Annotated in this window: 108 protein-coding genes and 1 tRNA gene (2 of these 109 running past the window's edge); 56 read left to right on the top strand and 53 right to left on the bottom strand. The window is 37.1% G+C overall.

Features of this window, described 5'->3' with window-relative positions:
• Together DR017_RS01525 and DR017_RS01520 are read right to left on the bottom strand one after the other, a co-directional pair.
• Window positions 1–198, bottom strand: the 5' portion of a protein-coding gene (locus DR017_RS01525) for a DUF3098 domain-containing protein (RefSeq protein WP_002680906.1). Its footprint begins 57 nt before the window's first position; 198 of the gene's 255 nt are visible here — the first part of the coding sequence; the start codon lies at window positions 196–198; its stop codon lies off the left edge, out of view.
• 16 nt (window positions 199–214) lie between these two features.
• Window positions 215–1,093 (bottom strand): cell division protein FtsX, encoded by an 879-nt coding sequence (locus tag DR017_RS01520; RefSeq protein WP_002680866.1) that lies wholly within the window; start codon window positions 1,091–1,093, stop codon window positions 215–217.
• A 226-nt stretch (window positions 1,094–1,319) separates the two neighbouring features.
• On the opposite strand from DR017_RS01520, the gene DR017_RS01515 reads away from it, so the two are divergent.
• Window positions 1,320–4,196: a SusC/RagA family TonB-linked outer membrane protein gene (locus tag DR017_RS01515; RefSeq protein ID WP_002680979.1), complete on the top strand. Its 2,877-nt coding sequence runs from the start codon at window positions 1,320–1,322 to the stop codon at window positions 4,194–4,196.
• Window positions 4,197–4,208: 12 nt separating this feature from the next.
• Window positions 4,209–5,351, top strand: a complete 1,143-nt coding sequence (locus tag DR017_RS01510; protein WP_040361591.1) for a DUF1735 and LamG domain-containing protein — start codon at window positions 4,209–4,211, stop codon at window positions 5,349–5,351.
• Window positions 5,352–5,374: 23 nt separating this feature from the next.
• Here DR017_RS01510 and DR017_RS01505 read toward each other — a convergent pair whose 3' ends face one another.
• On the bottom strand, window positions 5,375–5,641 hold the full coding sequence (locus tag DR017_RS01505) for a chaperone modulator CbpM (protein ID WP_002680845.1): 267 nt from the start codon (window positions 5,639–5,641) through the stop codon (window positions 5,375–5,377).
• 2 nt (window positions 5,642–5,643) lie between these two features.
• Window positions 5,644–6,555 (bottom strand): DnaJ C-terminal domain-containing protein, encoded by a 912-nt coding sequence (locus tag DR017_RS01500; RefSeq protein WP_002680956.1) that lies wholly within the window; start codon window positions 6,553–6,555, stop codon window positions 5,644–5,646.
• A gap of 108 nt (window positions 6,556–6,663) precedes the next feature.
• On the opposite strand from DR017_RS01500, the gene DR017_RS01495 reads away from it, so the two are divergent.
• Genes DR017_RS01495 through DR017_RS01485 form a run of 3 tightly spaced genes read left to right on the top strand, consistent with a single transcriptional unit; the run spans window position 6,664 to window position 11,470 of the window.
• Window positions 6,664–8,238, top strand: a complete 1,575-nt coding sequence (locus DR017_RS01495; protein WP_002680851.1) for a GDSL-type esterase/lipase family protein — start codon at window positions 6,664–6,666, stop codon at window positions 8,236–8,238.
• Window positions 8,239–8,279: 41 nt separating this feature from the next.
• The gene (locus tag DR017_RS01490; RefSeq protein ID WP_002680976.1) at window positions 8,280–9,785 is read left to right on the top strand and encodes a LysM peptidoglycan-binding domain-containing protein; all 1,506 of its coding nucleotides are present in this window, start codon (window positions 8,280–8,282) and stop codon (window positions 9,783–9,785) included.
• Window positions 9,782–11,470, top strand: coding sequence for an MBOAT family O-acyltransferase (locus DR017_RS01485; RefSeq protein ID WP_095909092.1), 1,689 nt, complete (start codon window positions 9,782–9,784; stop codon window positions 11,468–11,470). Before DR017_RS01490 ends, DR017_RS01485 begins: the two co-directional genes overlap by 4 nt.
• Before the next feature lie 60 nt (window positions 11,471–11,530).
• Here DR017_RS01485 and DR017_RS01480 read toward each other — a convergent pair whose 3' ends face one another.
• The 3 genes from DR017_RS01480 to DR017_RS01470 all read right to left on the bottom strand — a co-directional run bounded on the left by DR017_RS01480 (window position 11,531) and on the right by DR017_RS01470 (window position 15,643).
• A complete protein-coding gene (locus tag DR017_RS01480; protein WP_040361947.1) occupies window positions 11,531–12,901 on the bottom strand; it encodes a M16 family metallopeptidase in 1,371 nt (456 codons plus the stop codon).
• 10 nt (window positions 12,902–12,911) lie between these two features.
• A complete protein-coding gene (locus DR017_RS01475; RefSeq protein WP_040361950.1) occupies window positions 12,912–14,180 on the bottom strand; it encodes a M16 family metallopeptidase in 1,269 nt (422 codons plus the stop codon).
• Window positions 14,181–14,281: 101 nt separating this feature from the next.
• Entirely contained in the window at window positions 14,282–15,643 is a 1,362-nt protein-coding gene (locus DR017_RS01470; protein WP_002682068.1) for a TlpA family protein disulfide reductase, read from the bottom strand.
• Between the two features lie 196 nt (window positions 15,644–15,839).
• Between DR017_RS01470 and DR017_RS01465 the strand changes: the two genes are divergently transcribed.
• From DR017_RS01465 to DR017_RS01410, 12 genes are all read left to right on the top strand, one after another.
• Window positions 15,840–17,504 carry an outer membrane beta-barrel protein gene (locus DR017_RS01465; protein ID WP_002682074.1) on the top strand — a complete coding sequence of 555 codons (1,665 nt, stop codon included), beginning with the start codon at window positions 15,840–15,842 and terminating at the stop codon, window positions 17,502–17,504.
• A 2-nt stretch (window positions 17,505–17,506) separates the two neighbouring features.
• A complete protein-coding gene (locus DR017_RS01460; protein WP_002682063.1) occupies window positions 17,507–18,547 on the top strand; it encodes an OmpA family protein in 1,041 nt (346 codons plus the stop codon).
• Between the two features lie 78 nt (window positions 18,548–18,625).
• Window positions 18,626–19,276 (top strand): phosphatidylserine decarboxylase family protein, encoded by a 651-nt coding sequence (locus DR017_RS01455; RefSeq protein WP_002682061.1) that lies wholly within the window; start codon window positions 18,626–18,628, stop codon window positions 19,274–19,276.
• Window positions 19,277–19,288: 12 nt separating this feature from the next.
• Window positions 19,289–20,353 (top strand): CapA family protein, encoded by a 1,065-nt coding sequence (locus tag DR017_RS01450; protein ID WP_002682076.1) that lies wholly within the window; start codon window positions 19,289–19,291, stop codon window positions 20,351–20,353.
• Window positions 20,354–20,383: 30 nt separating this feature from the next.
• Window positions 20,384–21,103 (top strand): YebC/PmpR family DNA-binding transcriptional regulator, encoded by a 720-nt coding sequence (locus DR017_RS01445; RefSeq protein ID WP_002682057.1) that lies wholly within the window; start codon window positions 20,384–20,386, stop codon window positions 21,101–21,103.
• Between the two features lie 105 nt (window positions 21,104–21,208).
• Window positions 21,209–22,435, top strand: a complete 1,227-nt coding sequence (gene gltS / locus DR017_RS01440; protein WP_002682072.1) for a sodium/glutamate symporter — start codon at window positions 21,209–21,211, stop codon at window positions 22,433–22,435.
• 17 nt (window positions 22,436–22,452) lie between these two features.
• Window positions 22,453–22,761 carry an Imm45 family immunity protein gene (gene imm45, locus DR017_RS01435; RefSeq protein WP_198400978.1) on the top strand — a complete coding sequence of 103 codons (309 nt, stop codon included), beginning with the start codon at window positions 22,453–22,455 and terminating at the stop codon, window positions 22,759–22,761.
• Between the two features lie 105 nt (window positions 22,762–22,866).
• Window positions 22,867–23,358 carry an SMI1/KNR4 family protein gene (locus DR017_RS01430; RefSeq protein WP_002682056.1) on the top strand — a complete coding sequence of 164 codons (492 nt, stop codon included), beginning with the start codon at window positions 22,867–22,869 and terminating at the stop codon, window positions 23,356–23,358.
• Window positions 23,359–23,474: 116 nt separating this feature from the next.
• The gene (locus tag DR017_RS01425; RefSeq protein ID WP_002682059.1) at window positions 23,475–26,234 is read left to right on the top strand and encodes a sodium-translocating pyrophosphatase; all 2,760 of its coding nucleotides are present in this window, start codon (window positions 23,475–23,477) and stop codon (window positions 26,232–26,234) included.
• An 86-nt stretch (window positions 26,235–26,320) separates the two neighbouring features.
• Window positions 26,321–28,363 (top strand): M3 family metallopeptidase, encoded by a 2,043-nt coding sequence (locus tag DR017_RS01420; RefSeq protein ID WP_002682067.1) that lies wholly within the window; start codon window positions 26,321–26,323, stop codon window positions 28,361–28,363.
• Between the two features lie 15 nt (window positions 28,364–28,378).
• Window positions 28,379–28,804 (top strand): PaaI family thioesterase, encoded by a 426-nt coding sequence (locus DR017_RS01415; protein WP_002682070.1) that lies wholly within the window; start codon window positions 28,379–28,381, stop codon window positions 28,802–28,804.
• 4 nt (window positions 28,805–28,808) lie between these two features.
• The gene (locus tag DR017_RS01410) at window positions 28,809–29,432 is read left to right on the top strand and encodes an L-threonylcarbamoyladenylate synthase (RefSeq protein ID WP_040361957.1); all 624 of its coding nucleotides are present in this window, start codon (window positions 28,809–28,811) and stop codon (window positions 29,430–29,432) included.
• 59 nt (window positions 29,433–29,491) lie between these two features.
• Here the strand turns inward: DR017_RS01410 and DR017_RS01405 are convergent, their stop codons facing one another.
• Window positions 29,492–30,229: an MlaE family ABC transporter permease gene (locus DR017_RS01405; protein WP_040361783.1), complete on the bottom strand. Its 738-nt coding sequence runs from the start codon at window positions 30,227–30,229 to the stop codon at window positions 29,492–29,494.
• A gap of 22 nt (window positions 30,230–30,251) precedes the next feature.
• Window positions 30,252–31,784 (bottom strand): bifunctional phosphoribosylaminoimidazolecarboxamide formyltransferase/IMP cyclohydrolase, encoded by a 1,533-nt coding sequence (purH, locus tag DR017_RS01400; protein ID WP_002681510.1) that lies wholly within the window; start codon window positions 31,782–31,784, stop codon window positions 30,252–30,254.
• A gap of 224 nt (window positions 31,785–32,008) precedes the next feature.
• On the opposite strand from purH, the gene DR017_RS01395 reads away from it, so the two are divergent.
• The 8 genes from DR017_RS01395 to DR017_RS01360 all read left to right on the top strand — a co-directional run bounded on the left by DR017_RS01395 (window position 32,009) and on the right by DR017_RS01360 (window position 40,506).
• The gene (locus tag DR017_RS01395) at window positions 32,009–33,256 is read left to right on the top strand and encodes an ABC transporter permease (protein ID WP_002681509.1); all 1,248 of its coding nucleotides are present in this window, start codon (window positions 32,009–32,011) and stop codon (window positions 33,254–33,256) included.
• Window positions 33,257–33,316: 60 nt separating this feature from the next.
• Window positions 33,317–34,000: a hypothetical protein gene (locus DR017_RS01390; protein WP_002681504.1), complete on the top strand. Its 684-nt coding sequence runs from the start codon at window positions 33,317–33,319 to the stop codon at window positions 33,998–34,000.
• A gap of 4 nt (window positions 34,001–34,004) precedes the next feature.
• The gene (locus tag DR017_RS01385; protein ID WP_002681546.1) at window positions 34,005–34,622 is read left to right on the top strand and encodes a hypothetical protein; all 618 of its coding nucleotides are present in this window, start codon (window positions 34,005–34,007) and stop codon (window positions 34,620–34,622) included.
• Window positions 34,619–35,089: a hypothetical protein gene (locus tag DR017_RS01380; RefSeq protein WP_050772812.1), complete on the top strand. Its 471-nt coding sequence runs from the start codon at window positions 34,619–34,621 to the stop codon at window positions 35,087–35,089. The genes DR017_RS01385 and DR017_RS01380 overlap by 4 nt, the downstream gene beginning before the upstream one ends.
• Window positions 34,996–35,406 carry a hypothetical protein gene (locus tag DR017_RS01375; protein WP_002681528.1) on the top strand — a complete coding sequence of 137 codons (411 nt, stop codon included), beginning with the start codon at window positions 34,996–34,998 and terminating at the stop codon, window positions 35,404–35,406. Before DR017_RS01380 ends, DR017_RS01375 begins: the two co-directional genes overlap by 94 nt.
• Before the next feature lie 164 nt (window positions 35,407–35,570).
• Window positions 35,571–37,271, top strand: a complete 1,701-nt coding sequence (locus tag DR017_RS01370) for a pentapeptide repeat-containing protein (RefSeq protein ID WP_002681506.1) — start codon at window positions 35,571–35,573, stop codon at window positions 37,269–37,271.
• Between the two features lie 58 nt (window positions 37,272–37,329).
• A complete protein-coding gene (locus DR017_RS01365) occupies window positions 37,330–38,904 on the top strand; it encodes a flotillin family protein (RefSeq protein WP_040361778.1) in 1,575 nt (524 codons plus the stop codon).
• Window positions 38,905–40,506, top strand: a complete 1,602-nt coding sequence (locus DR017_RS01360) for a DUF4139 domain-containing protein (protein WP_002681518.1) — start codon at window positions 38,905–38,907, stop codon at window positions 40,504–40,506.
• Between the two features lie 91 nt (window positions 40,507–40,597).
• Here the strand turns inward: DR017_RS01360 and cysK are convergent, their stop codons facing one another.
• The 5 genes from cysK to DR017_RS01335 form a co-directional block, all read right to left on the bottom strand.
• On the bottom strand, window positions 40,598–41,506 hold the full coding sequence (gene cysK / locus DR017_RS01355) for a cysteine synthase A (RefSeq protein ID WP_002681520.1): 909 nt from the start codon (window positions 41,504–41,506) through the stop codon (window positions 40,598–40,600).
• Window positions 41,507–41,540: 34 nt separating this feature from the next.
• Entirely contained in the window at window positions 41,541–42,383 is an 843-nt protein-coding gene (locus tag DR017_RS01350) for a serine O-acetyltransferase (RefSeq protein WP_002681521.1), read from the bottom strand.
• A 244-nt stretch (window positions 42,384–42,627) separates the two neighbouring features.
• A complete protein-coding gene (gltX, locus tag DR017_RS01345; protein WP_002681508.1) occupies window positions 42,628–44,130 on the bottom strand; it encodes a glutamate--tRNA ligase in 1,503 nt (500 codons plus the stop codon).
• Between the two features lie 6 nt (window positions 44,131–44,136).
• The gene (locus tag DR017_RS01340) at window positions 44,137–44,799 is read right to left on the bottom strand and encodes a hypothetical protein (protein ID WP_002681505.1); all 663 of its coding nucleotides are present in this window, start codon (window positions 44,797–44,799) and stop codon (window positions 44,137–44,139) included.
• 88 nt (window positions 44,800–44,887) lie between these two features.
• Window positions 44,888–45,247 (bottom strand): YraN family protein, encoded by a 360-nt coding sequence (locus DR017_RS01335; protein WP_002681532.1) that lies wholly within the window; start codon window positions 45,245–45,247, stop codon window positions 44,888–44,890.
• A 178-nt stretch (window positions 45,248–45,425) separates the two neighbouring features.
• On the opposite strand from DR017_RS01335, the gene ybiA (DR017_RS01330) reads away from it, so the two are divergent.
• The 7 genes from ybiA (DR017_RS01330) (at window position 45,426) to DR017_RS01300 (ending at window position 50,704) form a co-directional block, all read left to right on the top strand.
• A complete protein-coding gene (gene ybiA / locus DR017_RS01330) occupies window positions 45,426–46,253 on the top strand; it encodes a riboflavin biosynthesis intermediates N-glycosidase (protein ID WP_002681500.1) in 828 nt (275 codons plus the stop codon).
• A 2-nt stretch (window positions 46,254–46,255) separates the two neighbouring features.
• Entirely contained in the window at window positions 46,256–47,842 is a 1,587-nt protein-coding gene (locus tag DR017_RS01325) for a DUF6138 family protein (RefSeq protein WP_002681543.1), read from the top strand.
• Window positions 47,839–48,690 carry a riboflavin biosynthesis intermediates N-glycosidase gene (ybiA, locus tag DR017_RS01320; RefSeq protein WP_002681537.1) on the top strand — a complete coding sequence of 284 codons (852 nt, stop codon included), beginning with the start codon at window positions 47,839–47,841 and terminating at the stop codon, window positions 48,688–48,690. Before DR017_RS01325 ends, ybiA (DR017_RS01320) begins: the two co-directional genes overlap by 4 nt.
• A 5-nt stretch (window positions 48,691–48,695) precedes the next feature.
• On the top strand, window positions 48,696–49,103 hold the full coding sequence (locus DR017_RS01315) for a hypothetical protein (RefSeq protein ID WP_002681545.1): 408 nt from the start codon (window positions 48,696–48,698) through the stop codon (window positions 49,101–49,103).
• A 175-nt stretch (window positions 49,104–49,278) separates the two neighbouring features.
• The gene (locus DR017_RS01310; RefSeq protein WP_002681542.1) at window positions 49,279–49,596 is read left to right on the top strand and encodes a DUF4298 domain-containing protein; all 318 of its coding nucleotides are present in this window, start codon (window positions 49,279–49,281) and stop codon (window positions 49,594–49,596) included.
• A 21-nt stretch (window positions 49,597–49,617) separates the two neighbouring features.
• The gene (locus DR017_RS01305; RefSeq protein ID WP_002681539.1) at window positions 49,618–50,211 is read left to right on the top strand and encodes a hypothetical protein; all 594 of its coding nucleotides are present in this window, start codon (window positions 49,618–49,620) and stop codon (window positions 50,209–50,211) included.
• A gap of 19 nt (window positions 50,212–50,230) precedes the next feature.
• Window positions 50,231–50,704 carry a hypothetical protein gene (locus tag DR017_RS01300; RefSeq protein ID WP_002681552.1) on the top strand — a complete coding sequence of 158 codons (474 nt, stop codon included), beginning with the start codon at window positions 50,231–50,233 and terminating at the stop codon, window positions 50,702–50,704.
• A gap of 14 nt (window positions 50,705–50,718) precedes the next feature.
• Here the strand turns inward: DR017_RS01300 and DR017_RS01295 are convergent, their stop codons facing one another.
• The 4 genes from DR017_RS01295 to DR017_RS01280 form a co-directional block, all read right to left on the bottom strand.
• Window positions 50,719–51,837, bottom strand: coding sequence for an ABC transporter permease (locus DR017_RS01295; RefSeq protein ID WP_002681496.1), 1,119 nt, complete (start codon window positions 51,835–51,837; stop codon window positions 50,719–50,721).
• Window positions 51,838–51,845: 8 nt separating this feature from the next.
• Entirely contained in the window at window positions 51,846–52,976 is a 1,131-nt protein-coding gene (locus tag DR017_RS01290; protein WP_002681536.1) for an ABC transporter permease, read from the bottom strand.
• 14 nt (window positions 52,977–52,990) lie between these two features.
• Window positions 52,991–53,725 carry an ABC transporter ATP-binding protein gene (locus DR017_RS01285; RefSeq protein ID WP_081450884.1) on the bottom strand — a complete coding sequence of 245 codons (735 nt, stop codon included), beginning with the start codon at window positions 53,723–53,725 and terminating at the stop codon, window positions 52,991–52,993.
• A 104-nt stretch (window positions 53,726–53,829) separates the two neighbouring features.
• Window positions 53,830–54,735, bottom strand: a complete 906-nt coding sequence (locus DR017_RS01280; protein ID WP_040361786.1) for an ABC transporter ATP-binding protein — start codon at window positions 54,733–54,735, stop codon at window positions 53,830–53,832.
• Between the two features lie 94 nt (window positions 54,736–54,829).
• Here DR017_RS01280 and DR017_RS01275 point away from each other — a divergent pair, with 94 nt between their 5' ends.
• The gene (locus DR017_RS01275) at window positions 54,830–55,159 is read left to right on the top strand and encodes a DMT family transporter (RefSeq protein ID WP_002681530.1); all 330 of its coding nucleotides are present in this window, start codon (window positions 54,830–54,832) and stop codon (window positions 55,157–55,159) included.
• Window positions 55,160–55,167: 8 nt separating this feature from the next.
• Here the strand turns inward: DR017_RS01275 and DR017_RS01270 are convergent, their stop codons facing one another.
• From DR017_RS01270 to DR017_RS01245, 6 genes are all read right to left on the bottom strand, one after another.
• On the bottom strand, window positions 55,168–55,569 hold the full coding sequence (locus DR017_RS01270) for a hypothetical protein (protein ID WP_002681499.1): 402 nt from the start codon (window positions 55,567–55,569) through the stop codon (window positions 55,168–55,170).
• 45 nt (window positions 55,570–55,614) lie between these two features.
• On the bottom strand, window positions 55,615–55,935 hold the full coding sequence (locus tag DR017_RS01265; RefSeq protein WP_095909091.1) for a hypothetical protein: 321 nt from the start codon (window positions 55,933–55,935) through the stop codon (window positions 55,615–55,617).
• Window positions 55,936–56,083: 148 nt separating this feature from the next.
• On the bottom strand, window positions 56,084–56,311 hold the full coding sequence (locus DR017_RS01260) for a DUF1016 N-terminal domain-containing protein (RefSeq protein ID WP_040361770.1): 228 nt from the start codon (window positions 56,309–56,311) through the stop codon (window positions 56,084–56,086).
• A gap of 96 nt (window positions 56,312–56,407) precedes the next feature.
• On the bottom strand, window positions 56,408–57,337 hold the full coding sequence (locus tag DR017_RS01255; RefSeq protein ID WP_002681525.1) for an HlyD family secretion protein: 930 nt from the start codon (window positions 57,335–57,337) through the stop codon (window positions 56,408–56,410).
• Window positions 57,334–58,614: a TolC family protein gene (locus DR017_RS01250; protein ID WP_002681507.1), complete on the bottom strand. Its 1,281-nt coding sequence runs from the start codon at window positions 58,612–58,614 to the stop codon at window positions 57,334–57,336. The genes DR017_RS01255 and DR017_RS01250 overlap by 4 nt, the downstream gene beginning before the upstream one ends.
• A 75-nt stretch (window positions 58,615–58,689) precedes the next feature.
• Window positions 58,690–59,319, bottom strand: coding sequence for a TetR/AcrR family transcriptional regulator (locus DR017_RS01245; RefSeq protein WP_002681547.1), 630 nt, complete (start codon window positions 59,317–59,319; stop codon window positions 58,690–58,692).
• A gap of 204 nt (window positions 59,320–59,523) precedes the next feature.
• On the opposite strand from DR017_RS01245, the gene DR017_RS01240 reads away from it, so the two are divergent.
• From DR017_RS01240 to DR017_RS01220, 5 genes are all read left to right on the top strand, one after another.
• Complete coding sequence (locus DR017_RS01240; RefSeq protein ID WP_002681523.1) at window positions 59,524–60,294, top strand: C40 family peptidase; 771 nt, start codon at window positions 59,524–59,526, stop codon at window positions 60,292–60,294.
• 45 nt (window positions 60,295–60,339) lie between these two features.
• Window positions 60,340–61,044, top strand: a complete 705-nt coding sequence (gene dapB / locus DR017_RS01235) for a 4-hydroxy-tetrahydrodipicolinate reductase (RefSeq protein WP_002681519.1) — start codon at window positions 60,340–60,342, stop codon at window positions 61,042–61,044.
• Between the two features lie 176 nt (window positions 61,045–61,220).
• A complete protein-coding gene (locus tag DR017_RS01230; protein ID WP_040361767.1) occupies window positions 61,221–62,045 on the top strand; it encodes a Cof-type HAD-IIB family hydrolase in 825 nt (274 codons plus the stop codon).
• Between the two features lie 2 nt (window positions 62,046–62,047).
• A complete protein-coding gene (lepB, locus tag DR017_RS01225) occupies window positions 62,048–63,601 on the top strand; it encodes a signal peptidase I (protein ID WP_002681541.1) in 1,554 nt (517 codons plus the stop codon).
• Window positions 63,602–64,225, top strand: coding sequence for a WbqC family protein (locus DR017_RS01220; protein WP_002681502.1), 624 nt, complete (start codon window positions 63,602–63,604; stop codon window positions 64,223–64,225). It begins immediately after the preceding gene.
• Window positions 64,226–64,643: 418 nt separating this feature from the next.
• Here DR017_RS01220 and bshC read toward each other — a convergent pair whose 3' ends face one another.
• On the bottom strand, window positions 64,644–66,245 hold the full coding sequence (gene bshC / locus DR017_RS01215; RefSeq protein ID WP_002681527.1) for a bacillithiol biosynthesis cysteine-adding enzyme BshC: 1,602 nt from the start codon (window positions 66,243–66,245) through the stop codon (window positions 64,644–64,646).
• A 15-nt stretch (window positions 66,246–66,260) separates the two neighbouring features.
• Complete coding sequence (locus tag DR017_RS01210) at window positions 66,261–66,563, bottom strand: hypothetical protein (RefSeq protein WP_002681550.1); 303 nt, start codon at window positions 66,561–66,563, stop codon at window positions 66,261–66,263.
• Window positions 66,564–66,692: 129 nt separating this feature from the next.
• Between DR017_RS01210 and DR017_RS01205 the strand changes: the two genes are divergently transcribed.
• Window positions 66,693–67,418 (top strand): 16S rRNA (uracil(1498)-N(3))-methyltransferase, encoded by a 726-nt coding sequence (locus DR017_RS01205; RefSeq protein WP_002681497.1) that lies wholly within the window; start codon window positions 66,693–66,695, stop codon window positions 67,416–67,418.
• A gap of 2 nt (window positions 67,419–67,420) precedes the next feature.
• Here the strand turns inward: DR017_RS01205 and DR017_RS01200 are convergent, their stop codons facing one another.
• The 4 genes from DR017_RS01200 to DR017_RS01185 all read right to left on the bottom strand — a co-directional run bounded on the left by DR017_RS01200 (window position 67,421) and on the right by DR017_RS01185 (window position 70,113).
• On the bottom strand, window positions 67,421–68,179 hold the full coding sequence (locus DR017_RS01200) for a hypothetical protein (protein ID WP_040361764.1): 759 nt from the start codon (window positions 68,177–68,179) through the stop codon (window positions 67,421–67,423).
• A gap of 59 nt (window positions 68,180–68,238) precedes the next feature.
• Window positions 68,239–68,318, bottom strand: a tRNA-Leu gene (locus DR017_RS01195).
• 88 nt (window positions 68,319–68,406) lie between these two features.
• The gene (locus tag DR017_RS01190) at window positions 68,407–69,321 is read right to left on the bottom strand and encodes a bifunctional metallophosphatase/5'-nucleotidase (protein ID WP_002681129.1); all 915 of its coding nucleotides are present in this window, start codon (window positions 69,319–69,321) and stop codon (window positions 68,407–68,409) included.
• A gap of 6 nt (window positions 69,322–69,327) precedes the next feature.
• Window positions 69,328–70,113, bottom strand: coding sequence for a 5'-nucleotidase C-terminal domain-containing protein (locus tag DR017_RS01185; RefSeq protein WP_002681138.1), 786 nt, complete (start codon window positions 70,111–70,113; stop codon window positions 69,328–69,330).
• A 64-nt stretch (window positions 70,114–70,177) separates the two neighbouring features.
• Between DR017_RS01185 and DR017_RS01180 the strand changes: the two genes are divergently transcribed.
• Both DR017_RS01180 and dapA read left to right on the top strand, forming a co-directional pair.
• Window positions 70,178–70,696 carry a DUF6913 domain-containing protein gene (locus DR017_RS01180; protein ID WP_002681121.1) on the top strand — a complete coding sequence of 173 codons (519 nt, stop codon included), beginning with the start codon at window positions 70,178–70,180 and terminating at the stop codon, window positions 70,694–70,696.
• Window positions 70,697–70,702: 6 nt separating this feature from the next.
• Entirely contained in the window at window positions 70,703–71,575 is an 873-nt protein-coding gene (gene dapA, locus DR017_RS01175) for a 4-hydroxy-tetrahydrodipicolinate synthase (protein WP_002681128.1), read from the top strand.
• Here the strand turns inward: dapA and DR017_RS01170 are convergent.
• The 8 genes from DR017_RS01170 to DR017_RS01135 form a co-directional block, all read right to left on the bottom strand.
• A complete protein-coding gene (locus DR017_RS01170; RefSeq protein WP_002681154.1) occupies window positions 71,572–73,263 on the bottom strand; it encodes a L,D-transpeptidase family protein in 1,692 nt (563 codons plus the stop codon). The two genes, dapA and DR017_RS01170, sit on opposite strands and share 4 nt — an antisense overlap.
• Window positions 73,264–73,395: 132 nt before the next feature.
• Window positions 73,396–74,673, bottom strand: coding sequence for an adenosylmethionine--8-amino-7-oxononanoate transaminase (gene bioA, locus DR017_RS01165; protein ID WP_002681160.1), 1,278 nt, complete (start codon window positions 74,671–74,673; stop codon window positions 73,396–73,398).
• A complete protein-coding gene (locus DR017_RS01160; protein ID WP_002681183.1) occupies window positions 74,670–75,299 on the bottom strand; it encodes an endonuclease III domain-containing protein in 630 nt (209 codons plus the stop codon). The genes bioA and DR017_RS01160 overlap by 4 nt, the downstream gene beginning before the upstream one ends.
• A 5-nt stretch (window positions 75,300–75,304) precedes the next feature.
• On the bottom strand, window positions 75,305–76,306 hold the full coding sequence (locus tag DR017_RS01155) for a vWA domain-containing protein (protein ID WP_002681148.1): 1,002 nt from the start codon (window positions 76,304–76,306) through the stop codon (window positions 75,305–75,307).
• Between the two features lies 1 nt (window position 76,307).
• Window positions 76,308–77,948 (bottom strand): hypothetical protein, encoded by a 1,641-nt coding sequence (locus tag DR017_RS01150; RefSeq protein WP_002681162.1) that lies wholly within the window; start codon window positions 77,946–77,948, stop codon window positions 76,308–76,310.
• A 26-nt stretch (window positions 77,949–77,974) separates the two neighbouring features.
• Window positions 77,975–78,841, bottom strand: a complete 867-nt coding sequence (locus DR017_RS01145) for a DUF58 domain-containing protein (RefSeq protein ID WP_002681220.1) — start codon at window positions 78,839–78,841, stop codon at window positions 77,975–77,977.
• A gap of 59 nt (window positions 78,842–78,900) precedes the next feature.
• Window positions 78,901–79,902, bottom strand: a complete 1,002-nt coding sequence (locus tag DR017_RS01140; RefSeq protein ID WP_002681152.1) for an AAA family ATPase — start codon at window positions 79,900–79,902, stop codon at window positions 78,901–78,903.
• A gap of 172 nt (window positions 79,903–80,074) precedes the next feature.
• Window positions 80,075–82,414 (bottom strand): beta-N-acetylhexosaminidase, encoded by a 2,340-nt coding sequence (locus tag DR017_RS01135; protein ID WP_002681190.1) that lies wholly within the window; start codon window positions 82,412–82,414, stop codon window positions 80,075–80,077.
• A gap of 128 nt (window positions 82,415–82,542) precedes the next feature.
• On the opposite strand from DR017_RS01135, the gene pdhA reads away from it, so the two are divergent.
• Both pdhA and DR017_RS01125 read left to right on the top strand, forming a co-directional pair.
• Window positions 82,543–83,541, top strand: coding sequence for a pyruvate dehydrogenase (acetyl-transferring) E1 component subunit alpha (gene pdhA, locus DR017_RS01130; protein WP_002681199.1), 999 nt, complete (start codon window positions 82,543–82,545; stop codon window positions 83,539–83,541).
• Window positions 83,542–83,576: 35 nt separating this feature from the next.
• The gene (locus DR017_RS01125) at window positions 83,577–85,193 is read left to right on the top strand and encodes a dihydrolipoamide acetyltransferase family protein (RefSeq protein ID WP_002681137.1); all 1,617 of its coding nucleotides are present in this window, start codon (window positions 83,577–83,579) and stop codon (window positions 85,191–85,193) included.
• Window positions 85,194–85,261: 68 nt separating this feature from the next.
• On the opposite strand, the gene lipA is transcribed toward DR017_RS01125, so the two are convergent.
• On the bottom strand, window positions 85,262–86,152 hold the full coding sequence (lipA, locus tag DR017_RS01120; protein ID WP_002681119.1) for a lipoyl synthase: 891 nt from the start codon (window positions 86,150–86,152) through the stop codon (window positions 85,262–85,264).
• A gap of 125 nt (window positions 86,153–86,277) precedes the next feature.
• On the bottom strand, window positions 86,278–86,994 hold the full coding sequence (gene recO, locus DR017_RS01115) for a DNA repair protein RecO (RefSeq protein ID WP_002681185.1): 717 nt from the start codon (window positions 86,992–86,994) through the stop codon (window positions 86,278–86,280).
• Between the two features lie 66 nt (window positions 86,995–87,060).
• Between recO and DR017_RS01110 the strand changes: the two genes are divergently transcribed.
• Entirely contained in the window at window positions 87,061–87,510 is a 450-nt protein-coding gene (locus DR017_RS01110) for an energy transducer TonB (protein ID WP_002681207.1), read from the top strand.
• Window positions 87,511–87,516: 6 nt separating this feature from the next.
• On the opposite strand, the gene DR017_RS01105 is transcribed toward DR017_RS01110, so the two are convergent.
• Complete coding sequence (locus tag DR017_RS01105; RefSeq protein WP_002681176.1) at window positions 87,517–89,709, bottom strand: FUSC family protein; 2,193 nt, start codon at window positions 89,707–89,709, stop codon at window positions 87,517–87,519.
• A gap of 36 nt (window positions 89,710–89,745) precedes the next feature.
• Here DR017_RS01105 and DR017_RS01100 point away from each other — a divergent pair, with 36 nt between their 5' ends.
• Complete coding sequence (locus DR017_RS01100; RefSeq protein ID WP_002681218.1) at window positions 89,746–90,303, top strand: L-threonylcarbamoyladenylate synthase; 558 nt, start codon at window positions 89,746–89,748, stop codon at window positions 90,301–90,303.
• Window positions 90,304–90,312: 9 nt separating this feature from the next.
• Here DR017_RS01100 and DR017_RS01095 read toward each other — a convergent pair whose 3' ends face one another.
• Window positions 90,313–91,365 (bottom strand): efflux RND transporter periplasmic adaptor subunit, encoded by a 1,053-nt coding sequence (locus DR017_RS01095; RefSeq protein ID WP_002681143.1) that lies wholly within the window; start codon window positions 91,363–91,365, stop codon window positions 90,313–90,315.
• A 93-nt stretch (window positions 91,366–91,458) separates the two neighbouring features.
• Window positions 91,459–92,256 carry an SAM hydrolase/SAM-dependent halogenase family protein gene (locus DR017_RS01090; RefSeq protein ID WP_040361660.1) on the bottom strand — a complete coding sequence of 266 codons (798 nt, stop codon included), beginning with the start codon at window positions 92,254–92,256 and terminating at the stop codon, window positions 91,459–91,461.
• A 164-nt stretch (window positions 92,257–92,420) separates the two neighbouring features.
• Between DR017_RS01090 and DR017_RS01085 the strand changes: the two genes are divergently transcribed.
• Window positions 92,421–94,076, top strand: coding sequence for a ribonucleoside-diphosphate reductase subunit alpha (locus tag DR017_RS01085; RefSeq protein WP_002681210.1), 1,656 nt, complete (start codon window positions 92,421–92,423; stop codon window positions 94,074–94,076).
• Window positions 94,077–94,138: 62 nt separating this feature from the next.
• On the opposite strand, the gene DR017_RS01080 is transcribed toward DR017_RS01085, so the two are convergent.
• Window positions 94,139–96,559, bottom strand: coding sequence for a glycoside hydrolase family 95 protein (locus DR017_RS01080; protein WP_002681193.1), 2,421 nt, complete (start codon window positions 96,557–96,559; stop codon window positions 94,139–94,141).
• Window positions 96,560–96,575: 16 nt separating this feature from the next.
• Window positions 96,576–97,556, bottom strand: a complete 981-nt coding sequence (locus DR017_RS01075; protein WP_002681197.1) for a DUF8428 domain-containing protein — start codon at window positions 97,554–97,556, stop codon at window positions 96,576–96,578.
• Window positions 97,557–97,686: 130 nt separating this feature from the next.
• On the opposite strand from DR017_RS01075, the gene DR017_RS01070 reads away from it, so the two are divergent.
• Both DR017_RS01070 and DR017_RS01065 read left to right on the top strand, forming a co-directional pair.
• On the top strand, window positions 97,687–98,031 hold the full coding sequence (locus DR017_RS01070) for a CidA/LrgA family protein (RefSeq protein ID WP_002681205.1): 345 nt from the start codon (window positions 97,687–97,689) through the stop codon (window positions 98,029–98,031).
• 1 nt (window position 98,032) lies between these two features.
• Window positions 98,033–98,725 carry an LrgB family protein gene (locus DR017_RS01065; RefSeq protein WP_002681181.1) on the top strand — a complete coding sequence of 231 codons (693 nt, stop codon included), beginning with the start codon at window positions 98,033–98,035 and terminating at the stop codon, window positions 98,723–98,725.
• On the opposite strand, the gene DR017_RS01060 is transcribed toward DR017_RS01065, so the two are convergent.
• The 4 genes from DR017_RS01060 to recG form a co-directional block, all read right to left on the bottom strand.
• Entirely contained in the window at window positions 98,700–99,134 is a 435-nt protein-coding gene (locus DR017_RS01060; RefSeq protein ID WP_002681141.1) for a hypothetical protein, read from the bottom strand. The genes DR017_RS01065 and DR017_RS01060 overlap by 26 nt on opposite strands.
• Window positions 99,112–99,420: a hypothetical protein gene (locus tag DR017_RS01055; RefSeq protein WP_040361663.1), complete on the bottom strand. Its 309-nt coding sequence runs from the start codon at window positions 99,418–99,420 to the stop codon at window positions 99,112–99,114. The genes DR017_RS01060 and DR017_RS01055 overlap by 23 nt, the downstream gene beginning before the upstream one ends.
• Before the next feature lie 4 nt (window positions 99,421–99,424).
• Entirely contained in the window at window positions 99,425–100,006 is a 582-nt protein-coding gene (locus DR017_RS01050; protein WP_002681222.1) for an Imm74 family immunity protein, read from the bottom strand.
• Window positions 100,007–100,107: 101 nt separating this feature from the next.
• Window positions 100,108–102,222: an ATP-dependent DNA helicase RecG gene (gene recG, locus DR017_RS01045; RefSeq protein ID WP_002681166.1), complete on the bottom strand. Its 2,115-nt coding sequence runs from the start codon at window positions 102,220–102,222 to the stop codon at window positions 100,108–100,110.
• Between the two features lie 110 nt (window positions 102,223–102,332).
• Here recG and alaS point away from each other — a divergent pair, with 110 nt between their 5' ends.
• From alaS to mscL, 4 genes are all read left to right on the top strand, one after another.
• On the top strand, window positions 102,333–104,966 hold the full coding sequence (alaS, locus tag DR017_RS01040; RefSeq protein ID WP_002681212.1) for an alanine--tRNA ligase: 2,634 nt from the start codon (window positions 102,333–102,335) through the stop codon (window positions 104,964–104,966).
• A complete protein-coding gene (locus DR017_RS01035) occupies window positions 104,966–105,532 on the top strand; it encodes an acyl carrier protein phosphodiesterase (RefSeq protein WP_002681192.1) in 567 nt (188 codons plus the stop codon). Before alaS ends, DR017_RS01035 begins: the two co-directional genes overlap by 1 nt.
• A gap of 105 nt (window positions 105,533–105,637) precedes the next feature.
• Window positions 105,638–107,002, top strand: a complete 1,365-nt coding sequence (hemN, locus tag DR017_RS01030; protein ID WP_002681170.1) for an oxygen-independent coproporphyrinogen III oxidase — start codon at window positions 105,638–105,640, stop codon at window positions 107,000–107,002.
• A gap of 162 nt (window positions 107,003–107,164) precedes the next feature.
• Complete coding sequence (gene mscL, locus DR017_RS01025) at window positions 107,165–107,542, top strand: large conductance mechanosensitive channel protein MscL (protein ID WP_002681172.1); 378 nt, start codon at window positions 107,165–107,167, stop codon at window positions 107,540–107,542.
• A gap of 65 nt (window positions 107,543–107,607) precedes the next feature.
• Here mscL and DR017_RS01020 read toward each other — a convergent pair whose 3' ends face one another.
• From DR017_RS01020 to murB, 4 genes are all read right to left on the bottom strand, one after another.
• Window positions 107,608–108,636: a quinone-dependent dihydroorotate dehydrogenase gene (locus DR017_RS01020; protein WP_002681188.1), complete on the bottom strand. Its 1,029-nt coding sequence runs from the start codon at window positions 108,634–108,636 to the stop codon at window positions 107,608–107,610.
• A 23-nt stretch (window positions 108,637–108,659) separates the two neighbouring features.
• Window positions 108,660–110,132, bottom strand: coding sequence for a cysteine--tRNA ligase (gene cysS, locus DR017_RS01015; protein ID WP_002681156.1), 1,473 nt, complete (start codon window positions 110,130–110,132; stop codon window positions 108,660–108,662).
• Window positions 110,133–110,195: 63 nt separating this feature from the next.
• A complete protein-coding gene (locus DR017_RS01010) occupies window positions 110,196–111,146 on the bottom strand; it encodes a glycosyltransferase family 2 protein (protein WP_002681174.1) in 951 nt (316 codons plus the stop codon).
• A complete protein-coding gene (gene murB, locus DR017_RS01005; RefSeq protein WP_002681216.1) occupies window positions 111,146–112,129 on the bottom strand; it encodes a UDP-N-acetylmuramate dehydrogenase in 984 nt (327 codons plus the stop codon). The genes DR017_RS01010 and murB overlap by 1 nt, the downstream gene beginning before the upstream one ends.
• A gap of 146 nt (window positions 112,130–112,275) precedes the next feature.
• On the opposite strand from murB, the gene DR017_RS01000 reads away from it, so the two are divergent.
• The 4 genes in view from DR017_RS01000 to DR017_RS00985 are tightly spaced (at most 7 nt apart) and all read left to right on the top strand, a layout consistent with a single transcriptional unit that may run on beyond the window.
• Window positions 112,276–112,590 carry a hypothetical protein gene (locus DR017_RS01000; protein ID WP_232501560.1) on the top strand — a complete coding sequence of 105 codons (315 nt, stop codon included), beginning with the start codon at window positions 112,276–112,278 and terminating at the stop codon, window positions 112,588–112,590.
• Between the two features lie 2 nt (window positions 112,591–112,592).
• Window positions 112,593–112,949: a hypothetical protein gene (locus tag DR017_RS00995; RefSeq protein WP_081450882.1), complete on the top strand. Its 357-nt coding sequence runs from the start codon at window positions 112,593–112,595 to the stop codon at window positions 112,947–112,949.
• A gap of 7 nt (window positions 112,950–112,956) precedes the next feature.
• Entirely contained in the window at window positions 112,957–114,033 is a 1,077-nt protein-coding gene (locus DR017_RS00990) for an AI-2E family transporter (protein ID WP_002681150.1), read from the top strand.
• 2 nt (window positions 114,034–114,035) lie between these two features.
• Window positions 114,036–115,343, top strand: partial view of a DKNYY domain-containing protein gene (locus DR017_RS00985; RefSeq protein WP_002681214.1) — the 5' portion only. The gene runs 357 nt beyond the window's last position; only the first 1,308 of its 1,665 coding nucleotides appear in the window; it begins with the start codon at window positions 114,036–114,038; its stop codon lies beyond the right edge, outside the window.

The raw sequence follows: 115,343 nt of genomic DNA, 5'->3' as shown, positions 1-115,343 counted from the left end.
TTCAATAGCAAATCCTAAAAGCACCAAAGCAGGGGCTAAGTGTATACGTCTGAAATTGAAAATTGAAGCGTCAAATACTGCAGGATTATCACTTCCACCGCCGCTCATTAGTATAAAACCAATTGCAATTACAGCCAACCCTATCCCCATTATAAGATAGTTTTTCTTTCCGAATATAAAAGTTGAATGATGTTTCATATTTATTACTTGTTACCTAATAGTAAAGGTCATTTGTGTTCAAATTTAAAAATCGTTGTGTAGCAAAATAGGTGCTCAACCAACTGATGAGAATCCCCATAGCGAGAATTCCTATAAAAACGATACATAATATTGTGTTATCTAACAATATAGAAAACTCAGGATATGATTTTACAATTGCCAAGAGTGCCCCGTAGAATAGCAGTATAGCGAGGAAAGCACTCAAGATACCCAAACGTACATTGGTACGAATAAATGGGCGACGTATAAAACTACGAGTGGCACCTACTAATTGCATTGTTTTGATAATAAAACGTTTAGAGTAAATAGATAGGCGAATAGAAGCATTGATGAGCAATACTGATACAAAGGAGAATAGTGCGCTAAACACTAAGGTAATAAGTCCTATTCTGTTTACATTCTCATGAATAAGTGCTACAAGTGATTGGTCGTACACTACTTCTGATACGAAAGAATTTTGCTCCAATTCACGTTTAATTTCAGCCATTCTATCGGGTTCAGCATAATCAGCTTTTAAACTCAAGTCTATGACATTTTGTAAGGGATTGGTGCCAATAAAGCTCACAAAATCTTCACCTATGTCCTTGCTAAAGGTTTCGGCAGCTTTATCTTTGGAGATAAATTGCAATGATTTTACGAAAGAAGCTACTGAGAGTGTTTTTTGTAACTGAGCGATATCAGCGCTTTTAGCTTCGTCTTTAATGAGGATAGTAACGGTTACTTGTTCTTTGAAGTGATTGGCTAACTTTTTAGTACTGAACACTAAAAAACCAAAGAATCCCAATAGGAAGAGTACTAAGGTAATGCTCACTATTACCGAAAAATAGGAAGTGAGTAATCGTCGTTTGTTAAAAGAATCAATAGACCGAGCCATTCTTGTTTTTTTCTATTTATAAACTAAAAATCAGGCAAAAGTATAATATTTTTTTGAAATAGCAAAAAAATGGTTATGAGTTGTTTGTTTTTAGGTGTTGGTAAGTCCTTTTTTATTCTTTATATTTCTAAAATCGTGATAAAAATAATACTTAAAAAATGCTAAAATTTTTGCAAAAGTAAATAAAAATTGTATTTTTGCGGGGTATATTTATAAATATATCGCTATGAAACAGAAAATACAACTTCTTTTAATCTTGTTGCTCCTAACTTCAGGAGCCCTCCAAGCTCAAATGAAAACCATTACTGGGGAAGTTTTCGACGAGAACAATGAGCCTCTGCCATTAGTTGAAGTAATTATTAAAAACACAAATTCATCAAAAACAACCAAAGGTGTTTCAACAGATATTGATGGTAAATTTGAACTCAAAGCCAGAGTAGGTGATATACTTGAGTTTAGCTTTTTCGGGTATGAAACTCAAAGAAGAAAAGTAGAGGGTAAAAATAAAACTATCAATTTTAGGGTGGTTTTAAAAGAGGAAAAAATAGGCCTTTGTATCCTCCCTTTTATTACTATTCCTCCAAAAACTATGGCTTTGGGGATCCAAAAAGTCCCATATCGTTTAACCTATCTACAACAAGCTGTATCAAGCAAAGACCTCACTCAAGTCAAGCAAGCAAATTTTGTAAATAGCCTTGATGGTAGGGTTGCGGGTTTGCATATCCAGCGCAGTGCGACGGGTATCGGTGGGGCTACTAAAGCTACTATGCGTGGGGCTCGCTCGCTTTTTGGCGATAACAATGTGCTTTATGTGGTGGATGGAATGCCTATAGCCAACCAAGCTGAAAGAGGGTTTGGGGGCAATGGCAGAGATACCAGCGAAGGTATATCCGACCTTAATCCTGAGGACATTGCAGAGGTCGTAGTACTACAAGGGGCACAAGCCACTGCCCTCTATGGAGCATCGGCTGCTAATGGGGTACTGCTCATTCGCACTAAGAAGGCTAATGACAATCAACTCAATATTAACTTGTCTTCCTCAGTAGAATTTGTAAATAAACTAACAAAACCTGAGTTTCAAGAAACTTATGGCAATGACTTAGGACAATACACTTCTCTCTCTACTCGCGCCTTACCTAAGGGTACTGATTTTAATATCAATGATTTTTATAGAACAGGTCACCTATACCAAAATTCACTAAATGTTTCAGGTGGATTTAATTTTGAAGGTGGCAATAATAAAACGTATGCTTCAGTAGCTTCTTTGCAATCAGGAGGGATAGTGCCTAATAGCGTATATAACCGTTACAACGCTTATTTGCAAAATAGCACTTCTCTGTTAAAAAATAAGTTGAATATAGATCTTTCAGGTAACTATATCCGTCAGTATGAGCGCAATCAGGTTGCTTCGGGCATTGCTTTCAACCCTATAGTAGGTTTATATTTATATCCAAGAGGTGAACAATTTGCTCAAGAGCGTTATTTTGAGCGTTATGATGCTGTAGCAGGTTATGATAAACAGTATTGGATAGCAGGTTCTGGAACTCCTGATACTCCTGCTAATTTAGGAGAAAATATCCAAAATCCTTATTGGATTGCCTATCGCAATTTGCGTCCTGCTACTAAAAATCGCTATATGTTTTCAGCTAAAGCGAACTACAAAATTATGGATAATTTAGAAGTGGCAGCTCGTTTTCGTATGGATAATACTTCTTCAACTATGGACGACAAGCGTTATGCTACCACACTTCCTGCTTATGCGGCTGCCAACGGTTACTATGCTCATTGGAAAGAAACCTTTAAACAACAATATGCCGATGTTATCGTTCATTATAATAAAACGGTTTTAGGTTTGTATTTAGACGCTCATATCGGAGCCTCTTATGAAGGCTATGACACTCAAGTAGAGGGGTATAGAGGGAATCTGACAAATGTAAACAATTTCACTCAAAGCAATATTGCAGCTCCTACAGCGATTTCTCACCCATTATGGGGAAAAAGAAGCAATACTGCTTTCTTTGCAATGGCTGAAATAGATTGGAAAAATAAATTATACCTCACTCTCTCAGGTCGCGCTGATAAACCATCCAATTTTCCTTACACAAGCGAAAGTACAGTCTTCAGTCCGTCAATAGGATTAGCAATACCCTTATATAATTTTGTAAATATAAATAAAGATATATTGAAAGATGCCAAATTGCGCGGAGGTTACAGCCAAGTAGCCGCCCCTATGAGCTATGCGGGGTTAGGCGTTGCCGAAACTTCTCGCGCTTGGATAGGTGATTTGTATACTTTACCTAACTACCCTGCTGATTTACAGTTAGAGCGTACTACCTCTTACGAAGTAGGTTTAGATACCCGATGGTTTAACAATCTTTCATTGAATGCTACATTCTATCACACCCGCACTAACAATCAGTTAGTTCCCATTTTGTGGCAACAAGCGGGAGAGGTACAAAATCAAGGAGTAGAAGTAGCACTTGGATACACTTATAACAGAGCATTGAAAGGTGAAACTCAAATCATTGCTTCTACTAATAAAAATAAGATACTGAGCCTACCTCGTGAGATTGCCAATGGTATGTACACCTTGCGTGAAGGAGGTGAAATAGGCGATATATACGATGCTAATGGCAATAAATTAGGCTCTACAAATCCTGATTGGCTCTTAGGCTGGAAAGGGAAATTGAGTTATAAAAATTTTGATTTAAATTTCTTGTTCAAAGCGCGTTTAGGTGGAATAGTTCTTTCAGAAACAGAACGTTATTTTGATCGTTATGGGGTTTCTAAAGCCTCTGCTGATAATCGTGCTAACTATGTTCCTTTTGTAGTCAATAGAACTGCTGCCGATTATCAATATTCGGCTACTAATATTCGCTTACAAGAAGCTGCTCTTACCTATCACTTTAGAGAAGGTTTTATTGTGAAAGGATTGAAAGATCTTAGTGTGTCATTAGTAGGTAGCAACTTGCTAATGCTCTACAACAAAGCACCATTTGACCCCGAAATAGTGCCTTCTGTAGGTACTTATGGCAGCGGCTATGATAAATTTATGTTGCCTTCCGTAAGAAGTTACGGATTAAATGTGAAAATGCAATTCTAAAATTCTATAATGATGAAAAAAATATTTTTAATACTCAGCTTGCTCTCAATAGTAGCTTGTAAAGATGAAACTACCGAAAAAATTGCTCACCCCAATATTGACCAAAAGGTATATTTTGTAGGCAATAAATCACAAGAGGTATTTGTACAACAATACCAAGAAAATAACTTAGAAAATATAAAAGCCCGACTTATTTATCCGGCTGAGAAAAACCTTTTTGCAGATCTCCTTACAGGGGATGCGCAATATCTCGCTGATTATAATGAACGCTATGGCGTGAATTATAAATTGTTACCTGCTGATAAGTACAATGTTGATGAAATTATTGTCTTTGGCAAAGGTGAAAGAGAAACTCCTATAAAAATTACTATAAAAAATCTCATTTTCGATGATGATGAAGTGTATGCCCTTCCCTTGCAAATTGTGAATAGAAAAAGTATACAAGCAATTGAAGGACAAGAACATTTGCTGTTAGTGATCCGTCCTAACAGATATAGTAAAGTGTTGAAAATGGGCACAACCTCGGTAACTTCTACCGAAATTCTTTCTTCAAGTAATGTTTTTCAGCAGTGGAGTTTTGAAACTACAGTGTATGTAGAAAATCTTACTGATGAAGTGCCAATTGTGGGGCTCAATAAAAATACAGCAAATCCATTAGAAATAGTGTTTAAAAACGGACAATTACAAGTACAACTGAATGCTGTTACTGCTCTTGAAATCCCTACAACAGCTTTTGCTCCTCAAGTAAACAAATGGTATGCTCTATCGTTTACTTATGATGGCAATACATTGCGTGCTTTTGTAAATGGCAAACCTATTGCTGCCCAATTGTTACAAGGAGGATCTCTTCAACTTAGGAATCTATATATAGCAGGTAGTAATCAGCGTTTGAGAGAGTTGCGCTTTTGGAGAAGAGCTCTTACCCAGCAAGAACTTAAAGCCAACCTATGGCATACTTTGCCTACTAACAAAGACTTACAACTCTACTTGCCTCTCAATGGTAAAAAAATAGATTTTAATACCAAAGTGGTAACCGACAACGAAACAGAGCTTTGGGATTGGTCATCTTATGGAATGCCTACAATCAGTTTGCCCTCAGGAGCTTCTTTTGATAGTGCTACGGGCAATGGATATAGATTTCCACCAGAAAATTAATAAATTAGCAAATTAGCCATTGGCTAATTTGCTAATTCAAATTTTACCCCTCTGAGTTCTTCAATCTGTTGTAACAAACGATGAATGATTTCCAATCCTGCCATATTTACTTCAAGGTCATAATGCCAATTTGTGAAGCGTTCAAAAGCAGAAAGTTGGTCGTAATGAAGGTAAGTGGTATTGTTGATGACCTCCGTTTGTATGAGTCCACTGGAGGCTAAGTCGTCAAAAAAAGTGATTTCTATATTGTACAAACGAACGATGTCTTCTCTTGATATTCTCTCTTCCATAACTATGAATTTTTAAGTTGTTCAAACAATTCTTTTTGTTTCTCAGTAAGATTTTTAGGCAATTGTACTTGGTAAGTAACAAAGAGGTCGCCAAAGCTATCTTTTTGTTTGTATATAGGGAATCCCTTACCTTTGAGTCGCACTGTAGTACCGTTTTGGGTTTCAGGAGCAACCTTCATTTTTACCTTGCCACTTAGAGTCTCTATTTGCACCTCTCCACCTAACATAGCAGTATAAAGGTCGATGTTTACAGTTGTTTTTAGGTCGTTACCATTGCGTTCAAACTGAGTGTCAGGTTCTATGTGAAAAGTAATGTACAAATCACCATTAGGACCTCCGTTATAGCCTTCTTGTCCGTGACCTTTGAGTTTGATTTGCAAACCTTCATATACTCCTGCTGGTACGGTTATACGTATGTTCTTACCGTTCACCGTAAAGGTGCGTTGTTGTGTAGTAGCTACTTCTCGTAATGGGAGAGACATATCGGCATAAAGGTCTTGCCCTTTAAATTTACCTGAAGCACTGCTATAGCCTCTACCAAAACCACCTGCACGTCCCCCAAACATATCTCTAAAGAAATCGGAGTAATCCTCATTTGAATAGTTGCCTTCACCAAAACCTTCAAAACCTTCAAATCCTCCAAAACCACCACCACGAGCATATTGCTGTTGTTGGGCTTTTTCATACTCCTCACCATGTTGCCAATGTTCACCGTACTTGTCATATTTAGCACGGTTTTCAGGATTGCTGAGTACTTCGTTAGCCTCGTTAATTTCTTTAAATTTTTGCTCTGCTGTCTTGTCGTTGGGGTTCATATCAGGGTGATATTTTCGTGCCAATTTGCGGTAGGCTTTCTTTATATCATCTTGAGTAGCAGTTTTTTCTACTCCCAGTGTTTTATAGTAATCAATCATATTTACTAAAATTAAAGTACGCAAAAGTAATACTTTTTTTTTATTTGTGATACGTAGTTTCCAATTATTTTGTAATTTTGCCCCCTGAAGAAAACTAAGTACCATTTTGTGAACACATCATATTTTAAACAATCGTTTTTTATTGTTTTGCTGGCTACCCTCATCTTTATAGGTTTTAAGGAGTTTTTGCCAGCACGCATATTTCCTGAAGCCAAAGCTATGGATAATGTAGTGGTAGATAGCTTGATGTTAGAAGCTATATCAGGTAAGGAAATTGATAAAGTGCTCAGTCAGGCAAATGATTCAATGGCTACTACTAAGAGATTGAAAAAATCCGATGAATATCTCTTTGCTTTTTTTAAGAAGTTACACGAACTCGAAACTACAAAAAAAGGAAAGATAAGAATAGGCTACTACGGCGATTCTATGACCGATGGTGACTTAATTGTACAGGATTTAAGAGCTCTCTTTCAAGATGCTTTTGGCGGACAAGGAATTGGATTTTTGCCTATTACTTCCGAGTCGGCTAAGTCTCGAGGAAGTGTATGGCACACTTATTCTAATACTTGGAAAACACAATCGTATGTAAATGTAAAACGCCCTAAACGTCCATTTGGGGTGTGTGGGCAAGTGTTCTTTACTCAAGGAAATGGCACTTGGGTTCAGTATAAATCATCTAACCAAAAACATATCAATCAACTGTATGCCCCCGTGCTATATTATGGTTCATCAGGCAATAAGGAAGCAAAAGTAGAAATTATATATAACGATACAGTAAAAGTAGTAAAACCTTTGTCAACTAATAAGTTACTGAATACTCTGTCTCTTACTGAAGGTCATAATACTAAGTCTGTACGTATTAATTTTATCAAATCTGATAGTATTCCTATCTATGGAGTGAGTTCAGGAGAACGACAAGGTGTATACGTTGATAACTTTTCAAGTCGTGGTAATTCAGGCTTGCCAATCTCTCTTTTCAATGTAGATTTGATGAACCGATTTGATGATGCTCTTGGCGGATATGACCTCATTGTGTTGCATTTCGGTGCTAATGTCCTAAACTATGGTACTTTGGATTATTCTTGGTATGAAAGAGGAATGACCAAAGTAGTAAACCAAATACGCGCTTGTTTCCCTAATACCTCTATTCTTATCGTCTCAACTGCCGATAAATCAACTAAGGTGAATATGGAAATGCAAACTGATAAAGCGGTAGTGCCTTTGGCAAATGCCCAACACAAATACGCACGCAATACTCATTCTGGTTTTATCAATTTGTACGAATTGATGGGAGGAAAAGGTTCTATGAAACAATGGGTAGAAGCTAATCCTTCACTTGCAAGTAAGGATTATACTCACTTCAATGCACGAGGTGCTAAAAAGGTTGCTCATTTGTTGTATAATAAATTGATGGAAGAGTACGAACATTACAAAGACCCTCATAATAGTCAGAAAGCTGATGTTTTTGGTGAAAAAATAAAAGAAATACAAGAAGTACACCCTACTACAACCACTACCGCTACAACTACTGTTGCTACTGCTACACGTACTGTACAGCCTGCTACACCAGCGCGACAACAACCAGCTGCACAACCAGCACATCCTGTACAACAAGCACCAGCAGCTCAACGTACTCCTAAAGATAGTGTTAAACCCAAAAAAACAGATTTATACGAATTGTAATACTAAAAAACACTAATAACACACTAAAAGACACAATTATAATGAAAAAGAAACAATTAGTAAAGAAAATCATAATGGGGAGTTGTATGCTCTTGGGGGTAGCACTCTATTTAAGAGCTAACTATACCTCAGCAGAAAATATCTCCCCTCCTTTGGCTGCCAAAGATACCCTCTCAATGTATGCCAAAAACAACGCCCCGAAAGAGTACAACAATATGTACAATACTTCGGTGCTTAATCCTTTTTTTGAAAAATTAGCTACCTTAGAAAAATCTAAAGATCGCAAACTGAATATCGTACACATAGGCGACTCACACATCCAAGCTGATGTAATGCCCAATGTGATGAGACAGCGTTTGCAAGAAAGTTTTGGCAATGCAGGTTTAGGCTTGGTTTTTCCTTACTCTCTAGTCCGTACTAACGGCGGGCGCAATGTAAGTTTTACTTCTAATATCTCTTGGGAAGTTCAAAAAAATACTTCTTCACCTCTCGCAGGAATCACGGGTTACGCTCTTTCTACTAATAAGAAAGATTTCGTGATAGAACTGAACCTAAAAAATAAAGATTACGCTTTTAATACCCTTAAAATTATTACCCCTAAAAATCAACGCCAATTTGAGTTAGCAACCAATGTAGGTAAGGTAACCGCTCCTTTAAAACCTTCAGCTCCTAAGATGATTTCACACAAGGTAACCCAAGGAGAAACCCTCTATGCGATTGCTAAAAAATACCACACTACGGTAGCTTTATTGCAGAAAAACAATCGTTTGAAAGGTAGTAACATCCGTATAGGACAAGTGTTGCATATCGCTTCTGCAAAAGGAATTTCAGGCACTGTACCTGCTTCCACCCCTGCAACTAAAGTGGATATGAGCAATGCGACTATCCTCAAAGCTAATTCACTTTATAACTACTATGCTTATGAAAATTTAAACGTTTCTGATAAAATATACTTAACCCCTAATACCGAAAGCAGTTCGTATACGCTTAATGGTATAGTACTTGAAAATGACCAAAAAGGAATTATTTATCACACTATTGGTGTGAATGGAGCACATTTTTCTGATTACAACAAATCTGAATTGTTCTTTGAACAAATAAGTGCTCTCGAACCCGATTTGATAGTGATTTCCTTGGGAACTAATGAGGCTTATGGCAGGCTTGCTCCTGAAAGATACGATACTGAGGTGATGAAGTTTATCAACACTATACGCACTCAGTATGGCAACTGCCCTATTATACTCACTACTCCTCCTCCTTTTTTGTATAGAAAAAAAAGTACCACTTCATTGTGTGTAGAATATGCTGATACATTGATAGACAACGCTGTAAAGGATGACTATAGTGTGTTCGACCTCTATCGTGCCTTAGGGGGTAATGAAGCAATGAGTAGATTTATTCAACAAAACCTTATCGCAGGTGATCGCGTACATTATACCAGAGATGGTTATTTAGAACAAGGTGCGCTTTTCTTCGATGCTCTTATGAGTAATTACCTAAACTACAAAAAACAATCTAAACACTCTTTTAAATCCATTTTAAATTGAATACAGCAGCATTAGCCCAGTGGTTTACCGATAATTTTAGCTTCACAACTGAACAAGTAAAACAATGGTTTACCTATAACCCCAATCACCCTCTACTATTTAATAGCAGTTTGTTTTTGGGGCTATTTTTGGTGTTTTATTTAGTGTATATTTTCACTAAAAAACACGTCCATTTCCGTACAGTATATGTTACCTTATTTTCACTGTTTTTTTATTACAAAGCAGGTGGTAATTACTTTGTACTACTAATACTCTCTTCGGTATTAGACTATTTTTTTGCTGGACAGATTTACAAAACCCAAAAACCTGCTGCGCGAAAATTCTTCTTGGCAGTGAGTATGATAACCAATTTGGGGATATTGTTCTATTTTAAATATACAAACTTCCTTATTGATAGTTTTAACGCTATTTTCCAAAGCAATTTTGCGCTGATGGATATCATATTGCCAGTAGGGATCTCATTCTATACTTTCCAAACGATGAGTTACACAATTGATGTGTATCGTCGTGAAATAGAACCTGCTAAGAGCTTTTTAGATTTTGCTTTCTTTGTGTGTTTCTTCCCTCAGTTGGTAGCAGGACCTATTGTAAGAGCAAAAGATTTTATTCCACAAATATACAAGAAGCTCACTCTCACTAAAGAAGAAACCTCATTGGCTCTTTTCCTTATCATAGGAGGATTACTCAAAAAGGCTGTGATTTCCGATTATATTTCACTAAACTTTGTAGATAGGGTATTCGAGGCTCCCAATAGTTATACTCCTTTTGAAAACTTAATGGCAGTCTATGGCTATTCATTGCAAATTTATTGTGACTTTTCAGGTTATTCGGATATGGCAATAGGCTTAGCCCTACTGATGGGCTTTACGTTGCCTATAAACTTCCGTACGCCTTATCAATCTAAAAATATTACCGAATTTTGGCGACGTTGGCATATCTCACTTTCAACGTGGTTGAAAGACTATTTGTATTTCTCGGTAGGAGGAAACAGACGAGGTACTTTCTGGGGGTACTTTTTCCCTACTTTGTTCTTTGGGGCTACACTATTTTGGGCAGTAAAAATGTACGACACAACTCCTATACCGCTTTACATTGTAGCAGGGGCGATAATAGTATTTGTATTAGCCATAGTAGTAGCTAAAGATACAAAAAAATCAGTGCGTAGCCATTTCAACCAAATGACAACAATGCTCTTAGGAGGATTATGGCACGGGGCTAATTTGCGTTTTATCATTTGGGGAGCTCTTCACGGACTTGCCTTGGCTGTGCATAAAACATTTATGGACTTTTTCCCTGCTAAAAAAGAAGATGAGAAGAAAGGTTTCTTCAGTAGCACTGCCAATGTAATATTTGTGATAATTACCTTTCACTTTGTGGCTTTCTGTTGGATATTTTTCAGAGCAAAAGACTTTGATATAGCCCTTACAGTGATGAATAATATTGCCGAACTACAATTCGATTGGCACAAATGGCAAACAATTATAGAAGGTTATAGAAATGTATTCCTACTAATGGCAATAGGCTTTGTATGGCATTTCTTCCCTCAAAATATGAACGATCAACTGAAGAATTTCTTTGGAAGTATGCCTATACTTTTCAAAGCAGTGATAGTAGCACTCACTTTCTGGGTAGTATATGCTACTGCCTCCAGTGGGGCACAACCTTTTATATACTTCCAGTTTTAAGGATAAGAAATAAAAAAGGCTTTGCTAACTCGTAGCAAAGCCTTTTTTACTTTTCACTTCTCACTTCTCATTTCCATAGCTGTCAAACTCCTTCATAGGAATTTTCTTTCCATCGAAGTTGATGTTTTTAAGTTCATCAGCTATGTCACTACCTTTGCCTACGATGATGATTCTGAAGTTTTTTAATAGAAAATAACTATTAGCAACTCGTTGTACATCTTCTTTAGTTACTGCATTAATCTTGGCGATATAGTTTTTGTAAAAATCTTCGGGTAGGTTGCGCACTTTTATATTGATAGCGTAATTGGCAATCGTCTGTGGGCGTTCAGTAGCTAATACAAACTGACCTAAATACTGTGCTTTGGCTTGTGCTAACTTCTCTTCACTCACTATAGTAGTTTGTATGCGTTTTACTTCTTTGAGTATCTCGCTAATAGCAGGCGCTGTTACTGCGTTGCCTACTTTGGTTTTGATGCTGAAACTACCTTTTGTCCATTTATCGGTTTTGAAAGTAGAAAAAGCTCCGTAAGTATAGCCGTGTTCTTCGCGCAAATTCATATTGATATAACTACCAAAATCTCCACCTAAAATACTGTTGGCTACTAATAGAGGGAAGTAATCAGGGTGAGACATCTTGAGGTCGATGAGGTTTGTAACTTGTATTTCCGATTGTACTGCGCTGGGCAAATCTATAAAGTTAATTTGCGTTTCACTCACATTCTCAGGGATATATAAAGCAGGAGTTTCTTCTGAATAAGGTTGCCAATCAGCGAAATGTTGGTTTACTAAAGTAATTACTTCTTCGGGGTTTACATCACCCGTAACTACTAAATAGGCATTGTTAGGCACAAAACGCTTGCGGTAATAGTTGGTTACATCGTCTAAGGTGAGGGCAGCAATCTGGGCTTCAGTAATGTATTCGCCGTAAGGGTGAGCCGTAGTGTAGCGCAAGGTTTGCCGTACGCGTTTCATAATCACCTCAGCATTGCTTTCGTTAGCACGGATACTTTGGATAATGCGTGCTTTTTCTTTTTCCATATCCTCCTCAGTGAAGTTAGGGTGCAGGGCTGCATCAGCAATGAGCGCTAATACTCGCGGGAAATATTTAGAGAGTACTTGAGCGTATGCACCATTAGGAGCTATAGATAGTGTTGCAGCGAGATAATCTATTTCCTCGTTAAAATCATCTTTATTGATAGAGGTAGAGCCATTGCCCGCCATTAGTGAAATAAGGTCGGAAATTCCTTTTTTTTCTTTTTCTAATTCTGGACATTCGTCTAAAGAGAGACGGATGCCTACTTGAGGAAGTTGGTGGTTTTCTACTATCAATAATGTGAGTCCGTTCGGAAAACTATGTGTAATAGGAGTTCCTAAATTGATAATAGGAGCAGCTCCTGGGGTAGGTTGTATAGAGCGGTCTATATGTGTCATTTTTGTTTACTTATTGAACTGAAGGTAAATAATTGAGGTCTAAACGTTGTTTTTTGTCTAAATACTTGCGAGCAGCCTCTCTAATATCCTCACGAGTAATAGCACGGTAGTGGTCTATTGCTTTGTTGATGAGGTTTGTATCTTTATAGAAAGTATAGTTATCAGCTAAAGAGAGGGCAATTCCTTCCATATTGCTGTTTTGAGCCACAAAGTTAGCCTCTATTTGGTTCTGTAACTTTTCGTATTCTCGTTCACTGATGAGTTCAGTTTGTAGTCTTTCAATTTCCTCATCCATTTCTTGTGCTAAAGTTTCTAAACTCACCCCGTCCATAGGGAGCGCTCCCATTATATAAACGCCATAATCTTCTTGAGCATCCGAAAATGCCAATACCTGTAAAGCTGTTTGGTGTTCGTCAATCATTTTTTTGTACAGACGAGCACTTTTGCCATCGGTAAGGATATTAGAAAGCAGGTCAATAGTATACGAATCTTTGTCCGTCATTGCAGGAGTGCGATAGGCATATAGTTTGAGAGGAATTTGAATGTTAGGGTCATATTCGGTTACCTCAATAGTTTCAGTGATAGGAGCTTCTTCTATTTTTGTGCGTTGTATCACATTGCCCGTATTAGGAATTGTTGCGAAGTATTGCTCTATCCATTCTTTGGTAGTTGGGGTATCAAAATCGCCAGCTACTACTAATACCGCATTGTTAGGATTGTAGAATTTCTTTTTGAAAGCGATGAATTCTTCTAAGCTGGCAGCATCTAAATGCTCTACTTCACCAATCACTGTGCCGGAGTAGGGGTGTTTTTTAAAAAGGTAAGGATTGATAGCTGAACGATACATTATTCTGCCGTATGGTGCATTGTCTATACGTTGGTTTTTCTCTTCTTTTACTACTGAATTTTGAGTACTTACCCCAATCTCATTGATAACGGGGTGAAGCATACGTTCAGCTTCCATCCACAAGCCTAATTGCAGGTTATTAGAAGGGAAAACTTCGTAGTAATACGTTTTATCTTGTGTTGTAAAGGCATTGTTATGCCCGCCATTTGCTGATACAATATCAAACCATTTGCCACGTGAAATATTTTGAGTGCCTTCAAAGAGGAGATGTTCAAAAAAGTGGGCAAAGCCAGTACGGGTAGGGTCTTCGTCTTTAGCACCTACGTGATACATTACCCCTATAGTTACCACAGGGGCGGCATTATTAGGGTGAAGAATCACGTGTAGTCCATTAGGGAGGTCGTATTCTTCAAATATGAGAGATTGAGCCATAGTTAATTTGTGAATTTGTCAATGAGTTAATCAGAAAAAAACTTTGCTAAAGCCTTTTATAGCCTTAGCAAAGTTATCAATCAATATGAAAAAAGTCTCTGTTATAGATTTGCGTTGATAAGTTCTTTTATCTTAGCCTCAGAAGGGCGAGGAGCATTGATACTGATAAGTTTTCCGTCTTTGCTTACCAAGATAAAACGTGGAATACCTGTAAGGTCGTAGTTTTCTGCAAAATCAGGTGACATTTGTACATTTTTGTGCAATTGTACACCAGTTAATTTTTCAGTGGTTACTGCATTTTTCCAAGCCTCTTTATCATCATCAACAGAAAGACTTACGAAAGTGATATCTTTATCTTTGTACTCTTCTTGTAGTGCTTTGAGTGCAGGTATTTCTTTACGGCAAGGTAAACACCAAGTAGCCCAAATATCAATGTAAAGTAATTTGCCTTTGAGGCTTTCAGAACTAACAGTATTGCCTTGTATATCTTGCGCTTCAAAAGCAGGAAAAGGATTACCATCTTTTAGGCGTTCGAGGTTAGCCAAGCGTTTGTTAATTTCTGCAACACCTTCAGCATCTTTCACATTAGCTTTTACTATTTCAGCGAGTTTTTTGTTGTTTTCTGGAGTATTTGCTACTGAAATACCGCTGATAAGTGAACGAGAAAGACTTTTTTTGATGTTTTCAGATTTGAGAGTATCAAAGTGTTTGATAACTTTATCCCAAGGATTTTCATTCTCTTTGGCACTTTGGTATTTTTCATAGAACTTACTTATAACTAAAGCTTTGTAATAACCATAGATGTCAAAGTCTTGAGAGAGATCGTAGTCCACACGAGCCAATTCATCAGCTATTTCTTTAGGAAGTTTTACCTCTTCACCAGTAAGTTCTTGGTGAGCACCCTCATAAAGGCTTTTCATATAAAGCAATTCATAATTGATGGCTTTAGCTTCTGTAGTTAAGAATTTTTTAGAGAGTTCTTTTTCACCATTGAGAAGGTTGAGGTATTGTTGTCCTATTGCTATGATACTCTTTTTGAAGTCTTCAGGTTTTTGAGCAAAAGTTTTTTCCAATCCGTTTTGCACTTGAAAGTAAAGAGCATTTTTCTTTTGTAAATAGTTATTGATATCTACATTAGCTCCAGTGAAAGTGGCTGCAATAGGATTGCTGTTGAGGTTGATATTCACAGCTGTTTCTTTTCCTTTTTCCAAATAAACAGGCACTTGAACACCGTACATAGGGTTACCAATAGTGTAATAGAAGTAGTTAGTATCTACTTTCAAAGTATCGCGGAAAGTCCCGTCTTGATTGATATGTAAATCGGACTTGAAATCACCTCCTGTAATTTTCAGAGGCAGACCGTTATAGCTATCAATTTTACCAGATAGCACGATGTAATCAGCTCGTTCACCACAAGCTACAAAGCCTAAAGAGGCTAACGACAAAATAAATAGTTTTTTCATTGCGATTTGATGAAATAAATTAATTAGGTTGCGAAAGTACGAAGTTTTTTTTGAATAGCAAAATATTTTTCAAATTAAGAGTTTGAAAATTTGTTCATTAAATAATTAGTTTGTACTTTTGCAATTGAGAATTAACCTAAATTTAAAAATTAGGTTTTATAACTAAAAAACATACTATAAAAATTATTTAAAAGAAATGAGAAAAACTTTTTTAAGCGTTACCGCTTTCGTGCTTTTATCAGTTTCGGCTGTTGCACAAGTAAAGGACATTAGTTTTGCAGTAGCACCTACTGCTGACTATGTGTGGTTTCCAAAGAAAACAGCTGTAACTAATGGCTTTATGGCAGGAGGTTATGTAGGTTTTGGTTTTGGTAGAAATTTAGAACTATTAGGTTCTTATAAACATTCAATAGGGTTGAAATCAACTCTTGATGGTTATGATGCTCCTGCTGCTATTAGCAATGTATTTGAAGCTAAAGATGTATCTATATATCGCTGGGGTGGAGAGCTAAAAGGCAATATCCCAATGGCTTATTCTTTTCAGCCTTATGTTACTTTAGGTTCAGGTGTGCAAACTATCAAAGCTAATGATTTGAGTCAAAATCAAGTGTATTTTGGTTTAGGGATAGGTTCTAAATTTAATCTTGCCCGCCGTCTTACTTTGAATATTGAAGCCAAAGCTACTCACTTTTCATTAGACTCTAGAAATATACTTTATAAACCAACAGAAGCTAACACATCGGCTTACAATAGTTGGATAAACAATAATGTAGAAGATAAAAGTCATTTGCTCTGGAGTGTAGGTGCTGGTTTACAACTTTACTTAGGAGGTCGCAATCCTAATGAATTAACCGAGTTAGACCAAGTATATACAAGTCTAAAAGGTTTTAAAGTAGTGATAGAACCTACTTTGGGTTACTTAAACTTCAGCGATGACAGCAATTTGCGCGATGCTTATTTTGGAGGTTTGGCATTGGGAGTAGATTTCACTGAGTACATAGGTGTTAGAGGTTACTATCACCGTGCTATGAAAGATGAGAAATTCTCTGCTGAGTTTGATAAACTATCTATATATGGGGGAGATTTCTTAGCCCGATTGAATGTAGCCAAAGGAGTAGTTCCTTATTTGCAAATAGGTGTGGGCTATATGAAAGTAGGCGATGACTATGTAGGCAAGGTAGTTAGCAATACCAATACCTCAGGTATTTTTGCCAAAGGAGGTGTAGGGTTAGCAATACCTTTAGGAAAACGTGTTGAGCTTTTTGGGGTAGCTAATTTGATGTATACTACTCGTAATGAAGATGTATCTTCTGCCTTGAGTTCAGTACATAAATTGCAAAGCAATGTATTTTATAATGCAGGGGTAAGAATTAAGTTGGCTAAATCAGTAGAAAAAGAATTGTATGAACAAGAATTAGGCGCAGCTGAAGCTGCTAAAGTTTGGGTTGCTACCCCTACAACTACAACAAATGTTGCGTCTACTGTTTCTCCTGAAAAACGAAACTTAGCTTACTACAACAGCCAGATAACCGCTACTGAAAAACAACTACAAATGGCTTACCAAAATGGTGATACAGCAAATGCTAACCGTTTGTTAAAAGAAAAACAACAGTGGGAAAATCTTAGAAACACCTATGTAGCTGAGCGTTTGCCTTATCCAGCTTCAGAGCAAGTGCGCTTAGTGCGTATGACTCCTGAAGAACTACAACAGCTAATAAATGATGTAGTAAAACGCATTAGAGAAGGAGAAGTAAAAAGTCCTGAACAACGTATCGACCGATTGGAAAAACTTCTTTTGGAAATGCAAGATTCAAAAGGTGAAATTCAAGAAGAGAAAATAGAAATACCTGCATCAAAATAACTATGAAGTATATCTATTGCATTATAGGGGGGCTATTATTGTGTGTACATAGTATGTATGCACAAGTAGTCCCTAATAAAACAAAAACAGAGATAGTAATGACCGTAGATGAACTGCAATATCTATTAGAACAAATAGGGAGAGCAGAACTCACCAATCTCAGAGATAAGGAGTTGGACAGTATGCTATCGGCTGTAAAATATAAACAAAAAGAGATGCCTTACACTTCGGCAGTAACTGAAGAAAGTAAATTTGCTACCAAAAGCCCAACAATAGTAGTAGGAACAGCGAGTAATACTGCAGTAGCACGTACGGCAACTAATACAGCTATTGCGCGTACAGCTACCAACACTGCTATCGCACGTAACACTGCAATACCTCGCACAGCAAGTACTACAACCTCTCGTGTAATGCCTCGCACTACAGTGGCTCCTATGGCAGTATCTCAAACAAGAAGTAGTACTACTGCTATCGCACAACAGGTGGCACAATTGTCGAAAAGTGTAGATCAGTTACGCAAACAGCAACAATTGCTCTTAGCGGCTTTAGCTGCCAATACGGGAGTAGGAATAGCTACAAAAAATGCACGTGCAACAACAGTTACACCTACAACAGCATCTCAAACTCCTATAGTAGTCCAAAATGTGACAGCTACAGGAGTACCTATGCAAATTTCGGCTGAAAGGCGAAGTGAATTGGAGCAGTTATTAGCTGCGTATGGACATAAAAAAGCTGTGCTTTATTTTGCCAATAACAAGTCAGAGCCCTTAACTTACGACCCTACTACTATAGATGAGATGGTAACAATGCTAAAAACACATCCCGAGTTATCAATACTCTTAGAAGGGTACGCAAGTGAGGTAGGAAGTGTTGCATATAACAATGTATTGTCGATGCAACGTGCTGTAAATGTAGCTCAAATATTAAAAGCTAAAGGAATAAGTAGCGAACGTATATTAACTGCTTTTAAAGGAATTGACCCACAAGTTACTCCAGCTGAAGCAAGACGTGTAGAGCTAAGAGTTGTTATTCATAGCTATTAGCCATTTGATTGACAATTAGTAATTGATAATTGCTAATTGTCAATTTTTTCTTATCTTTGCCCCCTAAAATAAATAATAATGTTTCATAAAGAAGGTTTTAAGATTATTCTCGTAACGCTATTTATAGTGATAGGAGTATCGCTAATAGCGCATTATTTTGTTGATATACTATGGCTTAAGAAAGGTATACAACTCTTGGCTATTATATTTCTTATAGCTATTTTACAGTTTTTTAGAAATCCTAAACGCGTAACACCTCGAAACGACCAATATATTATAGCCCCCGTAGATGGCAAGGTGGTGGTGATAGAAGAAGTGTTTGAAAAAGAGTATTTCAAAGATAAGCGCTTGCAGGTATCCATTTTTATGTCGCCTATCAATGTGCACGTAACTCGTTATGCATTAGGAGGTAAAGTTACTTATAGTGAGTATCACCCAGGGAAGTACTTAGTAGCGTGGCATCCTAAGGCTTCCGAAGAAAACGAACGTACTACTATAGTGGTAGATAATCCAGTGTTTGGCGAAGTGTTATACCGACAAATAGCAGGAGCCTTGGCAAAACGCATTGTAAATTACGCTAAAGTAGGCGATACTGCTATACAAGGAGAAGACGCTGGATTTATTAAATTTGGGTCGCGTGTAGATGTGTATTTACCTTTGGGAACTAAAGTAAAAGTAAAATTGGGCGATAAGGTAAAAGGAGGCGTGCAAGTAATTGCTGAAAAATAAAGCTATTCTACTATGAAAAAATATATCTTTTCAATAGCACTCATCGCAAGTTCTTATGCTTCTGCTCAAACAGATAGTCTTACAGTTACAACAACTAAGGATACCCTCAGTATAGTAGCAGTAGGTGATGTGATGATAGGTTCAGGTTTTCCTGACGGATATCTCCCCAAAGATGATGCTGTTGAGAGTTTTAAATACGTAAAACCTTATCTAAAAGGTGATATTGTATTCGGCAATTTAGAAGGAGCAATTCTTGATAGTGGAACTTCTGATAAATGCAAAAACTCAGCTGAAGGTACTTGTTATGCTTTCCGGATGCCCGACCGCTATGGCAAAATTATCAAAGAGGCAGGTTTTAACCTGATGAGTACTGCCAATAACCACGCTAATGACTTTGGAGAAAAAGGACGACGCAATACTGCTAAAATATTAGATGAAGTAGGTATATATCACGCAGGACCCGTAGAAAATAAATCGGTTATATTTGAGAAAGATGGGGTGAAATACGGTTTTTGTGCTTTCTCGCCTAATAGCAATATGTTATCGGTGAATAATATCGACCAAGCTACTAATTTAGTAAAAGAATTACGCCCTCAAGTAGATATTGTGATTGTATCGTTTCACGGAGGGGCTGAAGGCTCTAAAAGTACCCGTGTACCACGCGCTAATGAAATTTTCTTTGGTGAAAACAGAGGAAATGTCTATAAATTTGCGCACTCAGTAATCGATGCAGGTGCTGATGTTGTATTAGGACACGGACCTCACGTAACACGTGCTGTAGAAGTGTACAACGGTAAGTTTATCGCTTATAGTATGGGAAATTTCAATACCTATGGACGTTTTAGCTTGCAAGGAACTAATGGCATAGCTCCTTTGTTAAACATCAAAATCAATCGCAAAGGTGACTTTCTATATGCCGATGTACTCTCTGTAAAACAAACCAAAGCCAATGGATTGTTACTCGATGATGATTGTAAGGTATTTGAAGAGATGAAACGCCTTACCAAACTTGATTTTCCTGAAACTCCCTTGCACTTTGAAAACGATAAAATACAACTGAAAACTGTAACTAACTAACGACTAATAACTAAAAACTAAGTAATATAAATGGGAAGAGCATTTGAATTTAGAAAAGCCCGTAAATTTAAACGTTGGGCTGCAATGGCAAAGACATTTACCCGCATAGGGAAAGACATCGTAATGGCAGTGAAAGAAGGTGGTCCTCACCCCGAAAGTAACTCGCGTTTGCGTGCCGTAATACAAAATGCCAAAGCCGCCAATATGCCCAAAGAAAATATTGAGCGTGCTATCAAAAAAGCAAGCGAAAAAGATACTGCTAACTATAAAGAAGTACTTTTTGAAGGCTATGCCCCCCACGGTATCGCTGTACTTATCGAGACTGCAACCGACAACAATAACCGCACTGTGGCTAATATCCGCAGTTACTTCAATAAGTGTAATGGTACTTTAGGTACCTCAGGTTCTGTAGAATTTATGTTCGACCACACTTGTAACTTCCGTATCAATGCTACAGGTATAGATCCTGAAGAGTTGGAACTCGAAATGATAGATTTTGGAGCTGAAGAAGTGTTTGTAGATGAAGATGGTATCCTTATCTATGCACCTTTTGAGAGTTTTGGAGCTATCCAAAAAGAATTGGAAAGCCGAGGTATTGAAATCTTATCTTCAGGATTTGAACGCATTCCACAAGTAACCAAAGAACTCACCCCTGAAGAACAGGCTGATGTAGAGAAACTTTTGGAAAAAATCGAAGAAGACGAAGATGTGCAGAATGTGTATCACACTATGAAAGAATCGGAAGAATAATCTTGTAAATTTAAACTCTAAACTTATCATTCCCACCCTTTTCTATTTTTAAGAAGGTGGGAATGCTTGCTAATAAAAAACAAAAACTTTTTAACCCTAACAGTAATGAATACCATTATCATCGACCCTTATTACACCCTGATTATCGCTACCCTTGTATTGTTGGTAGGACGTTTGTTAGTAACAAAAATAAAACTCTTACGCGACTTCAATATCCCTGAACCTGTAGCTGGTGGACTTTTGGCGGCTGTTGTTATCTATCTGTTGTATATCAAATACGAGATTTCATTGGACTTCAATACAAACCTACAAGATGCTTTTATGCTCTTTTTCTTCTCTTCTATTGGGCTCAGTGCCGATTTCTCCCGACTAAAAGCTGGTGGTAAAGGACTTATCATTTTCTTAGGAGTAGTAGCGCTGTTTATTGTAGTGCAAAATTCTGTAGGGGTAGGTTTGGCAAGCGTATTGGGACAAAATCCTATTATGGGATTGATTACAGGTTCTATCACACTTACAGGTGGACACGGAACAGCAGGAGCGTGGGGCAAGATTTTAGAAACTAAATATCATATTGAAGGGGCTACAAGTCTCGGTATGGCTTCAGCTACTTTCGGGTTAGTACTCGGTGGACTCATAGGAGGTCCTGTAGCACGCAAATTGGTGAACAATTTAGGAAAAAAACCTGTAGAAAAACAGAATGACAATGTTGTGGATACTGTAGTAGAAGTTTTTGAAAATGCAGGTAAACAACGCTTGATTACTTCAAAATCAGCAATAGAAACAATGGCGCTTTTTGCCGCTTGTTTGTCGTTTTCAGCTATTATGGTTTCTCCTACCGTAACAGCTTGGTTACCTGAAAAACTTACTATTCCACAATTTGTATGGGCTTTATTCTTTGGGGTGCTCTTACGCAATATACTCACCAACGCCTTCAAAGTGAATATGTTCGATCGTGCTATTGATGTATTTGGCAATGCCTCATTAAGTCTGTTTTTAGGGATTGCCCTCTTAAACCTAAAACTTTGGACGTTGTTAGACATAGCCGTGCCAATGTTCATTATCTTAGTCGTACAAACCTTTGTAATGTGTACGTATGCTTATTTTGTAACTTTTCGCCTGATGGGCTCTGATTATGATGCAGCGGTACTCTGTGCAGGGCATTGTGGTTTTGGTTTAGGTGCTACCCCTACAGCAGTGGCTAATATGCAGTCAGTTACTGAGCGTTTTGGATCTTCACACAAAGCCTTTTTAATTGTACCAATGGTAGGAGCATTCTTTATAGATTTTATCAACGCCTTTATTTTGACCACTTTTATAGGTTTCTTACAATAGTTGTTATAATGAAAAAATTGATAGATTATACAGAAACATCTATTCCAAGAGGAACTATATTTAAATGTAAAGGAATATATCCTTATGAAGAAGTTGTATATTTTCTATTGTGTGAATTAGGTGATAGTTACGGTTTAATGGTAATCTCAGGGTATAAAGCAGGATTAACTTACGTGCTTTTCCCTAAAGAATCTATACCAGAAGGTTACAAATTCGGACTAAGAGCAGATTGGCTAAAGGACAATTGGCAAAAATGGGGCTATATAGATTGCCAACTAAAAGATGTTTATATCTGTGAGAATACCGAAATGTTTTCTTTTAAATAAGTTTTGAACTCTCTATTAAAGATAATATTCAAAAAGAAATATTGATAGGAGAGGAAATAGATAATGATTTAATTCATAAAATTTGGGATTGGTTAGATTAAAAAAATGGAAAATATACTTTTTTTAGAAGCATTAAAAGCATTACAATGGAATATTTCCACAGATAAATTACCTGATAATTTTCGCGTGGAAGATATAGCTAATGGAAGAATGCAATATACTCCCAAAGAATTTCAAGAATTTATAAACTTGTTCAGTGTGTGTGCTAATCAAGAAGATACAGTATGGTTTCTATCAGCTAAAGATTACCAAAATACTGATGAATCTGCTTTTGCTTGGAATGAGTTTGAAAAACAGAGCTTAGAATATGCAGAAAATGACAACGAAAGAAATAAGGTAAGTGAGTTTTGGAAAGCTCATTTGCCTTTTCTTATCTCAGTTAAAAATGGGTATGAATATCTGGCTATAGGAATTGCTAAACATAATTTAGGCAATATTTATCGCGGATATGAGCCAATATATGAAGAAACAGAACTTATAGCCTCTTCTTTTTCTGAATTTAAACAACAATATATTAACAATTGTACTGCATTCTAACTCCTATCTTCTAATTACTATCTTCTAAAAATTAATATTTTTTTAACTATTATTTTTTCGTTACAATTATCTTTCGTACTTTTACGCCCTAAATTTAACTAATTACTAATATTTGTATGGATAAAATGATGTTATATTTACCGTTAGTCCTTGCTATTCTTGGACTTATCTTTATGATTGTGAAGGCTTCGTGGGTGAACAAACAAACCACAGGCAATGAGCGAATGCAAAGTATTTCCAAAAGTATCAAAGAAGGGGCAATGGCATTCCTCAATGCTGAGTACCGCATTTTGGGTATTTTTGTGATTATTGCTTCTATTGCTCTATTTATTGTTTCTCGTATGGTAGAAACTTCTCACTGGCTTATTGTAGTAGCTTTTGTGTGTGGAGCTTTCTTCTCTGCCTTAGCGGGAAATATCGGGATGCGTATTGCTACCAATGCTAATGTACGCACTACCGAAGCGGCTCGCACTAGCTTGCCAAAAGCTTTGAAAGTATCCTTTGGAGGTGGTACTGTAATGGGATTAGGAGTAGCAGGTTTAGCTGTATTGGGCTTGAGCTTGTTCTTCATTCTTTTTGTAAACACTTTTGTAGGAGGAGGCAAACCTTTCTACGACGAAATGACTCTTGTACTCGAAGCCTTAGCTGGTTTCTCACTTGGTGCTGAGTCTATCGCGCTCTTTGCTCGTGTAGGTGGTGGTATTTACACCAAAGCTGCCGATGTAGGAGCTGACCTCGTAGGTAAAGTAGAAGCTGGTATCCCTGAAGACGACCCTCGTAACCCTGCTACTATTGCCGATAACGTAGGTGATAACGTAGGTGACGTGGCTGGTATGGGTGCTGACTTGTTTGGTTCGTATGTGGCTACTGTACTTGCTTCAATGGTATTGGGTAACTATGTGATTAAAGATATAGCAACTGCCAATGGTGGTGCTTTCACCGATGCTTTCGGTGGTTTAGGACCTATCTTATTGCCGTTAGTAATTGCTGGTGTAGGTATCATTGCTTCAATTATTGGTACTTTCTGTGTAGGTATCAAAAACAACGACGCTAAAGAAAAACAAGTACAAAGTTCACTAAATACAGGTAACTATGTAGCTTTAGCACTTACTTTAGTAGCTTGCTATTTCCTTATCAAATATATGTTGCCCGAAACTATCCAAATGAGTTTCTTTGGTGAAGGAGTAAAAGAAATCGCAAGTATCAATGTATTCTACGCAACTATCGTAGGTTTGGCAGTAGGCTTACTCATTTCAGCTATTACTGAACATTTTACAGCTTTGGGTAAAAAACCGGTATTGAATATCGTACGCAATTCATCTACTGGAGCTGCTACCAATATTATTGCAGGTTTAGCTACTGGTATGAAATCTACCTTTGGTTCTGTATTGCTTTTTGCTGTGGCTATTTGGGGTTCTTACTCTTTAGCTGGTTTCTATGGTGTAGCGATTGCCGCATCAGCAATGATGGCAACTACTGCTATGCAATTGGCTATTGATGCTTTCGGTCCTATTGCCGATAACGCTGGTGGTGTAGCCGAAATGAGTGAATTGCCAAAAGAAGTGCGTCAACGTACTGATATTTTAGACTCAGTAGGTAATACTACTGCTGCGGTAGGTAAAGGATTTGCGATTGCATCAGCTGCACTTACTGCTTTAGCTTTATTTGCTGCTTATGTAACCTTTACAGGTATTTCTGGTATCAATATTTTCAAAGCGAATGTATTAGCTGCTTTGTTTATCGGAGGTATGATTCCAGTAATCTTCTCAGCCTTGGCAATGCAATCAGTAGGGAAAGCTGCTATGGATATGGTGAACGAAGTACGTCGCCAATTCCGCGAAATCCCTGGTATTATGGAAGGTAAAGGTACTCCAGAGTATGGCAGATGTGTAGATATTTCTACTAAAGCTGCTTTACGCGAAATGATGTTACCTGGTGCAATTACTATCATCACTCCTATTATCATCGGTTTTGTGATGGGTGCTGAAGCTCTTGGCGCTTATATGGCTGGTGTAGCTGTATCAGGAGTTGTATGGGCTATCTTCCAAAACAACGCTGGTGGTGCTTGGGACAATGCTAAGAAATCATTTGAAGCAGGTGTTGAAATCAACGGACAAATGACTTACAAAGGTTCTGACGCTCATAAAGCAGCCGTTACTGGTGATACTGTAGGTGACCCATTCAAAGATACTTCAGGTCCTTCAATGAATATCCTTATCAAACTCACTTGCTTGGTAGGTTTAGTAATCGCTCCTATCTTGGGTGGACATACTGCTGATGCTTCAGGAACTCCTATAGAAGCTCAAATCCGTCAAGGTGAAGGTGAGGAAATGATGCCTGTAGACGAAGTAGTTGTTATTGAAGAAGGTAAACTTAACGCCGATGGTAACTTTGAGTACAATGTAGGTGATTTATTTCAATTGAGCCTTTTTGACAATACAATGTTAGAAGTAGGTAAAAATTCATCTGAAGCTCATCTTGTAAAATTAATAGAAGATAAAAGCCTCACTACTCCAGAACAATTCAAAGATAATTGGATTACTTTGGATAGAACTTACTTCAAAACAGGTAGTGATGAACTTACTGAAGGTTCTGAACAACAATTAAAGAACATTGTAGCTATTTTGAAAGCCTATCCTAAAGCTGCTATCCGTTTAGGAGGTTATACCGATAATACAGGTAGTGCCGAAGGTAATTTAAAACTTTCAGAAAGACGTGCTAATTCAGTGTTAAACAAATTGGTGGCATTGGGAGCTAACAAAGCACAATTGAGTGCTCAAGGTTATGGTCAAGAACACCCTGTTTGTCCTGCTAACGACACCGATGAGTGCAAAGCTAAAAACAGACGTATTGACATACGTTTGACTGCTAAATAACAGTATTTTAGTTACTATATAACCTCAAAAGGGGTGTTTGAGGAAATTTTTTCCTCGAACACCCTTTTTATAATCACCTAAAAACTATGAAATTACCTTTATTTTCAGCAGCTATATTGCTCACTGCTTTGGTAGGCTGCAACGATTCAAAGACTTCAAAAATGACAGAAAAAACAGAGAACAATCCGCTATTGGTAGAAAGCACTTTGCCTTATGGTGCTCCCGACTTCTCAAAGATTAAAGACGAGCATTACCGTCCCGCCTTACTCAAAGGAATGGCTTTGCAAAACGAACGTATTGCAGCTATCGCTAATAGCAACGAAACTCCTACTTTTGAGAATACTATAATTGCTTTGGAAAAAAGTGGGGTAGAATTAGAGCGTGCTTCAGCGGTATTCAATGCTTTAACTGAGGCAAATACTAATGATACCTTAAAAGTATTACAAAAAGAATTATCACCTAAGTTTGCAGAACACGCCGATGGTATTCACCTGAATGAAAAACTCTTTGCGCGTATCAAAGCCTTATACGATAAACGTGAGAGCTTGAAATTAGATGCTGAATCGCTTAAATTGTTAGAAAATTACTATGAAGATTTTGTAGTAGCGGGTGCTAACCTATCAGCTACAGATAAAGAAACTCTTAAAAAGTACAATAGTGAGTTAGCTTCTTTAGAAACTGATTTCAACCAAACGCTTTTAGAAGGCTCATTGGCAGCCGCTCAAACTATCAATGGTCAAAAAGTAGCAATTGTGAATACTACTCAGCAACCGCTCCTTAGTGAATTACCCGACCGCAACGCTCGTAAACAATTGTTTGAAGCAAGCTGGAATCGTACTGATGGGGGAGCTCATAATACCAATGATATCCTAAAACGCATTGCTTTACTGCGTGCTAAAAAAGCTGAACTCTTGGGCTTTAAAAACTATGCCGAATGGAGCTTGCAACGCACTATGGCTAAAACTCCTGCTGCTATTGCTCAATTCTTTAAAGATTTAGTGCCTGCTTCAGTAGGTAAAGCCAAAGTAGAAGCTAAAGAAATACAAGCACAAATCGCCAAAACGGGAGGTAATTTTACTTTAGAGCCTTACGATTGGAATTTCTATGCCGAACAAGTTCGCAAAGCTAAATACGACCTCGATGAGAACGAAATCAAACCTTATTTCGAATTGAAAAATGCTCTTGAAAATGGTGTATTCTATGCAGCTACCAAACTTTATGGCATTACCTTTAAAGAACGCAAAGATATACCCGTATATCACCCCGATGTATTGGTGTATGAACTTTTTGAAGAAGATGGTACGCCATTAGGACTTTTCTATGGCGATTTCTTTGCTCGTGAAAGCAAACGCGGTGGTGCGTGGATGAGCAACTTTGTAAACCAATCGAAGTTATTAGGCACTAAACCTGTTATTTACAATGTGTGCAACTATGTAAAACCTGCCGAAGGTAAACCTGCTTTACTTACTTACGACGAACTTACTACGCTCTTCCACGAGTTTGGTCACGCATTGCACGGTTTCTTTGCGAATCAACAGTATGCGAGTTTATCAGGAACAGCAGTAGCACGCGATTTTGTGGAGTTTCCTTCACAATTCAATGAGCATTGGGCTTTGTATCCTGATATTCTTAAAAACTATGCAGTACATTACGAGACCAAACAACCTATTCCACAAGCTCTTATTGATAAGATAAAAAAAGCGAGTACCTTCAATGAGGGCTATGCCTTTACTGAAGTTTTGGCTGCTGCCAATTTAGACTTGCAATGGCATACTATTCCTTCGGATACTATCATCAATAATGTAAGTGATTTTGAGAAGAAAGCCCTTGAAAGAACAGGCTTATGGGTGAAAGAAGTACCTCCGAGATATCGTTCGTCTTACTTTGCTCATATTTTTGGCGGAGGCTATGGAGCAGGCTATTACTCTTACCAATGGACAGAAATGCTTTGCCACGATGCCTACCAATGGTTTGAAGAAAACGGAGGACTTACTCGTGCTAATGGACAACGTTTCAGAGATTTGATACTCTCCAAAGGCAATACAATGGATTACGAAAAAATGTATTTAGCCTTTAGAGGGAAAGCTCCTGCTATTGAGCCACTACTTAAAGCACGTGGGTTGAAGTAACAAAAAGGATATGCTATGCTTAACAAAGAAACTTTACTACAGAAGTGGCAGGCGTTACCTCCAAACAACTTGATGCGCGATTGGCAAATGGAAATTTCCGAAGTAACCGAAGATAGTGTTACTATAACGATGCCTGTTACCGAGAAAGTTACTCAGGTAGATGGGGTGTTACACGGAGGGGCTACTTTAGCTTTAGCTGAAACAGCAGGTAGCATAGGAGCGTACTTACTTTACCGTAATGATGATGAACAGATTCGAGGTATTGAACTCAGTGCTAATCACTTGAGAGCAGGTAGAGTAGGGGATACCCTTTACGCTAAAGCTGTATGTGTGAATGCAGGACGTACGCTCCAACTTTGGGAAATAAAAGTAACAAATCAGGAGGAAAAACTGATTTCTTATTGCAAATTCACCACTATTAGAATTACCCCTAATATTTAGAACAATGGCTGATTTTATTAAATTATACAACGAAAATCCCAACGAAAAGGAGATTGCTAAGGTAGTGGAAGTGCTTCGCCACGGCGGACTCATTATCTATCCTACTGATACCGTTTACGGTTTGGGCTGTGATATTACCAATACCAAAGCCCTTGAGAAAATTGCTCGCATCAAAGGAGTAAAACTCGAAAAAGCAAACTTTTCATTTGTATGCTCCGATTTAAAAAATCTATCTGACTATGTAAAACAGATAGATACGAGCACTTTCAAACTGTTGAAACGCGCTTTACCAGGTCCTTATACCTTTATAATGCAAGGAAATAACAATCTTCCTAAGGATTTTAAAAAGAAGAAAACCGTAGGGATACGTGTCCCCGATAACACTATTGCGCGTACTATTGTAGAAAAGTTAGGTAACCCTATAGTCTCTACCTCTATCTACGACGATGATGATGTGATTGAGTACACCACCGACCCGGAGCTTATCTTCGAGAAATGGCAAAACCGTGTAGATATCGTTATTGATGGTGGTTATGGCGACAATGTAGCCTCCACTGTCATAGACCTCTCAGGCAATGCACCTGTTGTGCTGCGGGAAGGCAAAGGAGATGTTGATATTATTTACTAAACAAAAAATCCAGTATAGTAACTCACTATACTGGATTTTTTGTTATTATCTTGATCAAACTAAGCGTAGAACAATTGTGTAAGCACTGAGTTAGCAAGGATAATCACTATACTTGTCCATACAAATGAAACCGTACTAGCTTTTCCAACATCTAAAGCGCCTCCCTTCATATAATAACCGTGATAGGACGGAATAGTAGCCAAGAAAAATGCAAAAACTATTGTTTTAGTGAAGGCATACACCATACTATAAGGTTTGAAGTCGTATTGCACTCCTTGTACAAATTCGGCAGAGGTGGTATAGCCACTCATCACCGCAGAAGCCCAACCTCCTAATACCCCTAAGTACATACCTAAGGCGATGAGGAAAGGCATTAACATTAGGGCTACTATTTTGGGGAATATCAAATAATTCACCGAGTTTACCCCCATAATATCAAGGGCGTCAATCTGTTCGGTTACGCGCATTGTACCTATGCTGGAAGTGATAAACGAACCGATTTTCCCTGCTAAAATTACTGCTGTAAAGGTAGGCGCAAACTCCAATACAATAGATTGGCGAGTAGCAAAACCTATGAGGTATTTAGGTATAAATGGATTGTCGATATTCAAAGCAGTTTGTACAGCTACTACCCCTCCCACGAAGAAAGAGATAAAAGCTACGATACCTATAGATCCAAAGATGAGGTCGTCTATCTCACGCAATATGAGGTCTTTAGTAATCGACCAGCGGGTGCGTTTGCGAAAGACATCATAAAGCATTATAAAATAGCCTCCTACGGCTGCAATGTGTTTCATACGTTGTTTAAATAGCGTTTAATTAGTGTTTAAAGTGTCGTATTCCTGTGAATACCATTCCCATTTGGTGAGCATCACAGTAGTCGATACTGGCTTGATCTTTAATAGAGCCACCAGGTTGTATTACTGAGCGAATACCTTCGTTGTGAGCTATTTCCACGCAATCGGGGAAGGGGAAGAAGGCATCACTTGCCATTACGGCATTGTTGAGATCAAATTTGAATTCTTTAGCCTTTTCGATAGCTTGTTTGAGCGCATCAACACGGCTGGTTTGTCCTGTACCGCTGGCGATGAGCTGTTTGTTTTTAACTAATACAATGGTATTCGATTTGGTGTTTTTACATATTTTAGAAGCGAAGAAAAGGTCGTCGAGCACTTCAGCTGAAGGTTTAACAGCAGTTACATATTGTACATCGGCTATGCTATCGGTTTTGAGGTCTTTTTCCTGCACCAAATAGCCATTGAGACACGAACGCACACTTGTTGTAGGCATTTTGGCTTTCTTCTGTACTAAAATAATACGATTTTTCTTCTGTTCGAGTATTTTTAGAGCTTCATCGCTATAAGAAGGTGCAATGATTACCTCAAAGAACAGTGAGTGAATGGTTTCTGCAGTAGCCGAATCGATTTTTGTATTAGAAATAAGAATGCCTCCAAAAGCTGAAACAGGGTCGCCTGCGAGCGCATCTTTATAGGCTTCGTGTATCGTTTTGCGAGTTGCTACGCCACAAGCATTGTTGTGTTTTAGTATAGCAAAAGTAGGATCATCGCCTACAAATTCAGCCATTAGATTTACAGCAGCATCTACATCTAACAAGTTATTATACGAGAGCTCTTTGCCGTGTAATTTATCGAAAAGGGTATCGAAATTACCGTAAAATTCTCCTTTTTGGTGAGGGTTTTCGCCATAGCGCAACACTTGTCCGTGGCACTCGTTGATAGCTAAAGTAGGAATTTCTTCGGTTTGGTTGAAGTAGTTGAAGATAGCAGTATCGTAGTGAGACGATACGCGGAAGGCTTTAGCAGCAAAGTGGCGGCGCTGTTCTAAAGTAGTGCTGCCGTGTTGTTCGTCTAAAATCTGCAAAAGGTCATTGTATTCATCAACTGAGGCTACACAAAGCACATCTTTATAGTTTTTAGCAGCAGCGCGGATGAGCGAAATACCACCTATATCAATTTTTTCAATAATCTCTTGTTCATTAGCACCGCTTGCCACTGTTTTTTCAAAAGGATATAAATCTACAATCACTATATCAATTTGAGGGATAGCGTATTGTTTCATTTCTTCAGTATCCTGCACATTGTCCTGACGGTTGAGGATGCCTCCAAAAATTTTAGGGTGAAGTGTTTTCACACGTCCTCCAAAAATAGAGGGATAATCAGTAATACTTTCCACAGGAATTACCTCTACGCCTAATTTTTTGATAAAATCTTCAGTACCCCCAGTAGAGTAGATGGTAATGCCTAAAGTTTTCATTCTGTGAATGATAGGTTCTAATCCTGTCTTGTCAAAAACAGATATTAAAGCAGATTTTGCTTGTTTTGTAGTGCTCATTTGAAAAAAAAGTTTTATTTTTGGCTACAAAAATAGTACTTTTTACCAATACAAAGCAAACAAAAGAGATTAAAATTTGTTAATGAGCCAATTTGCTAATTAACAAATTAGCAAATTGGCAAATTCTAAAATCAATCCTATATCCTATGAAAAAAGCAGTTTTATACGCTCCTATTCCTCTATTGAAAGACAAGACATTTAGAAATTAATGTAAAAAATACGATATGTTCATTTATCTACAACTATTAAAAGAGAGTTTTAACTTTGCTATCAAGTCACTGCGCGACAACAAGCTCCGCACTTTCCTATCGCTATTAGGTGTAACGGTGGGTATCTTTTCTATTATCTCGGTGTTAGCAGCGGTTGATTCACTCAATAGGAGCATTCAGGAGAGTCTTTCGGGTTTGGATAAGAATATGATTAACCTTTCTAAATATTCTTTTGCCCCCTCGTCTGTGCCTCAATGGCAACGCCTCAGCTTTCCACAAGTTACTTATCAGGAATACGAATTTCTCAAACGTGAATTACCTAATACCGAAGCAGTGGTGTACGAGTTATTCGGTCTCAATTCGGCGGTGAAGTACGGCGGTAAAACTATTCCCTCAATGTCTGTGCAGGCTACCTCAGCAGGGGTGGAACAGATTAGCGACATTCGTATGGGCAAAGGGCGTTTTTACAACGATGCGGAAGCCAATGCAGGAACGGCAGTAACGATATTAGGCTATGAAGCTGCCGAACAACTCTTTGGAGAAGAAGATCCTCTTGATAAAGAAATACGCGTATTTGGCAGGCGACTCACGGTTATTGGGGTACTAAAAAAATACGGAGAATTAGGGGGAGGTCCTGATAATAATGCCTATGTAACAGCTAATTTCGTCCGCAGTTTTATGAATACAGGTCCGCAAGGGATGCCCAGTGGGGTCGTACTCAAACCTAAAAAAGGAGTGGATATGGCAGAATATGAAGCCGTATTGCGCCAGAAATTTCGTACTTATCGCGGACTCAAACCTGAGGATATCGATAATTTTTTCCTCAACAAAATCTCATCGTTTACTGATATGATAGACGAAACTATTGGAATGATGAATGTAGTAGGCTGGATTATTGGGGGCTTTTCTATTTTGGTAGGTGGCTTTGGGATTGCCAACATTATGTTTGTGAGTGTGAAAGAACGCACAAACCTCATCGGGGTACAAAAGTCGTTAGGCGCTAAAAATCAGTTTATTTTGTTTCAGTTTTTGTTTGAAGCAGTACTTTTGGCGATTATCGGCGGACTTTTTGGGTTGCTATTCGTATGGTTGCTCACCTTTGTAATCCCGAGTAGTGAAGAAGGTTTTACTTTTATACTATCGTTTAAAAATGTAGCCATAGGTTTGAGTATCTCGTTTGTGGTGGGCTTGCTTTCGGGCATCATTCCTGCTTCGTCAGCAGCACGACTCAATCCTGTAGAAGCCATTCGCACGGGGTCATAGTACAGTCGTGGCACGATGAGCATTTTGTATTACAAATTTTGATTACTAAAAAATCTAAAAATGAAAACACTCTTAATCGCTTTATTTTCCATCACCTATCTCTCAGCTCAAGAGTTTATAGGCAAGGATTGGGATATTGATAATTTTTTAGGAGAATTCCCCGATGTAACGGATGTTTATTTTCTAAAAAAACCACGCCAGAAAAATCCTTGTGTAGCTGATAATACGATTCTATTTCGCCCTGATAGTACTTTTTTTCCACCTTGTATAATAGATAAAGATCATTATGATGGTCAATACCAAATGGTGGGAGAAAACTATCTGAAGGTAGCTATTGGCAGTTACTACATTCATAAAGTATCTAATGATGAATTTTATCTTATCAAAAGTACAGGAAACCTCATTACCGATAAACAAAAGGCTAAAAATGCAGAGGCTTTAGCACGCTTTATGAAAATATATAGCCGAAATGGTAAATCGCCCAATCCTTCTTTCCAACTGAAAAGTGATGTACCTAAGGACGAGCGCATTGGAAAACTTGTACGCAAACTCTTTCACCTTATCTCTTACGAAATCCTCAAAGGATACCCAAATGATTTTAGTACTCTTTACCTTGTCAAAGACTTGAAAACCAATACCTATTACTACCTGCGAGAGGAATATTATAAAGATAAAGTAACAGTTTATTACTTTACTGAAAAAGACTTAAAACAACGTGCTAAAGAACAGAAAAAACAACAATAATACAATGAAATATCTATTTTTGCTATTCTTTTTGCCATTTTACACTTTTTCGCAATCTAAGGGAGAAACTTATTACACTTATGTTATTAGAGACAAAAAAGAGCAAAGGAAAGTGATCAATAGCCCTCACCAACTAGTGTTAAAGCAAGATACCTTATGTATTGTAGAACCATTAATATTGGATCGAACTTATTGTTATCCTTATGTAAAAGAAGGGAAGAAAATACGCTTGCTTAACAACGACAATAAATCTCAACCAGATAAAGTAGTAGGGATAAAGCTACATAACAACGAACTTGTAGCGCTCTTTCTCGATCACCCTATTGAAGTTGTCTCCAAAGATGAATTGCGACTAACGGGGGAAGACCGACCTTATTATTCCGAGAGTGCTATCAAAGCAGTATTTGGCAACGACTATCCCCGAATATGGAGCTTGTTTTATTTGAATGGCAAGTTACTCAGTGAAGATAATGAGGAAATAAAAAATCTATTAGAAAAATATGATAAAGGCAAATTCGAAGCCTACTATTCAGAAGGTGCTAAAGCTATAAAAAAATACGGACTCAAAGGTATTTGGGGAGTATTTGAAATTAATTGTAAAACAAAGAAGAAAAAACAATGATGAAAACACTTTTTATAATACTCAATTTTCTCTGTATAGGAATGGTTTCCGCCCAAGACCTTATAGGTGCTAAATGGGAGATTAACAACATATTAGGAGATAATGTTAATAAGGAAGATTTTTATATCCTTACAAAACCTGAAGACCCTAAATGGAGTTATGGGGATCACCTACAGTTATCTACCGATGGAAATTTTAAATCGTGGTATTCAGCCCCGTGTGGGAATGATTGTTTTACCACCTCTTATGGTACTTATAAAAAAATCAGTGAGGAATATATTAGTTTCCACATTCAAAAAGTAGAACATTGGGGTGATTGTCGTGATGAAGGGGAGGTAAAAAAGAATAAGACTAACACTTATTATGTGTATATGTGTATAAAAAATCAGAAAGTGAAATTTATCTTCTCAAAACTACAGGCGACCATTCAAAAGATTTACAAAAAGTTACTTATGCAAAAGTATTAGCCGATTACTTTAAGATAATCCTTAACAAAAACTATAATAGTTTTGGAAATATAACACTGCCTTCCAAGCTGACTTGGCAACAACGCGCTAATAACTACGCATCGCAATACTTAAAACTCACGAACTATGAAATATGTATTACAGGGAGTAATGATTTTTTTATTTCAGTTCATTTAGTAAAAGATTTAGATAAAAACGCCTACTATTACATAGTAGAACGCCCTCTAAAAGAAGGTTATGGCTTATTTCATTATACTGAAGATCAAGTAAAAGAATTTAGAGATTACTATGAAAAACACTATGGTAAGAGAAAATGAGTCGCTATACTTTGGTAAAGTTTCACACTTTGCCAAAGTTATTGCTCTAAAAATCAATTACTTTTAGAGTATGTTATGTATGGGCGTTTTGCAAACGCCCATACAGATAGAACTTTTTTGGACGAACTGAAAAATAAATTGTAAAACAAAAGAAAAACAGAAAAATGAACACAATAAATATAAATGATTATATCCTAACAGATGAAACTAACGCAAATAAAGGTAGTATTTGGTTACATAATTTGCCAAATGACGAAACTTTGTTTGATGTTATTGATAAATTACGAGAAGTTTATAAGGAAGAAACTTTAGTTTTTACAGAAGAGATTAAAATTATAGAAAAAACTATTGATAAAGAGGTTAATTTTTCAAATTGTATCTTTCAAGAAGATGTGGATTTTTCAAGTTGTATTTTTCTCAGAAAGTCTTTATTTTCATATATTAAAAACAATCAAGGAGAAATAATTACTAATGCTTCTATATTTGAAAAGAGGGTAAACTTTTCTAAGGTTATTTTTAAAGAATCTGTTAATTTTTCAGGTACGAAGTTTAGTACTAAAATAGAAATAGATGATAATTCTAAGATTATAGTTAATTTTGGAGGAGTAAAGTTTGAGGAGAATACACGTTTCCATTATTGTGAATTTTGTAATAATGTAACCTTTAAAAATACTACCTTTAATAAATTAGTAGATTTTTATTATGCTAAATTTTTTAAACCACAACAGTTCCATTTAACAGACTTCTTTGATAGAGCAATATTTTCTAATACTATTTTTCATCAAGAAACTCAATTTATTTATTGTCGAACAAAAAGTGATTCATATATAGGATTTGAAAGTGCTGAGTTTAAAAGAGGATTAGATATTTCTCGTTCTAATTTTAATTGTAATCTTAATTTTTGGAATATTACAATAGAAAAAAAAGGAGAAGAATATATTTTTAAGAATATTGATGATATAAAATATAAAAATGACTTTAAAGTTCATGACGAGGCTCCTTCTGTTTATAAACAACTTCGTGAGACTTATCGCATTATTAAAGATAATTTCTACAAACAAAATAATAAAATTGAAGGAGGTAAGTTTTACAAAAGAGAATTGGAAATTTATGAAATAAGTATTGGTAAAGATAAAAATAAGGATAAAGAAAATGGTAGTTTATCTTTTTTGCTTAAAACTTTTAATATTTATAGGAATATCACAAGTATTATTATGTGGTTAATAAGTACTTCTTTTCTTTTAATAGTATCATTAAGCTCTATTTTTCCATTTAAAATTATAGATTCAAATGTTACTACAATATTGAATGAAAATCCATTAATATTAATTTTGCTTCTTCTTATATATACGGTACTTGCCTATTCTTATTATGGAAGTGATAAAATCATATTAATAGCAAATAAAATATCTAATGATTTTGGAACTAATTGGGTAAAAGGGGTTCTTTTTACTGTATGTATAACAATATTAACGTATATGACTTTATCTTTTTCAATGTTAGGACTTGAAGGTTTCACTATTATATCCTCTATTTACATAGCTATAGTTTCTTTTTTTATTTCTATTGATTTAATGGCTAAAAGAAAGATATATTTTATAGGAACTATTCTTTCTATAATAGTCCTTGTTTTCTATACATGTAGCATAGGAAAATATTTTAACTTTAGAATATCTATAAAGAATGTAAATGATTTCATAGGAGATTTTATTAATATACATACTTTCATTAGTTGGAAAGATTTAAAAATAAATCATAAAGAAGTAACAGGTATATCTTTACTTATTCTTTTCATAGGTCGTATATTTATAGGTTACGGCTATTACCAAACCATTCAAGCCTTTAGAAAATTTGGTAAATCGTAACTTATTCTCTATCTTTGTCGCAACATTTGTTAATTATTTAATTTAAAACAATATTTTAATGGAAACATTCACTTCACCAATTGGACTTATCGTTATTTTGGCGGTTGTCCTCTTCGTTACTATCTCATCGCTCGTGGCGCGCTACAAACGCTGTCCGTCCGACAAAATTCTCGTAATCTACGGTAAAACCGGTGGTTCATCTGCCAAGTGTATCCATGGGGGTGGTGCCTTTGTATGGCCTGTAATTCAGGATTATGCCTATTTAGATTTGCGTCCGCTTTCTATTGAGGCAAACCTTACCAATGCGCTGAGCCGTCAGAATATTCGCGTAGATGTACCTTGTCGTTTTACGATTGCGATTTCTACCGAACACGAGAATATGAATGCAGCTGCCGAACGCCTCTTAGGGCTCTCACCTGAGCAAATTCAAGAGTTGGCTAAAGATATTCTTTTTGGTCAGTTGCGTTTGGTTATCGCTACTATGACTATTGAGGAAATCAATTCCGACCGCGATAAGTTCCTCGAAAACATCTCTAAAAACGTAGATAGTGAGCTCAAAAAAATAGGTTTAAAACTCATCAACGTAAACGTAACCGATATCAAAGACGAGTCGGGTTATATTGAAGCTCTTGGTAAAGAAGCGGCTGCCAAAGCTATCAACGAGGCAAAAATCAGTGTGGCTGAACAAGAGAAAATAGGGGAAACTGGTAAAGCCCTTGCCGACCGTGAGAAAGATACCCAAATAGCCGAAACACACCGCGATAGAGATGTGAAAATCGCTATCACTCAAAAAGATAAAGAGATTAGCATCGCCGAGGCTAAGAAAGATGAAACTGTAGGGATTGCCGAAGCTAAGAAGTTTGAGTCTATTGGTAAAGCAGAAGCCGACCGTGATAGTCGTATCAAAATTTCAGAAGCCAATGCCTTGGCTATCAAAGGGGAAAACGAGGCTAAAATCGCTATTGCCAACTCCGAAGCGCTACGTCGTGAAAAAGAAGCAGAATCGTTGCGTATTGCTATTTCGGCTGAAAAAGTACAACAAGCTAAAGCTTTAGAAGAAGCCTATTCAGCTGAAGAAAAAGCTGAAACTGCTCGTTCTGAACGCGAACGTGCTACCCAAGTGGCAAATATCATTGTCCCTGCTGAAATTGACAAACAACGCGCTATTATCGAGGCACAAGCCGAAGCTGAACGCCTTCGTGAGAAAGCTAAAGGGGAAGCCGATGCTATTTACGCTAAAATGGAAGCTGAAGCAAAAGGTCTCTTCCAAATCCTTACCAAACAAGCTGAAGGTTATAAAGATGTGGTTAGTGCAGCAGGGGGCGACCCTACCAAGGCATTCCAATTGCTCCTTATTGAGAAGTTGCCTGAACTCGTTAAAACCCAAGTGGAAGCTGTTAAGAATATCAAAATCGATAAGATTACAGTATGGGATTCTGGCAAAGGTGAAGATGGCAATAACTCTACTGCCAATTTCGTATCGGGGATGATGAAAACTGTCCCACCTCTCAACGACCTCTTTAATATGGCAGGATTGAATCTCCCTACTTATTTGGCTAAAGAAGGGAAACAAATTACGAATGACGAGGGACGAATTGCGAATGACGAGAAACAAAAAACGAATAATGCGTAGATGAAACAGTTTATTACCTATATTTTATTGTTTAGTTCAGCTTTTGTGTTAGCGCAAAAAGCGCAGTTCGCTAATGCTAAACTCGATGCAGCTACAGTATATTTCAATTCAGCTGAACTTACTCATTATTTTAGTGCGAACCTTAACAAGGGTACGAATGAAATTGTAGTGAAAAACGTTGCTAATAGACTGAATGAGAATATGCTTCGCATTGTAGCTCCTAAAAATGTAACGGTACTTTCGGCTCAATTTACCACTCAGTATACTACTGATGGTGACAACCTTTTGCCTAAATCGAAACAAGTGAAAGATAGTATCGACTTGCTGACTTCTCAAATCGATAAACTCAGCAACCAAATTGCTGCTGAAAAACAGGTGGTAGAGCTTATCAAAGAAAACAAATCGGTGTTAGGAGGTGGTACGGGACTCAATGTAGCTGAGTACGCTAAGTTTCTCGACTATTCTAAAGATAAAATGACCACTTCTCTCGACAAAATAGATACGATGACTGATAAGCAAAACAAATTGCGTAGCCTTCGTTACAATTTGGAACAACGTCTTAAAGGAGAAGTTACTAAAGAAGAAACGCTTTCTGATGGCAAATTGGTGTTGCAAGTGATGACTGATGCAGCTGTTAAAGCCGATTTCAGTGTGAGTTATATAACCCCCAATGCGTCGTGGGTGCCTTTTTACGATCTGCGTGCTGACAATATCTCTCAACCTATCAATTTGGTGTATAAGGCGCAAGTGCGACAAAACACTGGGGTAGATTGGAAACATATCAAACTGAGTCTTTCTAGTGGTAACCCTAATCAGAATAATCAGTTTACGCTACTAAAAGCGTGGTATCTCTATTTTGGCAGGCGATATGATGACGACTATGACTACGTGAGAGCTAATGTCTATCGTTCAGGAGCAGTAAAAAAAGAAGCAATGGTAGAACAGATACAAGAAGAAGCTACTATTTCCAATTATACAAATCTAAACGAAAATCAACTCAATACTTCATTTGAGATTACTACGCCTTATGATATACTCTCTAACAACAAAGAGCATAGTGTATCACTCAAAGAGCTTAAAATTAAAGCTAAATATGAGTATTACACTGCACCACGCATAGATAATGGAGTGTATTTGGTAGCTTCGGTTGATGATTATTCGCAGTATAACCTGCTTACAGGTCAGGCAAATGTGATTTTTGAAGATATGTATGTAGGCAAAACATTGATAGACCCTAATCAAACCTCAGAGAGTATGCAACTCACTGTGGGCAATGATAAGAAGATAAGTGTAAAACGCGAAAAAATAGCTGACAAATCGGCAACTAAGTTTATTTCCAGCTATAAAGAGCAGACTTTTACTTACGAAATTACCGTTAAGAACAATAAAAAAGAGGCTATAGACCTGAAACTAAAAGATCAATATCCACTTACCTCTGATGATAAGATACAAATAGAACTTTTAGAAACCTCAAAAGCTGAAGTGAATAAGGAAACGGGTATACTCACTTGGGATACCAACCTCAAAGCAGGTGAAACTAAAAAATTCCGCATTAGTTATAAGGTAAAATACCCTAAAAATGAAGTAATCGGAAATTTGTAATGACGAATGACGAAATACAAATTACGAAAAAAGCAGTTGGATAAAATAAGTATCCAACTGCTTTTTAGTTATTAGGACTTTTCACTTTTTACTAAAAAAGTCCTTCTACTGACCAGTAGCGTTCTCCTGTGTCGTAATTTACAGTGAGGATACGCGCTTTGGGGTCTCTTTTGAGTACTTTAGCAACGGCAGCTAAAGCAGCACCAGTAGAGATACCTCCTAAAATACCTTCTTCTTTAGCCAATCGGCGAGCGTAATCAAAGGCTTCTTCTTTAGAGATAGGGATAACTTCATCTACTACAGCAGGGTTATAGTTATCGGGTATGAAGCCAGTGCCCAATCCTTGCAGGGCGTGAGGACCTGGAGCACCACCACTCAACACTGCCGATTGATCGGGTTCTACAGCTACAGTTTTGAGGTTAGGGAAGTGTTGTTTAAGCACTTTTGATACCCCAGAGATATGTCCGCCAGTACCTACTCCCGTTACGAAATAGTCAAAACCTTCGGGGAAAGATTTTAGTATTTCCTGAGCAGTTGTTTTTTCGTGTACATCAGGATTAGCAGGATTTTTAAACTGTTGAGGTACCCAATAGTTAGGTTTGTCTTCGGCTATTTCCAAAGCTTTAGCGACAGCTCCGCCCGTACCTTTTTCTTTAGGCGTGAGTACTACTTCGGCACCATAAGTAGCTACCAACTTGCGGCGTTCAATACTCATTGATTCAGGCATTACCACGATGAGTTTATAGCCCTTTACAGCCGCTACTAATGCCAAGCCCACTCCCGTGTTGCCAGAGGTAGGCTCTACAATCACACTATCTTTTTTGAGGATGCCTTTAGCTTCGGCATCTTCAACCATAGCGAGCGCAATACGGTCTTTGATACTACCGCCAGGGTTCAAGCGCTCTAATTTGATAAATACGTTGGCATCATTGCCAAACAATCTGTTGATTTTCACCTCGGGAGTATGCCCGATGACTTCTAAAACATTTTTGTACGCCATTATATAAATTATTTATTAGTTACTTGTTTAGGAATCAGATAACAAAATTAATCGGTTCTTCATATACTTCGTTGTCCTTTACAATAATCTGACTTTTGTGGAAAACCTTAGTAAAAGGTTCGATGCTATTGGTGAGCCATACATTCCCGCCGATGATACTATCGTGTCCTATTACGGTTTCGCCACCTAAAATAGTAGCACCAGAGTATATCACCACATTATCCTGAATGGTAGGGTGGCGCTTGGTATGAGCCTTATCTACTGATACCGATAGAGCTCCCAAAGTAACCCCTTGATATACTTTTACATAGTTGCCTATTACTGTAGTTTCTCCAATTACAATACCTGTACCGTGGTCAATCATAAAAGGGACTCCGATGCTTGCCCCTGGGTGAATGTCGATACCCGTTTTGCTATGAGCGTATTCAGTGAGCATACGCGGCAAGAGAGGTACTTTGCGCAACCACAATTCGTGAGCAATGCGATATACCATAATAGCAAAGAAGCCAGGGTAGGTGATTTGTACTTCTCTGATAGAAGTTGCAGCAGGGTCGCTATCAATAAAATACTGAGCATCTTCTCGCAATTGCTGATAGATATTAGGCAAAATACAATCGTAATAATCAGTTGTTTTTGCTTTTTGAGATTCGTTTTGTAGAAAATCGTCTACAATATTGATAAAGTCCCAACGCAATTCTTCATAGCGGGCTTCTATACTCACTTTTGATAAGCAGGTGCGTTCGTCAATAAGAAATAAGAACTGAAAAAGGTCGTTTACAAAGCGTGTAATACGCTGTTTGCTTACGTGGTGTTTGATGTTTCTACTTTCGCGATAGAGTTCATTAATAAGACTCTCAGTACAATTTATTTTTGTCATCGTTATAAAAAAATACCCCCACTACCTTTATAAAGCAGTGGGGGTTGTTATTTCGTTTGTTAAAATATAGTAACTGACATATCTTTAAGAAATAACGAGCCTTGCACTGCTCAAATTGAGTGTGCAACACATCGTCATTATGTTTAAAGTGTACAATGTCATATAATATTGTTCTATTTGATGGGGCAAAGTTAAGAATATTTTTCTAACTACCAAATAAAAAGTGAAAAATTATTTCATTTTTTTATTTTTCAGCAGAAAGAATTGCGTCCAAACGGCTTAGTGTTTCTTCTTTACCTATAACCTCTATAATATCAAATATGTGAGGACCTTTGAGTTCACCCACTAATGCCAAGCGCAATGGAGGCATTACTTGACCAAAGCCTAAACCCTTTGTTTCCATATATTGCTTTACCGCCTCTTCTAAGGCAATTGAAGTAAAATTAGCCGTATTTTGGAGTACTTCAGCTACTTCTTTCACAATGGTAGGAGTTTGTTCTTTCCATTGTTTTTTAATTGCCTTTTCGTCGTATTGGGTAGGTGCTTCAAAGAAGAATTTGCTGAGTTCCCAGAAATCACTTACAAAGGAAGCGCGTTCTTTGATGAGTCCAACTACTTTTTCTACGGTAGCAATTGGAGCAGTTACACCTCTTTCGGTAAGGTCTTTTTGGAAAAGGGTAGCCAATTCACCATTGGGTTTCATTTGCAAATATTGGTGGTTGAACCATTTGATTTTCTCAGGGTCGAAGCGAGCCCCAGCCTTGTGTACTTTTTCTAAATCAAATAGTTGAATGAGTTGTTCCATTGAAAAAATCTCCTCATCATTCCCTGGATTCCACCCTAAAAGTGCTAAAAAGTTGATAAGAGCTTCAGGAAAATAACCTTCTCCACTAAATCCTTTTAGCGTTTCGCCATTCTCTGTCCAATCCATTGGGAAGACAGGAAAACCGAGTTTGATACCATCGCGTTTGCTGAGTTTGCCATTACCTACAGGTTTGAGGATAAGAGGCAAATGAGCAAAAGCGGGAGCTTGCCAACCAAAAGCACGGTAGAGCATTAGGTGCAAAGCCATAGAAGGCAACCATTCTTCACCGCGTATTACGTGAGTAATTTCCATAAGGTGGTCGTCTACGATGTTTGCTAAGTGGTAAGTAGGCATTCCGTCACTTTTGAAGAGCACTTTGTCGTCTAAGGTACTCGTATCAATAGTTACTTCCCCGCGAATCATATCGTTCATTTTCAACTGTTCGTTGTGGGGCATTTTGAATCGAATTACATATTCATCACCGCGTTGTAGGCGTTGTTGTACTTCTTCAGCACTCAGCGATAGAGAGTTTTGCAAAGTATCGCGTGTTGCCCAATTGTATATAAAGGTTTCCCCTTTGGCTTCAGCCTCTTTGCGCGCAATATCGAGTGCCTCAGCAGTATCAAAAGCGTAATACGCCCAACCATTCTCAATAAGAGCATCGGCATATTGTTTGTAGAGCGGCTTGCGTTCACTTTGGCGGTAGGGAGCGTGTTTGCCCTCTTTGCCTACTCCCTCGTCGTAAGTAAGCCCTAACCAGTTCAGTGAGTTGATGATGTACTGCTCAGCGCCTGGTACATAGCGATTTTGGTCGGTATCTTCAATGCGAAGTAAGAAGTCGCCACCGTGTTTTTTGGCGAATAAATAATTGAATAAGGCGGTACGTACGCCTCCGATATGCAATGCTCCTGTAGGACTTGGAGCAAATCTAACTCTAACCATTTATTTTTATAATAATTTTAAATCTTTAATCACTTTAAAAGCAATATCCACGTGGTATTCGGGGATTACGATAGTAAATTCATTGGCGGTGGAAATCACCTCGTTCATACTCACACCTTCCCACGCTAAGCGTTGGAAGATAAAATAATAAATACCTGGTACTGATATATTTTCTTCAGGTAATTTCACACTGATAGCCCCTAAATTAGGAAACTTGTGCAATAAGCGTTCTTTCTTGAAAATATCTTCCACAATACTCTCCATTGTACTACTTACAATGAGATTTGTTTCATTTACCCCACGAGTAGCAGCATAGAACACATCTTTGTTGTTTTGAATCTTTTGAAGCAATTCAGCCTGATTGTTCATAAAAGTATCCGATAGTAAGAAAGTATAGTCAATAAGGTTTGATCGCACGATAATATCGCCTATATTTTTTAATACTTTAACGATACGATGCGTAGAACGGAACTCCATATCTACCGATAATCGTTTGAGAGCCATTACTATAGCCCCATTACGGACTTCGCGTGTGGTAGTTTCGCTTTGTATATCTTTGCGAATCACCCTTGCGAGCGACGTGAGGTTGATAATCCCTTGAGAGAGGGCAGTTTGCAAAAAAGGTTTTGATTTGATGTATTGTTCAACGGCTGAGGCTACTGTTTTCATTTTGCTGAGGTTTAAAATTGTTACAAAAGTACTAAAAAAAATAATTCTATAACAATATAGGGTAAAAAATTATATTTATTTAACATTTTTAGAATGGGTAAAAAGCATCTTCAATATAATTGATAGTAAACTCAACATTGTTTTTTACAATAGAAATGATATCAAATTGAACCTCTAAATCTAAATCGGTTTTTTCCAGATAGTAGTTGGTTGCTCTTACTAAAAGGTCGATTTTTTGTTGGTTCACAAACGATTCGGGTTCGCCATAAGCACTTGAATTACGCGTTTTTACCTCTACAATATGCAAAATATTGTCCTTTCGAGAAATTATATCAATCTCGGCGTGACCGAATCTAAAATTGCGTTCTAAAATAGTATGACCATTTTCTATAAGGAAGTTTACAGCATCTTGCTCGCCTTCTTTTCCAAAATCATTATGTGCTGCCATAGTTTAGGTGTTAAGTTTCAGGTATTAGGGTTTAGGTGAGGCAAAAGTAGAAAATAATTGTGAAATACGAATAACGAATGACGAATTTTTACTAATTTGCTAATCAGAAAGTTGGCTAATTGACTAATTATTGTTATTTTTGCCCCATTGTTAATCATTAATAATTAATAGTTTAGTTATGAATTATATGGCACCGCAGTGGATTGCGTTCCCTGCTTATACTGAATTTACGATAGGCTGGCGTATGGGCGCTGGCGAAGATTATAAATCCAAGTTTTGGGACTGGTATGAGTCCCTTACCCCAGCACAACAAAAAGAGTACCAAGCACTTTTTCCGTATCCTTGTTTTTGGCATTACAACAGATGGGAAGAGGATGACCAAGATATAGATGACGAGGAGGATTATTACTACGAAGGAATTCCGGTTTGGCAACCCAAAGGTGCTTATAAGTATTCTAAAGCGACCTTTATCCATTCGGCAAAGAAGCTCAAGTTTGTTTTCTTTTGGAAGCCCAATGCAGAGGTAGTAGATGAATCTTGTTTTTCACAATGGCAACCCTCACCTTTTTCTGTAGATGGTGATAAATATTATTGTGCTGAGCAGTATATGATGGCAGAAAAAGCGCGTTTGTTTGGAGATGAAGAGGTAGAGGAAGAAATAATGAACACCTCCGACCCTAAACTGATGAAAGCCTTGGGAAGAAAAGTGCGCAACTTTGACCCTCAGGTGTGGGACAAAGCCAAATACAGCATCGTACTGAATGGGAATTACTACAAATTCACTCAGAGTAAGGAAATGATGGACTTTTTGCTCTCTACCGGTGATAAAATATTAGTAGAGGCGAGTCCGATGGATACTATTTGGGGGATAGGCTTAGGCAAAGACAATGAGAAAGCACATAATATCGCTTCGTGGCGTGGCAAGAACCTTTTGGGATTTGCCCTGATGGAAGTGAGAGATGAGATTAGAAAACTTTATAAAAACGTACATTTGCTGAAAAAATAGAAATGAATACAGCAGAAAAATACGCTAAAGAAATTCTACAAGGCATATTAGAAAAGATAGGAAGTGAAATAAAAACTCCTTATCAGTATCGCTACCTTGTGGAAGGCTATGCTAACTATATTTTAATTGAGCAAGATGAAAATCGTGATAATACTATCCTCTTTTATACTTCACTTAAAAAGTATAGTACCCCTGAGGAAGTAGTAATCTCTAATTTCTCTACACTTTCTAAAAAAGAGAAGGAAGCTATAGCCCATACTTTGCAAGAGAAAATTACTAAGATGTTCTTTACAGAAGCTTTTTTTGGAAAGTTTCGGTACAAAATATCTGTAAATATTGAATTTGAAGATTACACACTACAGTTCAAACTGGTACACGAAGCACGCAAAGCAGAGCTTAAGAATCGTTTTGATACTTTTATGGAAGAGGTAATCAACCACCCCAGTAGAGAAATGGAGGATGGAGAGATAGTTAGCTTTTTAGATAAGTTATTTGATACAGAGCTCAATGGCTATACAGCGAGCCAAATCATAGCTATTGCTGAAAAAACATTAAAACTTTATGCTGGTAAAAAAGATTGGCTAAAAGAAAGTGCAAGATGGCTTACTTTTAAGGCTAAATATTGGAAGTATGAAGTTTTCTATCCATTGTACTATGATGAAAAAGGATCTCAATGGAATACTAAATATACACTCAAAGAAGGTATCACCCCTGAAAAAATTGATACTGATAAGCTAACCCTCTATATACAACAAGCCCTTTGGAAAATCAAATACAAACAATACAGTTGGGATGTAAAGTCTGCTCAAGAAGATTTAGAACGAGCAGCCAATGAACTGGGGTCGGAGAAAGCTAAGCAATATCTTAAAAAAGGTACGGGCGAGCTACCCGATGACCTTATTCACTACAAAGATAGCCAATTGGAAGCTGATGCCAATGATGTATTTGCTACTATTAGCCTTAAAATCAAGCAAGAGACTGCTGAGGCTTATGGTAAGGCATTAGACTTTATCATTGCGCTGTTTAAAGCAGGATTCCACCATAGTTATCAAATCAAGCTGAGTTCTAAAGCTCCTAAACAGTTTTTGGATATAAAAGGTCTTGTAAAATCAAGCACTCATCGCTTTTTTGCACAGGCATTGCAATATGAGACCTTGCATCCTAAATTAGAGGAATATGCGAAGGTAGCGATAAAAGAGCTTGAATGGTATACCGATACGGAATATATTGAAAATAGTTGTGCAACAGGAAGTTATGCTATATTTTGCTTAGGACTCACCAGCAAGAAGTATTTTCCTTTGGTTGAGCAATACTTTAAGCTAGTAGATGATGAGGACCAGATGATGATACACATAAATTTTGTGAATGCGCTGATAAAAAGGCATGGGTTTAGCGTAGAGACCTTGCCTACGATATATGAGGGAGTGATTTCTTCACAAGATGATGTGATATTCAAGTCGCTTACAGAGGCGATGAAAAATCCTGAAAACAAAGCACTCCTCAACGACTTTTTGAAAGACAAAGAGGATTACTACCAAGAGGCGATGTATTATGCCGTATATGGCAAAAATTGGGAGAAGAAAAAATGAAACCTACATTTGAACTTAAGACCCCTCCTTGGATTAAGTTTCCAGAGCTTTCAGAGTTTACCATAGGCTGGCGTATGGGCTATGGTGAAGCCTATGCTTATGATTTTTGGAAATGGTATAGGGCACTTACCCCTGCACAACAGCAAGAGTATCAAGAGCTATATCCTCGTCCTTGCTTTTGGCATTTAAATACTTGGAAGCCAAGAGTTACGATAGAAGAATTAAGTTCTGGGAAGAATGATTACTATTATGGGGATAATCGTATTCCCTTTTGGCAGGCTAAAGGAACCTACAGATACTCTCTGACATTTTTTTTAAACTCAGCAAAAGAACTCAATTTTCTATTCTTTTGGAAGCCCAATGCAGAGGTAGTAGATGAATCTTGTTTTTCGCAATGGCAACCCTCACCTTTTTCTGTAGATGGTGATAAATATTATTGTGCTGAGCAGTATATGATGGCTGAAAAAGCGCGTTTGTTTGGTGATGAAGAGGTGGAGGAAGAAATAATGAACACCTCCGACCCTAAACTGATGAAAGCCTTGGGAAGAAAAGTGCGCAACTTTGACCCTCAGGTGTGGGACAGAGCCAAATACAGCATTGTACTGAATGGAAATTACTACAAATTCACTCAGAATAAGGAAATGATGGACTTTTTGCTCTCTACTGGTGATAAAATATTAGTAGAAGCAAGTCCGATGGATACCATTTGGGGGATAGGCTTGGGGAAAGACAATGAGAAAGCACATAACATCGCTTCGTGGCGTGGCAAGAACCTCTTGGGTTTTGCGCTAATGGAAGTAAGGGATGAAATTAGAAAGGTATATCAGAATGTAGATTTGTTAAAATAAAAGAAATGAATAGACTCAAAATCAATGTAGTTACACTAAAAGAAGATGAATACCTTATTCGCGATAGTATTCGTTTTGAAAATTGTAGTTATCTACAACTTTTCATTGACGATGAGGATATAACTACTTATCCTGATTTTGAAGATATACTGATAGTCCCCACTGAATTATACAAAAGTAGCTTACAAAGTGGTGAATATCTATTATTTACTTGTGCTTGTGGTGTTGCAGACGATGGAGGATGGGCAACAATTAAGGTAACACATTCAGAAGCTATTGTTCAATGGGATTTTTTGAGGGACAAACCTTATTGTTTTAAGTTTTCTAAAGAAAATTACTTAAAAGAGGTTCAAATTATCAATAAAGAAGACTATAGTTTCATTCCTAAAGAGATTATTTTTCCTGAAATTTAGTCTTTAATATGAGTTTAATAAGAAAATGTGTTCTTTTTAGGTTTAACTTTGCCAAAGTCTAAAAACTTTGGCAAAGTGTAGCGATACAAATACGATTTTGAGACTTTTTAAATAGCCTTTCTGTGATATAGAAATAATAAGTTTGAAGTAGAATATAGCTAAAAATAATATTAAAATGAATGAACGATACGAAAACATTAAGAAAATGAACGATATCCTCTTGCGATTGGAGGGTATTCTTAGCAAAGCTGAAACTCTTTTAGAAGAATGGAAAGCCATACAACCCGAGTATGAGGCTTTGGAGGCGTATTACGACAGCCCTCAATGGCGTGAAGACTATTTCGATAGCAACGATGGCAAAATTCCAGACGAGGTACCACAATGGGTACTTACTCAAGATGCTATTTTTGATGCCATAGGCACTCAATTCGACCTTGCTGACGGTTTCCAACCGCTATTGGACAGCATCAATGCTAGAAAGTGGAATGAGTAATTTCAAAAGTTAAAAATAAGAATGAAAAAACTACTTATCTATCTTGTTGTTATTATTTTCTGTTTGCCCAATATTTTCATTCTTTATAAGACTTTTAATGTGTTAGACAACCTTGATTCCCTACCTAAAAAAACAGGTTGGGTAAAGGGATATGAGTACTGGGGAATGGGGAAAAAGAAAAATTTAAATATTTATTTGGCTTCAGAACAGGAGGTAAAACAAATGAAAGAGCCTAGCAGAGAGGGTGATGCGGACATTAGTTTAAGGTTAAAGAAGTTCAACTTTGTAGACATCCCTGAAATAAAGTTTAGAGATAAAATTACCTATTACGAGTTAGAAGATGATTTTGTCTATAAGACAAGTCTTTCTGATAGGCCTAAACTCATAGGTGTTGCTACAGAAGGGAAGCCCGTAAGTTACCACCACCTCTTTGTGGAAATTATGGAGTTTTATGAAACTTTTGTCAACTATGCTGTGTTTTTGTTAAATGTGCTTGTGATAAACTATTATGAAAGAATTTTTAAAACAGAAAAAGGATTTCTATTGATGTTCATTCCTCCTTTATTTTATGGCATTATCTTTATTGTTTGTCGTATAATTCTTCCTTTTTTTTAGTTAAAATTGATATATTAAGATGTTACAAGATCGTATTGAGCAAAAGCGAATAGAACTTGCTCAAAAAGCACAAATAATTTCTTATAAAGCTAATCCTTACTGTGAAGTATTAGGATTGGTAAATGCCGAAACGCTAATATCTTTTTATGATTTTGTACGAGAGGCTATACGATATGAGAACAATACCCCTTATAACGATAGGTTGTCGTTGAATGAAGAACTAACTTCAGTTAAAAAGAAAGAATGGATGCTCTCTAAAATACAATCTATTACTACAGTAGGGGATGTAATTATACTTCCATTCCACGATTTTGGTATAAGATTGTGCTTAACTGAAGTGTCTTCATTTTTCCTTAACGAGATAGCGCAATGTGAAACTGAATTTGTAGGTTGGGATATAGGTTATAGCAACGAAACTAAAGGGTGTTATCAGTATTTTTCAGATGAAGAATATTACCTATTTGAGTATGAAAAGTATACTCGTCATTTGTAATTCGTTATTCGTAATTAACTCGTTTTCTTATAGTTCCAAATTGCCCAGCTGTTCAGCAGTATTGCAAAGCCTACTAAATATAAGAACTCAGTACTGAGTTGTGCAAAACTACTGCCTTTGAGCACAATAAGGCGCATTGCATTGACAAAATGGGTTACCGGAATGGCATTACTCACCTGCCTACTCCACGCAGGCATACTATCTACGCTGGTGAGGAAACCGCTCATCAGTAGGAATATCATTATAAAGAAATAGGCGATAAACATAGCTTGCAACTGCGAATTAGCATAAGTGGAGACCAGAAGTCCGAAGCCGAGAATTGCGATGAGGTACATTATCGCAAAGGCGTATAAGGTGAGTAGATTCCCTGCGGGGAAGATACTATAGACTACATACATCACCACAAGCCCCAAGGTAAAGAGGATCAACCCTACTACCAAAAAAGGAGTGAGCTTGCCCAAGATAAACTGCCACTTCTTGATAGGTGTTACATTAATCTGTTCGATAGTACCTATTTCCTTTTCTTTAACTACATTGAGAGCTGAAAGAAAGCCCCCGATAATGGTGAGTAATATAGCTAAAATGCCTGGAACAATATAGCGCGTGTATTGCATATAGGGGTTGTACCAATGGGTACTCTCCACGTTGAGTTTGGCTACATTACCTATGCGCTGAGGTGTTTTTACATTTACATCGAGCTGAGTGTTGAAGTCGCGTATCACCGAAAGCAAATAAGCCCCTCCTAACGACGACTTACTCCCGTTAATGGCATCGATAGAGACACCGAGAGGTTGTTTTCCTTCGCGTACGAGGTTGCGCTCAAAACCTTCGGGGACTTCCAAAACTACATCAGCTTTGCCGTCTTCTATCAGGGCGATACCTTCCTTATAAGAGAAAGGAGCATCTACGAGCTTAAAGTACCCTGACGCAGTAATCTTCTGTATGAGCTGGTGAGAATAGGTACTCTGGTCGTGGTCGATATACACAAGGTTGATGTTCTTCACGTCGAAATTGGCAACCAAAGGCAGTATAATCAGTTGCATCATAGGTGCCACAAGCATCATTGCCAAGATCGTCTTATCTCGAAATATCTGCTTAAATTCTTTTTGTAGTATAAAGCTTAATACTTTCATTTTCTTCTTTATTGTAATCTAATCTTAAACTTCTTCATTGCAAGGCTTAAGAAAATTACCGCCATTGCTATTAATATCAGCGTTTCTTTCCATACGTAAGTGAAATCCAATCCTTTGAGCATTACTTTCTTTACGATAGCGTAGTAGTAACTTGAGGGGAAGACTTTGGATATTCCCTGAAAGATAAGGGGCATATTCTCTATGGGGAACATAAAGCCGGTAAAGAAAGCCGTAGGTAACATCATCCCCATCATAGCGATGAGCATAGCGGTTTGTTGTGATGAAGTGCTTGTGGAAATGAGTAGTCCCAACGACAAACAGATGATGATAAACAAAGTGCTCTCGGCGTAAAGCAGTAGTAAATTGCCACGTATCGGGACATCGAGCATATAGACCGATAGCAGGAGTATCACGGTGAAGTTGATGAGCGAGAGAATAAGATAAGGCACGGCTTTGGCAATGAGTATCATTATAGGTTTGAAAGGCGATACCAAGAGGATTTCCATAGTACCTAACTCTTTTTCACGCACGACCGCTACCGAGGTGAGGGCAGTGCTCACTATCATAAAGACGAGCGCAATCACCCCAGGGACGAAGTTCATAGAGCCATTTTGCTCCTCGTTGTACAGCATTCGGTTTTCAACGGTTATCTGGTAGGGTAGTTGCATAGTAGGGTTCAGCTCTTGCTGATAGCTCGCTACCATAGTTGAGAAGTAGTTTTGCACCGTTTTAGCCGTATTGGGGTCGCTCCCATCGGTGATGAGTTGTAGCGAGGTGCCACTGGAGGTGTAGAGGTCTTTACCGAAATCGGGAGGGAAGATAAGCGCTGCTTTTATGGAGCCACGCTTGAATTGGTCTTCTACTTGATTGTAATGGTACAGAGGCTCCTTTAGCTTAAAATACGGACTTGCCTGCAATCGGTGTGTGATTTCTTGGCTATAAGTATTGTTAGCCTCATCTAATACAGCGATACCAATATTCTTGACCTCGCTGCTGAGGGCTTGACCGAAAAGGATAATCTGCGCTATGGGGATACCGAAGAGTATCAGTAGCGTGCGACGATCGCGGAATACGTGATAGAATTCCTTGCGTATAAAGGCTATTAACTGTTTCATATCTAATGATGGGCGAATTGCCATTCGCCCCTACGGGGTTATTCATTACGTTTTGCTTTACGGGCGAGTTGGTAGAACACCTCGTCCATTGAATGAGTGTTAAACTGTGATTTAAGGTGGGTGGGCGTATCCATTGCTTCCACTTTGCCGTCTACCATTATGCTGATGCGGTGGCAGTATTCGGCTTCGTCCATATAGTGAGTGGTAACGAATACGGTGATGCCCTGTGCGGAGGCTTCGTATATCATATCCCAGAACTGACGGCGCGTTATCGGGTCTACGCCACCGGTGGGCTCGTCGAGGAACACGATTTCGGGACGGTGGAAGATAGCCACTGAGAAGGCGAGCTTCTGCTTCCAGCCCAGAGGTAGCGACCCTACGAGTTTGTTGGCTTCAGCCTCCAAGCCGAGCTTGGTGATAAGCTGGGTACTGCGGGTTTTGATTTCCTTGCGACTCAAGCCATAGACACCTCCGTAGAAAGTGATGTTTTCCTGCACGGTGAGGTTGTCGTAGAGCGAAAACTTCTGACTCATATAGCCGATGTGCTTTTTTATCTGCTCTTGCTCTCGATAGACATCGAAGCCTGCTACGGTAGCCTCGCCCGAGGTGGGGTAGGAAAGCCCGCAGAAGATGCGTATAGCGGTGGTTTTGCCCGCTCCGTTAGCGCCAAGGAAGCCGAAGATTTCGCCTTTCTTGACGGATAAGGATATGCTGTTGACGGCTTTGAAATCGCCGAATTGCTTTGTTAGGTTATGACAGTGGATTGCGTTCATAGTGTTCCTCTCCCCCTGCCCCTCTCCCAAGGAGAGGGGAGCGCATACCGCAAAAGCGATTTGCATTGCTTCTTAGGGGTGTTTATTTATTGAATTATTATGCTTTAATTTTCTTCCATTAGGCGGATAAAACTATCCTCGATGGTGGGGGTAATGGCTTCCCATTCGAGGTGGGGGAAGGTGGTTTTCAGCTGTTGCTCGAATATGGGAATGTTGGTGTTTTCTTTGAGAGTAAGGTGTAGGTACTCGCCAAAGGGGTAACAGCTATCAATGTGGGGGTCTTCGCGCAGGTGCTGGAGCAGTGCGTATAGGTCGGGAGCCTTGATAGCATAGAGAGCGGTGGGGTACTGGGCTATGATTTGCTCGGGGGTGCTGGTGGAAAGCACCTTGCCTGATTGTATTAAGGCTATGCGGTCGCACAAGCTGGCTTCGTCCATATAAGGGGTGGAAACCAGTATGTTGATGCCTTGCTCCTTCAGTTTCTTCAGCATCTCCCAGAACTCTTTGCGCGAAACCACATCTACCCCTGTGGTGGGCTCGTCTAACAAAAGAACTTTGGGCTTGTGAATGAGAGCGCAACAAAGGGCTAACTTCTGCTTCATACCCCCTGAGAGCTTGCCCGCACGACGGTTGCTGAACGGCTTTATCTGCTCGTAAATATCCTTGATAAGGTCGTAATTCTCGACGATGGTCGTGCCAAAAATAGTAGCGAAGAAGGAGAGGTTCTCTTCGACAGTGAGATCTTGGTACAGAGAGAATCGCCCAGGCATATAGCCCACGTGCTTGCGGATCTCCTTATAATCTTTTACAATATCCCAGCCCTCGATGCTTGCTGTACCCTCATCAGGCAAAAGGAGGGTGGTGAGCATACGAAAGACGGTGGTTTTGCCTGCCCCATCGGGACCGATGAGCCCGAAAAGTTCGCCCTTTTTAACTTCTAAGGAAAGGTGTTGCACGGCTTGGACTGTGCCATAGGACTTGGTGAGGTTATGTATACTTATGCTTGTCATTTTATTAATTAGGTGTGAGCCACGCAGGCTGTTTTTTTTTTTTATTGTTAAAAAAGTTGTATTTTTGCCACAAATTAATAAATAATATACTTATATGTACTATCTGTATTTAGCCTTAGCTATTGTTTTGGAAGTACTGGGCACTTCTCTTTTGGGAAAATCGGAGGGGTTTTCTAAATGGTTACCTACCGTTGGCTCTCTACTTTCATTTGGAGTTTGTTTTTATTTTTTATCCTTAGCCCTCAAGAATATTCCGTTGGGGGTAGCCTATGCTATCTGGTCGGGGGTGGGGATTGTACTGACAGCTATCGTGAGTATTCTTGTTTTTAAGAACAAAATAGATCTGCCTTTTGTATTGGGTTCCCTGCTTATCATCGCTGGGGTGGTGGTAATTAACCTTTTTTCAAAAGCGAGCGGACACTGATTTTCTTTTTATTTTTCCTCTTTTTTTCTTGCTCCTAACCACAATAGGAATATAAGTAGCCACATTATAACACTTTCAGGAAGTATTTTGGTAAGGTTACCTTCATCACTTGTTAGGGTACTAAATGCAATACTTGCCCAACGTACTGCTAATAAAGCCATTACAAACTGAGCAATATATTTGCCTGCGTTGTCGTTTTTGCGCAGCGCTATAAGCACTAAAGCAATACCCATTACCACGTTTTCGGTGGCTATGATATGCCAAAGATAATTGAATGTTACCTTGCTTTCGGCATCGATGTTGGTGTTTGACAAGGCAGGGAAAAGGGTTGTGAAGCCGTTCATCTCGTGAGTAACGGCAGAGAGTAAGCAAAGTACTCCTACTACAAGGTAGAAATAATTACGTATCATATTTTTTTTATAATTGTTACTAATTTAATTTATATGTTATTAATCTCAGAGGAAGAGGCGGGCGAGAAGGCTCAGGAGCACGAGTGCTAAGGTGATGAGCGATAGGGTGAAACTGCTTGTGCGCTTGTGTTGCCTCTTTCTAAGGCTGTGTTGGTACATAAAATTAAGGTTGGTTTCGGCTATTATTAAATAGATGAAAAATAGTGGGAATATGATATAAGTTATGATAAAAACGGCTTTGAATAGGATTGTCGCAAGGGGTGAATGGTAGTAACTGTTGCATAGTGAGCGCGTTGCTACTATAATAAGTGCGAGTATGGCTGCGGATAAAAACGTGATACTTAGGTATAAAAGACGTTTTTTCATTAGTGTGTTTTTTAGATAAGAAAGGCTGTTTAGGGGTAGAAATCCTTAAACAATTATTCTTTCTTTTTTAAAATTTCTATCATTTTATTTACATCAGGCAAAGCCTTGCGCAATTTTTCAGGCATATCGTCCAAAGTCTTATAGGTAGCTACTCCCATAAGCTTGATATAGTAGCGTTCCCGTACATATCACTGATAACCACTAAGGCGCCTTCCCTCCAACTGCGATTACGGGTGTGCTGTGATAGGTATTTGCCAATAGCAAAATACAAAACAAGTTGTACTCGGTTTACATCCTTTGCGGCTTCATACTGCCCTTGTAAGATAGCGGTCTTTATTGTCTTAACAGCATTATCGTATGACACTAAACTATTCATAACAACATATATTAAAAAAGTGATACTCTAATAAAATGCAAATATATGAATTTGTTTGCTTATTTCATCGTATTCAGTGGCTTCACTTTTTATTTTTTACTTAAACACCACTTCCCCATACATTCCTATCTTTAAATAACCATCATTTTTTACTTTGACCTTGATAGCATAGACCAGGTTGGCACGTTCGGATTTGGTTTGTATGGTTTTAGGGGTAAACTCAGCTTTATTAGATATATGAGTGATTTCGCCTTGATAGGTGCGATATTCGCCTTTGCCGGCATCAGTACGGACGGTAACTTGCTGTCCTAACTTGATTTGGGTCAGCTGGTCGCCAGTGATGTAGGCTTTTAGGGTTAGGACATCGGTATTAGCGATTTTGTACAGAGGCTTCCCAAAAGTCTGCATTTCCCCTTTGAGAGCGTAATTGACGAGTACTGTTCCCACTATGGGGTTGATAATTTCCCCTTGGTTGATTTGCTCTTGAACAGCCTGAGCATTCTTTTGCAAGGGAGCTTCTTGGCTGAGCACATTGCGGTTCTGGGTGTTGATGTTGGTGAGACTGACCTTGAGTTGGTTCTGAGTAACGGCAAGTTGCTTGCGGAGCTGGTCGACTAAAGCGATGAGGTCGTCCAATTGCTTTTGGGTAGCAGCGCCTCCCGCTACGAGTTGTCGCACACGGGTAAGCTCGCGCTCCTGCTGTTCGAGTTGTGCTTTCTGTACTTCGTATTGGCTACGGATGAGCGCTACTTGGTCGGCAGGGTTTAGGGTCTTCTCTTTGAGGGAAGAAATGGTAGCCTCGACCTGCTCTTTTTGGATCTTGAGGACTTCGACGTTTATTTGCCCTACCTTCTGTCCTTCGGTGAGGGTCTTGCCTTCTTCTACCTCGTAGGCGATGAGTTGCCCTGTTTGCTGGGCGGAAACAATGACTTCGTCGGCAGTGAAGTTGCCAGAAGCATCGAACTGAGGTTTGTTGTTGCAGGCGATAAGAGCTGCAAGGGCGGTGATGAGTGTTATCTTTTTCATTTTCCTATGATTAATTGTTGTTGCTCTTGAGCTTGCAAGAGTTGTATTTTGTGAAGCGATAGCGTTTGTTGTGCAAGATGCCAAGCATTGACTTTCTGCAGGTATTCGTGGGTAGTGATGACCCCGTTGTCTAACTGTACTTCGGCTGCTTTGGCGACGGAATGGCGCAGGGTTACCGATGTTTCGTCTTGTTCTATTAGCTTTTGTAGCTTTTTGAGTTGCTCGGACTGCTGGGTAAGTTCGAGTTTTGTGTTGAGCAAGAAGGCTTGACGGTCGGTTGCGATACTTTCGCGATTCAGGCGCAAGATGTGTCTCTTACTCGACAGGTTGTATAGTGGACTTAAATTCCACTGCAAACGAAGCCCTGTGATGTAGTAGAAATCCGCTTGATTGTTGAGTATATTGAGCGTGGGACGCCCGTAACCGCCTTGGAAAAACGCACTGAGCTTAGGCATATATTCGCTGTTGAGCTGTTTTTCTTGGGCTTTGAGCAACGATTCCTGTAGCTGAAATCCCTTGAGTTCAGGGCGAAAAACTTCGGTGGATAGGGTTTGAGACTGGTACTGAGGCGCAGGCTGTGTGAGCTGGGAAGCGCTGGTGAGCTCTTTGTCTATAAAGGTAGACAGCATTTGCAAGTAGGTAGCTTGGGCGGCTTCGTACTCGGTGGTCTGCATTGCTACGCGGAGGATTTCGGCTTTGAGCTCATTGACATTGCTGGGGAGGGTAGTTCCGTTCTGCAGGGCTACTTCCGCCTTTTTGAGTTGCGACTCGAGCGTTTCGATATTGAGGCGGTTTTGCGATAACTGGGCATTGATGAGGAGCACCCCAAAATATAGGTTGCTCACACGCTGTTTTAGGGTGTATAACTGCGTTTCGACCGCTTGCGCTTGTACGGCATTCTGGGCTTTGGCGACTGCCTTCTGACTGTGAATTGCACCACCCCCATAGAGCAGTTGGCTTACCTCGCCTACCACCTTGTATTGCTCCTTGTCGATGGTAGGCAAAGAAACATTGGGCGGTAATGGAAGTACCCCCGCTACAGACTTGGAGAGGTCGGTTACTTCAGACTGGTAAGTGGCTTGCCCCAAGATAGAGACCTGCGGGAGGTAAGCACGATTGGCATTGGCAAGGGTATAGCCTTCGGTTTTGGCTACCAAATCGAGCTTTTTGACGGTAGGGTAATTCTCTCGCGCTAAGCGATAACAATCCTCCAAGGTAATCGTTTCTTGTGCGATACCTATGATGGGGAAGAGTAAAAGTAATGCTATAAATCTCATATATAGATGTTGTTTACGTTATACAGTGTGTTTAACCATTTGGTTAGGGTATAGATAAAAAAATATATCTCCTCTTTATTCAGTCCTATTTGGGAGGAACAATATCGCTTTAATCCATTGTGGGATAAGGGTTTTGCGCTGAAGCATTAAGGCTTTATACTGTTCCTCAGGTAGGTTAGTAATTGCACTTAATATAGGCTTGGCAACAAAAGGGAATATCACCAGTCCAATGACGTTAAGGATAGCGTGCATTAAATTAGGCTCGCTGATTTCGCCGCGGGCTACAGCTTCAGCGTATTGACGGGTGAGCGCCGAGTTAGTAAGTACTTCTCTTATAGGACTTTGCTCTACAAAGAATTGCGGATTAGGACGCACCTCGTTGAGTATAAAGGTTGGCAGGTCAGGTTCTTCCAAGAGCAAATCAATATAGTTAGCCACAACTTGCTCTATTTTCTCCTCTAAAGAGGTACTTTCATCATTGAGGATAACACCTACACCTTTAAAGAATTGCCCCATTGTTTCCATCATTACAATCTCAAAGAGCTTTTCTTTACTGCGGAAATAATAGTTGAGCATCGCGTGATTGATACCTGCTTCCTCGGCAATGTCGCGGGTGCGAGTGCCTGCATAGCCCTTCTGGTGAAAGACTTTGCGGGCAGCAACTTTGATGCGATCTTCAGTGGATGTGTCTTTAGTGTTACTCATTGTTGTTTGATTTCGGGGGCAAAGGTAAGTTAAACATTTGTATTAACCAAATGGTTAATGTTAAATTTTTGTTAATTGTGTATTTTAACTTAAATAGTATATTTGATAGAGAAGGTGAACTCTTGTAGTAGAATCATCATATTTACTAATTCTATAGTTTGCTAATTTGCTAATTGACAAATTATTCGTACCTTTGCGCGCGTGATGAGTATGAAAATATTAGAAACCCCTTATGGAATATGCCATTTGAGCGTTGTTCCAGTACGCTTAGAGCCCCTTGAAGGAGCCGAGATGATTACGCAATTACTATTCGGTGAATTGCTACAAGTGATTGATAAAGAAGAACATTGGAGCTATGTGCGCTTGTTATTCGACAATGTAGAAGGCTGGGTAGATAACAGTCAGTTTACAGAAATTTCGGATAAGGACTACAAAAAATGTCTTAAGAAGAAAGAGAAATACGCACATCGATGGCTTACTAAACTCCGTTTGAAAACAGGAGATGATCTCTTTTTGCACATACCCAAAGGGGCGACTTTCTCTCATAATCATCTTTTACACACTTCTCAATCTACCCAAAGAACTCCTCATCAAGGGGTAGTTTCCACCGCTTTAGAATATCTCAATGTTCCTTTTTTGGCAGGAGGAAAAACTCCTTTTGGCATAGATGCTTCTGGTTTGGTACAAATGGTGTTTAAACTCAACAATATACATCTACCTCGCACTGCTGAGAAACAAGCGAAATACGGCGAACTCATTAGTTTCATAGAAGAATGTGAGGCAGGCGATTTGGCTTTTTTTGATGATGAAGAAGGAAATATCATCCACGTAGGAATTCTGTTAGGCGATAATAAAATTATTCATTCTTTTGGGAAAGTGCGAATTGATCGTTTGGATCATATTGGGATTTTTAATGATGAACTCAGAAATTACACACATCAGTTGCGACTTTTAAAAAGAATTGTTTTTAAGTAACTATAATTCAAGAAGGTGAAATATTAATTATAAAATGTTAATTCTATGAAGATTGCTTTATTAGGATATGGTAAAATGGGCAAGACTATTGAACAAATAGCTGTTGCGCGTGGTCACGAGATTGTTTTGAAAATAGATAATGCCGAAACACCTTACGACATTACTATAGCCGATGTGGCTATAGAGTTCAGCACACCCAATAGTGCTTTTGCAAATATTAGCAATAGTTTGACATATAAAGTGCCTGTAGTAGCAGGTACTACAGGGTGGTTATCCCAATATAACGAGGCGGTGGCATTGTGTAAAGCACAACAAACCGCTTTTTTGTATGCATCTAATTTCAGTATAGGGGTGAATGTGTTTTTTGCTCTCAATAAAACTTTAGCTAAACTAATGTTAGGACTTAAGGAGTATGAGGTAGCTATTGAGGAAATTCATCATACTCAAAAACTCGATGCACCCAGTGGTACGGCAATTACTTTGGCTGAAGGTATCATAGCAGAGACAGATAAAACTGGCTGGCATTTAGATACTGCTGGGGAAAACGAAATTCCTATCGTAGCCAAACGCATTGATAATACCCCTGGTACTCACATCATCACTTATAGCAGTGAGGTGGATACTATAGAAATTAAACATACGGCTCACAATCGCAATGGTTTTGCTCTTGGTGCTGTGCTGGCAGCTGAATGGATTGTAGGAAAGCAAGGCGTCTTTGAAATGAGTGATGTACTTGGAATAAGTAATTGATAAAGATGATTATAGAGTATAATTACTCAATACTTTAATATTCTATAACTAAGAACCTTATAAAAATAAAATAACTTTAATAGAAGAACTCAATAATTTTTTAGAATAAACCAGTTTTCTTTGAGAAAATGGTATTATCTTTGCAACCTAAAAACTCAGAACTTTTAACTAAAAGAATGTATAAAATTATCTTTTCGGATATTGATGGCACTCTCTTGAGTGGTTTGCGAACATTATCTCAAGCTACTATTACAGAGGTGAAGCTACTCAATGAGAAAATCCCTTTTATTTTGGTGTCATCACGTATGCCCAAACAAATGTACCACTTACAAAAAGATTTAGGCATTATGGGCTTACCTCTTATTGCTTATAATGGTGGGTTGGTACTCAATGGAGAAAAAGTGTTGCACTCTGCAGCTATCTCTCTCCAGATATTAGAAGAACTTGTTACACTAAATGAACAAGAGTTTTCATCGCAAATACATATTAGTTTCTATTATAATGATGAGTGGTATGTACCTCAATACGACCAATGGGCAGAACGAGAAGAACGAAATACATTAGTAACTCCTATAGTGCGTTCTAATCGCGAAGTGCTTACTCAATGGCAACAAGCGGGACATGGAGCTCATAAACTAATGTTGATGGGAGAAGAACCTCTTATAGACCAAATGTTTCAGTTATTGAATGAAAAGTATGCTCACACAATGCAAATTTATCGTGCAAAAGAAACTTATATAGAAGTATCGGATATAAGTATTTCTAAACTCACAGGTGTGAAGGTAGTTTTAGATGAAATATATCATTTGCCACTAAGTGAAGCAATTGCTTTTGGTGATAACTACAACGATTTAGAAATGCTAAAAGGAGTAGGTTGTGGAGTCGCAGTGGATAATGCACACGAAGAAGTGAAAGCAGTTGCCAAACATATAACACTACATCATACTAAAGATGGAGTAGCGGCTTTCTTAAAACAATTAACAATTAATAAAAACAATTAAAGATGGTATATTTATACATTTTAATTATTGCTCAACTCATCAATGGGCTATTTTTTTGGAAAGGTTATGAAAAAGCAGGTTACAGAGCGTGGCAAGCCTTTGTGCCTTTTTATAATACTGTCATTTTTTTGCGTATCATCTCACGTCCGTGGTGGTGGGTCTTCTTGTTGTACTTACCTGTAATAAGCAATATTATGGTAGTAGTGATGACCTACGAATGGTTACACGTGTTTAACTATCGCAAAAAACGCTATACCTTGCTTTCGATAGTGACTTTAGGCTTGTTTGCTGCCTACGTAACTTATTTGCCCTCTACACAATATGTAGGTAAGGATGTAGAGGTAATCAAGAAAAACGTATCATCGTGGGTAAGTGCTGTACTCTTTGCTGTGGTAGCAGCTTCGGGTATTCACACCTATTTCATACAGCCTTATATGATTCCTACTTCTTCCCTAGAAAAAACACTGTTAGTAGGTGATTTCCTCTTTGTGAGCAAGTTCCATTACGGAGTGCGTGTGCCTATGACGCCTTTATCATTACCTATGGTACACGATTCTATTCCTATAATAGGTACAAAATCATACATCAAAACACCACAATTACCTTATTTGCGTTTGCCTGCTTTGCAAAAAGTACAACGAAATGATATTACAGTATTTAACTGGCCTACTGATACGGTAAGATACTTCCGCGATAATTCGGGTATTCACGTTGATAAACCTATTGATAAGAAATCAAACTATGTGAAACGCACGGTAGCTATCCCAGGTGATGTACTTGAGATAAAAGATGGTGATGTATGGATCAATGGCAAAAAAGAAATTTACCCTGTACGTGCTAAACTACAAACATCGTATATAGTGGTGACACAGCCTAATTTGTTTAACTCTATAGAAGAAGTATGGAGTGCTATGTACCAACAATTTGGTGTGACCGATCGTGCTTATCCTATCAATAACGATACCTATATTTTTTCTTCTCTTACTGACGATGTGGCAAAAGCATTAGCTGCTAATCCTAATATTGTATCTGTAACTCGCAATGTGAATAAGGCGGGAGTGTACAATAAGGCTATCTTCCCTCATAGTCCTGCATTCCCTTGGAATGAGGATAATTATGGTCCCATTACCATCCCTGCTAAAGGAAAAAGTGTAATACTTACTATTGAGAATTTACCTTTGTATAAACGCATTATCAGCGTGTATGAACACAACCAATTGGAAGTAAAAGGTAATGAGATTTATATCAACGGACAAAAAGCTAATAGCTATACCTTTAAACAAGACTATTATTGGATGATGGGTGATAATCGTCATAATTCTGAAGATAGCCGTTTTTGGGGTTTTGTACCTGAAGATCACGTATTAGGAAAACCAGTACTCGTTTGGATGAGTTTAGACCAAAACGCTTCAGGCTTTAAGAAAATACGTTGGAATCGTCTGTTCACCACTGTGAATGGTGATGGAGAGCCCGTATCGTATCGTTATATCGTGTTTGCTTTGCTCGGTTTGTGGTTAGCTTATAGTTTGCTGAAAAAGAAAAAAGAAAAAGAATAAATGGTAACACAAGTATTATTGCACCCCACTTATTTTCCTTCAATAGCTCAATTTCATTTGATATTGAACAACCCTTGTGTATTAGAAGTTTCGGATAATTATCAGAAGCAAACTTTGCGCAATAGGGCTTATATTTATGGTGCGAATGGTAAACAAGCCCTTAATTTACCTATCAAACACGTAGGAGGGGATACTGGCAGACAGCTGTTTAAAGATGTAAAGGTAGAAAATAATTTTCCTTGGCAACGATTGCATTGGAAGAGCTTAGAAACTGCCTATCGCACTTCACCTTATTTTGAGTATTACGAGGACGATTTGGCACGTATTTTTGAAAAACAATACACTTATTTGCTCGATGTAAATCTTGATACTATTGAAACTATTTTAGCGTGCCTCTTGGTACATATCAATTTTGATAAAACAAAAGGGTATGAAGCCGAGCCTCAAGAAGTAAAAGACTATCGCTTTTTAAGTAGCGCTAAAAAAGAATACCCTATAACAATGCCTTCCTATCATCAAATATTCTCAGATAAATATGGGTTTATTCCTAACTTATCAATATTGGATTTATTGTTCCACGAAGGACCTAATACCCAAGACTATTTGGCGAAAGTAATAGTATAGTGTAATAAAGTGTGCAACTATACATTTAAAAGTGTGTAATTACACGTTTTATTATAGGTTATTGAAATAAATATTATGGTTGATTTTTATTTTAGTTATTGATAATCAGTGTATTGAATAGTTTAATGAATTAAACAGGAAGTTTGGCACAGATTTTTCTATATACTAAACAGAAAAATGCTAAATTAAACATCATCACCTTAAGTGTGATACTCATTAAAACAAATCTTGTGAAAAAGACTTTATTACTCAATGGTAATAAAATAACATTTTTCTAAACTGGAAAAATTTTCTTCATTTTGGAGTTAGTAGTAGTATTTATATGCATTGTGAAAAAGGCTCTCTAAGAAATTAGGGAGCTTTTTTTATGCCTATTTATAACAAAAAAAAGACGCTAAAGAGCGTCTTTTTCGTATCGTTAGTATTGTATGACTACAAATCTAAAATCAAAGGGATTGAAGTCTTTCACTAATTCAGGGATGAATTCCTTACCTTTCAGCAAATAGAAATCGGTGAAGTTAGCAAAGCGTTCTTGTAAGATGTTATTAGGGAATAGTTCGCTTTGCAAAATAGTAGTGCGCTCTAATTCCTCACTAAACTTCCTTTTTTGGGCTTTTAAAAGTCGTTTTTCAAGTTTTTCTAAACCTTTTAACTGTCGGACTTCTTGGGCTTTTACGGCATTCTTAAAGGTAATGTCAGTACGTTCAGCTAATTGATATAGATGATTGAATTGCTTTTGGAGTAATTCCTTTTCAGGAGTAAAATCTATAGGAAATTCACTGAGTTGTCGTACTTTTTTATTCTTTAACTCTTCTGGTTTTAAGAATAAATCGTTTAGAGAAAGCTGTAGTTTTTCAATTTTCTCAGCTTGTCGTTGTGAAACGAGGATTGCCGAATTGCGCAACATCAGTATGGGGAAGGGTACTTTTTCCTTATTAAAAAATCCTTTTAATTCTAACCAATAAGCTATTTCTCCACCACCGCCTATATAAGCCAAATTAGGCAATATCACCTCTTGATACAAAGGGCGCAAGATAACGTTAGGAGAAAATCGTTCAGGATAGGTATTGAGTTCTTCTAAAATAGCTTCTTTAGAGAAGCGAATATTTGTATCATGTACTTCAAAAACTTCGGTGGTACGTATGATGCGGTGTCTGCCGTTAGGGGTGAGGTAGAACATATTCACCTCACGTGGGTTTACTTGCACAGGATAAGTGCTATTCACCTTTTGTAAAGCCTCAATACTTTTAGTTACTTCACGATGAGCAACACTGTGTAACAAATCATTGCTTATATAGGGGATAAATTCCTTTTTTAAAGCTTTGTCGTTACCATCGATTACCACCACTCCATAATCTTCAAATAGGGCATTTACTAAATAGCGAGTAGCTTCAGCTAAATTATTGTTTTTTAGATAACTATCGCGGAAGAGAGCTCGCAATTCATCTGCATTTTTACCCAATCCTATTGCTCTGTCAAACGTTTGAAATACCGCTTTGAGTGTATTGGTGGAAAAGTTGCCCGTTGCTCCTGTTTGGTCGCTATTCCAACAGATGGTGCGATTGCTGAGGTGAAAATGGTTGATTTCCTCAAAATCGTGGTCTTCTGTAGCCATCCAATACACAGGAACAAAATGTTTATTGGGGTACTTTTCAGTGAGCTGTCTAACAGTATTAATTACTGAAATTATCTTGAAAATAAAATAAAGATGCCCTGTAAAAAGACTCAACTGATGTCCTGTAGTAACTGTGAACGTATTACTCTGAGCTAAAAGTTCTATATTTTTGAGTACTTTAGGGGTCGTTTTTAGCTCGGCGTATTGTGTTTTTAAGCTACTTACTAAAACATTGCGTTTTTCTTGACTAAAATCAGCTTCTTTTTCAGTTATTTGCTTTTCAAATTCTGTTATTGAAGGAAAGTGATTGTAGAAAGGGCGTAGTTTTTCTTGCTCATCTACATAATCAGTGATGAGCGTAGAGAAAAACCGAATATTGGAGTAAGGAATATAAGCGGAAATCATACGCTTGAAGTGTTTTTATTCGTCGTCTAATGAAGAATCGTCGGGGATGTCTAAACCGCCTACCCCTATTTCATCGTCATTATTGTTCATAAAGTCGTCGTCCTCGTCGAAGTTTTCCATTGTATCGGCTAAACGAGTACTTACTTTCACTAAATAGATAGTGTCCTCGGTGCGTACTTCTAAGGCATCAACGGTCTCATTTTTGGCGTTTTTAAAACGAATTACATCTGCATCAGTATACCCATCTGGGTATTTTTCTACTAACATAGAGAGAATCTCATTGGTTAGTTTGTTGTAGTCTACTATTACGCGTTTCATATTAATATTACTTTTCACGGGGCGAAAGTAAGTTAAATTTTATAATTACAAAATAAAAAACGTATTTTTTTTTAATTTGTAGTATCTTTGCCCTCTAAAAAAGGTTATTATTTCTAAGAAAATTAAACTATGAGTATACAATTATTTTATCACCCAGCACTGCAATTAGATAGTACAAATTGCTTTTTTGATAAGGAAGAAAGTCAGCATATAGTAAAGGTATTGCGCAAAAAAGTGGGTGATGTGTTACATATTACTAATGGTAAGGGGCAACTTTTTGAAGCACAATTAGATTTTGCGTCTCCTAAACAATGCGAAGTAAGAATACTGAAATGCACTACCCAATCACCGCGTTCTTATTATTTACACTTGGTAGTAGCTCCTACCAAAATGAATGAACGTTATGAATGGTTTTTAGAGAAAGCTACTGAAATAGGGGTAGATGAAATTACACCTATTATTTGTGAACATTCTGAGCGTACGACTATTAAAGTAGAGCGTTTTGAGAAGATACTTCTTTCGGCGATGAAACAATCGCTGCAATGTTATTTGCCTAAACTCAATGCTCCTATTGCTTCAAGTCAGTTTTTTAAAGCGATGAAGACAGATACTTCAGCTAAATATATAGCCCATTGTTACGAAAATGAGAAGCGGTTGTTCTCACGAACACTCACTCCGTTCCCTGAGCGTATCACAGTACTAATAGGTCCTGAAGGTGATTTCTCAACAACTGAACTCAACACCGCTTTACAACAGGCGTTTGTGCCTATATCATTGGGTGATACGCGTTTGCGTACCGAAACAGCAGCCGTAGTAGCTTGCCATACAGTAGCCGTACTTAATGAACTCCAATAGGATTAGAAACTCACCATAGCTTCGTAGAAATCAGCTTCATCAATGCCCATATTTTGGCATACCCATTTAGCAGCCTCAATGTAGCTTATTTGGGTAGCCGAAGCATCGCCTAAGGGCAATTCTCCTTCGAGAGTAATAAGAAAAGTTTCGCCATTGTGCGTTTCAAATAGAGGGGTGCGGTATTCCATTTTACGTATCGCTCTCTCGTTGTTTTCTACAAGTGTTTTGAGAGCTTCATCTTCTTCGTTGTAAATAAGGATACCTCCTTTAGTAATCGATTCTATAAAGTTGTGATATTCTTCTACTTTTTCATTATTGATATCACTGATGAGGGCAATGGTAGGATGTAGCGCGGCACTGTTGTCTCCTCCTTCAAAAAGAACAAATTCGGTATCTACAAAATGTACTTGTTTGCCATTAATAGGAGTTTCTAAACAATAACTCAAAGGTTGGTTATAAAAATCCATAGTGTGTAGCACACGTGCCAAACACTCTTTCTTACCCTTATCACCACTGAGTACTACACGGGTTTTATTTTTGAAATATTCATATAGAAAAGCATTAGGTGATATAGGTGAAAGCCCTAAGTTTTGAGCCAATAACAAATCGGGGTGAGTAGGTGATAGGTGAGGATCAGCAATTACATAATGAATTTCAGAAGACAATTCTTCTGGTAAGGTAGTGATGTGGTGCCGTTCATTTAGAGCCATCATCAAGGGGCGCAAGTGAGTGCTGGGGGCTACTATAAAATGGATATTCATTGTATTGAAAGTTAATCGTTATAAAAAAAGCTATCCTATTAGGATAGCTTTTTTTGTTGTACCTGAGGAGGGAATCGAACCCTCACTCCGAAGAACACGAGTTTGAGTCGTGCGCGTCTACCAATTCCGCCACTCAGGCTTGCTTTTTAAATCGGGTGCAAAGGTACATAAGTTTTTTGAATATGCAAAAAAAAGCCTAACTTTTTTGCTAAATATTTTTTAACTTATTAAACTTCAATGCTAACAGATTTATTTTTCACCAGCTTTTCATCTTCAAAAAAGAAGTCAATACGCCCTAAATTGATACCATAGCATCCTACTTGGTTTACTAAAGTTGTTTTTTCACGGCGATTGGTTACCAAAGTAGGTTTTGGCAAGAAAGTGTGTGTATGTCCGCCAATAATCAAATCGATATATGATGTTTGTGCTGCCACTTTTAGGTCGCATACCTTGTTAGGATTATCTTTGTATTCATAGCCTATGTGTGAAAGGCAGATAATGAGGTCGCAATGTTCTTCATTATGCAATTTGCGTTCCATATCTTGCGCAACTTCTATAGGGTTGAGATATACAGTTTCGCCGTACATTTGTTTATTAACTAAGCCTTCTAACTCTACTCCTATACCAAAAACACCTATTTTGATACCATTTAGATGGTAAATTTTATAAGGGAGCGTATGTCCATTTAAAATGGTATTGCTAAAATCATAATTAGAGATGATAAAATCGAATTTAGCGTGAGGTAATTGCGCATAAAGACCTTCGAGAGCATTGTCAAAATCGTGATTGCCAAGAGTTGCCGCGTCGTATTTGAGCATTGACATCAGTTTGAACTCTAATTCCCCTCCGTAGAAGTTGAAATAAGGAGTGCCTTGAAAAATATCTCCCGCATCAAACAGGAGAGTATGAGGGTTTTCTTCGCGTATTTGGTCTATGAGGGCAGCCCTGCGTGCTACACCTCCTTTGTTAGGACTAAAGGGGTCGGTAGTAGGTAGTGGGTCAATATGGCTGTGCACATCGTTAGTGTGCAAGATAGTAATTTGCTTGGTATTAGCGGGTTTCATTGATAAGGAACCCAATCCTCCCATTCCTACCAATAGAGAGGAAGCGCCTATGTGTTTTAAAAAAGTTCTTCTTTCCATAATATATTAAGGTTTATATTCAAAACGATGGTCTTCAGTAGCGTTTAAAACATCTATTTTTTTGAAGTAATCGATAAGTACGTTGCGGAGTTTATAACCTATTTTATCAGCGTCTAAAGCGCCTTTAAAAAAGTACATTTCATCGCCTCCATTGTATAGGTAATCAGAAGTGACAACTACATAAGTTTTGTTAGGGTCAAAAGGTTGTCCGTTAATGGTGAAGTGCGTGATTTTACCATCCTTAGTGATTTGTAACGACACTTGTTTAGAAAGAGGGTGGGGGAGACGGTGTTGTATGAGGTAATCGGCGAGTTCTTTTACTTTAGTTCCTGGCATAGTGAGTACAATTACCTCATTTTCAAAAGGCATCAGGTTGAATGCTGATTCCATTGTGATAGTGCCTTTAGGCAAATCGGAGCGGATACCTCCCCAGTTGAGCATCACAAAATCAACCTCCTTACCTGTGCGCTTTTTGTATGCCTCGGATACCATTTCAAAGGTAGCATCAGCCATAAAATTGCTAATTCCTGTGTTGAGCAAGGTGGTTTTTCTATCCTTTACTAAATCGCGAGCATTTTCAGCTAAAACAGTAGACATTTCTGCTTTGATACGCTCTCTATACGGGCTTATAAAGTTATCTATATCAGTTTTTTGAGATATAGATTCAGTAACAGGAATATTTTTGCCACGTTCTTTTGTAACAGTGTATTTAGCAGGGGTACAAGAAGCTAAAAAAACAAATGTTACAAATAATACAAAAAAATAATGCTTCATTATGTCAAACTTTCTCATAAATATGTTTTTAATTTAAAAATTATTTTTACCTTTGCAATCACACGCAAAATTACAATATATTTTGGACATTATAAAAAATTTTTATCTAAAAAATAAAATTCGCAAGAATTTTAAAGCCTTAGAAAAATATAACAAAAGGTTAGACAGCGACTTAGTGAAAGTAGGCTGTATTGTGGATATGGATGCAGTGAACGAAGTAAATCCATTGTTAGAACTAATGAAACACTATTCCATACGTCCTGAAAACTATATTGTTTTAGGATATAAACGCAGTTCAGAAGAGACTCATACTAATGGAGTACCTTTTTTAGTAGATAAAGAAATTAATTGGCAAGGAAATATAAGAAATTATCACGCTGATCGTTTAGCAGAACAAGAATACGATTTGCTCATCAATTACTTTAATGAGCCTAAATTACCCTTACTCTTACTTTCCTCATCTATTAGAGCTAAACTGAGAATAGGCTTTCAAGGAATTGATATGCAATACAACGATATTACTATTGCTTGTAAGCTGACTGAAGAAAAGATTTTTACTGAAGAAGTAAAAAAAGTATTAGGAACCATTATTCATAAATAAAAAGTTATGACAAACCAACTAATAGGAACAGGTGTAGCTCTCATTACACCTTTCACAAAAGACAATCAGGTGGATACCGAAGCTCTTACCCGCATTGTGGACTATGTAACCGAAGGGGGAGTTGAATTTATTGTAGTGTTAGGTACTACCAGTGAAGCCCCAACACTTACTAAAGATGAAAAACGCATTGTACGCGAAACGATTATCAAAGCTAATAAAGGGCGTTTACCTTTGGTTTTAGGTATAGGCGGGAACAATACCCAAAATGTGATTGATGAAATCAAACAAACCGATTTATCACCTTTTGTAGCAATTTTATCGGTAACGCCTTATTACAACAAACCTTCGCAAAACGGCTTGTATGCACACTTTGCTGCTATTGCTAAAGAAAGTACACTCCCTATTATCTTATACAATGTACCAGGACGTACAGGAGTATCAATGACAGCTGAAACTGTTGTGCGCTTAGCAAATGATTTCCAGAATATTGTAGCGATTAAAGAAGCTTCGGGGAATTTGTTACTTGATATGAATATCATCAAAGATATGCCTAAGGATTTCATCTTGCTCTCTGGTGATGATGCTACTACTTTGCCAGCAGTATATATGGGAGGTAGTGGAGCTATTTCGGTGATAGGAATTGCTTATCCTAAAGAATTTTCAGAAATGGTGCGTTTAGGACGACAAGGAAAAACAGTTGAAGCTAATAAACTTCAATATAAATTGCTCCCTAGAACAGCATTAGCTTTTAAAGAAGGAAATCCAATAGGTATTAAAGCTATGTTAGCCGTTAAAGGTTTGTGCGAACCTTATGTGCGTTTGCCTTTAGTAGAGGCATCAGAAGAATTGAAAAAAGCAATAAGCGATTTGAAAGATTAACTTTCAAATCGCTTTATTTCTTTTAGTTGTTCGTTATCGAGATCATAGATATCGTTTTTCAAAGTCAATTCGCCGTTTTCATCTATAAAAGCGGTGTAGTAAAGAATATTTATTTTGTACTTCGTTTTTAAAGCAATGCGATATTGAGAGCGCTTTCCATTCATTGCTTCATTTACTTTTTCTAAAGTCCAAGGTGTTTCAGTAGCTTCATTTTTTAATAGATGATAAGCTAATTCATTAGGGTTTTGCACACGCACACAACCGTGACTTAAGGCGCGATCATCACGCTGAAAGAAATATTTAGAGGGAGTGTCGTGCAGGTAAATACTCATATCATTAGTGAGTATGAATTTTACTAATCCCAAGGAGTTATTAGCTGATGGAGCTTCTACAAAGTGAAAACCGCGTTTGTGAACAGAAGGGTCTGTCCAATCAATGGTTGTAGGATCTACTTTTTTACCCTTTTCATACATAGTATAGCCTCTCTTTTGGTATTTTTCAGGGTCGGCTTGTGATATGATTTGTGGTAACATCTCCTTTTTGATAATACTTTGTGGTACCGACCACGTAGGACGGAACTCTACGTAGCGAATGGTATCAGTAAAAATAGGGGTAGAGGTTTCTGTTCTACCTACAACTACACGTGTTTGGAATTGCAACGAGTCCTTGTGAAAGAGTGATAGCTTAAAATCGGGGATATTCACCAAAGCATAGTGTTCACCTAAATCGTTGTTGAACACACGCATACGTTCCATATTGAGTTGTAACAAATCACGTTCGCGAGTTTTGTTCATATTTAGGAAATAAAGGGTTTGTTTTCCCAATAAACCATCAGCTGTGAGTCCGTTGCTTTTTTGGAAACGCTGTACTGTTCTGATAAGAGTACTATCTACCATTTGAGCCTCAATTTCAGGGGCTGCTTCAAATCCTTTTTGTTTAAGGCTGTTGCGCAATTGTACCACTATGGGAGCAGTGTAGCCATATACAAAATCCTTTGCAGGAAAATCAACAGTAATAAAAGTATCAACTACTTGTTGTTTGAGCTGCTTGTAGAGTGCTTTCATTTGCTCATATTGCTTGTTATGAGGAAATAGAGGAGTAATAATGCCTGCTAAAGAAGTTTTATCACCTATATGTAGTAATAGGTTGATATTTTTCTGAGCATCATATTTAGGTTTGCGCCAAGTGTGTTTACCATAAGCAATTCTCGTAAATCTACCGCTGGTGAGATGTTTGGTAAACAATAAGAATGAGGCAGTGATTTCCTTGTCTAAGGAAGCTTTGTAATCATCGGATAACTGGTGAGCATAGCTACTATCTACTGCTTTTTTTAGAGCAGTACGTCTATAAGTTTCAGGTACTAAGCCATCGTTAGCAACGCTGTCTAGAACAGAAAGATACTCTTTAAACAAGCGTGAAGGAATATCTTTGTAGAGCCAACGTGTTTTGCCTCCATTTTGTATATAATAGGTATAAGTTTCAGATTGGATACCCTTTTTGTAGTGAGTATCCAAGATAGGAAGATTTTCAAAGGTAGCAGCTGTAGTATCTACTGCTATAGTAAGAGCTTCAGTATAAATTTCTTCACCATTTTCTCTCAGTGATGAATCAGGGTGTGAAGCAGGATTTTTCTTACAGCTTTGGAGTATAGCAAGAGTAGCTATTAAAAAATAGAATTTAATTTTCATTGAATGAAAAAAAATGTTACAATTAGGCGGCAAAAATACTCTTTTTTTTTCACTTAAACAAATGATACACAAAAAGACTTTGCCAAAGGAGTTTCTTATATTAAATAATAATTCCTTTGGCAAAGTGTGCATCTATTGATTAGAGAATTTTTGTATTGCTTGCTCTAAAACATTATACACTCGGTCTAATTGCTTATCGGTGATGATGTAAGGAGGTAAAATGTAGATAATGTTGCCCACTGGACGCAATATCACGCCTTCAGAGATAAAGAAATTGTACAATTTATCTCTAAACGACCCGTAGTAATCGGTGTTTTGAGTAGTTTTGAGATCGAAAGCTAAAATAACGCCTAAAGTACGTGCATTTTCCACCGATGGATATTTGGCAATACGTGCTAAAAATTCCTGATGGCGGCGTGCAATGCGCTGTAAATTAGCTTGCATTTCATCACTTTCTAAAATGCGAATAGCTTCTAAGGCAATGGCACATCCTGTAGGGTTGGCTGTAAAGGTATGTCCGTGGAAGAGAGCCTTATTTACGTCCTCACTGTAAAAACCATCAAATATCTCTTGCGTAGCTGTTGTTACTGCCAATGGGATTGTTCCTCCCGTAAGTGCTTTTGATAAGCACATAATATCGGGTTTATGGGTGAGATAATTTGAAGCAAAAGTGCGCCCAGTACGACCGAATCCTGTCATTACCTCATCAGCGATGGTAATTACGCCATTTTCTTGAGCGATGTGAATAAGTTCATCTAAAGCCTCAGGCTCATAGATTTGCATTCCAGAAGCACCTTGTACTAAGGCTTCAAAAATAAAGGCAGCAGGGTGATGTTCAGCAATTACCTCTTTGAGTTTTTTAGCCGCTTCATCACTTCCTTTTTTAGGTAAAGGGATACGAACTACTTTGAGTAAGTGTTCTTTAAAGGCTTCGGTGAAAAAAGAAATACCCGAGGCAGCCATAGCGGCAAAGGTATCGCCGTGAAAAGCATCTTCAAAAGCAATTACAGTAAAGCGTTTTTCACCTTTGTTGAAGAAATACTGTAATGCCATTTTAATGCCTATTTCAACGGCAGTAGAACCATTGTCAGAAAAGAATACCTTTTGCTGGTTTTTAGGCAAAATACAGATAAGTTTTTCAGCAAGTTCTACAGCAGGCTGATGAGTGAAGCCTCCAAAAAGTACGTGCTCCAATTGAGTGAGCTGTTTGTAGGCAGCTTGAGCTAATCGCTCGTTGCTATGTCCATAAGGATTTACCCACCAACTGGCAATAGCATCAATGTATTCTTTGCCGTTTTCATCCCAAAGGAGGGCATCTTTTCCTTTCACAATTCCGAGGGGTTTGGCAGCCGTTTGATGTTGGGTATACGGGTGCCACAAATGTTTTTCGTCTCGCTGTTGTAAATTCATTTTTTTGATTGTATGATGGTTTTGGTTATGATATCCTTTTCTATATCCCAAGCTCGTGCAGGGCTATACTCACGTCCGTACAAGATGATTTGTACGTGTAACTTGTTCCATTTCTCTTTAGGAAAGAGGCGTTTAGCATCTTTTTCAGTTTGTATAACCGAACTACCATCGGAGAGTTTCCAGCGGTGCATTAGGCGGTGTATGTGAGTGTCTACGGGAAAAGTAGGGATGCCAAAAGCTTGAGCAAGTACAACACTAGCAGTTTTATGTCCTACAGAGGGAAGAGATTCCAAGGCTTCAAAGGTTTGAGGGACTTCGCCATTGTACTTATCAATGAGTATTTGTGAAAGTCCGTGAATACCTTTAGATTTCATAGGGGCAAGCCCTAATGGTTTGATAATTTCGTGTATTTCGTCTACCGAAAGCAGTACCATATCATAAGGATTGTCAGCTTTACTAAATAGAATAGGTGTGATTTGGTTCACACGAGCATCGGTAGTTTGAGCCGATAGGAGTACAGCTATCAGTAGTGTATAAGGATCTTTGTGTTGTAGAGGTATAGTAATTTCTGGATAGATACTTTCGAGTGTATCGATGATAAATTTTACTTTTTCAGCTTTTTTCATTTGTATTATATTTCATTCCTAAAAACAGTATGTTTTAAAAGGAACTCAAGGAACAATAGAGCAGTAGCGATGATTACTAACAAGCGGAATTTTTCGTCTACTTCAGTATATTTAAACTCTTCTATTTTAGAGGTTTCTAATTTGTTGATTTCATCGTAAATCTGTTGGAGTTTTTGGTTGTTAGTAGCGCGGAAATAACGTCCGTGAGTTACTTGTGCGATTTTTTTCATCAATGATTCATCAATTTCCACTTGTAACATTCGGTACATTATACTGCCATCGGGGTTGAGTGCATAAGGAGAAAGAGCCATACCATTAGTGCCAATGCCTACGGTATACACTTTGATACCATATTCAGCAGCTAATTCAGCAGCAATGAGAGGATCAATTACTCCTGTGTTGTTTACCCCATCAGTAAGGAGGATAATCACTCTACTTTTAGCTTTGCTCTCTTTAAGACGGTTTACAGCCGTGGCTAACCCCATACCTATAGCGGTGCCATCTTCTACTTGTCCATAAGTAAGTTCAGCTAATGAACTAAGAATAATGCCCTTATCTGTAGTTACAGGTGTTTTGGTATAACTTTCTCCAGCGTATACCACTAAACCTATACGATCGTTAGGGCGGTCTTTTACAAACTGGGAGGCTACTTTTTTCAAGGCTTCAAAACGGTTAGGTTTTAGGTCTTGAGAAAGCATACTTGATGAGACATCTATTGCCATTACAATATCTATTCCATCGGTAATTTTAGTTTGTGCATTTTCGGAATGTGTTTGAGGGCGCGCTAAGGCTATAATAATTAAAGTAACAGCAAACAAACGGAAAGCAAAAAGAGAATGGTATAAGTAATCCTTCCACGAACTCATCTTTTTAAACGCGATTGTAGAGGATAAAGTAACATTTGGTTTAGATTTTTTATTCCAATAACCATACCACACTACCATTAGTGGTAAAACTAATAGTAACCAAAAGAATTGAGGATTCGCAAATGTAATATTTTTAAGCATACTATTCTGTTTTAAAAGCTATAGAATTGATGACCTTTTGAGCTATTTCTCCGGCGTTAGGTTCGTCTATATGAGTGATAAGTACTTGTTGCAGAGCACCATTTTCAGTAAAACTATAGAGTTCATACAAAGCATTAAAATAATTGCCTTTTTCATCAGGAATACTCATTTTACCAAATACTTTCATACCTTTAGCACCACTGGGCGAGGTATATTCTTCTGCCAAGGTAGAAATATTCTTTGCCTTAGCTTTATCTAATTGTGAAAGCACAATTTCATTCACTTTTTTCGGGTCTAAAGTAAGTCCGCCGTCTTGTCCTTCTTGTTGAGGTGTTGTATTTTGAGTATCTTTTTTAAAAGTAATGATATTCGTCATTATGTAGAGAGGTGAATTAATACTACCATAATAGAACGTATATTGTTTATCTATGATAGATTTGTATTCGGTAATATCTACTATTTGCTTACGAATGAGTACTTCAGGAGTAGTAAGTTCAGTAATAGGATAGCCATAATCACTTGTTACCCACTCACTGCGATTGATATTTGCATAAGTATTGAAATATTTATTTTTCAATAGATTATATCCAATAAGGAGTACAGGAGTTGACAATATAAAGCAGAGGGAAGCTATCAAGGCTATGCGATTGCGTTTTTTCTTGCGTTCTCTTATTTTTAGTACACTCATCACAAAAGCGTCTTGAGCAGGGGTTTCTCCTTCTGCAACTACTATAGGGATGGCCTCCTTAGTTTTGATAACTACATTTTCAATAGTTTCACGGTCGTATTCAGCGTTGCTATCAGAAGGTTTACTCTTAGCAAATTTCACCAAGTCGGCATTTTGTAATACGCGTTTGAGGTTACTGATAGTTTCTGCCGATAAATGTAATTTTCCATTTTGTTGTAAATCGTTGATTTTAGCTAAGAGTTCATCGGTAGTACTTTCTTTAGCTAAAATGTGTACCTCGTCTTCCAAATATTCTTTTACAATATCTGTAAGTCGTGTATAATAGGCTTTGTGTTGAGATTCTATAAGGTATTTAGAATTTTGTAAATCTTTTAAATCCTGAATAGCACGTTCAAAAGGAGGTAGTTTTTTACGTTCTTCTTCAGCGGATAGTTTTTTCTTGCGAAATACAAAAAAGTATGAAGCGGCAGCAGTTAAAAGAAGAGCAACTATACCTAAAACAATCCATAGCCAAAGGAGAGAAGAGGAGGGAGAGGTTACATCGGCAATAGGTTTAGCGTCATATAAAGGCTGTTTGAGCGTGTCTACGGCTACATTATGTACTTCTACGAGTAGTGAATCAGTATAAAAATCTTTATGGCTAATCTGTATTTTTTGTTGTGGGATGGTGTATTTACCCTCGTCGAATTGAGTGAGGTAATAGGCTTTTTCCAAACGGAATTTACCTGCCTCTTTCAAGGTATCGGTAGGATTAGTTTTTACCATTTCCAAAGCTCCAAAAGTTTGACCTTCAGGGAATACCACAGTGGCATCGGCAGGAGCTTGTACAGATATTTTATACTCTATTTGTTCTCCTATCTTTATGTTTTTTGTACTAGTTGCTACTTTCACTTCTTGTGCGTGAAGAGTAGGGAATACAAATAATATTAATATGAAATATAATATTTGTTTCATTTTTTAGTCCTTTATCTTTCTAAATCCTAACTCCTATTTTTGAAGTATCCTAATAGTTTTTGGGTGTAACTCTCATCGTCTCTACAGCTTACTACGCCAGCACCCGATTTTTGCCAAAGAGTCTCAAAGTAGTTTACTGTTTCGCGATATTGCTTTGCATACTCTTTTCGTACTGCAGCTGAAGAAGTATTTACGCGCATTAGCATTCCTGTTTCAGCATCTTTTACCATTATGTATCCCAAATTAGGCAATTCAGTTTCTTTTTTGTCATAGATGCGAATGCCGGTAATATCGTGTTTTTTAGCAGCTATTTGTATAGGTTTCTCATAACCTTTATCCATAAAATCGGAGAGCATAAACACAATCGCTTTTTTCTTGCTTACTCTGCTGAGAAATTGTAAGGCTTCAGAAATATTTGTCTTCAAACTTTTGGGTTGAAACTCTATAAGTTCTCTGATAATACGTAGTACGTGAGATTTACCTTTTTTAGGAGGTATATACAACTCTATTTGGTCGGAGAAGAGAATCAAACCTGTTTTGTCGTTGTTTTGTAGGGCTGAAAAAGCTAAAGTAGCTGCTATTTCAGTGATGAGTTCACTTTTGAATTGCTGTTCGGTACCAAAGAGCTCACTACCACTCACATCTATCATCAACATTAGAGTAAGTTCACGCTCTTCTTCAAAAACTTTAACAAAAGGTTCGTTGTAGCGAGCTGTTACATTCCAATCGATATTACGGATATCATCGCCAAACTGGTAGGGGCGCACTTCACTGAAGGTCATACCACGACCTTTGAAGGTAGAGTGATATTCTCCTCCAAAAATATTATCGGAGAGTTTACGTGTTTTTATCTCTATCTTACGTACTTTTTTTAATATTTCTTTAGTATCCAAAATAAATAAGCGATTAATTTATTACTTACATACCCTTATCAGTTTGTTGACTTTACCTGCTAAGGTACTTCTATTGTATTTACTATTTTGTGAATCATCTCCACTGAGGTAATATTCTCAGCCTCTGCTTCATAGGTGATACCAATACGATGGCGCAATACATCAAACACTACAGCTCGTACATCCTCAGGAATTACATAACCACGACGTTTGATAAAAGCATAACATTTAGCAGCCATAGCTAAATTGATACTACCACGAGGTGATGCCCCAAAGCTAATAAGAGGCTTAAGTTCAGCCAAATTATACTTTTCAGGATAACGAGTTGCAAAAATGATGTTTAAGATATACTTTTCAATCTTTTCATCCATATACACTTCACGTACTGCTGATTGAGCTTTGAGAATTTGCTCTAAACTCACTGTTTGATTTACTACTGCATAACTATTGCTAAGATTATCGCGCATAATCTGTTGCTCCTCGTCTAATTTAGGATAATCAATAACTGTTTTGAGCATAAAACGGTCTACTTGGGCTTCAGGAAGAGGATAAGTACCTTCCTGTTCTACAGGGTTTTGAGTAGCCATAACCATAAAAGGAGCATCGAGTTTAAAAGTGGAGTCACCTATGGTTACTTGTCGTTCTTGCATAGCCTCTAATAGAGCAGATTGTACTTTAGCAGGAGCACGGTTGATTTCGTCGGCTAAGACAAAATTTGCGAAGATAGGTCCTTTTTTAATGGAGAATTCATTTTGCTTGATGTTGTAGGTCATTGTACCTATCACATCGGCAGGTAACAAATCGGGAGTAAACTGGATACGGCTAAATGACCCGTGTACTGATTTAGCAAGAGTATTGATAGAAAGCGTTTTAGCTAACCCAGGTACTCCTTCTAAAAGGATATGCCCTTTACCTAATAAACCAATAAGTAGGGCGTTAACCATATGCTTTTGCCCTACAATTACTTTATTCATTTCATTGGTGAGAGCATCAATGAATACGCTTTCACGCTCTATTTTTTCGTTTATCTGACTGATATCTACAGATGTTCTTTGTTCCATAGTATAAATTATTTTTAGTGTTTATCTATTGTACAAATATTGTGCCGTTACGAAAGTAAAGTTGGTGTTTTTTAAGGTTTTGGAGAAAAATTATAAAGTTTGATTGTTTGTGACAAAAAGAAAGCTGCCTAAAAAACTATTCAGACAGCTTCTTTTTATGAGTATAAAAAACTTAGTTTACTTGTATTTCATCAATAAAAAGGAAACCGGGGTTGCCTGCAGCTCCTTCGTGAAAAGCAGGAATCTTGTTTACTTCATTGATTTTTACTTTTAGATAAGTAACTTCTTTTTCAGGAAAAGATAGCGTATAAGTTTTTATTTCTTTAAAATGTTCTTTAGGTAGAGCGTAACTTTCTTTACCGAGTAACTCATAGTTTTTGCCATCTTTAGACCCCCACACTTCAAAATTAGTAGGAGGATAAATCCAATCACCAGTTTCAATGAAAGCATTGAAACTCACTTCTTTTACTAAAGTATTATTTTTTAAGGTGATAAGTGCTTCACAAGGAGCTTCACTAAAACCTAACCATTCACTAGAGCGAGAGTTTGTACCTCCTTTTCTTCCATCTACTAAGGTGATAGCACCATTATAGGCGTAATTTTGTGTAGGCTTGCTAAGGAATTCTATAGGGCGTACAGTTGCTTTATTAAAAAAGAACTCTTGGTTGAACTCACTTTCACCTTCTTTGCCAAATACTTTGGCTTTCAAATTTGTGTTTTGAGTAAGTTTTAAAGGTTCTTTGTATACATTAGAATTTTTAGTAGGTTCACTGCCATCAGTAGTATAATAAATAGGAGTGTCTTGCAAACAAGAGAAAGTAACATTGATTTCATCTACACCAGGTTTTACTTCAGCACGAAGATCAAAAATATGTTTAGCATAAGTATAACCTTCCACTTCATAAATAGGAAGCAAGCGCATTAAACGTTGTAAAAATTCTTGATAATTTTTAGGTTTAGTAGGAGCTACCCATTGAACTTCAGCTAAAGCAGCCATACGTGGCAACGCCATATATTCAACGTGTTTAAAAGTTTGAATATATTCTGTCCAAATATTAGCTTGAACTCCCAAAATATGTTTTTGTTGTTCTTTATTTAGAGCTTCAGGATAAGGATTGAAAGAGTATACACGTTCTACAGGAAGATAATTACCTATAGCAAGAGGTTCTTTATCAGTTTTATCAGTTTGATAAAAATCAAAATAGCAGAATGACATAGGGGTCATAATCGCATCGTGGTTAGATTTAGCAGCTTCAATAGCACCGCCAATACCTCTCCAAGACATTACAGTAGCATTAGGAGCTAAACCACCTTCGAGAATTTCATCCCAACCAATCATCTTGCGACCTTTTTTAGCTAACACTTCTTCAGCAAAGGTGATTATGTGGCTTTGCAAATATTCTTCAGCAGTATGTTTAGCATCACCCTTGATACCTAAATCCTTTATTTTAGCTTGACATTTAGAACATTTTTTCCAACTGTTTTTAGGGCATTCATCTCCCCCGATATGAATATATTCAGAAGGGAATATTTCGGTTACTTCTTCTAATATGTTTTTGATAAAATCATAAGTTTCGTCATTACCTGCACAAAGTACATCTTCAGCAACTCCCCAAGTTTCTCTTACTTTGTAGGGACCTCCAGTACAGCCTAATTTTGGATAAGTAGCTAAAACAGCTACCATGTGACCAGGAAGATCAATTTCAGGGATGATGGTAATATTGCGTTCTGCAGCATATTTTACAAGCTCTTTCATCTCTTGTTGAGTATAAAAACCACTGTGAGGTTTGCCGTCGAACTTATCCCATTCTTTACCTAACATCGTTTGGCTACGGGTACTACCTACCACAGTGAGTTCAGGATATTTTTTAGATTCAAAACGCCAACCTTGGTCATCAGTGAGATGCCAATGGAATTTGTTGATATTGTGAAGAGCGAGCATATCTATATAGATGCGTACAGAGTCGGCAGAGAAGAAGTGGCGAGCACTATCTAAATGAGCTCCACGATAAGCAAAAAAGGGTTTATCAGTTATTATTTTAGCAGGGAAAGTTACTTTACTTACCTTTTGTACGGGGATTGATTTTCTTAAAAATTGTACTCCATAGAAAGTTCCAGCTTTAGAAGCTCCATTTATAGTAATGTTGTTGGCAGTAATGGTTACTTGGTAAGCCTCTTTATTGTCGTTAGAGTAGTTTTGTGATAGAGAAATAATATTCGCTTCATCGTTTTGGTTAGGGGCTACTTTCACTTCTATTCCTGTTTGTTTTTTGATGTACTCTTGCAAGAATCCAGCGTACTGTTGTAAAGCAGTATCACCTTCAGGATAAATGAGCTTGGTATCAGCTGTAAGAACAAAAGGTTTATCAGCTTCAGTTTGAGGGTTAGTAATCATTTCAGGAGCAGGAACTATTTCATAGTTTGCAGTACTCCCTTCTCCATTGGTAGTCGTTGATTTACAAGAAATCATCGTCATCAATAACAAAAGTGCGGAAGTTAATTTTATCTTCATTACGTTTATAAATTTGAATTAATGGGACAAAGGTATAAATTTTTTTAAATATTTTTTGGTTACGTTATTTTTTTTTTGCACCTTTGCAAATATTTTTAAAACGAATAGACTTTTATATACATTAACAAATGAAAAAATTTGATAAAGAAGTGTACCTAAAATGGTACGAGGATATGCTTTTTTGGAGAAAGTTTGAAGATAAACTTGCAGCAGTTTATATTCAGCAAAAAGTAAGAGGTTTCTTGCATCTTTATAGCGGACAAGAGGCTGTGGCTGCAGGTTGTCTTCACGCAATGGATTTGACTAAGGACAAGATGATTACATCTTATCGTTGCCACGTACAACCTATAGGTTTGGGTGTTGATCCTAAACGTATTATGGCAGAATTATATGGCAAAGCTACAGGTACTTCTCTTGGTTTAGGAGGGTCTATGCACATTTTCTCTAAAGAACACCATTTTTATGGAGGTCACGGTATTGTAGGGGGACAAATTGCTCTTGGGGCAGGTTTGGCTTTCGCCGATAAGTACTTCAATCGTGATGCAGTAACTCTTACTTTTATGGGGGATGGTGCTGTGCGACAAGGTGCTTTTCATGAAACGCTTAACTTAGCGATGTTATGGAAATTGCCAGTAGTTTTCATTGTGGAAAACAACCATTACGCAATGGGGACTTCAGTAGAAAGAACAGCAAACCACGTAGATATTTGGAAACTTGGTTTAGGTTATGAAATGCCTTGCCAAGCAGTAGATGGTATGCACCCTGAAACAGTAGCAGAAGCAGTATACGAAGCTATAGAAAGAGCTCGCCGTGGCGATGGTCCTACTTTACTTGATATTCGTACTTATCGTTATCGTGGTCACTCTATGTCGGATGCACAACACTATCGTACAAAAGAAGAGGTAGAGGAGTATAAAAAACAAGACCCTATCACTAATGTACTTGCAGTTATCAAAAAGAAAAAATACGCTACCGATGCAGAGTTAGAAGCGATTGAAGAACGTATAAAAGAACGTGTGGCAGAGTGTGAGAGATTCGCTGAAGAATCACCTTACCCAGAAAAACATATTATGTACGACGTGGTTTACGATCAAGAAAATTATCCTTTCTTGCCAAGTAGACTCTAATAAAATAAAAACACTAATTAAATACAAGAACATAAATGGCAGAAATTATTACTATGCCACGTCTTAGCGACACTATGGAAGAAGGTGTTGTTGCAAAGTGGCTTAAAAAAGTAGGCGATAAAGTAAATGAAGGCGACATTTTAGCTGAAATCGAAACTGACAAAGCTACAATGGAGTTTGAATCATTTCACTCAGGTACCTTATTATATATAGGGTTACAAGAAGGTGAAGGAGCTAAAGTAGATACACTTTTGGCTATCATTGGTAAAGAAGGTGAAGATATCTCAGCACTTATTGGAGGTGGTGCTCCTGCAACAGCTCCTAAAGTTGAAGAAGCAAAACCTGTTGCTGAGGTAGCTACAGCTCCTGCTGCAGGTGCTACTATGCCTGCAGGTGTAGAAGTGGTAACAATGCCTCGACTTAGCGATACAATGACTGAAGGTACTGTAGCTTCTTGGCTTAAAAAAGTAGGAGATACAGTAAAAGAAGGTGATATTTTAGCTGAAATCGAAACTGATAAAGCTACAATGGAATTTGAATCTTTCTACTCAGGAACTTTATTATATGTAGGTTTGAAAGAGGGAGAAAGTGCATCAGTAGATTCATTGTTGGCAATCATAGGTCCTGCAGGTACTGATGTGAATACAGTATTAGCTGCATTACAAGGAGGTGGTAGTGCGCCAGCAGCAGCTGCAGCTCCTAAAGCTGAAAGTAAACCTGCTGAAACAGCAGCTCCAGTTGCTGCTCCAGTAGCTAATGCTAACGACCGTGTGTTTGCTTCACCTTTGGCTAAGAAAATTGCTCAAGATAAAGGTATTAACCTTACTGAAGTAAAAGGAAGTGGAGAAAATGGACGTATTGTGAAGAAAGATGTAGAGAACTTTATTCCAAGTGCAAAGGCTGCAGCAGCTCCTACTACGGCTTCAGTTTCAGCAAGTTCAGCTATCCCAACAGTAATTCCTGTGGGTGTAGAAGTAACTGAGGAAGTGAAGAACTCACAAATGCGCAAAACAATTGCAAAACGTTTGTCAGAATCTAAATTTACGGCTCCTCACTACTATTTAGCAATTGAAATTGATATGGAAAATGCAATGGCATCACGTGCTCAAATCAACAACTTGCCTGATACAAAAATATCTTTCAATGATATGGTAGTGAAAGCTTGTGCAATGGCACTTAAAAAACATCCTCAAGTAAACACTTCTTGGAAAGGAGATACTACTGTGTACAACAAACACGTGAATGTAGGGGTCGCAGTAGCTATTGAAGATGGTTTAGTAGTTCCTGTTATCAAATTTACTGATTCATTAACACTTACTCAAATAGGTGCATTAGTAAAAGATTTGGCAGGCAAAGCACGTAATAAAAAATTGACTCCTGCTGAAATGGAAGGTAGCACATTCACTGTGTCTAACTTAGGTATGTTTGGTGTAGATGTATTTACTTCTATTATCAATCAGCCTAACTCAGCTATCCTCTCAGTAGGTGCAATTGTAGAGAAACCCGTAGTGAAAAATGGACAAATAGTAGTAGGTCATACTATGCAAGTAACCCTTGCTTGCGACCACCGTACTATTGATGGTGCTACTGGTGCTCAATTCTTGCAAACTCTCAAAGCATACATTGAGAACCCTGTAACGATGCTCGCATAAGAGAAATGTTATTATAAAGAAAAGGCTGCCCTTTCAAAGAGCAGCCTTTTTTGTTTATATCATACTTATTATAACAAGTGTTTGTGAGCACGATAGGACGAACGAACTAATGCTCCACTCTCTACGTGACGGAATCCTAATTCTAAGCCTATTTCTTTGTATTTAGCAAATTGTTCAGGAGTTACAAATTGTTTTACAGGTAAGTGTTTTTTAGAAGGTTGCAAATATTGACCTATAGTTACAATATCTACTTTAGCTTCTTTTAAGTCGTGAAGGGTTTCTATTACTTCTTCTTCCTTTTCACCTAACCCTAACATAATTCCTGATTTAGTACGATTAGCTCCATTTTCTTTTAAATAGCGCAATACTCCTAAACTTCGGTCATACTTAGCTTGAATGCGTACTTCACGCGTTAATCGGCGTACAGTTTCCATATTATGAGAGATAATTTCAGGAGCAACATCTAAAATGCGGTTTAAATTACGTTCTACTCCCTGAAAATCAGGAATGAGGGTTTCCATAGTAGTGTTGGGGTTCATACGGCGTACTGCTCTTACAGTTTCTGCCCAAATAATACTTCCCATATCTTTCAAATCATCGCGGTCTACTGAAGTGAGTACTGCGTGTTTGATGTTCATTAATTTGATAGAGCGTGCTACTTTTTCAGGTTCTTCCCAATCTAAACTTTCAGGTCGACCTGTTTTTACACCACAAAATCCACAAGAACGAGTACAAATATTTCCTAAAATCATAAAGGTAGCAGTACCTTCTCCCCAGCATTCACCCATATTAGGGCAACTACCAGAAGTACAAATCGTATGAAGATTGTAACGATCTACAACACTTCTCAGTTCAGTGTATTTCTTTCCAGTAGGTAGTTTTACGCGTATCCACTCAGGTTTTTTAGTAGGGGTTATATCTGTTTCTATATTATTGATAGCAAGTGATTCTGCATTCATTGTTTTTAATCTTTAAACTAAAAATTTTTCAAAAGTACTACTTTTTTATAAACTGACAATTTTTTGCTGATACAAACTTCTTATAGACTATTGTAAAATTCTATAAATCAATATAGATAGCAGATTTAAAAAAGTACTTGTAAAACTTCTAAAGATTTTACTTTCTTAAAGTTAGGGAAGTGCCATTCGTAGTACTTTAGTAGTTGATGTAATAGTGCATTGCGTTCGTTTTTATTAGTTTTAATATGATTTAGAGATGGATAATCTGTTATTAAAATACTTTTAAATAGAGCAAGTATAGTTCCCGAAATAACTGTTGAACTGCTTTCAATAGTTGTAAAATGACCTTCTTCCAAATTGAAAAAAGGGAGATGTGAATCGTTATCATCGGGGTAAAAACCGAGATACTTACTAAGGTCAAGCAAGAACTTTAAATGAAAATTAGCAGAAAACTCATTGCGGTCTAAATAGATAAGTTTTTCTTCTAAGTAGTTGAAAAGTTCTATATCAGGAGCCTCAGAAGTACATATATTTGCACATATTTCAGAAAGAAAAAGGCTTACTGTACTTTTGTATATATCAGTATGGAGTGAGAGATAAGGGGTAGTTACTTTTGCTTCTTTGATACGACCTAAGGAACCATTACTCTTATGAGTAGCAACGAGTTCTAAGAGGGTAAAAGGCTGAAAAAGTGCTATGGTTTGGCTGTTCTTTTTAGCAGAAAGAATACCTTGTTGTAGATAACTACGTGTGCCAAGTGTTTTAGTAAAACACTTTACAATGAGGCTGTTATCACTATATTTTAAGTTTGATATTACAATAGCTTCAACTTTTTCGTACATATATCTCCTTTATGATTGTATAATTCTTGGATATTCCTTGTTCATAGTTTTAAAAAATGCTTTACTATGAGATTCTTTATATGTTTATGTTGTTTTTTGAGTCTTAAAAATTATGCTCAATTCAAAGATAAAATTATAGTTGATTCTTCTGTTTTTGAAGTATCTGAAATGGCAGCTTGTAACTATCCATTGATTACTCAAAAAGTTAGATTTATGGAATGTAAAGCTGTTCCTAAATCTGAAGAAGATAAGTGTTTTAATGAATATTATAACAAGCATTTGCAATCGGTAGTACATCTTGAAAGACCTTTTGAGGATGCTGGTGAAGCTGTTATTCAATTTTGTGTAAACACTGATGGATCTGTGAAGGTACTTAGTTGTAGAGGCACTACTGAATATGCTCGTAAAGAGGCTATTCTTGCAGTTCAAAAACTTCCTAAGTTAATACCAGCTCAACACAGAGGCAGACCAATACCTTCTTATTTTCAATCTCGTATTATCTTTAAGTTCCGTTAATAATTATCAATTGTTAATTGTTTTAATACTTTGTTCTAAGTTCTTTGCTAATCCAAATAAATAATTAAACTGCTCTCCATAGAATTGTATCTCACGCCTTGAAATTGGTAAAGAATTATTTGTATTTTGAGAGGTATCCATAATTTCTTTAATCACTTGATTGAATTTCTCAATAGGCGTTTTATAATCAGTTTGAATGGTAGTTGTAGGGTTAGTAAGCAATGTTAAAGCGTGTTGTAAAGCAGCTATAAGACTCTCAATTGCCTCATTGAATACTGCCTTAGGAAAGGTTACTTTCTTGCTGTTCAACCTAATACCAAACGACGCCACTGAAGCTAAGAAAGTTTGTTGTATCACAATAATTCCGTATACCGATGGATTTTTATATTGCATAAATTTTGGCTCTTGTAACATTCGTTGGAAGGTGGTATTTAGGTTAGAAAGTGCTAACACAGCTTCTTTGCGTGATACTTTATAGGCAGTAGTAATTCCTTCTTCAGTATTAAAAATTTCTTTTACTTGTTGTAAATAAGCAATATTAGCTTTTATCGACTTGGTAACAGCTTCTCTATAAGTACTATGTTCCCAAGTAGGTAAAATGAGATAATTTCCTGCAAACGATAGCCCAACTCCTATGACAGTATCCAATAGGCGGTCGTAAATAAGGCTGTAAACATTAGGGGTAATCAGTGCAAAAATAAATATTGCACTAATAGTGATAAATATAGACGCATACATATAATTCTCTTGGATTAATCCAAAAGCAATAGGCATACACAAAATAGCAACGTATAGATATAAACTGGGGTAGGGGAGTAGGTAGATTACAGCAAAAGAAGCAACCCCTCCAATGATAGTACCATATACTCTACTAAGCGAACGTTCTTGGGTGATACCAAAACCAGGGCGCATAATGATGAAGATGGTAAGGATAATCCAGTAGGCATTGTTGATAGGAAATATATCACCTATGAGGTAACCTAAAATTACTACAATAGATAGACGCATAGCGTGCCTAAAAAAGGTTGATTTTAAAGATATATGGTCTTTGAGACGTCGCCACGAATAGTTTTGGTAACTCACAAACTTGCGATAAGTACTCTCATCACGCACCCCTGCATCGTTGCTGTAATAATTTTCAAAAATATGTCGGATATTTTCAATAGAATGATACTGACTTTCTATATAGATATAAAAATTTCGCAATAGCAAGGTGCGCTCTTTATCTTCTTCCGATACTTCTGAAAGTACTTTTAATTTTTCGTTTTTTTCTTTAGTTTGTGCTAATAAGTCTTTCAAACAGTTGTCTAATTGTATCTTCTTGCGTGAACCAATATATTCTGCCATTTGGTGCAACTGCCTTGATAGTTCTTTGAGGAAATCTACATAAGTTTGTAAATATTCTTGATGTTTAGCAAAAGCCTTGTCTACTTTTTCGTATTGTACGGGGTTAGCTAAGGCTAATTCAAAGATATCTACCAACTCTATAAACATCAAAAATTGGCGTTGTAGGTAATCAGTTTTACCTGATTTGCTACGCGAATCAAGTACAGCTTCACGTAGCTTTTCATAATTTTCGTTGAGACTTGTTTGTAGATTGATGAGTTTTTTTAAACCTTCAGTCCTGTCTTTAGCAATAAGCAAATCAGCTCTTATTGAAAAAAACTCCGCTGTGAGAGCAAAGCATTTTCCTAATAACTGTTCGCTGTATAAACGCGGACGTATTTTTAAGAATATATATACTAACACACTGTACCATAAGCCTCCTAATAGCACACAACTGCTGTATAACACAATGCCCCATCCTGTTTGTAAGTGGGCTAAAGTAGAGGCTATCTCAAACAAACCTGCAAAAGCTACCATTGTAGCGCGATGTCCATATAACGAAATGTAAGCATTGCCAAAGGTGAGCAGAAAAATAGTAGGCAGTAACAAGTACTCATAAGGAGCAGTAAGGTTTACTAAAACACAGCTGAGAGTTGCTAGCAATGTTGCTATAAAAAGCCCTCCATAGAGATGTTTTTGATTTCCTGGGATATCACTGGGAGAAATGGCAATCACACTCAAAGCCATAGGGATACCAATATCCAATAAGTCAAGCCAAAGACCTAATCCTAAGGGAATAAGCACCGCAATAGTTTTCAGGCAGCCTTTGAAAAAAGAAAAACTTTTAAAGAAAGATATGATGGAGGTATACATTTTTTACATATATTTGCAGGCAAAATTACAAAACTAATGGCAAATAACCATCTGATAACTGAAATATTAAAGGAAGGGAAGATAATTCTATACCCCACTGATACAGTTTGGGGGTTGGGGTGTGATGCTACAAATCCTGAAGCAGTAGCCAAAATTTTCCAAATAAAACAGCGGAGTGAAAGCAAAAGTCTTATCATTTTAGTGAGTGATATACAAATGTTGCAACAATATGTAACAGCTGTTCCTTCTAAGGTACTCGCTTATCTTCAAACTTTGCAAGAACCTACCACTATCATCTATAGTCACCCTTTGCATTTGGCTAAAAATGTAATAGCTGCTGATGATACTGTAGCCATTAGAGTTGTACAAGATGCTTTCTGCCAACAAATGATTGCTGATTTTGGCAAGCCTATAGTCTCTACATCTGCTAATATCAGTGGAGAACCAACACCTTTGTATTATCAGTTGATTGACCCTAAAATTATTGCACAATGTGATTATGTAGTGCCCTATCGTCAAGATGATACCCAAATAAAAAATCCCTCACGACTGATACGTTTTGATGCAGACGGAGAGATTTTAATATTGAGATAAATAGTACAGTTATTGCACTATTTTTATAGGAGTACCATTATCGATATTTATTTGACCACTGGTAATCACTTCATCACCAGCTGTAAGTCCGCTGATGATTTCCACTTTATCGCCAAAGTTACGACCACTTTTTACATTTACCATTTCGGCTTTGTTGTTTACAATTTTGAAGATTTTGTTTTGACTAACACTACCTACGAAAGCAGAATGAGGTACTACAAGAGCTGTAATTTCATTGTTGTCATTACCAAATTGAGCAGAGGCGTACATACCTGCTTTTAGCTTTTTATCTTTGTTAGCTACTAATATTTCTACAGGAAATTTGAGAGCACTGTTAGATTTGGGAGCAATAAAAGTAATTTTTCCTTCTACTAATTCAGTAGAGGTACTAGGTTTAATTTTAACAACATCCCCCACTTTTAGTTGCCCTACTTGACTTTCATCTACTGTAATTTTCAATTTTAGATTGTCAATATTTACTACATTAAAAAGTGTTTGTCCTGCTGCTACAAGTGTTCCTTCTTCCACTTCTTTGCTGGTCACAATTCCGTTGATTTTACTGCGAATTGCTGTATCTCCCGAGGCAATAGCAGCTGAATTGTAGTTAGCTTGTGCATTTTTGAGTTGCAAGCGCGCTTGTTCTAATTGTTGAGCAGTAACTCCTCCTGTTTGGAAAGCACTTTCAAATCGTTTTAAATCTGATTTAGCTGTCTCGAGAGCTGCTTTAGCATTATCTAATTGAACATTAGTTCTGTCGGCTTTTGTTTGAGCCAATACTTGTCCTGCTCTTACAAAATCACCTTCTTTTACGTAGATTTTTATTACTTGTCCTCCCATTTCTGAAGAAACATTCAAATCTTGTTCAGCTACAAAAGTACCATTAGCTGTAAAAAGGTCAGCTACTTTTTCTTCTGCTACCTTAGCAGCTCGAACGGCTACTTGAGCTTCTTTTTGGGCAACGATAGCCACTTCTTCAGCATTCTTTTGCTTGTTAGAATATAGGCGGAAAGCCATTAATCCCATAAGGGCTACTATTACAACTATAGTAATTACTTTTTTCATTTTTCTTACAATAATATATTAAGTGTTCTAAATCGGGGGCAAAGGTACGATAAAAAAACTTAATAAACAAAAAAAGTTTCCAAAAATTATTTTTTATTTGAATTGAACAATTACTCTATCGAGGCAATTGATACCTAATAAAGAAGAAGCACCTCCTACTGAACGGGTATCACTTTTGTAGATGCTACATTGCAGCAAGTTCAGTTCATTGAAGAGAATCATCATTTTACCATCATCGTTTATTTCACTATAGTTGTTATATACTTTTTTGAAAGAGTACAAATTGAATATTACTTCAAAATTTCGCCCTTTTCTTGTTTCTTCAAAGAGAGAATGTGAAATGTTACTCACTGCATTGCCGTAATGGTCTATATAGATAATTATCCCGTGAATAAAATTTTCGTCTGTGGATACTTCTGGTTTGAAATATGATACTGAATTACATTTTTCAATAGGAATACCTATTTGATTAAGAGGAGTTTCTTTGTAAATTTGCTCAGCTATTGAAGTAAAACTATAAAGTGTGGGAAAAAGAGGTGTAGAAGGTTGGGTATCAAACTCATATAGAGCTACATTAGTACAATTTTCAGAAAGTAGATGAAAAATACCATTATCAGCACCTATAAAATAATGACCATTGAGTGACATTAGCAGATGTTTTTTTGTAGCAGTGCGCTCAGTATCTACTCCTATAATATGAATACTCCCTTTTGGGAAGTGCATATAACTATTCTGGAGGATATAAAAAGTTTCTAAAATATTGAAAGGAGAAATATAATGAGAAATATCTACAATAGTGGCATTAGGACACTTGTTGTAGAGAGCTCCCTTCACAGCGGCAACCGAATAGTCGCGCAAACCAAAATCGGTGGTAAGAGTGATGATTTTCATATTTGATGAGAATGAGACTGCAAAGGTATAGTATTCAATTGGAATACCCAACTCAAAATCACTGATTTTTATCGATTGTTGAAAACTTTGTTAATAACTTATTCGTGAGAGGGTGTGAAAATCGAATAGAAAGCCGTTACTTTGCAGCCCGAAAATAAAAAGTTATGAACGAAGAAAAAGATATTTGGTGGCTCAACGAAGAGTCTGAACAAATCCTCAATAGAGGCTATTTATTAAAAGGTGAGAGCGTGGAAGGAGCAATAGATCGCATCACACGCGCTGCTGCACAACGCTTGTATAAGCCTGAGTTACAGCCAGCTTTTAAAGAAATGATCACTAAAGGCTGGATTAGTTTCTCGTCACCTATTTGGGCAAATATGGGTACTGAGCGCGGCTTACCTATTTCGTGTTTTAATGTACACGTGCCTGATAGTATTGAGGGAATTACTCACAAACTTGGCGAGGTGATTATGCAAACCAAAATAGGGGGGGGGACTTCTGGTTATTTTGGTGAATTGCGTAGTCGCGGTTCGGCAGTTACTGATAATGGTAAATCAAGTGGGGCAGTGAGCTTTATGAAATTGTTCGATTCGGCTATGGATGTGGTGTCACAAGGAGGGGTAAGACGCGGTGCTTTTGCGGCTTATCTCGATATCGACCATCCTGATGCTGAAGAATTTTTGCAGATTAAAGATGTAGAGTTCCCTATTCAAAACCTTTTCTTCGGGATTTGCGTACCTGATTATTGGATGCAGGAGATGATAGATGGAGATGTAGAAAAACGCCGTTTGTGGGCTCGGGTATTAGAATCTCGCCAACAAAAAGGTTTGCCTTATATTATCTTTACAGATAATGCCAATCGCAATCGTCCTCAGGTATATAAAGATAAAGATATGATTATTCGCTCAAGTAATTTGTGCAGTGAGATTATGCTGCCTTCAAGTGAAGACGAATCATTTATCTGTTGCCTTTCATCAATGAACTTAGAACTTTTTGATGAATGGAAAGATACTAAAGCCGTGAAATTGGCAGTTTTCTTCTTAGATGCTGTACTTTCAGAATTTATTGAGAAAACAAAAGGGAATTACTATTTGCAGGCAGCGCGCAATTTTGCTATTCGCCACCGTGCTTTGGGCTTAGGAGTATTAGGCTATCATTCGTATTTGCAACGCAATATGATACCTTTTGAAAGTTTTGAAGCTACTCAATTCAATGCACGTGCTTTTAAATATATTCGTGAAGAAGCAGAAAAAGCAACTAAAGAGTTAGCACATATTTATGGAGAACCTGAGGTGCTAAAAGGATATGGCAGACGTAATACTACTACTATGGCAATTGCTCCTACTACTTCTAGTTCGGCTATTTTAGGGCAAGTTTCTCCTGGTATTGAACCTTATTCAAGTAATTACTATAAGGTAGGACTTTCCAAAGGAAACTTTATGCGCAAAAACAAATACCTCACTCAACTGTTAGAAGAAAAAGGACTTAACAACGAGGATGTATGGCGTTCTATTCGTTTGAATAATGGTTCGGTGCAACACTTGCAAGAGCTTACACAACAAGAGAAGAACGTGTTTAAAACTTTTAAAGAAATATCTCCTATGGAAATTATATCGCAGGCTGCACAACGCCAAGCGTATATAGATCAAACGCAGAGTTTGAACTTAAATATTCCATCGGTGATGCCTATCAAAGATGTGAACAAAGTGATGATAGAAGCATGGAAGTTAGGAGTGAAGAGTTTGTACTATCAACGTAGTCAATCAGTAGCTAAAGAGATGATAATGAACTTTGTGAACTGTAGTAGTTGCGAAGCATAACATAGATTAATTTGTTTGCAAAAAGGGCTGTATAGCGGATTGCTGTACAGCCTTTTTTTGTATTATTGAATACTATAAGTAGCACCTTTTTCAGTAGGGAAACTCACTATTTGTTCTTTCTTTTTAGAAGGTATTAATAAAGTTTTTTTGTAGTAAATGCTTTTACCTGCAGGGAGTAAAACGCTGCAATCAGTACCATTGAGAGAGGTGATAGTAGCTGTTTTTAGACGGTGTTTTTCCCAATCGAAACTTACTTCAAAACCATTGCGAACTTTCATTCCTTGCATAGTACCATTTTTCCAATCGGGGTGGGAGGGGAGTGCTGGTAAAAAGCGAATAGTATAGTTTTTTCCATGACTTTGCAAAAGCATCTCAGCAATACCTGCTGCTCCTCCTAAATTGCCATCTATTTGAAAAGGAGGGTGAGCACAAAATAGATTAGGATAAGTACCACCATTTTGTCCGCTAGTACTATTGGGGTCTACAGGATGTAACAATTGTCGTAATAATACTAGAGCATGATTGCCATCATGTAAGCGCGCCCAGAAATTTATCTTCCATGCACGTGACCAACCAGTACCTCCATCTCCTCGCATTTTGAGTGTTTTTTTAGCAGCTGTGGCTAAAGCAGGTGTATCCCAAGGGGTAATCTCGTCGTATGGATATAGTCCATAGAGATGTGATATGTGGCGATGATTCGGTTCAGCATCTTTCCAATCATCTAACCATTCATTGAGGTCTCCTTTCTTTCCAATACGGTTAGGAACGGTATGAGTTATTATTTCTTGCCATTGAGAGTAAAGTTCATTATCTACACCTAATATTTTGGCAGCTTGTAGAGTGTTGCTAAAGAGCTCTCGCACTATTTGCATATCCATAGTAGGGGCAATACAAGTGTTACCTATTTGCTTTTTACCATCTTTTAGCTGAGGCATTATATAAGCATTTTCGGGTGAGTTAGAGGGAGCTGTTACCCAATAGCCCGTTTTAGGATCTTTGATTAACAAACTTTGGAAAAAATCGGCTGCTTCTTTTAGTACGGGATAATATTCTCTTAAAAAATCAGTGTTGAGGGTGTAGAGGTAATGTTGCCAGATGTGCTCACATAGCCACGCACCTCCAGTAAGTGTTGAGCCCCATTCAGCCGATTCACCAGGGGAGGTGTAAAACCAAGGATTACTAATCACGTGTGCCATCCAGCCATTGGCATTGTAATAAGCTCTTGCAGTTTTGCGTCCGTTAGCAACTAAGTTTTTAGTGAACTTATGTAAAGGTGTTGTGAGTTCAGAAAGGTTTGTGCTTTCGGCTAACCAATAGTTCATTTGTAGATTGATATTCAAATGGTAATCGCCATTCCAAGGGGTTTGGTATTCCTCTGCCCATAAGCCTTGCAGATTAGCGGGAAGAAGACCTTCACGAGAGGAAGAAATAAGTAGATATCTACCAAAATTGTAATATAATACAGGAAGCAGAGCGTCTTTTTTGCCTTTGTAAAATCGTTGTAGTCGTTCAAAGGTGCTAAGAGAGCTTGTATCAGTATTAGCTTCACTATACCAGCGATTACGATTAAAAAACACTTGATAAGCCTTTTGGCTTTCTATAATTGCGTTCTCAAAAGGGATAGTTGCTTTTTGTAGGTAATCATTAGCTTTTTGCAGCACATCGTTTTGTGTAAGTCCCCCTTTAGTAAAATTATAATTAGTTGCAGCACTTATTTTAAGTACTATTTCTTTAGCTTTTTGTATAGAGGTAGCATTGGTTGTATTTTGAAGATTTCCATCTGTTTGAACGTCTATCTCCGAAGCAAATTGCATTCCTTCAGTGTTTTCATTAGGAAGTACCCCTGATAGTGTAATTTTGTTTGATTTATAAGATGTTGTAGCATTTTCTCTGCGATGTAGAGAAATATCTATATCTAAGGGCTGAGAAGCTGTAATTCTAATCCAAATAAGGTCGTTTTTAAAATCAGCGAAAGCAATTTGTTGAATATAGTTATTGCCTCGCTTGAACGAAGTAAAAGCTGTAGCTTGGTCTAAACGAAGAATACGTTGGTAGTTCTCTGTAGGGAGGGTGCTTTTCCAATCTAATAGTAACTCACCTAATATTTGATAACAGCCATAGCTACAATTTGCCCCATTGCCCTTACAAGACCCTTCACCTTTAGCGATAAAGTGTTTTTGCAAAAGGGCTTGAGCTTCTAAATTTTTACCTTCTAATAGTAATTGTTGTATGGTTTTTAGATGTATATGAGCATTAGGATCATCAGCATCCTGTGTTCCTCCTGACCAAAGTGAAATCTCATTGAGTACAATTCTATCAACATCAGTTTTACCAAAGAACATAGCTCCTAATCGTCCATTACCAATAGGTAGGCTTTCAGTAAAATGTTCAGCAGGTTTGTGAAATACTACTGAAACATCTTGAGGTTGAGCATAAAGAGATAATCCAATAAATAAGGATATAAAAAAACTAATAGTTTTCATAATTTAAAAGGCTGTATTATTTCAATAGTAGATCTGTAGTACCTACTTGGTTAAGTTTGTCATCATAAACAGTTATTTTATAGGTACCTTTTTCAAACTCTTTACCTACTTTAGCAATAAAGTCACAAATATCTACACTTTTATTGTCGTAAATAAAGTGAGTGGCTATACTATAATTCACTTTTTCTTCACCAGCAGAAAAACTTTCGTTACTGCCTAAAATATTTCCTGAAGGATTTGTTACTTGTATATAGAAATATCTAGATCCTGATTTAGCTATCTTATTGGCACCTACAGTAAAACATATTTTCAATTTATTGGCAGCTCTACCTCTATCAGTAGTTTTGTTTTTAGAACCTTTTACAGCTTCGGCAATGAGTTTACTAATTTGCAAAGCTGATCCTGTTTCAACTACCTTCTTCAGTTGATTAGTTTGACGAGCAAGAGAGTCTACTTTGGCACTAGCTAAATCTAATTTTACACTCATACTATCTAAATCTTTTTTGATAGCTGAATTGGCACGCATTAGTGAGTCATTCTTTCTAATCAAAAGGTCACGTTCTTTAGCTAAAGCAAATGCCTGACTTTTGAAGCGAGCTAAAGATGAAATACTCACTTTCATATTTTGTAAAGAGTCAATGTATTGGTCAATTTTATTGCGGGCTTGCAATAAATCTTCTTTTACATCTTTGTTTTCAATTACTACTTTGTCATAGCTGTCACGTAGTAATTCTAAATCGCTCATCACTTGTTTCTTTTGTGTAGTGAGTTCGTTTTCAGTAATTTGCCTATCCTTATTGAGAGAGTAAGTGTAATACCCTAAACCGCTAGTAGCAATAGCTAATATAGCGATAAGTATCTTTGATAAAACACCTCCTCCTCTGGGCTTGTCGTCTTCAGGGATTCCATAAGCAGGAAGAGAGTGATCACTTCCTCTTTCCGTTAAACTATTGTTAGCTTGTTCTAAAAAAAGGGGTTTGTCGTAGTTATTGCTCATAAGACATTATTTTTAATAATCTTGCAAATGTAGTAATAAAAATGTATACAATGCAAATTTTTCACATTTTTTTATTCACTTTAGAAAAAGAAGTTGTAATTTTGCCACCGTTTTTTAATGTAGAAGAGTTATGTTAATACGTTATTTTGCTATTATTTTTGGCTGTTTAGGTATAGGTGAATTGATTGTAACCCTTACACACATTCCTTTTCCTTCTAGTATCATTGGAATGCTTTTTCTCACCTTATTTTTGCAACTCGGATGGATAAAACTGCAATCAATTAAAGCCCTCTCCGATTTGCTAATTTCTAATTTAGGTCTCTTTTTTGTTCCTCCAAGTATAGGCATTATGGCCTATTTTAAACAGATAGGAGAAAACTTTTGGGCTATCTTCATCTCCATCATTATCAGTACTGTAGTAGTGATTGTAGTTACTGGTCACATATATCAATTTTTCCGTAAACGTCTCAAATAAAATGAAAGCACTCGCAGAAAATCAAGTAGTATTATTAGGTATTACCTTTATTCTTTATTATGGGGTATTGCTACTACAAAAAAAATATAATTCAGTATTCTTAAACCCTGTACTCATTACAGTTTTGGTATTAGTTTCATATCTTATTATTTTTGGAATATCTCCAGAAAAATACGAAGAAGCAGGACAGTATATTGATTTTTGGCTCAAACCTTCTATTGTAGCCTTAGGAGTGCCTCTTTATCTCCAACTTTCTAAGATAAAAAAACAACTGATTCCGTTAGTAGTTTCTCAGTTTGCTGGTAGTTTAGTAGGGATTATAACAGTGTGTCTAATAGCCAAATGGTTAGGACTTTCCAATGATATAGCTATTTCTTTAGCACCAAAATCAGTAACAACTCCTATTGCATTAGAAGTATCACGTGTGCTCCACGGCATAGAGCCTATCACCGTGATGGCAGTGATGACTACGGGCTTTTTGGGGAATATTTTTGGAATTACTTTTCTCAATTGGTTTCGTATCAAGAGTCCGATGGCAAAAGGCATTTCCTTAGGTACAGCTTCTCACGCATTGGGTATAATGGCAGCGTTTAACCTCAGTGAAAAATATGCTGTATATGCGAGTTTGGGGATGATATTCAATGGTATTTTTACAGCTGTATTAGCTCCTACAGTGGTGCATCTGTTGTTCTAATTTCAGTGTTTGTTATACTTGCAGAATAAGGAAAATAGTACAAGCTATCTACTTTTCCATCTTCAAAATGAATAAGAACTTTATCTATAGTAATGTTGTTATCAGTAGAAGTTAGTTTAAAAAGTGTTTTAATATTGTTTAAACTCTTTTGAAAGATAGCTATATCGTCAATAAACTCACACTGAGTAGACTGTTTTTGCTCTTGAGGAGTTATTTCTTCAATCATTACATAATGAAGTGTGTTGTTTTTAGTAAAACTAAACTCTATCTTGTAATGAGTATGGTAGATAGCTAAAAGATTTTCGTTTTCAGACCATACATCGGCTATAGTTTGAATAAAAGTTTTGTTGTATAATACTTTATTTATGCCTTTACTTGTAAAGAAATCAGTTGTTTTTATGGTATACATATTTTATCAGATTTGCTAAAATTGATAGTAATGTCGCTATTGAAAACAAAGAGGTGATAAAAGCCAATGGTAGAGCATAAATAGTAATCTTTTCCAAGAAGTTATAAGAGAAAAAAACTATCTCAAAAATACTATTGCTCAAGATTGCTCTTTTTGAGGGATGGTTACTTTCCTCATATTGTAGCAGATAAGGAAAGAGTGTTATATAACTGGTGAGCAATAATAAGAGGGCTACTATTAAATAGAAGCCAAAGTCTTTAAATGGTGTATATTTATCTACATTCATTGCACTATTCAACTATTATTTTTTGTCCTTGCTTTGAAAAATAATCTATAATAGCTTGTAATATTTCTTCTTGTTCTATATAAGAGAGGGTATTATCTATTGAATTGCGATAAATAACATAACTGTAAATGTTTTTTGCTGATAACAACAATCCTTCTCCTAAAATTTTATAGTAATTACCTTTGTAAGATACTATAATATTTCCTCTTGTAATTTCTTCTATTTTAATAGGTTCCTTATTAAAATCATATTGTCCTACATATACTAATTGATTAAAAATTTCACCTTCTACAATATCGCGAGTATCTCCTGAATAGAAAAAAACAGCATTCCCTTGATAAATACCCATTTCTTTACATTTTTCTACTAATAAAGTTCTATTTTTAGCTCCCAAAGGTGTTTCTTTTGCTAAGAATTCTACATCTAAAACCCTATCAAATAAAGGAATGATACCTATAAAGTCGGGGTCATATTCTTCTTCGTTAATATCTTTACAAAAAAGGCAGTTATTATCTTCATCAAAATAAGATTGAAACTCCTCATTAGTACCTTCGAAAGTACCTATCCAAATTTTTATTTTGTTCATTTTCTTTTTAATAAGGTAAACTATTTCCAAATATCTTTAGTGCTTCAAATGAGTTATCAGTAGTTTCTTTTATGCTGAATGTTTTCATTTATTTTATAGGATTATGAAATATATGTCCATAAATTCTTGTGTCGTTGTAACTGATTAAGAGTATAAGCAACCCGTTGGTTTTGAGGTAATTCTAAATTAGGGTCAGCTTTGACTAGGTCGATAGCTTGAAAGCGAGCAGCTTTTAGTATATCTTGGTCTTTCACGAGATCGGCTATTTTTAAGGCAAGCACTCCACTTTGTTGAGTTCCCATCAGGTCGCCAGGACCTCGCAGTTTAAGATCTACTTCAGCAATTTCGAAACCATCATTAGTGCGCACCATTGTTTCCATACGGATGCGAGTTTCGTTACTCATTTTGTTACCTGTGAGCAATATGCAATAACTCTGTTCACTACCACGGCCTACACGCCCGCGCAATTGGTGTAGTTGTGAAAGACCAAAACGTTCAGCACTTTCAATTACCATTACTGAAGCATTAGGTACATTTACACCTACTTCTATTACAGTGGTAGCTACCATTATTTGTGTTTCATTGCGCAGGAAACGCTCCATTTCAGCATCTTTTTCAGCGGGTTTAAGTTTGCCGTGCACAATCGATACTTTGTATTTGGGTAATGGGAAACTTGCTGTGATATACTCATAACCTTCAGTAAGATTCTTAAAATCTAGAGCTTCTGATTCTTCTATGAGAGGATATACCACATAAGCCTGCCTGCCTTTATCTATTTCTCTTTTGATAAATTCATAAGTCTCTGCACGTCGGTTTTCATATTGGTGTAAGGTTTTGATAGGTTTACGCCCCGGAGGAAGTTCATCAATTACCGATACATCTAAATCGCCATATACACTCATTGCTAAAGTACGCGGAATGGGAGTAGCTGTCATTACCAAAATATGAGGAGGTATAGTGTTTTTACGCCATAGTTTTGCTCTTTGTTCTACCCCGAAACGGTGTTGTTCATCAATAATAGCAAGTCCTAAATTCTGAAATTGAACCTTCTCTTCTAATAGAGCGTGAGTGCCTATGAGAATAGAAAGTTCTCCAGATTGTAATTGTTCATCTAATATTCTGCGTTCTTTTGTTTTAGAGGAGCCTGTGAGTAGAGCAACCGTTATCCCAGTGTTTTTTAGCAACTCACTAATGGTTTGATAATGCTGGTTAGCGAGAATTTCGGTAGGAGCCATTAAACAAGCTTGACAATGATTATCTACTGCCAAAAGCATTGTCATTAGAGCAACAATTGTTTTTCCAGACCCAACATCGCCTTGTAACAAACGGTTCATTTGGGCATTGGAGCCTACATCAGCACGTATTTCTTTCAGTGCTCGCTTTTGGGCATTGGTGAGAGGAAAAGGGAGGTGATAGTTGTAGAAGTTCATAAAAGCATCACCTACTTTTTTGAAAGGTTGTCCTTGAAATTTCTGTTTGTGTAACAGATTTTTGCGTACTAACTGTACTTGTATATAAAAGAGTTCTTCAAATTTCAATCGTATAGAGGCTTTGGTAAGCAAGGATTGGTTGGTAGGAAAATGAATATTACACATCGCCTCTTGCTTAGAAATGAGATTCATAGCAGTGAGTATTGTATCGGGTAGATTCTCTGTGAAATTATACCCTATTTCTTCAAAAACAGTTTGTACTAATTGGCGCATTACTCTATTGGTGATGTTGCGTTTAGCTAATTTTTCAGTAGATGGATAAACGGGCTGAATGCTGTTATGTCCTGTTTTTTTGAACTCGCTGAGTAAATCCATTTCGGGGTGAGGCATAGAAAAAGTTCCTCCAAAGAAATTCAACTTGCCAAAAATAACATAAGGCTCGTTGATTTTTAGAGAATCACGCAACCATTTTAGCCCTTTGAACCACACGAGTTCCATAGTTCCTGTCTCGTCTACAAAGGTAGCGACAAGGCGGTTGCTTTTTTGATGAGCCGACTCTACAGTACGTAGATTTACTATTTTACCCACGAGTTGTACCTCAGCATTATTGTTTTGTAGCTCATTGATTTTGTAGAACTTAGTTCGGTCGATATACCTATTAGGGAAGAGGTTCAACAAATCTTGATACTCATAAATACCGAGTTCCGTTTTCAGGAGTTCAGCTCGCTGAGCGCCCACCCCGCGTAGATGACTTATAGAAGTATGTAGGATATTTTCTGAAATCATAAGGGCAAAAGTAGTGAATAATTAGTAAATGAGCAAATTTGCTAATTGAAAAAAATATTGTTACTTTTGCGCCCTGAAAAAGTTAATTATCAACTGTTAATCGAAAATATATGACTTCACAAGAAATAAGAAATCTATTCCTAAAATTCTTCGAAAGCAAAGGACATACCATTGTTCCTTCAGCTCCTATGGTAATCAAAAATGACCCTACCTTGATGTTTACTAACGCAGGTATGAACCAGTTTAAAGAGTTTTTCTTAGGACACGCAAAACCTAAACACAAACGTGTAGCTGATACTCAAAAATGTTTGCGTGTATCAGGCAAACATAACGATTTGGAAGAAGTAGGTCGCGATACGTATCACCATACGATGTTTGAGATGCTCGGCAACTGGTCATTTGGTGATTACTTCAAAAGAGAAGCCATTAGCTGGGCTTGGGAATTACTAACTGAAATATATAAGATTCCTAAAGAAAATCTCTATGTAACCGTTTTTGAAGGCAGCGAAGAAGATGGTGTACCTTTTGACCAAGAAGCATTCGATATTTGGAAAGAACGCATTGCTGAAGATCATATCTTGCTTGGAAATAAGAAGGATAACTTTTGGGAAATGGGAGATCAAGGACCTTGTGGACCTTGTACTGAAATTCACGTAGATATCCGTTCAGATGAGGAAAAAGCTAAAGTAGCAGGGCGTGATTTGGTGAATAACGACCACCCTCAAGTTATTGAGATTTGGAATAATGTGTTTATGGAGTTCAACCGCAAGGCTGACGGTAGTCTTGAAAAACTTCCTTCACGCAATGTAGATACAGGGATGGGTTTTGAGCGCCTCTGTATGGTACTCCAAAACAAACAATCAAACTACGATACCGATGTCTTTACTCCACTTATTCACAAAGTAGAAGAGATTACCAAAAGTCATTATAATAGTAATGGTCGTGTAACTCCTGAACAAGAACAGGTAAATATTGCAATTCGTGTGATTTCAGATCATATTAGAGCAGTAGCTTTTGCTATAGCCGATGGTCAACTACCGTCTAACAACGGAGCGGGTTATGTAATTCGCCGTATCTTGCGTCGTGCTATTCGTTATGGTTTCACTTTTTTAAACCAAAAAGAACCATTTATTTATAAATTAGTAGAAACCCTTGCCGCTCAAATGGGGGCTACTTTCCCCGAATTAGAGAAACAACAATTCTTGATTATGAGTGTGATAAAAGAGGAAGAGGCTTCTTTCTTGCGTACTCTTGAACAAGGTTTGTTGATGCTTGATGTGATGATACAAAATAGTCCTGATAAGCAACTGTCAGGTGGTAAAGCCTTTGAATTGTATGATACTTATGGTTTTCCTAAAGATTTAACGGCACTCATTCTTTCTGAAAAAGGGCTCACTATGGATGAGGAAGGGTTTGAAGTACAATTACAAAAACAAAAAGAACGTTCGCGTGCGGCTGCTCAAGTAAAAACTGATGATTGGGTAGTGCTTCGTGACGACGATGAAGAAGAGTTTATAGGGTATGACACCTTAGAGGCTGTAGTGCGTTTAGTGAAATATCGCCGTGTAGAAAGTCAGAAAGATGGTACACACTTCCAGTTAGTATTCAATACCACGCCTTTTTATCCTGAAGGGGGAGGGCAAGTAGGCGATAAAGGTACATTACAAGCTGCTAATGGTGAACTTATTTATATTTTAGATACTAAAAAAGAAAACAACCTCATCATTCACATAGCAGAGCATCTTCCTACTGAACTCAACGACCCATTCAAAGCCGAAGTACATCTAGTAGCTCGTGAAATGGCAGAAGCCAACCACAGTGCGACACACTTGTTACATCAAGCTTTGCGTGAGGTATTAGGCACACACGTAGAGCAAAAAGGTTCACGTGTAGCCCCTGAAGCTTTGCGTTTCGACTTCTCTCACTTTGCTAAACTCACTTCTGATGAACTTAAAGAAGTAGAGCGTTTGGTAAACAAACGTATTTTTGAGAAAATTCCTTTGCAAGAACACCGAAATATTCCTATCCAACAAGCGGTAGAATCAGGGGCTATGGCGCTCTTTGGTGAAAAATATGGCGACCGTGTACGTATGATTCAGTTTGGAGATAGTAAAGAACTCTGTGGGGGTACTCACGTGAAAAATACAGGTGATATTTGGTTTTTCAAAATTATCTCAGAAGGAGCCGTAGCAGCAGGTATTCGTCGTATTGAGGCAATCACTCGTGGAGGAGCTATGCAGTATTTCATTGAACAAGAACAGCTGGTAGAGCGAATCAAAGAAACAGTTAAAAATACACAAGACCCTGTGAAAGCTATCACACATTTACAAGAAGAAAATGCAGCTTTGCACAGAGAATTGGAACAACTGAAAAAAGAACAAGCTAAACAACTCAAAGCTAATCTCAAAGCTGAATTTACAGAAATTAATGCTATTCAATGCCTTATCAAGCAAGTAGATGCTGAGGTAGCAACACTTAAAGACCTTGCTTTTGAATTAGGTAATGAGGTGAAAGATGCTTTTGTATTCTTTGCTTCAGCTCACGAAGAGGGTAAAGCACTCTTATTGTGTTATATCAATAAAGAATTAGCTCAAGCTAAAGGTTTAGACGCTGGCAAAATAGTACGCGAATTAGGTAAATACATTCACGGAGGTGGAGGTGGTCAACCATTCTTCGCCACTGCAGGAGGTAAAAAACCTGAAGGTATTGCCGAAGCATTATTTAAAGTAAAAGACTTTCTATAATGAATTTTTTAGCCCATATTTATCTCTCAGGAGAAGGTGATGAATTACTTACCATTGGTAACTTTATTGCCGATACCGTACGAGGTAAAGAATACTTACAATACCCCGAAGCAATGCAACGGGGTATTTTATTACATCGCAAAATTGATACATTCACTGATGCGCATCCTATTTTCCGACAAAGTAAACATCGCCTAGTGCCTACATATAATCATTATGCAGGAGTTTTAGTAGATATTTACTACGATTACTTTCTTGCTAAACATTGGAAAGAATATTCTACTATATCTTTAGAACAATATGCCCAACGTTTTTACAACTCTTTACAAAAACATCAACTCTTGTTAAGTGAAAAAGCACAGAATTTGAGCAAATATATCATAGCAGAACATTGGTTAGAAAAATATCAGACTATTGAAGGAATAGCATCAATACTCTACCAAATGGATAGGCGTACGGGATTTATTTCCAAAATGCAATATGCTGCCAATGATTTGTGCAAAGATGAAAGTTTATATGAAAAAGAGTTTGAAAACTTCTTTGGAGAAATACAAAAATCTATATGAAGTGTTGGTTTTCAGAAGATTATATTTTTGATTCTATTTATTTTTCATTTTTCATTTTTCATTGTTCACTTTTTTTTATATCTTTGCCTCGTTTTTTTAACAAAAATGCCAATATCTCTCATTCAAAAATACAATGTAGCAGGTCCTCGCTATACTAGCTACCCTACTGTTCCTTATTGGGATAGTAGTACTTTTTCCACTGAAAAATGGTTAGAGAGTTTATCCAAATCATATTCTGAGAGTAATAGTACTGAAGGTATTAGTCTTTACATTCATTTACCTTTTTGTGAGAGCCTTTGTACTTTTTGTGGTTGTCATAAGCGTATTACCAAACGTCACGAAATGGAAATACCTTATATAGAAGCAGTACTCAAAGAGTGGCAATTGTATACTGATTTTTTGAAAGAACGCCCTCGTATTAAAGAAATACATTTAGGAGGTGGTACTCCTACCTTTTTTCAACCTTCTCAATTACGCCGATTGATAGAAGGCATTTTTGAGCGAGCTGATAGAGTAGAAAACTATGAGTTTAGCTTTGAAGGGCATCCTAATAACACCACTGAAGCTCATTTACAAACACTTTACAATTTAGGTTTCAAACGTGTGAGTTATGGTGTGCAAGATTATTCACCTAAAGTGCAAAAAGCCATTCATCGTTTGCAACCTTTTGAGAATGTACAGCGTGTTACCGAACAAGCCAGAACTATCGGCTATACCTCAGTGAGCCATGATTTGGTCTTTGGATTGCCATTTCAAACCTTAGATGATGTACTCTTTACTATTGATAAAAGTAATACCCTTCGTCCAGATCGTATAGCTTTCTATAGTTATGCACATGTGCCTTGGATAAAAGGTAGTGGACAACGCGGTTTTAAAGATGAAGATCTACCTACAGGAGAAGTGAAGCGTCAATTGTATGAAGTAGGTAAACAACATCTACTTGAGGCAGGCTATATAGAAATAGGGATGGATCACTTTGCTTTACCTGCTGATAGTATGTACTACGCATTTAAAAATAAACAGTTGCATCGTAACTTTATGGGGTATACAGCCTCTAAAACCCAAGTGATGATAGGTTTAGGAATGTCGTCTATCAGTGATAGTTGGTATGGTTTTGCACAGAATGAAAAAGATTTAGACGACTATTATGCACGTCTTGAAAAGAATGAAATCCCTGTTTGTAAAGGACATATCCTTAATAAAGAAGATTTGATTATAAGGCGTCATATTCTTAATCTAATGTGTCAGTTTGAGACCTCTTGGAGTGATGAGGCACTTCAATTTCCTGAAATAAATGAAGTAATAATGCACTTGCAGGAAATGCAAAATGATGGATTGTTGCATATAGCAAATAATCATATAGAAGTTCCTGATGCAGGTAAACCTTTTATTAGAAATATATGTATGGCTTTTGATTTACATTTACAACGCAAAATGCCTAACACCAAAATATTTAGTATGACAGTTTAAAAAGTTATACTTAACCGTCATAGTGATTGAGTTTTTTAGTTAGTGATGAAAAGGGACAGTTGTGAAATTCGTCCCTTTTCTTTTTTTATTTCAGAAAAAAGTATTATTTTTGCCCCCAGAATAAAAACAAATCATTTTTTTTAACTTAAAAATTGAATTATTATGGGATTTTTAAAAGAATTTAAAGAGTTTGCAGTAAAAGGCAACGTAGTAGATTTAGCCATTGGGGTTATCATAGGGGGTGCTTTTGGTGCTATTGTCTCATCATTAGTAACTGATGTTATTACACCTTTGTTGTTAACACCTGCTTTGAAAGCTACAGGTGCTGCAAATTTAGAAGGCTTGGTATGGAATGGAGTAGCTTATGGTAAGTTTTTAGCTGCTGTAATCAACTTCTTGTGTATTGCTTTTGTATTATTTATGCTTGTAAAAGGTATTAACAAATTGAAGAAAAAAGAAGAAGAAGCTCCAGCAGCTCCTGCTGGTCCTACTCAGGAAGAACTATTGGCTGAAATTAGAGATTTATTGAAAAATAAATAAAAAATTTTCGTGTAACCGCAACACTACACATTTCAACAATTGTTTAATTAAAACCACGCCCTATTTTATAAGGCGTGGTTCTTTTTTATAAGTTTTTTATTAATACGCTTTATAAGTCCCGCTCCTTCGTAGATAAATCCAGTGTAAAGTTGTACTAATGAAGCTCCTGCTTCTAATTTTTCAATAGCATCCTCTTCACTAAAAATACCTCCTACACCTATGATTGGAAAGGCTTTTCCGCTTTTCTCACTTAAAAAGCGAATTACTTCCGTAGCACGATTTTTAAGTGGTTTCCCACTAAGTCCGCCAGTTTCTTTCTTGTTATTGGATAGTAATCCATCTCTGTTAATAGTTGTGTTGGTTGCAATTACTCCAGCAATATTTGTTTCTTTTACAATTTCTATGATGTCTAATAGTTGTTCATCAGTGAGATCTGGAGCAATTTTTAAGAGAATAGGTTTGGAGTTTTCTTTGGCTAAATTCTTATCTTGGAGGGTGTTTAACAACTGCTTAAGAGGTTCTTTTTCTTGTAATGAACGTAAGTTAGGGGTATTCGGAGAGCTCACATTCACTACAAAATAATCCACATAATCAAAAAGCTGTTCAAAACAAATGAGATAATCATTTACAGCTTCCTCATTAGGAGTAATTTTATTCTTCCCTATGTTGCCTCCTATTAATACACCTTTGTTTTTTTTGAGTCTCTCTACAGCCGCTACTACTCCTTCATTATTAAACCCCATACGATTGATAATTCCTTGATCGTCTATAAGGCGAAAAAGTCGTTTTTGGGGGTTTCCTGGTTGTGGTTTAGGAGTGATGGTACCTATTTCTATAAAACCAAAGCCTAAGTTGGATAACTCTTGGTATAAAGTAGCGTCCTTGTCGAGCCCAGCTGCTAATCCCACAGGGTTTTTGAAGTGTAATCCAAAAACTTCTCGGTGCAAAGAAGGATGTTCTACTTGATAGATAAACCGAATGAGAGAGGGTACAAAAGGTATTTTGTGTATCAACTTCAAATATTTGAAAGTAAAGTGATGTGCCTTCTCGGGGTCGAGACTAAAAAGTAACGGACGTATGAATAACTTGTACATAGCAGTTAGCTTAAAGATTCTTTTTAATTTACAATGTAACTTGTTCCTTCCTTACCATCTTTGAGTTGGATACCCATTGCAAGGAGTTCATCTCTAATCTTGTCAGAAAGCGCCCAATCTTTATTAGCACGAGCTTCCATTCGCATATTAATAAGCAATTGGAGCACTCCATCGAGTTTGTCGTTGTTATTAACAGTTTGTTGCTCACTTTGTAGACCTAAAACATCAAAAACAAAAGCATTCATTAGAGTTTTCAGTTCGTTGAGCTCATCTACCGAAATCTTCTCATCACTATTTATCCATTTTACCATTTCAAAAAGATGAGCTATGAGAATAGGTGAATTGAAATCGTCTAAAAGGGCATCATAGCATTTTTGTTTCCATTGATCAATTTCATACGAAAGGGGACCTGGGTGTTCTAAATCGGTAGACATTTCATTCAATGTTTTTACAGCTTCCATAAGCCTTGAGAAGCCTTTTTCAGCAGCAAGCATTGCCTCATTAGAAATGTCAAGCACACTGCGGTAGTGGGCTTGCATAAAGCAGAAGCGTATCACAGCAGGAGCAAAAGGTTTTTCAAAGAAACTATTCTCTCCACTGATGAGTTGCATTGGCAATATATAATTACCAGTAGATTTACTCATACGTTGTCCATTCATAGTGAGCATATTAGCGTGCATCCAATAACGAACGGGACTTTCTCCGTGTCCTGCTTTTCCTTGTGCAATTTCACATTCGTGGTGTGGGAATTTCAAATCCATACCTCCTCCGTGAATATCAAACTGATTGCCAAGATATTTAGTACTCATCACGGTACATTCTAAGTGCCAACCTGGAAAACCATCACCCCAAGGCGACGCCCAGCGCATAATATGAGCTGGAGAAGCCTTTTTCCAAAGCGCAAAGTCCTGAGGATTGTGTTTTTCTCCTTGCCCATCTAAATCTCGAGTATTAGCAAAGAGTTCTTCTATGTTACGACGAGAAAGTTCTCCATAGTTGAGCCCGCGTTTATTGTATTCAAGTACATCAAAGTATACAGAACCATTGCTTTCATAAGCAAAGCCATCTTTCAGTAGTTTTTCGGTAAGTTGTATTTGTTCTAGTATATGTCCTGTAGCAGTAGGTTCAATGGTAGGAGGCAGTAAGTTGAATATCTCTAAAACTTTATGAAAATCTACAGTGTACTTTTGTACAATCTCCATAGGTTCAAGTTTTTCAAGACGAGATTGTTTCACAAAGCGGTCGTTATTCACATCGCCATCATCGGTAAGATGTCCTGCATCAGTGATATTACGCACATAACGTACTTTATAGCCTAAAAACTTGAGTGTGCGATATATAAAATCAAATGACATAAAGGTGCGTACATTACCTAAATGCACATTGCTGTACACAGTAGGACCACATACATACATTCCTACATTGTTTTCGTGTAAGGGTACAAAAACTTCTTTTTCTCCTGTTAAAGAATTGAATATTTTTAATTGATGATTCATTCTGATGTTATTTAAGTTTATTTATATTTACTATTTTTTTTGTAACTCGTAATTCGTAATTTGTCACTTGTTATTTGTTTTTTCTCTAATTTTATACCTCTCTTCATTACTCTTAGTCTTTAAGATGATTTCTCCTAAAAAACCAGCAATGAATAACTGTGTACCAATAAGCATAGTAGTAAGTGCAAGATAAAACTGAGGTCTATCAGCAATAAGGCGACCATTAGGGTTGATAAATAATTTATCAATTCCAAGGTAAGCTGAAAATAAGAAACCTATAAAGAACATCAGTACCCCCAATGCTCCAAAAAAATGCATTGGTCGTTTGCCAAAATGCGACAAGAAACTAATAGTGATAAGGTCTAAAAATCCGTTGATAAACCTACTCATACCAAATTTGGTAACACCATATTTGCGAGCTTGATGTTGCACTACTTTCTCAGTAATACGATTGAACCCCGCATTCTTTGCTAATACGGGAATATAGCGATGCATCTCTCCTGATACTTCAACATTCTTTACAACCTCTTGTTTGTAGGCTTTAAGCCCACAATTAAAGTCGTGAAGTGTGAGACCTGAGGTTTTACGTGCTGCCCAATTGAAAAGTTTAGAAGGTAAGTTCTTTGCTAAAACTGAGTCGTAACGTTTTTTCTTCCAGCCTGATACGAGGTCATACCCTTCTTGGGTAATCATATTGTAAAGAGCAGGAATCTCATCAGGACTGTCCTGCAGGTCGGCATCCATAGTGATCACCACATCTCCTTGTGCTTGTTTAAAGCCGGCGTGAAGCGCTTGTGATTTACCGTAGTTGCGCAAAAAGCGAATACCCTTTATGTTACTATCTTTAGCCGATAATTCTTCAATCACCTGCCAAGAATTATCAGTACTACCGTCATCTACAAAAATAATTTCGTAGGAATAACTATGTTCAGTAAGTACTTTATGTAACCACTGATAAAGTTCGGGTAACGATTCTTGTTCATTGAGTAGTGGTATGACAATTGATATATTCATTAGAAAATATTTACTTCAAATTCTAAGGTAATGCCAAATTGTTTGAGTACAGTTGCTTGTACATAATGAGCTACTGCTAAAATTTCTTTGCCTGTAGCTTTTCCATAGTTCACAAGCACTAAGGCTTGTAAGTTGTGTACTCCTGCATCTCCCTTTCTATATCCTTTGAGCCCTGCGCGATCTATCAACCAACCTGCAGGCACTTTCACTTGTGTTTCATCAATAGGGTAAGAAGGAATATCTGGATATTGAATTTTTAATTCTTCGTAATTAGTTTTTGAAATGATAGGATTTTTGAAAAAACTACCACAGTTCCCTAATGTATCAGGATTAGGCAGTTTGCTTTGGCGTATGCTTATTATTACTTCCGAGAGTTGTTTAGGAGTAGGAGAGGAGAGCCCTCTTTCTGTGAGTAGCTGTTGGATAGCCCCATATTCGGTATGCAAAAGATGATTGCGTTTGGTGAGTTTGAAAGTAACTGCTGAGATAATGTAATTGCCTTTTTCTTTTCCTTTGAAGATAGATTCTCGATAGCCAAAACTACATTCAGCATTGGTGAAAGTGCGTTTTTGTAAAGTGTGAACATTGATAGCTTCACAACTTTCCATTATATCTTTGATTTCAACTCCATAAGCTCCAATGTTTTGTATAGGAGTAGTACCTACATTTCCATAGATGAGTGAGAGGTTTTCAAGTCCACCATAACCTTGAGTTAGGGTATATTGCACAAACTGATGCCAGTTTTCACCTGCTTGTGCTTTAATCCATACATTATCATTATTTTCTTTTACAATGCTAATACCTTTCAGGAGAATATGTAATACAGGTTGTGTGATATCTTGGGTGAGTAACATATTGCTCCCTCCACCTAAAACAAAAGGATTTTTGTGTTGTTGCAAAGCCTCAACTAAAGCCTCTTCGCTGTGTATAGGGAGGTAAATGTTTGCTTTGGTATTGATATTGAAAGTGTTAGGTATTTGCATAACGGCTTATCTAAAATCACCGCGCAAAGGTAAGAGATAATTAGCAAATTAGCAAATTTAACATTGATTCTTCGCTTGTTAGCTAAGATGGTAAAAGATAAAAAACTAACTAAAAATTTGGAACTATAAATCTAAAAGAAGTATATTTGCAACATATTATAGTTTTATTAGCAATTATGGAGCTTGATATCCTCAAAAATAATTGGAGTGATGCACAGATAGTAGATGTATCCTATCAGAAAGGAACTTTACTATTAGCGTTAAAAGACTATCAAAATATAATATATGAGTACCTTTTTGAGAATGTCATTACATTATCATTTGAGAATTATCTCAATGAAGATATTAGTGAGATACATTCTTCTTTTTGGAAAGAAGAAAATAATACTATTTGTCAAATAGATATTCTATCAGCTTGGACAAATAAAGAAATTGTATGCTTTTCATTTTTCACGCATTAACTATGGCAGCAGAAGGTTATGTAATATTTGAAGATGCTACTTGGTATCAAAAGCATAAAGAAGAAATTAAAGAACAGATTATTTCATTAGATACTTATGTACATCATCCAATGCAAATAGGCTCCTATCTAATGAAAGGAGGCGAATATTGGCTAAAAGGTATTGAGAGTAAGCCTCCACTAGCTGATTGGCCATATAGTGTACGTATCTTTTTAGATCAAGAGGACTATATTTTTATAGAAATCAGTGCACACCCTCCAAGTATTGAAAAAACTCTCTTACAATTTTTAAATTGGATAAGAAAACAAACCCCTATCGTTTTTCAAGATGAAGACGGAGAGGATTTTGGTTATCAATAAATTAATTATGAACTCAAAAGAAATAGCAAATGGCATACTCCGTGCCGTAGGAATCATTGTTTTGGTAGTATTAGGGCTCTATACACTCTACTTGCTACAATCTATTATTATTTATCTCATAGTATCATTGGTACTGACACTAATGGGGAAACCTCTTATTCAGTTCTTCTATAAAAGACTAAAAATAAAGAGTAAAACCGTCTGTGTTATCCTTACAATGACAATTTTTATCTTGTTAGCCTTAAGTGTTTTTAGCTTGTTTATCCCACTACTTGTTTCACAAGGCAAGAACCTATCAGGACTTAATATCGATTTACTCAAAACTAATATAGACAATCTTATTCAACAAACCCTCAGTAAGGTAGGTCTTCAAAAAGAAGATTATTCTTTTGGAGTACAAGAAATGTTAAATTTCATTGACATACCTAACTTTCTTAATTCTTTTATCTCTTTTATTAGTGATTTTGGAGTGGGGGCATTTTCAGTACTCTTTATTAGCTTTTTCTTTATGAAAGATGGTGAAAAAATTCTTATAGCCCTTCTTTCTACCTTTTCTACTCATAGAAAACGAAAACTCAAAACCTCTATTTTTAAAATAAACAACCTCTTATCGCGTTATTTTGTAGGATTGATACTTCAAATCACCATACTTTTTGTGATCTACACTGTTATATTGCTTATTTTTGGAGTAGAGAACGCTTTTATTATCGCACTACTTTGTGCATTGCTCAACCTTATTCCTTACGTAGGACCAATGATAGGCTTTGTATTAATGGCTCTCCTCACAATGAGCAGTAATCTGCAAAACGATTTTATGAGTGTTAGTCTGCCTACAACTATTTATGTATTGGTAGGTTTCTTAATAGGACAGTTAGTAGACAATGTTTTCTCGCAACCTCTTATATTTTCGAACTCCGTAAAATCTACTGCCTTGGAGATTTTTCTCATCACGCTTATCAGTGGCACACTTTTCGGTATGGTAGGAATGGTAGTGGCTATCCCAGCCTACACCGTACTGAAAGTAGTTTTAAAAGAATTTTTTCCTAATAATAAGATTGTAGAGTTACTCACTAAAAATCTATAGTTATGAAACAGCTTATTTTACTGTCATTGTTTCTTTGCTTTCAGAAAAACCTTTTAGCACAACAAGATACACTCTATGTGTTTGATGCGTATGCAGATAAACATTTAGTGATAGAAAAAAAATGGAGAACTTCTTGTAAGTATTTTGAGGGATATATAATCAATAAGAATTATGTAATATACCAAACTTGTGATAGTAGAAGGATTTTTATCCCCGATATAGCAAGTTTTAAGGTTAAGGGAGAAAATATATTGGCTATAGATAAAAAGGGTGTTTATTATGAAGACAAACTTGTTACTTCTGATACTTTTGGGGTTAAGATTTTGAGTCGCCAGAAAGAAAAATTCCCTAAAAAAATATATACTTATAATAATGAGGGCTACTTTTGGCGTACAAACCATAAAGTTTTCTTTGCTAACAAAGAAATTAAAGTTTCTGATCCAGCTACTTTTCAACAAGTAACATATCATTATTATAAAGATAAACAACATCTCTACTATTATGACAAAAAAATAAAAGAAGCAGACCCTAATAGTATTCGAGGTATATATTATTACGACCTTTTGTCGGATAAAAATACTACTTATTTCAGGGGGAAGCCTCTGATATACAGGGGAGAAAAAGTACAACAACTCACAACATTAATTTTAAAAACTTCTAAACATGTATTGCGATATTGTGGTAATGATAAAAAAACTTTTGAAGAACTCCCTAACTATCTTGATATTCCTACCCTCAAGGCTTTAAGTGATTGCTACTTAATAGATAAAAACTATATCTACTATGAGAATCCTATCAATACTAAAGACTTTAGACTCCCTATTCCAAAAGAAAATTTTAATAAAGTAAAAGTTTTTAATCGTTATATTACTGATGAGCAAATTGTTTATAGAGGGAATTTGCCTATACAAGAATATGACCCAGTTACTTTTGGCGGATTTCCTAATAATCAATTTTATGTGTATGACAAAAATGGTATATATGATGGACTTCGGAAATATCCTATTGATTGTACAAAACAACCTGTGTATGGAGAAAATCTTTTCTATATCAATGAAAATGATGTAATCCTTTATGAGAATCAGTTGTTTTTTCCTTTTGAAGATTTGCTTGTTAAAAATCTTACTCAGGAACAAGTGCAACAAGTAAAAGAGGGGAATACAGTTATTATTAATACATTGCGTAATAGACGAATTAAAGAAGAAAAACTATTTTATGAGGATTTGTATAAGGCAAATAATACTATATACATAGGAACAACCCCTCAGAATGTAGATACTGCTACTTTTGAGAAGCTAACCAGTATCTTC

This window comes from Capnocytophaga sputigena (assembly GCF_900446695.1).
In the GTDB taxonomy this organism is placed as follows: domain Bacteria; phylum Bacteroidota; class Bacteroidia; order Flavobacteriales; family Flavobacteriaceae; genus Capnocytophaga; species Capnocytophaga sputigena.
This window is presented reverse-complemented; position numbering and strand designations above follow the sequence as displayed.

Bases quoted from the DNA above. Each gene is read 5' to 3' on its own strand.
- DR017_RS01410 (WP_040361957.1), top strand. From the start codon at position 28,809: ATGGCTGATTTTATTAAATTATACAACGAAAATCCCAACGAAAAGGAG.
- DR017_RS01100 (WP_002681218.1), top strand. From the start codon at position 89,746: ATGGCAAATAACCATCTGATAACTGAAATATTAAAGGAAGGGAAGATA.
- DR017_RS01490 (WP_002680976.1), top strand. From the start codon at position 8,280: ATGAAAAAGAAACAATTAGTAAAGAAAATCATAATGGGGAGTTGTATG.
- DR017_RS01300 (WP_002681552.1), top strand. From the start codon at position 50,231: ATGTTACAAGATCGTATTGAGCAAAAGCGAATAGAACTTGCTCAAAAA.
- gltX (WP_002681508.1), bottom strand. From the start codon at position 44,130: ATGGTTAGAGTTAGATTTGCTCCAAGTCCTACAGGAGCATTGCATATC.
- DR017_RS01065 (WP_002681181.1), top strand. From the start codon at position 98,033: ATGAAAGCACTCGCAGAAAATCAAGTAGTATTATTAGGTATTACCTTT.
- lepB (WP_002681541.1), top strand. From the start codon at position 62,048: ATGGTATATTTATACATTTTAATTATTGCTCAACTCATCAATGGGCTA.
- DR017_RS01125 (WP_002681137.1), top strand. From the start codon at position 83,577: ATGGCAGAAATTATTACTATGCCACGTCTTAGCGACACTATGGAAGAA.
- DR017_RS01295 (WP_002681496.1), bottom strand. From the start codon at position 51,837: ATGAAAGTATTAAGCTTTATACTACAAAAAGAATTTAAGCAGATATTT.
- DR017_RS01250 (WP_002681507.1), bottom strand. From the start codon at position 58,614: ATGAGATTTATAGCATTACTTTTACTCTTCCCCATCATAGGTATCGCA.
- DR017_RS01220 (WP_002681502.1), top strand. From the start codon at position 63,602: ATGGTAACACAAGTATTATTGCACCCCACTTATTTTCCTTCAATAGCT.
- DR017_RS01480 (WP_040361947.1), bottom strand. From the start codon at position 12,901: ATGACACATATAGACCGCTCTATACAACCTACCCCAGGAGCTGCTCCT.
- DR017_RS01105 (WP_002681176.1), bottom strand. From the start codon at position 89,709: ATGTATACCTCCATCATATCTTTCTTTAAAAGTTTTTCTTTTTTCAAA.
- DR017_RS01340 (WP_002681505.1), bottom strand. From the start codon at position 44,799: ATGAAAACAGTAGCCTCAGCCGTTGAACAATACATCAAATCAAAACCT.
- DR017_RS01185 (WP_002681138.1), bottom strand. From the start codon at position 70,113: ATGAGAAAGTTTGACATAATGAAGCATTATTTTTTTGTATTATTTGTA.
- DR017_RS01170 (WP_002681154.1), bottom strand. From the start codon at position 73,263: ATGAAAATTAAATTCTATTTTTTAATAGCTACTCTTGCTATACTCCAA.
- recG (WP_002681166.1), bottom strand. From the start codon at position 102,222: ATGATTTCAGAAAATATCCTACATACTTCTATAAGTCATCTACGCGGG.
- DR017_RS00990 (WP_002681150.1), top strand. From the start codon at position 112,957: ATGAACTCAAAAGAAATAGCAAATGGCATACTCCGTGCCGTAGGAATC.
- DR017_RS00995 (WP_081450882.1), top strand. From the start codon at position 112,593: ATGGCAGCAGAAGGTTATGTAATATTTGAAGATGCTACTTGGTATCAA.
- DR017_RS01395 (WP_002681509.1), top strand. From the start codon at position 32,009: ATGTTCATTTATCTACAACTATTAAAAGAGAGTTTTAACTTTGCTATC.
- DR017_RS01350 (WP_002681521.1), bottom strand. From the start codon at position 42,383: ATGACAAAAATAAATTGTACTGAGAGTCTTATTAATGAACTCTATCGC.
- DR017_RS01095 (WP_002681143.1), bottom strand. From the start codon at position 91,365: ATGAAAAAAGTAATTACTATAGTTGTAATAGTAGCCCTTATGGGATTA.
- DR017_RS01520 (WP_002680866.1), bottom strand. From the start codon at position 1,093: ATGGCTCGGTCTATTGATTCTTTTAACAAACGACGATTACTCACTTCC.
- DR017_RS01070 (WP_002681205.1), top strand. From the start codon at position 97,687: ATGTTAATACGTTATTTTGCTATTATTTTTGGCTGTTTAGGTATAGGT.
- recO (WP_002681185.1), bottom strand. From the start codon at position 86,994: ATGTACGAAAAAGTTGAAGCTATTGTAATATCAAACTTAAAATATAGT.
- mscL (WP_002681172.1), top strand. From the start codon at position 107,165: ATGGGATTTTTAAAAGAATTTAAAGAGTTTGCAGTAAAAGGCAACGTA.
- DR017_RS01505 (WP_002680845.1), bottom strand. From the start codon at position 5,641: ATGGAAGAGAGAATATCAAGAGAAGACATCGTTCGTTTGTACAATATA.
- DR017_RS01205 (WP_002681497.1), top strand. From the start codon at position 66,693: ATGAGTATACAATTATTTTATCACCCAGCACTGCAATTAGATAGTACA.
- dapA (WP_002681128.1), top strand. From the start codon at position 70,703: ATGACAAACCAACTAATAGGAACAGGTGTAGCTCTCATTACACCTTTC.
- DR017_RS01305 (WP_002681539.1), top strand. From the start codon at position 49,618: ATGAAAAAACTACTTATCTATCTTGTTGTTATTATTTTCTGTTTGCCC.
- DR017_RS01365 (WP_040361778.1), top strand. From the start codon at position 37,330: ATGGAAACATTCACTTCACCAATTGGACTTATCGTTATTTTGGCGGTT.
- DR017_RS01455 (WP_002682061.1), top strand. From the start codon at position 18,626: ATGTTTCATAAAGAAGGTTTTAAGATTATTCTCGTAACGCTATTTATA.
- gltS (WP_002682072.1), top strand. From the start codon at position 21,209: ATGAATACCATTATCATCGACCCTTATTACACCCTGATTATCGCTACC.
- DR017_RS01390 (WP_002681504.1), top strand. From the start codon at position 33,317: ATGAAAACACTCTTAATCGCTTTATTTTCCATCACCTATCTCTCAGCT.
- hemN (WP_002681170.1), top strand. From the start codon at position 105,638: ATGCCAATATCTCTCATTCAAAAATACAATGTAGCAGGTCCTCGCTAT.
- DR017_RS01230 (WP_040361767.1), top strand. From the start codon at position 61,221: ATGTATAAAATTATCTTTTCGGATATTGATGGCACTCTCTTGAGTGGT.
- DR017_RS01460 (WP_002682063.1), top strand. From the start codon at position 17,507: ATGAAGTATATCTATTGCATTATAGGGGGGCTATTATTGTGTGTACAT.
- DR017_RS01510 (WP_040361591.1), top strand. From the start codon at position 4,209: ATGAAAAAAATATTTTTAATACTCAGCTTGCTCTCAATAGTAGCTTGT.
- DR017_RS01035 (WP_002681192.1), top strand. From the start codon at position 104,966: ATGAATTTTTTAGCCCATATTTATCTCTCAGGAGAAGGTGATGAATTA.
- DR017_RS01140 (WP_002681152.1), bottom strand. From the start codon at position 79,902: ATGGAACAAAGAACATCTGTAGATATCAGTCAGATAAACGAAAAAATA.
- DR017_RS01500 (WP_002680956.1), bottom strand. From the start codon at position 6,555: ATGATTGATTACTATAAAACACTGGGAGTAGAAAAAACTGCTACTCAA.
- DR017_RS01470 (WP_002682068.1), bottom strand. From the start codon at position 15,643: ATGAAAAAACTATTTATTTTGTCGTTAGCCTCTTTAGGCTTTGTAGCT.
- alaS (WP_002681212.1), top strand. From the start codon at position 102,333: ATGACTTCACAAGAAATAAGAAATCTATTCCTAAAATTCTTCGAAAGC.
- DR017_RS01415 (WP_002682070.1), top strand. From the start codon at position 28,379: ATGCTTAACAAAGAAACTTTACTACAGAAGTGGCAGGCGTTACCTCCA.
- DR017_RS01010 (WP_002681174.1), bottom strand. From the start codon at position 111,146: ATGAATATATCAATTGTCATACCACTACTCAATGAACAAGAATCGTTA.
- DR017_RS01155 (WP_002681148.1), bottom strand. From the start codon at position 76,306: ATGCTTAAAAATATTACATTTGCGAATCCTCAATTCTTTTGGTTACTA.
- DR017_RS01335 (WP_002681532.1), bottom strand. From the start codon at position 45,247: ATGGCAGCACATAATGATTTTGGAAAAGAAGGCGAGCAAGATGCTGTA.
- ybiA (WP_002681537.1), top strand. From the start codon at position 47,839: ATGAAACCTACATTTGAACTTAAGACCCCTCCTTGGATTAAGTTTCCA.
- DR017_RS01060 (WP_002681141.1), bottom strand. From the start codon at position 99,134: ATGTATACCATAAAAACAACTGATTTCTTTACAAGTAAAGGCATAAAT.
- bioA (WP_002681160.1), bottom strand. From the start codon at position 74,673: ATGAATTTACAACAGCGAGACGAAAAACATTTGTGGCACCCGTATACC.
- DR017_RS01210 (WP_002681550.1), bottom strand. From the start codon at position 66,563: ATGAAACGCGTAATAGTAGACTACAACAAACTAACCAATGAGATTCTC.
- DR017_RS01135 (WP_002681190.1), bottom strand. From the start codon at position 82,414: ATGAAGATAAAATTAACTTCCGCACTTTTGTTATTGATGACGATGATT.
- DR017_RS01150 (WP_002681162.1), bottom strand. From the start codon at position 77,948: ATGAAACAAATATTATATTTCATATTAATATTATTTGTATTCCCTACT.
- cysS (WP_002681156.1), bottom strand. From the start codon at position 110,132: ATGAATCATCAATTAAAAATATTCAATTCTTTAACAGGAGAAAAAGAA.
- DR017_RS01075 (WP_002681197.1), bottom strand. From the start codon at position 97,556: ATGAGCAATAACTACGACAAACCCCTTTTTTTAGAACAAGCTAACAAT.
- lipA (WP_002681119.1), bottom strand. From the start codon at position 86,152: ATGAATGCAGAATCACTTGCTATCAATAATATAGAAACAGATATAACC.
- DR017_RS01280 (WP_040361786.1), bottom strand. From the start codon at position 54,735: ATGACAAGCATAAGTATACATAACCTCACCAAGTCCTATGGCACAGTC.
- DR017_RS01245 (WP_002681547.1), bottom strand. From the start codon at position 59,319: ATGAGTAACACTAAAGACACATCCACTGAAGATCGCATCAAAGTTGCT.
- DR017_RS01285 (WP_081450884.1), bottom strand. From the start codon at position 53,725: ATGAACGCAATCCACTGTCATAACCTAACAAAGCAATTCGGCGATTTC.
- DR017_RS01290 (WP_002681536.1), bottom strand. From the start codon at position 52,976: ATGGCAATTCGCCCATCATTAGATATGAAACAGTTAATAGCCTTTATA.
- DR017_RS01385 (WP_002681546.1), top strand. From the start codon at position 34,005: ATGAAATATCTATTTTTGCTATTCTTTTTGCCATTTTACACTTTTTCG.
- murB (WP_002681216.1), bottom strand. From the start codon at position 112,129: ATGCAAATACCTAACACTTTCAATATCAATACCAAAGCAAACATTTAC.
- DR017_RS01110 (WP_002681207.1), top strand. From the start codon at position 87,061: ATGAGATTCTTTATATGTTTATGTTGTTTTTTGAGTCTTAAAAATTAT.
- DR017_RS01445 (WP_002682057.1), top strand. From the start codon at position 20,384: ATGGGAAGAGCATTTGAATTTAGAAAAGCCCGTAAATTTAAACGTTGG.
- DR017_RS01370 (WP_002681506.1), top strand. From the start codon at position 35,571: ATGAACACAATAAATATAAATGATTATATCCTAACAGATGAAACTAAC.
- DR017_RS01360 (WP_002681518.1), top strand. From the start codon at position 38,905: ATGAAACAGTTTATTACCTATATTTTATTGTTTAGTTCAGCTTTTGTG.
- DR017_RS01315 (WP_002681545.1), top strand. From the start codon at position 48,696: ATGAATAGACTCAAAATCAATGTAGTTACACTAAAAGAAGATGAATAC.
- DR017_RS01380 (WP_050772812.1), top strand. From the start codon at position 34,619: ATGATGAAAACACTTTTTATAATACTCAATTTTCTCTGTATAGGAATG.
- DR017_RS01450 (WP_002682076.1), top strand. From the start codon at position 19,289: ATGAAAAAATATATCTTTTCAATAGCACTCATCGCAAGTTCTTATGCT.
- DR017_RS01310 (WP_002681542.1), top strand. From the start codon at position 49,279: ATGAATGAACGATACGAAAACATTAAGAAAATGAACGATATCCTCTTG.
- DR017_RS01055 (WP_040361663.1), bottom strand. From the start codon at position 99,420: ATGAATGTAGATAAATATACACCATTTAAAGACTTTGGCTTCTATTTA.
- DR017_RS01425 (WP_002682059.1), top strand. From the start codon at position 23,475: ATGGATAAAATGATGTTATATTTACCGTTAGTCCTTGCTATTCTTGGA.
- ybiA (WP_002681500.1), top strand. From the start codon at position 45,426: ATGAATTATATGGCACCGCAGTGGATTGCGTTCCCTGCTTATACTGAA.
- DR017_RS01085 (WP_002681210.1), top strand. From the start codon at position 92,421: ATGAACGAAGAAAAAGATATTTGGTGGCTCAACGAAGAGTCTGAACAA.
- DR017_RS01200 (WP_040361764.1), bottom strand. From the start codon at position 68,179: ATGAATATCCATTTTATAGTAGCCCCCAGCACTCACTTGCGCCCCTTG.
- DR017_RS01255 (WP_002681525.1), bottom strand. From the start codon at position 57,337: ATGAAAAAGATAACACTCATCACCGCCCTTGCAGCTCTTATCGCCTGC.
- DR017_RS01020 (WP_002681188.1), bottom strand. From the start codon at position 108,636: ATGTACAAGTTATTCATACGTCCGTTACTTTTTAGTCTCGACCCCGAG.
- DR017_RS01475 (WP_040361950.1), bottom strand. From the start codon at position 14,180: ATGGCTCAATCTCTCATATTTGAAGAATACGACCTCCCTAATGGACTA.
- DR017_RS01515 (WP_002680979.1), top strand. From the start codon at position 1,320: ATGAAACAGAAAATACAACTTCTTTTAATCTTGTTGCTCCTAACTTCA.
- DR017_RS01190 (WP_002681129.1), bottom strand. From the start codon at position 69,321: ATGGAAAGAAGAACTTTTTTAAAACACATAGGCGCTTCCTCTCTATTG.
- DR017_RS01080 (WP_002681193.1), bottom strand. From the start codon at position 96,559: ATGAAAACTATTAGTTTTTTTATATCCTTATTTATTGGATTATCTCTT.
- pdhA (WP_002681199.1), top strand. From the start codon at position 82,543: ATGAAAAAATTTGATAAAGAAGTGTACCTAAAATGGTACGAGGATATG.
- DR017_RS01090 (WP_040361660.1), bottom strand. From the start codon at position 92,256: ATGAAAATCATCACTCTTACCACCGATTTTGGTTTGCGCGACTATTCG.
- DR017_RS01465 (WP_002682074.1), top strand. From the start codon at position 15,840: ATGAGAAAAACTTTTTTAAGCGTTACCGCTTTCGTGCTTTTATCAGTT.
- DR017_RS01240 (WP_002681523.1), top strand. From the start codon at position 59,524: ATGAGTATGAAAATATTAGAAACCCCTTATGGAATATGCCATTTGAGC.
- dapB (WP_002681519.1), top strand. From the start codon at position 60,340: ATGAAGATTGCTTTATTAGGATATGGTAAAATGGGCAAGACTATTGAA.
- DR017_RS01050 (WP_002681222.1), bottom strand. From the start codon at position 100,006: ATGAACAAAATAAAAATTTGGATAGGTACTTTCGAAGGTACTAATGAG.
- DR017_RS01420 (WP_002682067.1), top strand. From the start codon at position 26,321: ATGAAATTACCTTTATTTTCAGCAGCTATATTGCTCACTGCTTTGGTA.
- purH (WP_002681510.1), bottom strand. From the start codon at position 31,784: ATGAGCACTACAAAACAAGCAAAATCTGCTTTAATATCTGTTTTTGAC.
- DR017_RS01265 (WP_095909091.1), bottom strand. From the start codon at position 55,935: ATGAAAAAACGTCTTTTATACCTAAGTATCACGTTTTTATCCGCAGCC.
- DR017_RS01325 (WP_002681543.1), top strand. From the start codon at position 46,256: ATGAATACAGCAGAAAAATACGCTAAAGAAATTCTACAAGGCATATTA.
- DR017_RS01260 (WP_040361770.1), bottom strand. From the start codon at position 56,311: ATGAATAGTTTAGTGTCATACGATAATGCTGTTAAGACAATAAAGACC.
- DR017_RS01275 (WP_002681530.1), top strand. From the start codon at position 54,830: ATGTACTATCTGTATTTAGCCTTAGCTATTGTTTTGGAAGTACTGGGC.
- DR017_RS01430 (WP_002682056.1), top strand. From the start codon at position 22,867: ATGGAAAATATACTTTTTTTAGAAGCATTAAAAGCATTACAATGGAAT.
- DR017_RS01270 (WP_002681499.1), bottom strand. From the start codon at position 55,569: ATGATACGTAATTATTTCTACCTTGTAGTAGGAGTACTTTGCTTACTC.
- DR017_RS01405 (WP_040361783.1), bottom strand. From the start codon at position 30,229: ATGAAACACATTGCAGCCGTAGGAGGCTATTTTATAATGCTTTATGAT.
- bshC (WP_002681527.1), bottom strand. From the start codon at position 66,245: ATGATTTCCGCTTATATTCCTTACTCCAATATTCGGTTTTTCTCTACG.
- DR017_RS01160 (WP_002681183.1), bottom strand. From the start codon at position 75,299: ATGAAAAAAGCTGAAAAAGTAAAATTTATCATCGATACACTCGAAAGT.
- cysK (WP_002681520.1), bottom strand. From the start codon at position 41,506: ATGGCGTACAAAAATGTTTTAGAAGTCATCGGGCATACTCCCGAGGTG.